The following is a 94,280-nucleotide window of genomic DNA, read 5'->3' on the forward strand; positions in this document are numbered from 1 at the left end:
GGAACTCAACTACGGAGTCGATCTATCAACCATCTGAGGGTGGTATCAGATTGATGGGGTGAAGGTGCCCCATCAACCATTAAATCCGTATACCCTTTAATGTTTGGAGCGAGGATCTGCTGTGCACTACACAGCGTCCATGGTAACCGTCCGCCGAACCCATCTTGAGCTACCGGTCATCCACTGGTGATAGTGTCCACCTATTTTTAAGTGGACACCTGTTATGACCCTGTTAAGCACATCAGACATTCCGAAGACGCGTCGCCGCTTTACCGCCGAGTTTAAAGCCCGGATCGTAGCTGACTGCCAGCAATCGGGTGCTTCGGTCGCCCGGATAGCTCTGGAGCATGGCCTCAACGCCAACCTGGTCCATAAATGGATTCGCGCCGCTCGGCAGCATGAAACGGAACCAGTGCCAGCTGCCTTTTTACCTATCCCGTTGCCAGCCCCTTCATCACCACCGCCATCAGCATGTACCGGCGAGAGTATCCGTATCGAGATCCCGAGAGCCGACGGCAGCATCGTCGTGAACTGGCCACTGGCTGACGGCGACCGCTGTCTGCGCTGGTTGCAGGATCTGCTGCAATGATCCGCATTGATGAGATCTGGCTAGCCACCGAACCCATGGATATGCGGGCGGGACCGGACACGGCCCTGGCCCGGGTCATTAAAGTATTCGGTGAGGCTCGCCCCCACTGCGCCTATCTGTTTACCAACAAACACGGTAACCGGATCAAGGTGTTGGTGCATGACGGCCTGGGTATCTGGTTATGTGCACGACGACTCAACCACGGCAAATTCCATTGGGTTGAGGCTTGGCGCGGTGATCACCGGGTCTTAACAGCCGAGCAACTGACAGCACTGGTACAGGGACTCCCTTGGCAGTGCGTCGGTGCCGCCGGTGTGATTACCCAGATCTGAGGCGCCAACCCTGTTGAGCACAGGCACGCTCGCCGGGCTATTAGCCATTCCGGGCATCCCCATACCGCTCTAACGAGGGCATACTGTCGTGCATGAGTACCTCTCCAGACCTGACCCAGCTCACACCTGAACAGCTCCGCCAGTTAGCCGCCGAGCTGATGACCCGTGTCGAGCAGCAGGACCAGGTAATCCAGGCCCACGATCAAGCCCTTGAGCAGCGCGATCAGGTTATCCAGAAGCGTGACCAAACCATCCAGCAGCGCGATCTGAAAATAGGGCAGCTCACCCACGAAGTCGCACTGCTCAGACGCCATAAATATGGCCAACGTAGCGAACACCTCAACGTGCTTCAGATCAGCTTGCTGGACGAAGTCACGGATGCGGATATCGCCGGGATAGAGGCCGAACTGGAGCAGTTACAGGCTCCAGCGGCCATCCCTGCTGAAAAGCGTCAGCCCAAGCGCTCACCGCTCCCGCCTGAACTGCCTCGTACCGAGATCCACCATGAGCCTGACAATACCCAGTGCACCTGCGGTTGCCAGCTCAAGCGCATTGGTGAAGACGTCAGTGAGAAGCTCGACTATACGCCCGGCGTGTTCATGGTAGAGCGACATATCCGGGGCAAGTGGGTCTGTGATCAGTGCGAGACGTTGATCCAGGCGCCGATGCCGGCACAGATCATCGACAAGGGGATCCCTACCTCAGGGTTGCTCGCCCAGGTACTGATCGCCAAGTACGCCGACCACCTGCCGCTGTACCGACAGGAACAGATCTTCACCCGTGCCGGCGTCGCACTGCCGCGCTCCACTCTGGCCGAGTGGATCGGTATCTGTGGCGTACAGCTACAGCCACTGGTCGATGCGTTGCGCGATACGCTTCTCAAGGAAGCGGTGCTGCATGCGGATGAGACCCCGGTACCGATGCTGTCTCCCGGCAAGAAGAAAACCCATAAAGCCTACATCTGGGCGTATGCCAGTACCGCGTATGCTGAACGGAAGGCCGTGATCTACCACTTCACGACCGGTCGCAGCGGTCAGCACGCCCGTGACTTCCTGGGTGACTGGCAGGGCCAACTGGTCTGCGATGACTACAGTGGTTACAAAGCCAGCTTCGGCAATGGGGTCACCGAGATCGGTTGTATGGCCCATGCCCGGCGCAAGTTCGTGGAACTTGAGGTCAGTGGAAAAAGCCATATCGCCGGTCAGGCCGTCGAATACATCCGCCAACTCTATGAGATCGAGCGGGAATCCGCTCACCTCTCACACGATGAGCGTCAGTGGATCCGGCAAGGCCGAGCAAAACCGATCGCCGATGGACTGCACCGGTGGATGCAGGCGCAGCGCACGAAAGTGCCGGACGGCACGGCCACGGCCAAAGCGCTGGACTACAGCCTTAAACGCTGGGCGGCGCTGACGCGTTACCTGGAGGATGGGGCGGTGCCGATCGACAATAACCGGGTGGAGAACCTGATCCGCCCCTGGGCGTTGGGTCGGAAGAACTGGCTCTTCGCAGGTTCCTTGCGCAGTGGCCGGCGGGCTGCCGCGATCATGAGTCTGATCCAGTCAGCCAAGCTCAATGGCCATGAGCCCTATGCCTATCTGAAGAACGTCTTGGAACGCCTGCCAACCCAGAAAGCCAGTGCGATCCACGAGCTGCTGCCGCAGCACTGGTCACCTGCTGCATGAAAAGACGAGGGAGTTCCGCTGCGTCCTTGCAGCCTCCGACACATCCTTGAAAAGGCGACAGAGGCTCTCATCCTGAGAGCACTGGCACTCCATTGCCCTCTGTCAGCCACCACCTTAAGGGTGCTGGTGTGCAGTTGCACGGACCGATCCGGTGTGAGTTGAGTTAGATCAATAAATAAACAACGTCTGACCTTGGCAAGAGGTGATGGGCGGACGGTTACCGCTAGAAACGTAATCTACGGATTAACGTCGGTCTGCCGTGGCAGTTGGAAACAGTCAGGCGGGGAATACAGACAAAGGAAAAATGACAAGGAGGGGCCTGGACACATCCGTGAAGCAGGCCCCTGTGGGCTTCCTTGCCAACCTCACGTCATTCCTTGATGTGAGGGAGGGGTTAGCTCTCCAGCTATTCATCACGCGTCCTTGCGTCCCTCAAGGCCTATACTCCAGATTTTGAGGCGGAGTTCCTATAGGAAAAACTCCTAGATTTTGCGATGTGGTTGATAAAAATTGATCTGGATCAATTTTATGTCTCAATCATGAAAGTAACCGGGCCATCATTTTCAAGCGATACTTTCATGTCTGCGCCGAAACGTCCGGTGGAGACTTTACCCAGTTTTGCGTCCGCTTTTGATACAAAGTCGTTATAAAGCGCTTCGCCCAACTCGGGTGTTGCGCCTTTGGAAAATCCGGGACGCATTCCTTTGCGAGTATCTGCGACCAGTGTGAACTGAGAGACTATCAGTAGCTCGCCTCCGATGTCCGAGAGGCTGCAGTTCATCCGGCCCTCTTGGTCGGGGAAAATCCGGTAGTTAGCGACTTTGTGAAGCAGTTTGTCAGCGCGCGCTTCATCGTCGTCCCGTTCTACTCCGAGCAGCAGCAAGATGCCGCGATTGATGCTGCCGACCACCTCTCCATCCACTTTTACCGATGCGCGATTCACGCGCTGAATCAGCCCTTTCATAAGTTTAAGCCCGGTCTCGCGCGAAATTATCGGTGGCGGTGATCAAATTATCGATGATGCCTGGCTCGAAGGCGGAGTGACCGGCATCCCGAACGATATGGAGTTCGGATTCAGGTAGCTTTTGATAAAGGGCGTGGGCCTGTTCAGCAGGGCATACCATATCGTAGCGTCCCTGCACGATGGTCGTAGGGATCGTCTCAATCCTATGGCAGTTGTCCAGTAGCTGATTGGGTTCCAAAAACGCGCCATTAATAAAGTAATGTGCTTCGATACGGGCCATCGCCAGAGCAAAGTGTGGATCGGAAAAGTGTTCAACGATATCAGGATTGGGATCCAGGGTTGAACAGCGTCCCTCCCAGACCGACCAGGCTTTTGCGGCCGCCATACGGTAAAGCTCGTTATCGGATGTAAGCCGCCGATAGTAAGCCGTTAGCAGGTCATTCCGCTCCGGTTCGGGGATGGGGGCGAGGTAATCTTGCCAATAGTCAGGAAAGATAGCGCTGGCACCGCTTTGATAAAACCAGGCGATATCATTAGGCCGGCATAGAAAAATGCCGCGCAGGATCAGACCGCAAACGGTATCTGGATGCGCCTGAGCATAGGCGAGGCTGAGCGTGGAACCCCAGCTTCCGCCAAACAGTAGCCAGCGTTCAATGGAGAGCTGTTGGCGAATTTTCTCCATGTCGGCGATGAGGTCGGCGGTCGTGTTATGAGCGAGTGAAGCATGGGGTGTGGAGCGTCCGCAGCCCCTTTGGTCGAACAGGATGATGCGGTAGCGGTCCGGATTGAAGAAGCGTCGATGGGTTGGGGCAGTACCGCCACCTGGGCCACCGTGAACAAACAGCACGGGGATTCCATTGGGGTTTCCGCTTTCTTCAAAATAGAGAGTATGTCCCTCTCCCACGTCAAGACTGTATTCGTGATTGGTCCTGATCTCGGGGTATAACGTACGCATCCTTCGCTCCTGCCGTTTTATCTTCGGAGCAGTATAAAGGCTGCAAAACCTGCGGAACAGGGGAGCCGGTTACCGGCTCCCGAGTAGCAGCTTACTTCTTGTTGCCGGCGCGTTTGCGCTCATGCTCTTTGAGCAGCTTTTTGCGCAAACGAATCGCAGAAGGGGTGACTTCGACCAGTTCGTCGTCTTCGATGAAATCGAGTGCCTGTTCCAGCGTGAACTTGATCGGTGGAGTCAGCACAATGTTCTCATCGGTGCCCGACGCACGAACGTTGGTCAGCTGCTTGCCCTTGGTCGGGTTAACAACCAAGTCGTTAGAGCGGCTGTGGATACCGAGAATCATTCCTTCGTAGACTTCGATGTTCGGGTCGATAAACAGGCGCCCGCGTTCCTGGAGACTGAACAGTGCGTAGCCCAGTGCCTTGCCGTTCACCATGGAAACCAGAACGCCGTTATTACGGCTTACGCCTTCGCCTTTGTTGACCGGACCGTAGTGGTCGAAAATCGAAGTCATGATCCCGGTGCCGGATGTCATGGTCAGAAACTGGCTGCGGAAGCCGATCAGGCCGCGAGACGGAATCATGAAGGTGACCCGAATACGCCCTTTTCCATCGACTTCCATGTTGGTCATGTCGCCGCGGCGTTTACCGAGTTCTTCAATGACGGAGCCCTGGTGCTGCTCTTCAACATCCATCATCACGAGCTCATACGGTTCCTGGATCTGACCGTCGATCTCTTTCTGGATAACTTCCGGGCGGGATACGCCCAATTCGAAACCTTCGCGGCGCATGCTTTCAATCAATACTGACAAATGCAGCTCGCCGCGGCCGGAGACCTTGAACTTCTCCGGAGAGTCGCCCGGCTCGACGCGCAGAGCAACGTTGTGGATCAGTTCGCGATCCAGGCGTTCTTTGATGTTGCGGCTGGTGATGAACTTTCCATCCTGGCCTGCAAATGGGGAGTCGTTCACCTGGAAAGTCATGGAGACGGTGGGCTCGTCCACTGTCAGTGCCGGCAACGGCTCGACCACTTCAGGATCGCAGAGGGTGTCGGAGATGTTCAGCTCATCCAGACCTGTAACGCAGATAATGTCGCCCGCCTGAGCCGAGTCAACTTCAACACGTTCCAGGCCATGGTAACCCATGATTTTAAGGACCCGGCCGTTGCGCACTGCTGCATGGCTATCCACAACCTTAACAGGGGTGTTGGTCTTGACCTGGCCACGGGTGACTCGGCCGACACCGATAACGCCGACGTAGCTGTTATAGTCCAGTGCGGAGATCTGCATCTGGAAGGGGCCGTCTACGTCCACAACCGGCGGATGCACATGATCGACGATGGCTTGGAACAGCGGTGTCATGTCCTCGGACATCGCTTCGGGCTCAAGCCCCGCGATACCGTTAAGTGCGGAGGCGTAAACAACCGGGAAGTCCAGCTGCTCGTCAGTGGCGCCAAGGTTGTCGAAGAGGTCGAATACCTGGTCCATAACCCAGTCAGGACGCGCGCCGGGGCGATCGATCTTGTTGATGACTACGATCGGGTGCAGGCCACGGGCGAATGCTTTCTGAGTCACGAAGCGGGTTTGCGGCATGGGACCGTCGACGGCATCGACCAGAAGCAGTACAGAGTCGACCATGGATAGAACGCGCTCTACTTCGCCACCGAAGTCGGCGTGTCCGGGCGTGTCAACGATGTTGATCCGATACTCGCCCCAACGGATAGCCGTGTTCTTGGCGAGAATGGTGATTCCGCGTTCACGTTCCTGGTCGTTGGAGTCCATGACTCTCTCTGCGCCTTCATCGCGACGGTCGAGTGTGCCTGACTGCTGCAGCAATTTGTCCACTAGGGTCGTTTTGCCATGGTCGACGTGGGCGATGATGGCTATGTTTCTGAGATTGTCGATCACTCGGGTGTACCTGGTCTGATATTGAAGGGGCCATATTATACGCGTCGGATGACAAACAATCGATGATTGTCTGAGCAAAGAGTGATCAGGTCGGTGTTTGAATCCGGGATGGCGCGTGCTCTAAAGACGGCAAGAGCACATTGGAGTATTATCGGAATGCTTTTGGGTGGTCGTTGGAATATTGGTGCGCGCTTTATTTTGGTGCGCAATGTTTTGATTATGCCCTTTGTTGGTGCACTCATGGTTCCAACAGCGTGCTGCCACGACCAAAAAATAGGCGGTTAGCACAGTTTGAGTGCTGGCATATAGTTTGCTTGCCATTTCGCATAGTTAGCTCGTTTGATAAACGTGCAGCTTAAAAGAATTATGCGTCTGGCAATTCATCGAGTGGAGAGAGCCAAATGTCAGAGAAAACTCTGAATCTGATCAAAGAAAGCGAAGCGCGCTGGGTCGACCTGCGTTTTACTGATTCCAAAGGTAAAGAGCAGCACCTGACTCTGCCGGTAACCGAAATCGACGAAGACTTCTTCGAAGAAGGTAAAATGTTCGATGGTTCTTCCATCGCCGGTTGGAAGGGTATCAACGATTCCGACATGATTCTGATGCCGGATGACAGCGCTTCTCTGCTGGACCCGTTCTCCGAAGATGCTACCGTTATCGTCCGTTGTGACATCGTTGAGCCGATGACTGGTCTGGGCTACGAGCGTGACCCGCGCTCTGTTGCCAAGCGTGCTGAAGAGTACCTGAAGTCCACCGGTATTGCCGACACGGCGATGTTCGGTCCGGAGCCGGAGTTCTTCGTTTTCGATTCTGTTGAATGGCACGCTGACATGGGTGGTTGCGGCTACTCCATCAGCTCCGAAGAAGCGGCCTGGTCCTCTTCTCACAAAATCGAAGGCGGCAACATCGGCCACCGTCCGCGCGTCAAGGGCGGTTACTTCCCGGTTCCGCCGGTTGACTCCCTGCACGATCTGCGTGCCGCTATGTGCGACGCTATGACTGCCATGGGTCTGGAAGTTGAAGTTCATCACCACGAAGTAGCAACTGCTGGTCAGTGTGAGATCGGCGTTGCCGGTAACACTCTGGTAAACAAGGCTGACGAAGTTCAGGTCCTGAAATACTGCGTACACAACGTTGCCCATTCATACGGCAAGACTGCGACCTTTATGCCGAAGCCGATCGTTGGTGACAACGGTTCTGGTATGCACGTTCACCAGTCTCTGTCCAAAGACGGCGTTAACATCTTTGCTGGTGATGCCTACGCTGGCCTGAGCGAAACTGCCCTGTACTACATCGGTGGTATCATCAAGCACGCTAAAGCGCTGAACGCACTGTGCAACCCGGGTACTAACTCCTACAAGCGTCTGGTTCCGGGCTTTGAAGCGCCGGTTATGCTGGCATACTCTGCCCGTAACCGTTCAGCCTCTATCCGTATTCCGTACGTGACCAGCCCGAAAGGTCGTCGTATCGAAACCCGCTTCCCGGATCCGATTGCTAACCCCTACCTGGCGTTTGCGGGTCTGATGATGGCAGGTCTTGACGGCATCCAGAACAAGATCCACCCGGGCGATGCTGCGGACAAGGATCTGTACGACCTGGAGCCGGAAGAAGCCGCTGAAATCCCGACAGTCTGTGAAACTCTGACTGAAGCTCTGGATGCTCTGGAAGCTGATCGTGAGTTCCTGACCAAGGGTGGCGTATTCACTGATGATATGCTCGACGCTTACATCGAGCTGAAGCGTGAAGAAGTTGCGCGCGTCAACATGACGACTCACCCGGTTGAGTACGATCTGTACTACTCAGTTTAATCGTTTCGATTAACGCTGCAGAAAGCCTCCTTCGGGAGGCTTTTTTATTGGTTCGCTTTCGAGGGAGAGCTCACCCAGGGTGCGTAAAAAGAGTGAGTGATCAGTTTTGGTGCGTTATTTTTTTGAGAAAGCGGAGCCTCTGTGTAATGTGCTCCGTATAGGCCCATTGATGGCCCGTTTACGTGCATAAGATTTTGGTGTTTTTTTTGCATGAATCCGGCCATTGGAATTGAGAACCGATAAATGCTTCGTCAACAGACACATAAACAGATCCTGGATAACCTGACGTCCTCCGTTCTTCTGCTCGACGAGAAGCTCTGTATTCAATACATGAATCCGGCCGCTGAGATGCTGTTGGAAGCCACGCTGAGGCGCATGAAAGACCGGCCCATTGAAGAGTGGTTAAGCTCAAGCGAAGAGGAGATTCGGGTACTGCAGGAGTCATTCAGTTCAGGGCATCCTTACAGTAAACGCGAATCCAGACTTGTCACGCAAACCGGGCAGGAGCTGATCGTTGACTACAGTGTTAATCCGGTTCCCCAGTCCGGTGTGCTGCTTGAGATACAGGCTCGCGATCGCTTGATTCGTATTGAGCGTGAAGAGGAGATCCTGACTCGCCATGCCACTGCACGAACGCTGGTGAGAGGTCTCGCGCACGAAATTAAGAACCCCTTGGGTGGAATACGTGGCGCCGCTCAGCTGCTTGAGCGAGAGCTCGGTGATGAGTCTTTGCATGAATATACGCGGATCATCATAGAGGAGGCGGATCGTCTGAGAAATTTGGTGGATCGGCTCCTCGGGCCTCACAAGTTACCTAATATCGAGCTTGTGAATGTCCACGCCATCCTTGAGCGCGTGTTCAGCTTGATTCAGGTGGAATGTGCAGGTCGTATCAGTTTGGTCCGGGATTACGATCCAAGTATCCCCGAATTCGAGGGGGATAGTGAACAGCTGATCCAGGCCATTCTCAATATTGCGCGTAATGCGATGGAAGCGTTGCAGGAAGCGGCGACGCCTGATCCGCAGATTGTTCTCAGGACCCGGGCGTTGAGGCAGATAACGCTGGGTACTGAAAGGCATCGCTTGGTGTGCTCGGTGGAGGTGATCGACAACGGTCCTGGCATACCGCGCGATATGATCGATTCCATATTTTATCCCATGGTGACGGGACGGCCGGACGGCTCGGGGCTGGGTTTGTCTATCGCTCAATCAATTATCAATCGTCACCATGGTTTGATTGAGTGCAATACGGAGCCGGGCGAGACCCGCTTCCAACTGTTTATACCGCTGGAGCAGAATCATGAGAACCTCAGGTAAGGTCTGGGTCGTTGATGACGACCGTTCTATTCGCTGGGTGCTGGAAAAGGCGCTGGGCTCTGCCGGCGTGGATACGCAGGTTTTCGAAAGTGCCGATGAGCTGATCCGTCGACTAGAGCGGGAGCAGCCGGATGCGATCATCAGTGATATCCGGATGCCCGGTACCGACGGTCTGGAGCTGTTACGGCATCTGCAGCAGGTAAACGCCGAGATGCCGATCATCATTATGACGGCGCACTCCGACCTTGATAGCGCGGTGGCTTCCTATCAGGGCGGTGCTTTTGAGTATCTGCCTAAACCGTTTGATGTGGATGAGGCCGTTGCGCTTGTTAAACGTGCAATCGAACACGCCAACGAGCGCAAGGAGAAAGTCACTGAGCAGGAAGAGGATGCCAGTGCCGAAATCATCGGTGAAGCACCCGCGATGCAGGAGGTTTTCCGTGCGATCGGTCGGCTTTCCCACTCGAATATTACGGTGTTGATCAACGGGGAGTCGGGTACCGGTAAGGAGCTGGTGGCGCATGCGTTGCACCGTCACAGCCCGCGTTCCGCACGGCCTTTTATCCCGCTGAACATGGCGGCGATCCCGAAGGATCTGATCGAGTCTGAACTGTTCGGTCATGAGAAAGGGGCCTTTACCGGCGCCCAGGCGGCGCGGCGCGGTCGGTTTGAGCAAGCGGATGGCGGCACCCTGTTTCTCGATGAGATCGGCGATATGCCCGCCGATACGCAAACGCGGCTGTTGCGTGTATTGGCCGACGGTGAATTTTATCGGGTGGGCGGTCATACACCGGTCAAGGTCGATGTGCGGATTATTGCGGCGACTCACCAGAATCTTGAGCGTCTGGTGAAAGAGGGGCGTTTCCGTGAAGACCTGTTTCACCGCCTGAACGTGATTCGCATCCATATTCCCAAGCTTGCCGAGCGGCGGGAAGATATACCGCGCCTTGCCCGTCACTTCCTGGCCCACTCTGCAGAAGAATTGAGTGTGGAGCCTAAGATCCTCAAGCAGGAAACCGAGGAGTTTCTGTGCGATCTGCCCTGGCCGGGTAACGTGCGCCAGTTGGAGAATATCTGCCGGTGGCTGACCGTAATGGCCTCCGGGCGTGAAGTCCTGGTCTCTGATCTGCCCACGGAGCTGATTGAAGCGCAAAGTGAAAATGGCCCTGTATCCGGCAGTTGGGAGCAGGCACTGCGTATTTGGGCCGACCAGCAGTTAGCTCGGGGGCAGCAGGGCATTCTTAACGAAGCGGTGCCTCAGTTCGAAAAGGTGATGATCGAGGTGGCACTCAAACACACGGCCGGACGCCGTCGTGATGCGGCTCAGCTACTGGGTTGGGGGCGGAATACGCTGACCCGGAAGATTAAGGAGCTGGATTTGGATTCCGGTAGTCTCGCGGATGAAGAGGGTGACGACTGAATGTGTCGGGGGTAGTATCCGGCTGCGACAGTCATTCGGAGTCGGATATGCTCGATGTGGTCCTCTATCAACCTGAAATTCCCCCCAATACCGGCAATATCATTCGCCTGTGTGCCAATACGGGCTATCGTCTTCATCTAATCGAGCCGCTGGGCTTTGAGTTGGACGATAAACGTTTGCGTCGGGCAGGGCTTGATTATCACGAATTCGCAGCGGTACGCAGCTGGCCCGATCTGGACAGTTGTCTGGAGTCAGTCAAGCCCGGGACCGTATGGGCGCTGACGACCAAGGCTCAGCAGAGTTACAGCGACGCCACCTTTGCGCCCGGTGATATGCTGCTGTTCGGCCCCGAAACCCGGGGGTTGCCCGCATCGGTACGTGAACGCTTCCAGGGCCTGCGTCTGCCGATGCTGGGAAAAAGCCGTAGCTTGAATCTCTCCAACGCCTGTGCTGTGGTTGTTTATGAGTCCTGGCGCCAGTTGGGCTTCGTGGGTGCGGGTGGTTGAGTGAGGGCGACATTGTGCAAAATGTATTGATTCTAAGCCGGCTTGTCGTCGAGGCGCCGGATATGGGCGGGCTTCCCACCGTTAGCGGGGTGACCCACGATGGTCGCTCCGTGCAGTTTCTAGCGGAGGCTGATCAGTCGGTCAATGTCAAAACGCTGGAGTTTCAGCAGACGCCGGTTCTGGTGCTGGTCGATCAGTTGTTGGAGCCTTTTGCCGGTATGCTGCAGGTCCCGGCAAGAGCTTTGTTATCGGTGGTCCCGATGGCGAGTGGTGAGATACAGGCGTTGCTTGATCGCGGTGAGGGAGATGCTTTGCTTCGGGTGGTTAGAGAACAACTCTCTTAACGACGCAGTGCCATCGCGTATTTCACGACTGCATCGGCCTGCTCTGGCGATAACTGCGGCAGATGGAGCGGGGGATGTTCGAAGCGGTAGCCGCTGCGGATCATCAAAACCAGCTCATGATGCTGAACTTGAACCGGATGGGTCAGGTTTTCGAGGTACTCGCCCAGGCCGTTTTCCTGATGGCAGCTGCGACAGTAATAATCGTAAAGCTCATCGCCTGTTTTGAGCCGTGCCGGATCCGGTTGAGAACAGGCGGCGGTCAGGGCGGCCAGTGATGTCAGCAACAGTGCTCGGGCATGTATTGCCATCGTTAGCCCCTCTCGTATCCCTCTTCCCAGGGTGTTGCACACCCCGCCAGCTGTAGAGTCATCTGTTCCAGGGTCAGCCAGGGATCGCCAGGCGCCTGACCTTTGATCATCAGGTCGGCCAGAGCCGCCTGCTGCAGAAGCACTTCTAGCCTATCGGTCGGCAGTCGGCTGCACGCCTGGCGAATAATCTGTTTGCGTTTACCCCAGATCCGTTCCCGTTGGCACAGTGGATCGAATGGCTGGCCTTCACTCAGGGCCTGAGTCACCCGGAAGATCAGTCTGAGGTCCCGTGCCAGTGCCCAGAGCACGATCGTCGCATCATTGCCCTCCTGGCGTAATACCTGAAGTATATGTCGGGCACGTTTGATCTGCCCCTGTAGCGCCGCATCGGTCAGTGCAAAAATATCAAAGCGCGAGCTATCACTGACGGCCTGAGCCACTTCATCGGCACTTAAACGCTGATTGGGATGAAGTAGCGCGAGTTTGTCTAGTTCCTGGCGGGCGGCCAGCAGGTTTCCCTCGATGCGGTCGGCCAGCAGAGCCAGTGCGTCGGGCTCCAGCTCAAGGCCCTGGCTGGCCGCTCGTTGTGCCAGCCACTGCGGTAGCTGGTCGGGTTCGACGGGCCAAACCTCAACCACAACACCTTTTTGCTCGACGGTTTTGAACCAGGCGCTCTGCTTGGTGTTGCGTTCAAGGCGGTCAGCGATGATCAGTAGCGTGTTGTCCGGGGCTGGATCAGCCAGGTATCGCTGGAGCAGATCACTGGCGGACCGGTTGAGTTTGTAGCCGCCCAGGCGTAGCTCAATCACTTTCCGCTCGGCAAATAGAGACAACGCGTTAGCGCTTTCCAATAACCGGTCCCAGTTGAAGCTTGCATCTATATGCATCACGTCACGTTCAGTGAAGCCTTGTTCGCGCAGATGGCCGCGAATCAGGTCGACACTCTCACCGCACAATAGAGGTTCGTCACCGGTAACCAGGTAGACCGGGAGGCTGTTCTGCTCGCGCTTTAGATGGCTGGCGAGTTGCTCGGTGCGAACTTTCATCGCAGCGCTTACTCGGCGGGCGCCAGGCTCAGGTACTGGCGCAATATCTGGTTAGCCAGTTGTCCTTGCAGATCCTGCTTGATCTGGTTTTCGAGCGCATCCCTCGCTGTCGTGTTGTCGTCGTCATTGAAGACGCGCTCAGCACGGACTTCGCGACGATCGATCAGTGGTTTTCCATCGCGGTCAAAGACGCTGAACAGTGCCGTGGCGATCAGCTCATATTCGATGGCATCGTCGCTGACCGTCCGGGTCAGAACGCGCCGCCGCGTGTTCTCGCTATGAATCTGCAACCGTTTGTTAGCGCTGGAGGTAATCTCGATGCCCGAGACCTCCAGCAGGTTATTAAGCTGGGAGCGGATCTGGCTGGGGCGCCGCTCTGAGATCACCAGATCAACCTGACGCAGGGATTCAGGGACCGGCTGATAGCCGGCCAGGTGGAATCCGCAGCCACTGATCACGGAGGTGAGCAGTAGTCCAAGCCAGAAGCGGCGCTTATACATGAACAGTCCCCTGTTAGCCGACCACGATGTTGACGAGCTTACCGGGTACCACGATCTTCTTGCGAATCGCTTTGCCGTCCATATGCTTCTGCACGTTCTCTTCGGCCAGCGCCAGATGCAGGATGACGTCTTCGTCAGCATCGGCGGCCACATTGATTTTGGCGCGCAGCTTGCCATTAACCTGCACCACCATCTCGATGCTGGCACGGACCAGTGCCGCTTCGTCGACCTGAGGCCAGTCCGAATGGAGAATTGCGCCATCGTGTCCCAGCTGATGCCAGAGCTCATGGCTGAAGTGGGGAACGATAGGTGACAGCAGCAGTACCGCAGTCTCCAGCGCCTCGCGCATAACAGCGCGGCCGGCGTCACTGACATCGACAAAACGGCCGATGCTGTTGGACAGTTCCATGATAGCGGCGATCGCCGTGTTGAAGGTCTGGCGACGTTCGATATCGTCGGTGACCTTCTGGATGGTTTCATGTACTTTCAGGCGCAGTTCACGCTGTTCGTCGCTGAGATCATCGGCATTGAGAGCCGGTGCGTAAGTGCCGTGCTGCAAATGATCGTGCACCTGTTTCCAGAGGCGGCGCAGGAAACGGTTCGCGCCTTCCACGCCGGAGTCGGACCACTCCAGAGACTGCTCAGGCGGTGCTGCGAACATCATGAACAGGCGCACGGTGTCGGCACCGTAGCGATCGATCATCACTTGCGGGTCGATACCGTTGTTTTTCGACTTCGACATCTTGGACATGCCGTCGTGAATTAGCTCGCGGCCATCCGGCTTGTGACGGGCGGCGGTGATACGCCCCTTGTCGTCGGTGTCGATCTCTACATCGGTAGGGGATACCCAGACCTTCCCGCCGTTTTCATCTTCGTAGTAGTAGCTGTCCGCCAATACCATGCCCTGGCATAGCAGGCGGGTGAAAGGCTCGTCGGAGTCGACCAGACCCTCATCACGCAGCAGCTTGTGATAGAAACGGGAGTAAAGCAGATGCAGGATTGCATGTTCGATACCGCCGATATACTGGTCTACCGGCAACCAATAGTTGGCTGCTGCGGGATCCAGCATCGCATTATCAGAGAAACGACTGGCGTAGCGCGCAAAATACCAGCTCGACTCCATAAAGGTGTCGAACGTATCGGTTTCGCGCTCGGCGGCAGCACCGCACTTCGGACACTCGGTCTGGATAAAACTGTCCATCTTTTTGATCGGTGAACCGACACCGTCAAACTCCACGTTTTCCGGCAGAAGGACAGGCAGTTGATCTTCGGGGACCGGTACTGATCCACAGCCTGGACAGTTGATCACGGGAATCGGAGCGCCCCAGTAGCGCTGACGCGAAACGCCCCAATCACGCAGGCGGAAGTGGATGGTGACACGGCCACGGCCTTTGCCGGAGAGCTCTTTGGCGATCGCTTTGAAGGCAACGTCGAACTCCAGATCGTCAAAGCTGCCAGAGTTGATCAGTACACCTTTCTCGGTGAAGGCTTCCTGGTCCAGGTCTACGTCGGTTTTTGCCGAAAGCGGGGCGATGACCTGCTTGATCGGCAGATCATATTTTTTCGCGAACTCCCAGTCGCGCTGGTCATGAGCCGGTACCGACATGACAGCGCCAGAGCCATAATCCATCAGCACGAAGTTGGCGGTCCAGACCGGAACCTTCTCTCCGGTAATTGGATGAGTCGCTTCAATGCCCAAGGGCATACCCTTTTTCTCCATGGTTGCCATATCGGCCTCGGCAACCTTGGTGTGGCGGCACTCTTCAACAAACTGTGCCAGCTCCGGATTTCCGGCAGAGGCTTTCAGGGCCAGTGGGTGCTGGGCGGCAACTGCCACATAGGTCACACCCATCAGGGTGTCGGGGCGAGTGGTAAAGACCTCGAGGTCACCCCAGCCATCCACATGGAAACTTAGCTCTACGCCTTCAGAGCGGCCGATCCAGTTGCGCTGCATGGTGCGCACTTGCTCTGGCCAGTGCTCCAGCTTTTCGATATCGGTCAGGAGCTGATCGGCGTAGTCGGTGATTTTCAGGAACCACTGAGGGATCTTCTTGCGCTCAACGATTGCGCCGGAGCGCCAGCCGCGGCCGTCGATGACCTGCTCATTGGCGAGTACGGTCTGGTCCACCGGGTCCCAGTTAACCTCGGCTTCTTTTTTATAGACCAGGCCCTTTTCCAGGAGGCGGGTGAAGAACCACTGCTCCCAACGGTAGTATTCCGGGTGGCAGGTGGCCAGCTCGCGGTCCCAGTCGTAGCCAAATCCCATCTGGCGCAGCTGGTCACGCATGTAGTCGATATTTTCGTAGGTCCACTTGGCCGGCGGTACGTTGTTCTTGATCGCCGCATTCTCGGCGGGCAGGCCAAAAGCGTCCCAGCCCATGGGCTGGAGCACGTTCTTGCCACGCATGCGCTGGTAGCGGGAGATAACGTCGCCGATCGTATAGTTACGAACGTGCCCCATGTGCAGGCGACCGCTGGGGTAGGGAAACATGGACAGGCAGTAGAACTTTTCGCGCTGTGTGTCTTCGCGTGCCTTGAAGCTGTCGTGCTCCTGCCAATACTGTTGAGCCTTGGTCTCGATTTCCCGGGGCTGATACTGTTCGTTCATTACGGTCCGTTGGTTCAGTTCACAATAAAACCGGCGCCAGGCGGATTGTTAGGCCCTTTCGGGCGGATCCGGGCGCCGGTTCTGCGTTAAAAGAATGTTGAAAACGTTGCCGCATAGGATACAGCGGTTTCAAGGGTCAAGGCCAGTTTTCCTCGGGTTTCACTGACCGGGAACAGTGACTTTCTAAGTGTCAGGGGCTGTACTATAGAACTAAGAAGGGTGCTGTTGAGTGGCACCGGGAATCGATTGTTGTACCCAAGGAGTTGTTATGACCAAGAACGATAAAAACGTGCCCAAGCATTCCTCCAAGGCTCCGGAAGCCTATGATCGGATTCTGGACCGGTTGACCGAGCGGCTGGATAAGGCGGGCGAGTACTCCTGGGATTATATTCAGGAGCAGATTGAAGATGCCGCGGAGCTAGAGCTTGCTGCCGAGGAGATGACTCGCGATGAGGTCGATCTGCTTAAGGCCTATATTCGTCGGGACCTGAAGCAGCTGGGGTATTACATTCATGAGACTGGGGCGGGCGTTGCTGCCTGGTTGCACTTCGATTTGAACATACTCGAACGCCAGGTGATCGACCGCTTACTGGCGGTGGCCGACCGTACCCGAATCGACTATGAATTGCTGCGGGAGCAGCTCGAGCATGGCGAGAATGAGTATCTGGCAGGCGAAATTACAGCCCCTGGAACGCTGGAGTGTCGTCTCTGTGGAGCGACTCAGCAACTGACGGAAACCTCAAAGATCGAACCCTGTGGCTGCGGCGCTGTGGTGTTTTCGCGCCGTTCGGACGCGCTGTAACAGAGGGCAGAGAGTGAGCAACAGCGCAACACCGAGGACTGGCCAGGTGCCTGCGCGTTGGTAGGGCGTTGTCCCCGTCATGGGCTGGACCTCGCCCGTCAGTACTGCGGTTTGATCCACCGGTAACTGGCCACGGATTCGGCCCGACTCATCGATCAGGGCGGTGATTCCGTTGTTGGTGCTGCGGATTACCCAGCGACCATTCTCCAGTGCGCGCATCTGCGCCATCTGCAGATGTTGGTCAGGCCCGATGGAGCGGCCGAACCAGGTGTCGTTGGAGAGGGTCAGGATGGCGTCAGCTTCACGTGCACCGTCTCTGACCAACTCTGGATAAGCGATCTCATAACAGATGGCCGGCGCCAGTCTGTGGTCGCCAACCTGCAATAGGGTTGTGTCCTTTTCGGGCAGGCTGAAGCTGGACATGGGTAGATTGAAAAATTCGATCAGCCCCCGTAGCTGGGCTTCCAGCGGTACGTATTCACCAAAGGGCACCAGTCGGCGTTTATGATAGCGCTGCTCGGGCTGGTTCAGGACCGCCAGACTGTTGTGATACAGCGTACGTCCGGGCGCGTCAGAGCTTTTCGTTGCACTGGGAAGTCCCGTAATGATGCGCGCGTCTGCGCTGTTTTCCAGCAGAGGAGAGAGTTGCCCTGCCACCTGATAATAAAATGCGGGGATCGCATTCTCGGGCCAGATAATCATGTCAGCGTCCCGGTGGGGCAGGCTCAGCGTGACCAGCTGGCTAACGATCCGATTGCGGGCTTGGGGTGCCCATTTCATCATCTGCGGGACGTTGGGTTGGACCAAAGCAACCTGTAATGGAGGTGCGCTGGCCTGGGTCCAGGCGGGGAAGGGTAGCCATGCGCACAGGGCTAATATGACGCCAGGAAGCAGCGGTCGCAGGTTGCGCTGAGCGAGTGCTTCCACGATGCCTGCGGCAAGCAGTACGGAAATCAGACTCAGGCCCCAAACACCGGTTAACGGTGCCAGCGAGGCCAAGGGCGTTTCAGTCCAGCCGTAGCCCAGATAGAGCCAGGGAAAACCGGTTAGCAGCCAGCTTCTGAGCCACTCGAAGCCCACCCAGAGTCCGGTGAATGCCAACCATCCGGTCGCAGGTGACCGAAACCAGCGTGCGCCGATCCAGCTCTGTGCGCCAAACAGAAGTGCCAGGGCCGCGCAGAATGCGCCCGTGAGACCAGCCGCCAAAGGGACGGAGGCCTGGCCGTAGGTATGGATGCTGACGTAGACCCAGGATACGCCGGCACCAAAAAAGCCCAGGCCGAACAGCCAGCCGGTCATCAGTGCGCGAGCAGGGCTATGCTCTTCGCGCAACAGCCACCAGAGCAGGGCCGGGCTCAGGATTGCAAAGAATGCATAATTGAACGGCGCGAAGGCCAGCGTGGTGGTTGCGCCGGCGAACAGGGCAACCGGGTAGCGAATCCGGCGGCCCATTTTAGCGCTCGATACGTTGAACCTGTAACAGGCGAATCCGGCGGTTGTCGGAACTCAGCACTTTAAAGCTGAAGCCCTCGAACTCGACCGATTCGTCCTTGTCCGGCAGATGGCCGAACTGCTGGGTTACAAGGCCGCCGATGGTGTCGAACTCGTTGTCCGGCAGGCCCAGGTCGAAGTATTCGTTGAAATCTTCAATGGGGGTGAGTGCTTTGACGATATAGCCTTCGTCATCGAAAGCCTTGATGTTGCCTTCACCATCATCGGCGTCATGCTCATCTTCGATTTCGCCAACAATCTGCTCCAGCACATCTTCGATAGTGATCAAGCCGGCGATCCCGCCATATTCGTCGACCACCACCGCCATGTGGTTGCGGGTGCCGCGAAACTCCTTAAGTAAGACGTTCAAACGCTTGCTCTCGGGAATCATCGTCGCCTTGCGCATGCACGTGCGCAGGTCAAATTCGTCGAGGCGGCCTTCAAGCAGATACGGCAGCAGGTCTTTGGCCAGCAGTACGCCGACAATCTCATCGGGGTTTTCGCCGCAGACGGGAAAGCGGGAGTGGGCGCTGGCGATAATTAGCGGCATGAAGTCGCGCGGCGACTGGCCGATGTGAACGACCGACATCTGCGAGCGTGGAATCATCACGTCACGGACCTGCATATCGGACACCTGCATGGCGCCTTCGACAATGCTCACGGCATCCTGGTCCAGGATGCCCTCTTCGCCCGCTTCATAGAGAACCTCAAGAACATCTTCCCGGGTTCTGGGTTCATCGGAAAAGGCGTGGGTCAGTTTTTCCAGCCAGCTCTTTGATGAGCTTCCCGATCGATCTTCGCTCATGTTGCTCCTTTAAGCGGATTCATAAGGGTCGGCAATACCCAGCTGGGCCAGCAGCTCGATTTCGAGTGCTTCCATGACCTCAGCTTCGTCGTCCTTTATATGATCGAAACCGAGCAGATGCAAGGTGCCGTGAATGACCATATGGGCCCAGTGATCGGTCACCGTCTTGTTTTGCTCCTGGGCTTCCTGCTCGACCACGTCGGCACAGATCGCCAGATCGCCGATCAGGTCCACCGGTACCCCGGGTGGGGCTTCAAACGGAAAGGAGAGCACGTTAGTGGGCCGGTCTTTGCCCCGGTACTCACGGTTCAGCGTTTGGCTCTCCTCCGGGGTGACAATTCGAATACAGATTTCACCCCGGTCAATGCGCCCGTCAAGGGCCGTTTGTACCCAGCGCTCGAACTGCTCAGGCTGGGGCAGCGCGGCGCTGTTATCAACGTCGATTTGAAGGTCTATGTGCCGGTTCATCGCACTCCCTGCTCCTGTTCACGCTTTTCAAACGCCTCATAGGCTTGCACGATATGCTGCACCAACGGATGGCGAACCACGTCGCGGGCCGTGAAATGGGTAAACCCGATCCCTTTAACACCATCGAGCACATCGATAGCGTGTAGCAGCCCCGAACGGGTGCCCTTGGGTAGATCGACCTGGGTCACATCGCCGGTAATTACAGCGGTAGAGCCAAAACCGATACGGGTCAGGAACATTTTCATTTGTTCCCGGGTGGTGTTCTGGCTCTCATCCAGTATGACGAATGAGCCATTCAGGGTGCGGCCGCGCATGTACGCCAGGGGCGCGACTTCGATCACGTTTCGTTCAATCAGCTTGGCCACTTTCTCAAAGCCGATCATCTCGTAGAGAGCGTCGTAGAGCGGGCGCAGGTAGGGGTCCACTTTCTGCGCCAGGTCACCGGGCAGAAAGCCCAGCTTTTCGCCGGCTTCCACGGCGGGGCGGACCAGCAGGATCCGGCTGACCTCCTCGCGCTCCAGCGCTTCGACGGCGCAGGCGACAGCCAGGTAGGTTTTGCCGGTACCGGCGGGACCAATACCAAAGTTCACGTCATGCTGGCGAATAGAGCGCACGTAACCCTGCTGGTTGGGGCCCCGTGGGCGGATCAGCATTTTCCGTGTCTGGACGCTGATCTCCTTATCCTCTTTCAGCAACTCATTCTGCAGCTGCTCCACCCCAGCCTGCTGAAGATGCAGATGGATCATCTCCGGCGAAAGTGTCTTTCCGTCGACGGCTTCGCTGTAGAGCTGTTGCAGGATGTCGGCCACCGCCCGGATCAGGTCCAGGTCGCCGAGAAGCTGGAACGCGCCGCCGCGATTGCGGATTTCGACACCCAGACGTTTTTCAATCAGCTTCAGGTGCTCATCGAACTGGCCGCAGAGGTTGGCCAGCGCCTCGGGGCTTTCCGGCTCCAGCTGGAGTTTGACGGAGGGGCGGGCTGCCGGGTCGTTACTATCAGTCATGAGGCGAGTTCCAGTTCGGAGCTGACCAGCTCGCCGAGCAGCGAGTTGGCATAGGCTTCTACAATCTTCACATCGGCAAAGTGGCCAATCAGGTCCGGGTTGTCACAGCGGAAGTTAACGACACGGTTGTTCTCGGTGCGTCCGGACAACTGTCCCGGGTCCTTTTTCGAGTAGCCGTTGACCAGGATGCGCTGTGTGCTGCCGACCATGCGGCGGCTGATCTGCATCGCCTGGGCGGTGATCCGGTCCTGCAGGATTTTCAGGCGGGCTTTCTTGGTCTCTTCACTGACGTCATCGGGCAGATCCGCAGCCGGTGTGCCGGGGCGACGGCTGTAGATAAAGCTGAAAGAGGCATCAAAGCCGATGTCGGCAATCAGGTTCATGGTGGCTTCGAAGTCGCTATCGGTTTCGCCGGGGAAGCCAATGATGAAATCAGACGAGAAGCTGATATCCGGGCGTAACTTTTTAATTCGGCGCAGCTTGGATTTGTACTCCAGGGCGGTATGGCCGCGTTTCATCGCCATCAGGACACGGTCGGAGCCACTTTGTACCGGCAGGTGCAGATGGCTCACCAGTTCCGGCACTTCGCCGTAGACCTCGATCAGCGAGTCGCTGAACTCCACCGGATGGCTGGTGGTGAAACGGATACGGTCGATGCCGTCCACTGCCGCAACCATCCGAATCAGTTCGGCCAGGTCGGCCACATCACCGTCGGCGGTGTCGCCCCGGTAAGCGTTAACATTCTGGCCCAGCAGATTGATTTCGCGGACGCCCTGCTCAGCCAGTTCAACGCATTCGGCGATCACATCATCCAGTGGCCGGCTGACCTCCTCGCCGCGGGTGTAGGGCACCACGCAGAACGTGCAGTATTTGCTGCATCCTTCCATGACCGAGACAAACGCTTCTGCGCCCTCCACTTTGGGGGCGGGAAGATGGTCAAATTTCTCGATCTCGGGGAAGCTGACATCGACAACGCCCACGCCTCCAGCTTGACTCTCTTTAATCATCTCCGGTAGTCGGTGAAGGGTCTGAGGGCCAAAAATCATATCGACATACGGGGCGCGCTCGAGAATGGCTGCACCCTCCTGAGAGGCGACGCAGCCGCCGACACCGATCACCAGATCAGGACGCGCCTCTTTCAGTTTGCGCCAACGCCCGAGCTGGTGGAAAACCTTGGCCTCGGCTTTTTCTCGAATCGAGCAGGTATTCAGCAGGAGCACATCGGCCTCCTCCTGGTTGTCGGTCAGCTCCAGTGCGTGACTTTCGCCCAGCAAGTCCGCCATGCGGGCTGAATCGTATTCGTTCATCTGACAGCCATGTGTCTTGATAAACAGCTTTTTAGCCATGAATCACCTGTCGATTGGGAGGGGTATTTCAAAAGGACCGCATATTATACTGAAGCACTGGGTTATAGACCAGAAAATGAGCAGCGAGTTGGCATGATTTAGCCACTGGACCGGCGCTTGTTTTTTTGCCCAATGGCCCTATATAGGTAGGCACAGCAGAAGCGCACCGCAGCGTGTTGCTGTCCTTGACTTATACTTGTCTGGGTTTAGGAGATGTGAATACCCATGCCTGCTGATAATCCGATCTATCGTGTCGTCTTCGTTAATCAGGATAAGGTGTACGAGCTTTACGTCCGACATGTCTACCCCAGCGATATGTGGGGCTTTATTCAGCTCGAGGGGTTTGTCTTCGGCTCCAAATCAGAGCTGGTGGTGGATCCGGCGGAAGAAAAGCTCAAGCAGCAGTTTGCCGAAGTTAAACGCTCCTACGTGCCGATGCATGCGATCATCCGCATCGATGAGGTGCAGCAGGAGGGGACGCCCCGGATCAGTGATGCCAAAGGCACGGTGACCGCTTTTCCCAGCATGCCACCGCGTCGCGATTGAGCCCTTTAGCGGCGGTGAAGTCAGCTCTGACCGTCGCAGTCAATGGCAGAAGGAACGCCCGGCATCAACGCGATACGTTCAGGGCCGTAGTACTCCACTACGCCGTCGATATCGATGGTTTCCACACCATCAATACGGAAGCATGACAGTTTGCTGTTCTGCCAGACTTTGTCCCAACGCTTGTCGCCGCTGGACTCACCCGGCGCAAAGGGGCCGGCTACGCGCAACCAGGCGTTGGGTCGCCCGCTTTTCTTCGCCTTAACCACCTGGCCATCACCGGTAAATGCCGTGGTTTTGAACATCACATACTCGATGGTCTGTTGGGAGCTGTTGATAAAGTCGATATGGGCGGCAACGATCCCATGTTTCTCCGGTGCCGCCGGGTGCAGGTCCTTAATGACCAGTGCCGGTGGGGGCTCAGGTTTGACCGGTTCAGGTTTGGCGACCGGCTGAGGTTTCTGGGCGCAGGCGGTAATCAGCAGAGCGCAGCCGGTCAGTGCCAGCAAGCGGCCGGGTGCAGCGTAACCTTTCATTGTGTTGGGCTCCGGTTTTGGCATTAGATCCAGTATGTGATCGTTATAGTGCGGTTCGGTTCCCGGTTCAATCCCGGTTTCCCCTGAGCGGCGTTAACAGGGTCTTGCTGGGCTCACCCGCAATCTCACGGGCCAGTCGGGGGACCAGGTAGCCGGGCAGGCAGGTCTGTAGCTCACCGACAAGTGCCTGCGCCTCTTCGTCCGGCACGTCAAAATGGGCGGCACCGGCCACCCGGTCCAGGACGAACAGATAATAGGGCAGAACACCATATTCAAACAGAGACTCGCTCAGGCGCGTCAAAGTCGCCACATTATCATTGATTCCGCGCAGCAATACCGCCTGATTGAGTACCGTTACGCCCTGTTGGCGAAGCTGTTTGATGGCATCGCCCACGCTTTCGTCAATCTCCTGCGGATGGTTGCTGTGCAGGACCATGACCGGTTTGAGGCGGGTGGCAGTCATGGCTTCGGTCAGCTCGGGGGTAATGCGAGCGGGAATCACGATCGGTAGTCGAGTGTGAATGCGGACTCTCTGCAGATGGGGGATCTCCGCCAGGTCACGTATCATCTCGCTAAGACGGCGGTCCGTTGTGACCAACGGATCGCCTCCGGAAAATATGACCTCGCGGAGCTCTTTGTCGGCCGCGATGTATCTCAACGCATCCTGCCAGTGGCGGCCGCTGATCTGGTTATCCTGATAGGGAAAGTGGCGCCTGAAGCAGTAGCGGCAGTTGATCGCGCATCCACTGCTGGCAATCAGCAGAACCCGGTCTTGATATTTATGAACGACCCCCTTGCCGGCACGAGCTGCCGCTTCGCCCAGTGGGTCGGTGGAGTATCCGGCAACCGAATCAGATTCGGCTGCCAGCGGCAATACCTGGGTCAGCAGTGGATCGTTCGGGTCGCCTTTGCGCATGCGGGCAATAAATGGCTCGGGGACCCGCAGCGGGAAAGCATTCCGCGCCTGACCTGAAACCAGGTCGGATGGGAGCTCGAGGCGGGCCAGGAGGTCTGACGGGTCGCTGACCGCATGGGCCAGAGTATCCTGCCAGGCGGCACGGGGACTGCGGTTTGGAATCATGTGGGTCTGGGCGTTTGGTTGCGAAGGCAGGCATTCTGCCGTTGATCGCCCCTAACCGGCAAGCCCGGTGAGCAATGGACTTGTTGCGGCTATCCCCTGTAAACTCTACGCCACTTTTCTCGGGCCGGAACGCCGGCCGTTTATCCAGTGATTCAAGTGGACAGGCTCAATGGCAACATACTCCAGCAACCAGTTTAAGAACGGTCTCAAGGTGATGATTGATGGCGATCCCTGCGCCATGGTCGATGTGGATTTCGTCAAGCCCGGTAAAGGGCAGGCCTTTACTCGTGTGCGTCTGCGCAATCTGCTGACCGGTCGCATCTGGGAGCGTACCTTCAAGTCCAACGAAAGCGTCGAGAGCGCAGACGTCATGGATCGGGACATGGAGTACCTCTACAACGATGGAGAGATGTGGCACTTCATGGATCCGAGCTCTTTTGAGCAGGTGGCTGCTGATGCCAACGCCGTGGGTGATACCCACAAGTGGCTGAAAGAGCAGGATAAATGCATGGTTACACTCTGGAACGATAACCCCATCGCGGTAATGCCGCCGAACTTTGTCGAACTCGAGGTGGTGGAAACCGATCCGGGCCTCAAGGGTGATACCGCGCAGGGCGGTTCCAAGCCCGCCACCCTGAGTACGGGCGCTGTTGTCCGTGTGCCGCTGTTTATCGAGCGTGGCGAAGTGCTCAAGATCGATACGCGCAACGGGGAATATGTCAGCCGCGCCTGATACCAAACCAGCGTCGCAGGGGGCGAGCCAAGAGATAGCGCCCGCGATTGTTTGTTGATACGATGTTCTCAGGGTTAGCCTCAGCCATGCGTTGAGGTGGACCCGCATTCCAGCGAGAAACCGAGTCTCTCCCGAAAAGGCAAGCCCCACAGGGGTGCGCAAAGCTGCGGGTTCAAACGGATTGAACAGCCGGGCTACCGAAGGAGAGATTCACCCCGCTTACCCGGCACTTCTGTGCGGTTACCTCCCTATGACGATTGAAAATGATTGGCATCCATCAGCGCCGATAGCAAATCTTCAGGCCCGTGCTCGGTTATTAGCCCAGGTGCGTCAGTTTTTCGCCGAGCGTAAGGTCATGGAGGTGGATACTCAGCTGCTGTCTCAGGCGGCGGTCAGCGACCCCTTTATTGAGAGTTTCGAGGCGATTTACCGGCCTTCACCCGAGCAGCAGGGTGTCGCGCTCTATCTCCAAACGTCCCCTGAATATGCGATGAAGCGTCTGCTGGCAGCGGGCAGTGGTCCGATCTATCAGCTGGGCAAGGTCTTCCGCAACGGTGAGCGTGGACGGCGTCACAACCCGGAATTCACCATGCTGGAGTGGTACCGTCCCGGGTACAGTGCTAACCAGCTGATGGATGAGGTCGAACAGTTGGTGCTCCAGACACTGCAAGCGGATCAAATTGAGCGGATCAGCTACCGCGATCTGTTTGTAAAGTATCTGGCGCTGGATCCGCACGTTGTTCCAACCGATATTCTGCGAGCGCTTTGCCGCTCACGGTTGGGCGTGGAGTTCGAGGATGACAGTCGCGATACCTGGCTCGAACTCTTGATGTCACACCTGATCGAGCCTCAGCTGCAGCAGCCGGTTTTTGTGCACAGCTTCCCGTCGACCCAGGCCGCCCTGGCCCAGGTGGTGACCGATGAACGGGGCGTCGAGGTGGCAACCCGGTTTGAGCTGTATATGGGCGGCGTTGAGCTGGCAAACGGTTACCAGGAACTGACGGATGCTGATGAGCAGGCTCGGCGTCTGCAGGTCGATCAGGCACGCCGCCAGGCGTTGGGCTTGCCACAGCGGCCGCTTGAGCAGCGGCTTGTGGCGGCGCTTAAAGCAACCATGCCTGAGTGCTCAGGCGTGGCGCTGGGCTTTGATCGTCTGTTGATGCTGGCGCTTGGTGTCGATTCCATCGATCAGGTGATCGCATTTCCGTTTGAGCGGGCCTGAGCCTCCCCGGGTATGGTGATCAGGCCGGCAGGTGGTTCAGCAAGGCTCGACGAATGCGGGATACGGCCTCCTCCAGCAATGCCCTCGGGCAACCGAAATTCAAGCGCATAAACCGGTCGTCCCCAAAATCCCGACCCGGTGACAGGCCGACGCCCGCGTCCTCAAAGAAGTGGGCCGGATTTTCCAGCTTGGCGCCACTGACATCGATCCAGGCCAGATAGGTCGCTTCGATGGGATCCAGTCTCAGGCCGGGGATGCTGTTGATCTCCTCGACCAGGTAGTCCCGATTTCCGCGCAGGTAGTCCAACTGGGCGCGGTTCCACTCGTCGCCATCGGCGTAAGCCGCCTGTGCGGCGGTGTAACCGAGCAGATTCACGTCCGGCACAATCCCCTTGCGTACGCGCTGAAAACGGCGGCGCAGCTGCGGGTCTTGGATAATCGCGAACGAACAGCCCAGTCCTGCGATGTTGTAGGTCTTGCTGGGGGCCATCAGGGTAATGCAGCGCTTACTGATTTCAGGGGATAGAGAAGCCAGAGGTGTGTGTGTGAGCCCCGGCTCCAGAATCAAGTCGCAGTGAATCTCATCGGAGCACACCAGCAGGTCATGTTTCTCGATCTGGGCGGCCAGCTGTTCCAGCTCCTCACGCCGGTAGAGGGTGCCGCCTGGATTGTGCGGGTTGCAGAATAGCAGTAGCCGCGTGGTGGGCGTGATGGCTGCTTCCAGAGCCTCGAAATCGATCAGTGTGCGCTGCCCATGGCGCGTCATGGGCAGTGTGACCAGCTCCCGCTCCGACAGCCGTGGTGCGGAGAGAAAGGGCGGGTAGATTGGCTGAGCGCTCATGACCGCTTGCCCCGGTTCTGTGGCGGCCCGACACGCAAGATGCAGTCCGCAGACCAGCCCCGGCAGCCAGGTCAGGTCGTCGGCCTCGATCTGCCAGCCGTACAGGCGCTGCATGCGCTCGATGACCTGGGCGTTCAGTGCCGCCGGGGTGTTGGTGTAGCCAAAAACACCGTGGTCCACCCGTTCATGCAGTGCTCGCAAGACGGCCTGGGGGGCCATAAAGTCGGTGTCGGCCACCCACATGGGCAGAATTTCCCGGTCGCGGTACTTTTCCCACTTTTGGCTGGCGGTGTCTCGGCGGTCGATCAGGCGATCAAAGTCAGTTGGCGGCATGGGTCTATCCTGCATTCATTGACTCGGGAGAGGGCTTAACTGTTGCGTCCTTCAGGCTTCACGTCAACCCCGGCAGCCTCGCTAAGCGCCGGGATTAGGATATATACTAGAGGGCTGTTTCCCACGGTTTAATACCGCCCGCCCTGTAATCGGAGTGAGATCGATGAGCACCCAGGATCGAGTCGTCGTTTTTGATACCACCTTGCGTGATGGAGAACAGAGCCCCGGCGCGTCCATGACGCGCGATGAGAAGCTGCGCATCGCTCGTCAGCTTGAGCGGATGCGGGTTGATGTCATTGAAGCGGGCTTTGCCATTGCCAGTGTGGGCGATTTCGAGGCGGTTCAGGCGATCGCCCGAACCATTAAAGACAGCACGGTCTGCTCGCTGTCACGGGCGCTGGATGCCGATATAGACCGGGCCGGTGAAGCGTTGCGGGAGGCGAACTCCGGCCGAATTCATACCTTTATCGCCACCTCGCCGATCCATATGAAATATAAACTGCAGATGGAGCCGGATCAGGTGGTCGAAAACGCGGTGCGAGCTGTGAAACGGGCCCGCAGTCTGATCGATGATGTCGAGTTCTCTCTGGAGGATGCCAGCCGTTCCGAAATGGACTTCATGTGTCGGATTATTGAGCAGGTGATCGATGCGGGCGCTCGCACCATCAATATTCCGGATACCGTGGGTTACTCGGTGCCTGAAGAGTTCGGTGCGCGTATCGGTGAGCTGATTCAGCGTATCCCCAATGCCGATAAGGCGATCTTCTCCGTGCATTGCCACAACGACCTGGGCCTGGCGGTGGCTAACTCCCTGGCCGCGGTCAGTGCGGGCGCTCGTCAGGTGGAGTGTACCATTAACGGGCTGGGTGAACGTGCGGGTAATGCGGCACTGGAAGAGATCGTCATGGCGCTGCGTACGCGCAAGGATATGCTTGGTCTTGAAACGGCGATCGATACCACCCAGATCGTACCCGCCTCTCGTCTGGTTTCCAGCGTGACCGGCTTCCCGGTGCAGCCCAACAAAGCGATTGTGGGAGCCAACGCCTTTGCCCACGAGTCCGGCATTCACCAGGATGGCGTCCTCAAGCATCGGGAGACCTACGAGATTATGACGGCTCAGGATGTGGGCTGGGGTACCAATCGTATGGTGCTGGGCAAGCACTCTGGCCGTGCGGCATTCCGCGCCCGTCTGGAGGAACTGGGCACCAGTTTTGCGACGGATGCTGAGCTGAATACCGCGTTTACCCGGTTTAAAGAACTGGCCGACAAAAAGCACGAGATCTTCGATGAGGATCTGATGGCGCTGGTGAGCGATGCCCGGGCTGAGGCGGCCAGCGAACGCTATAAGCTCAGCAGTCTGACGGTAACGTCTCAGACCGGAGAGACACCGGTGGCTTCTCTCAAAGTGATGATTGATGGTGCGGAACTTGCCAGTGAGTCCGCCGGCAGCGGCCCGGTAGATGCCACCTTTAAGGCAATCGAGCAGGTGGCCAACTCCGGTGCCAGTTTGCAGATCTACTCGGTGAATGCGGTGACTCAGGGTACCGATTCCCAGGGCGAAGTGACCGTGCGCCTGGAGAAGGCGGGCCGGATCGTAAACGGACTGGGCGCCGATACCGATATCATCATAGCGTCGGCCAAGGCCTACCTTCACGCGCTGAATATGCTCGACGCCAATATTCAGAAAGCCCACCCGCAGGTGTGAGTGAAATTCGATGAGCTTTAACCCGGGGGAGTCACTAAGGCATCAATACCTGGAAGCGATTGGCATCTCCAGCTGGCTCCCGCGTGCGGATTTGCCCGGCGCGGCGCCTTCCGCCGACTGGGTCGCCGGATTTCGCTACCCTGATGCCGGTATGGATGACTGGACCGATGAGTATGCCGGCACTGAGACTGATCCGGTTTCGACCACCTCGAGTGGTGCTGATCGGGCGCGGGCTTCAGTGCAACGTCTGCTCGATGAGCCCAAACCGGATCCGACCCCTGAACCCCGCTCTCAGAGGGCATCGCAAGCGCCTGCGGAGCCGCATCCCGTTTCTGCATCGTTGCCGGCACCGTTGGCGGTTAAGTCTGGAGAGCGACAGCCCGCGCCCCGTATCAAGCTGGCCTTTGTGTTGGCCGGGGATCTGTTGGTTATCGATAGCCTGCCCCCGGCCGGTAATACGGGATTCGGCGCTCAGCAGCAGCGGCTGCTGCGGGGTGTTCTGACGGCGCTGGGTATCAAGGATCAACCCAGTGAAGCGGCGCTGCTGTCCTGGCCGGCTCTGGCTGGCGCCAGTCTCGATCAGGGTCCGGATGAGTTGAAAAAAGCGTTGGCTCGCAAGCTGGAAGTCACCGAACAGGTGCGGCCTTTCAACGCGGTGCTGTTGCTGGGTGAGGCAGCGGCACAATGGGTTCTCGAGCGTGAGGAGCCCATCGGCGCCCTGCGTGGGCTGCGCTTTACGCTCAGTGGCGGCAAACCCTGCGTGGTGGGCTGCAGCTTAAGTGAGGCGCTGAAAGTGCCGGACATGAAAGCCGGCTTGTGGCTGGACATACAGCCGCTGCTAAAAACGTTGGCAGACCCGGGGCTGGCTGGAGAGTAATTGACGGTGGAGAGGCAACTTCGGCAGGCCAGTGTAGCGGATATCGAGCGCTTGATGCAGTTGGATGAGGTCTGCTTTGATGATCCCTGGTCGCAACGGCTGTGGCTTTCAATGCTGGAAAAGCCGGGACGTTATCTGGCGTGGGTGGTCGAATCGCAGGGGGAGGTGATCGCTTTTATCCTGTTCAGTCGTATCCTCGATGAAGCGGAGTTACTGCGTATCGGGACCCGGCCGGATTTTCAGGGTCAGGGCGTTGCGCGGACAATGTTGCTGCACGCCCAGGAGCTGCTCGCTCAACGGGGGGTTGGCTCCTTTCACCTCGAGGTCAGGGAGTCCAACCATGTTGCGAGGCAGCTCTACAAAGGTGCGGGCTGGAGTCGATGCGGTCGTCGAAAGAACTATTATGCGGATGAAGAGGGTAGCGAGGATGCGCTGCTTTTCTCCCTGCTCCTGGGTTGATCCAGATCAGTCGCTGACTCTCGGTGTAGGCAATCCGTTCCCTTAAACTGATAGCAATTATCATATTCAGGATTCGAACTCTATGAACCCGGGCGACGGTCTTGTGTCAGGTGGATGGCTGCTTCTGACAGGCGTGGTCTATCTGGTGATCATGGCGCTAGCTCTGTGGCGGCTGCCCTGGGGCGTGTTGCAGCGTGAACGCGGTATTCAGCATCTGCTCTTTGGGGCAGCCGTGGTGCTGATGCTGATGTGGTCGTTACGCGCGGGCATATCGCCGGGTCTGTCGATCCACTTCGTCGGAATGACCACCTTGACGCTGATGTTTGGCTGGGATCTGGCGATCTGTGCCGGTACTGCCGCGCTTGTGGGACTGAGTTTGATTGGTCGTGAGTCCTGGCAGTCCTTTCCGCTGAATGCGCTTTGTTTCGTGGTGATCCCCAGTCTGGTGACCCTGTTGGTGCTGCGCCTGGTGGAGTGGAAACTGCCCAAGAATTTTTTTGTTTATCTGTTTCTCTGTGCCTTCCTTGGCGGGGGAGTTGCAGCAGCGGCAGGTGGTATGACGATGGGAGCCCTGTTGTGGTCTGCAGACGTTTACCCCTGGTCCAAGATTTATCATGAGTATGTGCGCTATCTGCCGTTGATCATGTTCCCCGAAGGGCTGCTCAACGGCATTATCATGACCGGCATGATGGTGTTTCATCCCGACTGGATACGCACTTTCGATGCTCGGCACTACATTGATGAGCAGTGATTTTGTATCCAAAATCAGCGAAAAGCCGCTAATAGGTTTTTAGGTGGCTGCGCCTTTGATTGTGTAGGGCCTGAAATAAGTCGGTTTCATTCTTGAGCAAATTCTGGAATGAAGTTTAGCTCCGCACTGTTTATTTTCCTTATCCGGTTATGGATACTCGATCTGAACTTACAGAGACGGCAGCTTGACTGCCGTTTTTTCAGGCTCTAATAATTAATTATAATTATTTATATTAATTGCCTGTATTTGGGAGCTCAGATGGCCGGACCTAGCAAAATAAGACGGAAGCAAAAACTGTCCGACCTGATTGTCGACGAAGTGAAGGCGATGATCGTGGCGGAGAAGCTGCTGCCGGGTGATCGTTTACCTAACGAAAAAGAGTTGATCGAGCAGTTTGGCTGCTCCAAGGCAACGGTGAGGGAGGCTCAGAAAGCGCTGGAGGTTGAGGGGCTGATCCGGACTCGACCGGGGCCCGGAGGCGGTGCCTGGCTCTCTGAGGTTGGAACGGATCCCGCCAGTAAGGCGCTACGCAATTATCTCTACTTCAAGCACCTCTCGGCCGAGCAGGTGTATCAGATGCGTAAGCTGATTGAAGTTGAGCTGGCAGTGTCGGTTGTCGGCCACCTAAAAGAGCGTGATTTTGAGCTGCTGAACAAATATATAAACGCCTGCAGCGAGCCCCCGGTCACCGAGGAAGAGCAGCGAGAACAGCGGATTGCCGAGCTGGAGTTCCATAATGTATTGGCTGACGCCTGCCCGAACCCTCTGCTCGGCTTTGTTGCTCGCTTTCTCAACGAGACCTTGCGCGACTTGGTAGTGCTGAAGAAGTCGTACCAGATTGATGCCTACGAATTCACCCGATCCAACGTGGACTATCACGTCGAGCTGGTAACGGCCTACCGCAATGAAGATAAACCCGCCGTGCATCGCCTGATGGGCGATCACATGTGTCAAGCCGAAGAGCACTTTGTGGCTTTAGATGGCCAGATTTCCCGCAAGATGTAACACCCATAAAAATCAGATCCTGATGACAGGATTATTAGTGCCCAACCTCGATGCGAAAAATAACACATCAATAGCGAAAAAAGAGGTAAACAGAATGCAACGGACAACATTGAAGAAGCTTCTATCGGTAGCCGTACTTTCAGCGACGACAGCGGTTTGCTCGGCTGAGGAAGTCACCATCTATGGTGTGAAGTCTCTCTCGGGTTCCTTCGCCAGCTACGGCAAATTCGCTGATATGGGATCGAAATTGGCGGTCGAAAGCTATGGCGATCTGCTGGGTAGCCCGGTGAAATATGAAGCAATCGACACCGAAGGTAATGCCGGCAAGGCTGTACGCAAGGTACAGGAAGCGATCAGCCAGGATGGGGCTCTGTTCTTTAACGGTGCGACTCTTTCATCCACTGCGCTGGCGATCGGTAAAGAGGTCGATAAGGCCGGTGGCGTCTTTATGACTCCGGCCGGTGCGGACGAGCTGACCGGTATCGACTGCAACATGGCAACCTTCCGTTGGTCAGTACCCACGTACGGTGCAATCCATGAAACCGTTGAGCCTCTCATCAAGGCGCACCCGGAATGGAAGCGCTGGTACACCATCACACCTCAGTACGTTTTCGGCGAAGCGCTGTTAAATAATGCGAAGGCGGTGTTTGAGGCGGAAGGTGTCGAGCACGTCGGCAACAGCTATCACTCGCTGCAGGAGCAGGAGTTCTCCGGCTACCTGACCAATGCCATGGCGGCTAAGCCCGATGTTCTGTTGTTGCTCAACTTTGGCGGTCAGTCCAGCAACGCGCTGCGTCAGGCCGTTAACTTCGGACTGAAAAACGAGATGAAGATCCTGGTGGCTTGGTCTTCCGGCCTGGATCAGCTGCAGGAGCTGGGGCCGGACGTGGCAGAAGGTGTCTATTTCGGTGCCCAGTACTGGCACACCGTGGATACGCCGATGAACAAAGAGCTGGTGTCGCGTGTGCGTGAGGCCTACGACATGGCGCCTAACTATCCGATGGCCGCAGACTACATCGGCACCAAGGTGATTCTCGATGCGATCTCCAAGGCAGGCAGCACCGATGGTGCCGCCGTGGCCAAGGCGCTGGAAGGCACCGTTTACCAAGGCCCGACCGGAGAAGAAACCGTGCGTGCGGCGGATCACCAAGTGCTGAAAGACTATTACCTGCTTGAAGGCAAGTCTGCATCTGAGATGCAGGACGAAGACGACTTTGCCGAGATCATCAGCTCCGGCAAGTCTTTCCCGGACGAGTCCTCACTGGATTGTACGCGTAGCTAAGCCGCTCAACGCGCCCTGCCCTGGTTGGGCGCGACTACCTTCTCTGTTGCAGGAGCAAACCCGATGAGTCTGTATCTATTTCAGGCGCTGAACGGCATCGGGCTGGGGATGATCTACTTCCTGATTTCGGTCGGTCTGACGATTATCTTCGGCTTGTTGAACTTCGTGAACTTCGCCCATGGTGCCTATTACCTGTTGGGGTCCTACCTCTGTTTTACGCTGGTCTCCCTGACCGGAAATTTCTGGCTGGCGCTGGTGGTGGCGCCAGTCGCTGTGGCGATGCTGGCCTGGGTAACGGAAAAGACACTGATCCGTCGCGCCTATCATCTGCCGCACACCTTCCACATCCTGATCACCCTGGGAATCGCGCTGATCATCCAGGAGCTCAGCATTGCGGTATGGGGGCCGATCGGTAAAACCGTGGCGGTGCCCGAAGCGCTGAGCGGTGTGTTTCGCATGGGGGACTTTTTCTATCCCAAGTACCGCCTGTTCGTAATTCTGTTTACCGCTGTCATCGCGGTGGGTCTATGGCTGCTGCTCGAGCGCACTCGTTTCGGCGCCCTGGTGCGTGCCGGTAGTGAGGATGCACAAACCGTTTCGTTGCTAGGTACCCATATCCACAAGCTGTTCGCACTGACCTTCGCGCTGGGTGTGGGCCTGGCCGGTCTCGCTGGTGTGCTGGCCGCGCCAATACGTGGCGTGCATCCGTTTATCGGACCTGAAGTGCTCGGTCTTGCTTTCGTCGTCGTTGTAATCGGTGGTATGGGTTCCTTCAGTGGCGCGCTGGTAGGCGGGCTGTTGGTTGGTCTGGTACAGAGCATGATGACCACTCTCTGGCCCCAGGGCGCGAGCCTGATGATCTATGGTGCCATGGCGGTGGTGATTCTGCTGAGACCTTACGGTCTGTTCGGGAGGGCGTAATGAATACATCCAAGAAACAAGCCTCCATTTTCAGTGGTGTCACCTTGGCGGCTCTGGCGGCGGTGGTGCTGATGCCGCTGTTGCTGCCGTCGGCGACGTTGGCTACGGAGATACTGATCTTCGCTTTGGCCGCGCTGGGCTGCAACCTACTGCTGGGTTATACAGGGCTGCTGTCGTTTGGTCAGGCGATCTTCTTTGGCGGCGGTGCCTATGTGGCCTCGCTGACCATGATCCATCTTAATTTTGGTTTGCTCGGAGCGCTGTTCGCAGCAATGGTTTCGGGTGCGGCGCTGGCGGCGCTGGTGGGGCTGCTTGCGATCCGTCGTACCGGTATTTACTTCGTCATGCTGACTCTGGCGTTCACCCAGATGGCGTACTTTCTGGCCTACACGCTCAGCGATTGGACCGGTGGTGATAACGGCCTGCTGGATGTGCCGCGTCCGCCGCTGACGCTGTTGGGCTTTGAAATATCCGACCTGACCTCGAGCTACGCCTTCTACACCTTCGTGGCCGTGATGTTCATGCTGATCTTCGTGTTTGCCCGCCGGGTGATCCATTCACCCTTTGGTACCACGCTGGTAGCGATCCGCGAAAACGAAGGCCGTGCTTCGGCGGTGGGTTTTTCCACCAACCACTTCAAGCTGCTCGCGTTCGTTATTTCCGGCGGAATCACCGGTATCGCCGGTGCACTTTACGCCATGCTGCTGAACTTCGCGCCGCTCTCCAATATCGAGCTGCTGATGTCCGAAAACATCCTGATCATGACGATCATCGGTGGTACCGGGTCTCTGCTGGGCTCGCTGCTGGGTGCAGGCTCTATCGTAATGCTGGGCGATCTGCTGTCTTCGGTCTGGCCGCGTTGGATGATCATCCTGGGTATTGCGCTGATCGCTGTGGTGCTGTTTATGCCGTCAGGTCTCTGGGGTGGTGTTGAGTCGCTGATCAAGCGTTGGAAAGAGCGCCGTAGCGGTGTCTCTGAAGAAGCGACTAAAGAAGTGGAGGCCAAGTGATGAACGATTACATTCTCGAAACCGAACAGCTTGGTCTGCGCTATGGCGCATTTGCCGCACTGGGTAGTGTGGATCTGAAGATTCGTCGCGGCACCATCCATACCGTAATCGGCCCCAATGGTGCGGGTAAGACGACCCTGTTTCACTGCCTTACTGGGGAACGTCGCCCTTCCAGCGGCAAGATCCGTTTCGACGGCCAGGATCTGACGCGTCAGCCGGCGCATAAGCGTGTTGCATCCGGTATGTCACGCTCGTTCCAGATCACCAGCCTGTTTCAGAATCTGAGCGTACGGGAGAACCTACGCCTGGCCGCCCAGGGGCGTGATGGTTTAGGTGCTCTGGCGTTCTGGTATTCCGACACACACAGGGCAAAGCACCTGGAAAAAGCGGATGAAGTGCTGGAGCGGATCAAGCTGACTCATCTGGCGAATACCGATGCGGGTGACCTGTCCCATGGTCAGCAGCGGGTGCTCGAAGTAGGGATGTCGCTGTGCAGCGATCCCGAGCTTTTGTTACTCGACGAGCCGACCTCTGGCATGGGAGTGGATGATATACCGGTGATGACCCAGCTGATCTCCGAGCTTGGCAAGGACCATACGGTGATGTTGATCGAGCACAACATGAAACTGGTGATGTCGATCTCCGACCTCATCACCGTGATGCACCAGGGCAACATCCTGATCGAGGGCGAGCCGGAAGAGGTGCGCGGCGATGAGCGGGTCAAGAAAGCCTATCTGGGGGAGGGTGGATGATGAAGCTTGAGATTAACAGGATTCACTCCTACTACGGCAAGAGCCATGTCCTGGAGGGCGTCTCTCTGGAGGTTAATCCAGGGGAGCTGGTTACGCTGCTGGGCCGCAATGGTGCCGGTAAGACCACCACGCTGCGCAGTATCGTTGGCATCGTGCGACCGGCTGAAGGCTCCATCGTTTTCGATGGAGAGGAACTGATCGGCAAAGAGGTCTTCGAGATCGCACGCCTGGGCGTGTCACTGGTGCCCGAGCATCGCGGTATCTTCGGCCTGCTGAGCGTCGAAGAAAACCTGGCTATCGCCCTGCGCGCCAGTAGCCGTTGGAGTCTGAGCGATGTGTACGAAATGTTCCCGCGCCTCTATGAGCGTCGCAAAAATGGCGGCAATGCGCTGTCCGGCGGCGAGCAGCAGATGCTGGCCATCGCCCGGGCGCTGGTGAACGACCCGAAGTTGCTGCTGTTGGATGAGCCCACCGAGGGGCTGGCGCCGGTGATCGTCGATGAGATTGTGCGCATTCTCGGCAAGATCCGCGAGGCCGGGGTGTCGGTACTGCTGGTGGAGCAGAACCTGGCGGTGTGCGAGAAGCTGGCCGATCGTCATTACGTTATTGAGCAGGGCCAGGTGGTTTATAGCGGCACCGGCGAGCAGTTCCGGCAGGAGCAGGCGGTCAAAGATCGCTACCTGGCCGTTTAAAGCGATTTATAGGACAAGACCATGGATATGAAAACTCAAAGGATACCGCAGAATGGGCTCCTCACCGTAGACCGCGACCGCCTGTGGAATAGCCTGATGGAGCAGGGAAAAATCGGCGAAACCGACAAGGGCGGACTCAATCGTCAGGCGCTGACCGACCTGGATCGACAGGTGCGGGAGCTGTTTATGAAGTGGGGCAAGGAGGCGGGTTGCGAGGTTTCCATCGACCAGATCGGTAACATCTTTGTCCGTCGCCCGGGTGTGGATAACTCGCTGCCGCCGGTGATGACCGGTAGCCATATCGATACCCAGCCCACCGGTGGCAAGTTTGATGGTTGCTTCGGCGTGATGGCGGGCCTGGAGTCGATCCGGCGGATGAACGATCTCGGTATCAAAACCCGGGCACCGGTCGAGGTCGTAGCCTGGACTAACGAAGAGGGCTGTCGTTTCCCACCCTGCATGATGGGCTCAGGGGTGTTCACCGGTGAATTCGAGCTGGAATCTACCCTGGCTATTTGTGATGCCGGCGGCATCTCCGTGGGTGAAGCGCTGACCAAGATCGGTTTCGCTGGTGAGAAGCCCGTCCCGGGCCATCAGGTCGGTGCGTATTTTGAAGCCCATATCGAACAGGGGCCTGTGCTGGAGGATGCCGAGAAAACCATCGGAGTGGTGATCGGTGCCCTTGGCCAGAAGTGGTTCGATCTCAGCATCCAGGGGGTTGAATCCCATGCAGGGCCCACACCGATGTCACTACGCCACGATGCGGGCCTCGTTGCGGCTGAGCTGATCACCTTTGTGAATCGCACAGCGCTGGAATATGCACCTCACGGACGCGGTACCGTAGGCTGTCTGGACCTGTTCCCCGGTTCGCGCAATGTAATTCCCGGCCAGGTCAATATGACCGTCGATTTCCGACACCTTGAAGCGGATGCACTGGATGCCATGGTGACCGGGCTGAAAGTGAAAATCGCCGAGCTTGAGGAGTTGCATGGCGTACAGATCAGTCTTGCACCCACAGCCGATTTTGCGCCGCTCTACTTCGCGGACAAGTGCGTTTCCTACGTACGTGACGCGGCTGAAGCGCTGGGCTTCGGGCATATGGATATCGTCAGTGGCGCCGGCCATGACGCCATCTTTCTGGCAGAAAAAGCCCCTGCCGGGATGATTTTCGTGCCCTGTGAGGGCGGTATCAGCCATAACGAAATGGAGCGAGCAGACGCTGATGATCTGGCGGCCGGTGCCTCGGTGCTGCTGAACGCGCTGATCAACGCAGCCGGAATTGAGGAGGCCAAATGACCAGCAACGGATACGAAGAGATCGCCGATCTGACTGCCATGGAGCTGGGACGTCTCTATCGTCAGGGCGAACTCTCACCAGTGGACGCCACCCGCGCCGCGCTGGCGCGGATCGAAGCGTGCAACGGTGCGGTTAATGCGTACTGTTACGTGGCAGAGGACGCCGCGCTGGAAAGTGCCAAAGCCTCGGAGCAGCGCTGGCTCAAGGGTGAAGCGCTCGGTCCCATCGATGGTGTCCCCGCGTCGATCAAGGATCTAACCAAAGTGGCCGGTATGCCGATCCGTAGTGGCTCGCTGACCAGCTCTGATGAGCTGGCCACAGAGGATGCGCCGTTTAGTGCGAGGATGCGTGAGGCCGGCGCGGTGATCCTGGGTAAAACCACTACGCCTGAGTTTGGCTGGAAGGGCGTCACCGACAGCCGCGCCACCGGTGTGACGACCAATCCCTGGGATATCAGTAAAACCGCGGGCGGTTCCTCAGGCGGTGCGGCGGCTGCAGCGGCGCTGAACATGGGTGTGCTGCACCAGGGCAGTGATGCCGGCGGTTCTATCCGTATTCCCGGCGCTTTCTGTGGTGTGTTTGGTATTAAGCCTACCTTCGGCTATATCCCACAGTGGCCGGCCAGTGCCATGACGACGCTGTCTCACCTAGGGCCGATGACGCGCACTGTCGACGATAGCCTGCTGATGATGGATGTAGTGGCGCAGCCGGATCACCGGGATTGGTATTCCGATCGTAAACTGGACGGTTACTGGATCGGTATCCTTGATCGCCCGCTGGAAGGGCTGAAGGTCGCTTACAGCCCGACCCTGGGCTACGTGAATGTGGATCCGGGCGTGCGCGGCTGTGTCGACCAGGCAGTGGCTAAGCTGATTGAGCTGGGAGCCGAGGTCGAAGAGGTGGATCCCGGTTTCAGCGATCCTGTGGAGGTATTTTCTACACTCTGGTTTGCAGGGGCCGGCAAGGTGGTCAGCGGCATGACCGAGTCGCAGAGGGATCTTCTTGATCCGGGGTTTCGTGCCATTGGCGAGCAGGGCATGAAAATCGATATCGTCGATTACATGAAAGCAGCCGATGCGCGTGCGGCGCTGGGGGTAAAAATGGGCGAGTTCCATCAGCGTTACGATCTTCTGGTGACGCCGACGCTGCCGATTACCGCGTTCGAAGCGGGCCGTGATACCGCCGTCGATACCCAGGCCTACTGGATGGACTGGACGCCCTTCTCTTATCCATTCAATCTGACGCAGCAGCCGGCAGCGACCTTGCCCTGTGGTCTGGTAGATGGCCTCCCAGTGGGGTTGCATCTGGTCGGTGACAAGGGGCGGGATGATCTGGTGTTGAACGCGTGCCGTCGTCTCGAGCGTGCCATGCCCATGCAGTGGCTGAGTCGACCTAAAGCCGGTGCCAGAGGCTGATCCGATGAGTAAAAACCTGCTTGGGCAGATCAGCGATATCGATCTGCGTCTGCTGAAAGTGTTCCGCACCGTGGTAGAGGCAGGTGGGTTTGCCCAGGCGGAGGTGGAACTCAACGTTAGCAGTTCGGCGATCAGTGCCAGTATGGCGGACCTGGAAAAGCGCCTGGGGCTGAGGCTGTGTCAACGTGGTCGCGCCGGCTTCGCCCTCACCGATGAGGGCAAGCAGGCCTACCAGGCGCTGTTGCAGCTGCATACCGCGCTGGACGGCTTCCGCACTGAGATCAATTCGATCCATCAACAGCTCAAGGGCGAACTGGTCATCGGGATCACCGATAACCTGGTGACCCTGCCGCATATGTCGGTGACACGGGCGCTGGCAGCGCTGAAGGCGCAGGGACCGGCGGTCAGTATCGATATCCGTATGCTTTCACCGGGCATTGTTGAACGTGGAGTGGTTGATGGTCAGCTGCATTTGGGGGTTGTGCCTCAGGTGCAGAAAGTTTCAGGTCTGGTGTATAACCCGCTCTACAGCGAAACCTCGAACCTTTATTGCAGCTCCGCTCACCCTCTGTTTGCACACAATGATGAGGCGATCAGCATCGAGCTGTTGTCCGAGCAGGAAGCGGTGGGGCAGAGCTTCTCGCTCTGCCCCGCTATGAAAAAGATGCTCGCGCAACTGAACGTTACGGCCAGGGCTTCTGATCGGGAGGGGATCGCCTTTATGATACTGACCGGGCTATATATCGGGTTTCTTCCCGATCATTACGCTGAACGCTGGGTGCAGTCGGGGCAGATGCGTGCTCTTTGCGCCGCAAAAATGAGTTATGAGATGAAGTATGCGGCGGTTACTCGCAAGGGAGTGAGGCCAAACATGGTGCTGGACACTTTCCTTCAGTCACTGGCATTGAGTCATTGTCAGAAGTGAGTTGTCTGCTCTAGCGTCTGACCGGGCGTTTTTGCAGCTTGCGTTGCAGTGTTCGGCGATGCATCCCCAGCGCCCGGGCTGTGGCAGAAATATTGCCATCATGTTCCGCCAGCACTTTCTGTATATGCTCCCACTCCAATCGATTGACCGACATGGGGTCCTGACTGATCGGCTGACTTGAGTCTACGGCTTCTTTGTCGAGTGCCGCCAGTATCTGGTCTGCATCCGCCGGTTTTGGCAGGTAGTTGGTCGCCCCCAGTTTAATCGCATCAACTGCCGTGGCAATGCTGGCATAGCCGGTTAGCACCAGCATGCGGCAGTCCGGAGCGAGTTCTTTGAGTTGTTCAATCAAAGTCAGCCCGGACGGCCCCTCCATTTTGAGATCGATGGTGGCCAGATCCGGGGGTGTGTGGCGTGCCTGGGAAAGGGCATCCTCCACATTACGTGCAACCATCACCTCATATCCACGGCGGGTCAGCGAACGCGCCAGAACGCGGGTGAAGGTAGGGTCATCGTCAACGACCAGAAATCGAGTGTTCATAGCTGAGAACCGGTTGGCTGCGGTTGGGGGATCGGTAAACGAACCTCGGTAAGCGTACCACCTTCGGGGTGGTTGTAGAGTCTAACGTCGCCATGATGCTGGGCCAGCGTGGTGGCAGTCAGAAACAGTCCAATGCCCAAGCCGTTCCCCTTTGTTGTGACGAAGGGGCGGCCCAGGTCAGTGACTTCAGTGAGGGGCAATCCGGGGCCATGATCGCGAATTTTGAGCCAGACCTGCTCTGTGTCCCAGCTCAGATCAATCTCTATCGGTGCGTCTGACGCGTCCATGGCATTGTTGAGCAGGTTGGTCAGAGACTGCTGCAGCTGTGGGCTATCACTGATAGCCGGGGCTTTCCCGGCGGACACCGGAGATACACGGTACTGCGCTTGTGGCCTGATCAGCAGCCAGCGTTCGAGGAGCTCATGTAGCGCCTCATCGGCAGGGCGGTTTACTTCTGCGCCGGCTTCCTCGGCGTTGCGTGCCATCGATTTCAGGCGGGCTGAACACGCATCGACCTGTTGGCGCAATAAGGCGATATCCTCGGCGAACTCCGGGGTTCTGGCTTCCAGAGTCATATCATTCAGAATGACGCTCATGGTTGAAAGCGGTGTGCCCAGCTCATGTGCAGTACCGGCTGCAAATGTCGCAAGTGAGACCATCTGCTGATCGCGCAGGCGTCTTTCGCGCTCTCGGTGCAGCCGGCTTTCCTGCTGACGCATGGTTTGCTGAAGCCGAACAATAAACCAGGTGATCAATACCACGGTGAACAGAAAATTGAGCCACATCCCGGTAATGTGGATGTCAAACAGGGACGACAGGCTGTACTGGTGTCCGGTCTGAGCAGGCAGGACGGGGATGTAGTAATGCAGCAGCGAGCTGTAAAAGAGGACCACGATCAGGGCCATCAACCAGGTGAAACGCCAGGACAGGGTCGCAGCGCTGATCAGTAGAGGGATCAATAGCAGGGAAATAAATGGATTGGTGGCGCCACCCGTTTGGTAGATCAAAGCGCCGTACAGTGCTGCATCCGCCGTCAGCTGGGCAAAGAGTTCGGTTTCAGTGACCGGCCATACCGAATGTAATCGAGCGTAGGTAAACAGGTTGACCAGTGCCATAACGCCGAGCGTCGCGGCGAGCAGCCAGACATTGATATCGGCGCGTAAGACGTAAACTGCCATCAACAGCGCGCTGCTGAGCCCGAACAGCGTGAGCGTCCGCAGGTAGGTTAACTGGAGTAGCGCGTTGTGATATCCGGGCATGAAGCAACTCACCAGAGAATAGAGCTCAGATTTTACCCTGTTGCGACCTGAACCTCATGAGGCGAAATGTCGCAATCCGTAAAGGCCGGTGCTAAGTTTTTGTAAAACACTACAGATGGTGCGGCTACAGCCGATAAAAACTGTATCCCGGAGACGTTAAAACAGTGCGTACCGTCAATAAACGTCTTTATAAAACGTTGAGTGCGCGCGCTGAGCCCTATACTGAAAATTGAAAACAATAATCTATCGCTGAGGCGTCTGGAATGAATCTACGTAGTATTCGAGTAAAAAGCTCCCTACCCAGCTTGCTGCTTGCTTTAACGATTGGGCTGATTTGGGTTCTTTTTTCACGTTTATCGTCTATGCAAAATGCCGGCATTGAACACCAGGTTGATGATTTTATCCCTGCTATTTCGGCAGTTCTCAACGCCGACAGAGATCTGTACCAGGCCCGTGAGGCAGAACTGCGACTGCTCGCCAATAATGGTGATACGGAGAGTCTGGAGAGCGACCGCCAGGAAAACGCACAGCAGGTGAAAGATCGTTTTGCGACGTACAGGGATAAGATGAGCGCATACCCGGAGGTGCTTGGCCGCTTCACGGGGTTTGATAAAGCCTTTTCGGATTGGCTCAGTGCGTCCGATGCGGTTGTCGCGAGTATTGGGCAGCCGGAGTCGGCCATGCTTGCCGCGCAGCAAAGAGCCACCGACGCGTTCGGTAACCTGAGGGATATTCTGGATAAAGCGGGTGAGGCAGCCAGTAAACTCTCTGAGGAGGATCATGATCGAATCGCCAGTGAAGTCAGTACATCACAGACGATAGGAACAGTGATTGTTGCGATTGTGTTGGTGATTGCACTGGCAACCAGTTACTGGGTACCGAAACGGTTGACGCGTCAGGTGCTGGATCTCAACGCGAGTGTTCGGGAGATCGCCGAGGGAGATGGGGATCTGACGGCGCGTATCGAGGTACGTAGTCGCGACGAACTTGGCGACTTGGCCACGGAATTTAATCTTTTCGTTGATAAACTCCAGTCCCTGATTAGTTCCATAAAAGATCAGTCCGCTGCCTTTGGGCGTTTGATACAGAGCCTGTCGGAGTCATCAGATCGCACCCGCGAAATCACAGGTGGTTTGGGCAATGCTGCACACTCCATCGTCAGCGCCGTTCATGAAATGAGCCTCGCCAATAAAGAGATGGCGACGGTCGCCAACGGCACAGCCCAGGAAGCTGAAACATCCACGGGTCTGGTCGAGCAGGGCGAAACCGTATTGATCAGCGCAACAGGGAGTATCGAGTCACTGGCTTCTGATATGGAGCAGGCCCGGGAGCGTTCCAGCGAGCTGGAACAGGAGTCGACCGAGATTGCGTCGGTGGTGGATGTGATTGGTGATATCGCAGAGCAAACCAACCTGCTGGCGCTGAACGCTGCTATCGAGGCGGCTCGCGCGGGTGAGCAGGGACGCGGCTTTGCGGTGGTGGCGGATGAAGTGCGCGTACTGGCCACGCGTACCCAGGAGAGCACGGGTAAAATACAGGCGATGATCGAACGTCTGCAGAAAAGCGTCTCTCATTCAGTCACCGTGATCGATTCCAGCAAAGCCTCGGCCGATAAGTCTGTCGCCAGCCTGACAGAAATGAACCAGCTCTTTGATTCTCTGCGAGAGTCGTTTACCCGCGTGAGTGACCTGTCGGTGCAGACCGCCCAGGCAACCGAGGAACAAAGTGCAGTCTCGGATGAGATTGCTCAGAATCTCACCTCTCTCAATGATCAGACAGCATCGGCGGCTGAGGTGGCTGAGGCAAATGATGCCCTGGCGGCTGATATCAACCGCCTGTCACGGGAGTTGGAGCATCTTGTTGGACGGTTCAAGGTCTGATCGATTGTCGAACGGCTTCTGATCGGCGAGAATAGCGCTTTTTCGAATCCTGGCCGCCGTTAGCGCGGCGGCCATGTAAAAAGCTGGAAACTCCCTACCCATGTCTCAGAACGTTCAGCACGAAGTTGCCAAACGCCGCACTTTTGCGATCATTTCGCACCCGGATGCCGGTAAGACCACGATCACCGAAAAACTGCTGCTGATCGGTCAGCTGATCCAGGTGGCCGGGACCGTGAAGGGGCGGGGTAGTGACCGCCATGCCACCTCCGACTGGATGAGCATGGAGCAGGAGCGTGGTATCTCGATCACATCATCGGTGATGCAGTTTCCCTACAAGGAGCGCATCGTCAACCTGCTGGATACCCCGGGGCACGAGGACTTTTCCGAGGATACCTACCGTACCCTGACGGCAGTGGATTCGGCGCTTATGGTGGTGGACGGTGCCAAGGGCGTCGAGGAACGGACCATCAAGCTGATGGATGTCTGCCGTCTGCGAGATACCCCGATCTTCTCCTTCGTCAACAAACTGGACCGCGATATTCGTGACCCCATCGAGTTGCTCGACGAAATTGAAGAGGTTCTGAAGATAGAGGCGGCGCCGATTAACTGGCCGATCGGGTCCGGCAAGCGCTTCAAGGGCGTTTACAACCTCTACACCGATACGCTGCATCTTTTTACGCCGGGAATGGGGCATACGCTGGCAGAGGAAAAGCTGATCACCGGCTTGGCGTCGGACGAAGCCAAGGCGTTGCTGGAGGATGATTACGACGAGTTCGTCGACGAAATCGAGCTGGTCCGCGGTGCCACTCATGAGTGGGATCAGGAAGCCTATCTGGCCGGTAAGCAGACACCAGTCTATTTCGGTACGGCACTGGGTAATTTCGGGGTCCGGGAGATGCTCGACGACTTCGTCGACTGGGCTCCGGCGCCCCCGGCTCGCGGTACCGAGTCCCGCGATGTTGAGTCCACCGAAGAGAAGTTTTCCGGTTTCGTGTTTAAGATCCAGGCCAATATGGATCCCAAGCACCGTGACCGCATCGCTTTTATGCGAATCTGTTCGGGCTCCTACACCCGTGGTATGAAAATGAAGCATGTGCGCATTGGCAAGGATGTGAAGATCGCCGATGCGGTCACCTTCCTGGCCGGGGATCGTGAAAATGTGGAAACGGCTTGGTCCGGCGATATTATCGGCCTGCACAACCACGGCACGATCCAGATCGGTGATACCTTTACCGAAGGTGAGATTCTCAAGTTCACCGGTATCCCGCACTTTGCGCCGGAGATTTTCCGCCGTGTCCGTCCCACCGATCCGCTGAAGATGAAGCAGTTGCAGAAAGGCTTGCAGCAGTTGTCAGAGGAGGGCGCAGTGCAGCTGTTCCAGCCGATGAAAAATAATGATCTGGTGCTGGGTGCTGTGGGTCAGCTGCAGTTCGATGTGGTCATGTTCCGTCTCAAGGATGAGTACAAAGTAGAGTGCGTCTACGAAGGAATCAGCGTTGCTACCGCGCGATGGGTAGAATGCAAGGACAACAAAATGCTCGCTGAGTTTGAACGCAAGGGGTACGACAACCTGGCCTACGATGGCTCCGGCTTGCTGACTTACCTTGCGCCAACCCGGGTTAATCTGTCACTGACTGAAGAGCGCTGGCCCGATATCGCATTCCGGGCTACACGGGAGCATTAACGGGCAGCCGGTTGTGACTCTGTGCCATACTGCCGGCATGTTGATCGATACGCATTGTCATCTTGATTTTCCCACTTTCGACGGCTGGCGCGACCAGGTCATTGAGCGCGCCCGCCGTGCCGGTGTCGGTGCCATTGTGGTGCCCGGGGTCAGCGCCCGCTACTGGGCGAGGGTGCTTGAGCTCTGTGGCAGCGCGACTGATGCCGTTCATCTTTACCCGGCTCTGGGGATGCATCCCTACTTCATGCAGGAGCACAGGAGTGAACACCTCTCCCTGTTAAAGCGACAGGTGGAGAAGTACCGTGAGCGGTTGGTGGCGATTGGGGAAATTGGCCTCGACTTTCAGCTTGAACACTACGATGAAACGGCGCAAACCGAGCTGCTTGTGGAGCAGTTGAAAATTGCTAAGGCAGCGGAGTTGCCGGTGCTGTTGCATGTGCGCAAAGCCCACGATCAGGTGCTCAAGCAGCTTAGGCGGCTAAACCTCCCCCGGGGCGGCATTGTTCATGCGTTTTCAGGGAGTGAGCAACAGGCTCAGGAGTATGTGAAGCTGGGGTTCAAGCTGGGGTTCGGCGGGGCTGTGACCTACGAGCGCGCCACCAAATTAAGACGTTTTGCTCAACAGTTTCCGCTGGGTTGGATCGTACTGGAGACCGATGCGCCGGATATGCCGCTGAGTGGCTGGCGAGATCAGCCCAATGAGCCCTTCAGAGTGGCGGAAGTGGCACAGACCCTGACCGATCTGCGCCAGATTGAGCTGAACGATTTGATCGCGCAGACGGCCGACAATGCCTGCGCACTCCTGTCGCTTACTTGCTGTAAATCGAGTCGGTAGCACCGTCCAGTGCGTTCCATACCGCGTCGGTCTGGTCGTTCGCCGGCAGTTGAATGTAGCGTCCGTTACCCAGGGCCTGGGCTTGATACTGCTGGGCGGGTGGGTTAACGATCATCCGCGCTAGGCTGACCGGATAGTTCGGTGGTTCGATGCTGGCACCATAGGCGTCTTCAATCGCCGGCATACGCTCTTCCGATGATGCGATCAGCACCAGATCCCGGCAGTCATTGGACTGGCCCCGACAGAGCATCAGCCGTTCGCTATCCAGCAGGTAGTATTTGCCGACACCCGCCTCGCGCTTGAGCAGGTTACCGGAATCGATACAGCCGGTCAGCGTTATCAGAGCAAGCGATGACAGGAGGGTGCGTTTCATATCTGTTCCTTATGGTTGTATCAATTGCCGTCTTGGCTGAGGACCTGTCAGCACATATCCGAATAGGGGTTGTCCGGTTCAAGGCTGATCGGATTGGTATAGCCGGGCAGGCGGATTGCGGTATCACTGATCGTCAGGTCCTCGCCGGCCAGGACGCCGTGATCGTACAGGTACTTGGGACGAACCAGGCCCCGTATGGCGTCGGCATCGTAACTGTTTGCACGTTCGCGCACCGCTTCGCGCCGGGCCTGCCACTGTTCCAGCGCGACGCTGCCGTGGCGTTTGCGGAGCAGCTGCTCGGCAATGTGTGGGGCCATAATGCAGGCGGTTGCGTTATTGCCGCCGAAGCCTTTGGCGTTGACGAAGGCTGTATCCATGCCCTGCTGGCCCACCTCGGTATGGGAGAGCGGCAGGTTGAGATGACTGCGGTGCACATCATCGGCGATGGCCGGCGTTGTGACCAGGCCGGGAATGTAGCCGTAACGCCAAAGGCCCAGCGCCGCCATGATCTGGTCGCCGCCGGCCGTGCCCTGCGAATGTCCCAGAAAGGCTTTCACCGCCGACAACGTCCAGTCCTCGATACCGAACGCGCGGGCGATTTCGTTGACGACATGGGATTCTGTGACCCGGTTTTGTGGCGTACTGGTCCCGTGCGCATGGACATAGCTGCGCTGGCGTAGGGATTCATCACCCAGCATGGTACGAACCAGACCTGCGGCTTTACCCAGCGTCATGTAGTTGCCGACGCCGGGTGCTGAAATCGATTTTTTGTGACCGTCCGCATGAACGTAGACATCGGGCACGCAGCCGTGGATGTCTGCGCCCAGCTCCAGTGCCAGGTCATCACTCATTAACACCAGGAACTGGCTGGATTCACCGATGGTGAAGCCGCAGTTATCACCGAACGGACGGCAGGCCTGACGGTAATGTTCATCACTGAGCTGATCCAGGCCATCCAGCGCGGCAAGCTGTTTGTCTTCGGCCAACGCGCCCATTGCCCGAAACCCTTCGATAACCTCTGGCGTGACCGGGGCGTCGGAGCCGCCGATCATGGCCAGTTTGCAGCGGCCACTGCGAATCGCCTCGACACCGTTTTTCAGGTTATACAGGAAGGTTGCGCAGGCGCCGAGCGCACCGCCGGTGACGCCTACGTTCCCCAGCAGGTAGGCGTTGATAAAGTCGGCGGGCATCTGAGCATAGCCCAGGGGCATCTGTTTGGAGCTGGTGCGTTTACCCAGTGCCGGGAACTTGGTCAGCCCTCCAAAGCCGAAGTCATCCAGCTGGCCAATGGAGTTGCTGGCGAACACCGCAATTTGATCAGGCGCCAGCCTGTCCAGGACTTCGGCGTACTCGATACCCATGGAATAGAGTGCATCGGAGGCCGCATAAACGGCCATCTGCAGGCCGCGCGGATGATTGCGTGACTGGTACAGGCGGCCCGGTTCGAATCCGGTGGGGAGCATCCCGGCGCTCTGTACCTGTGCTGTACGGCTATCCGGGAAAATCAGGTCGCAACAGCCGCGAACACTGACTTCGACCTGCCCGCCTTCGAGCGGAGTTACACTCCAGTTTTCAGGAATGACCGCCGGCAGCTGGCGGTTACGCAAACGAAATCTGAGCAGGTCATCGGCGCCTTGAATGCTGGCCGCCCGGTTGAAAGGGACTGCATTCACATCAAACCAGTCGGGATGGATGCGCCGGATCAGGGTGCGTTCGCGAATCTGGGGTTCAAGGGCGGCAGCGAGTGCGTTGCCGTCTACGCGTTCCCCCATGGCGTTTACGTAGCTGCCATCACTGTAGCTGGCAATCCCCATCAGTGTCGCCAGGTCCAGCACGGTCTCCTGTCGACTCTGGCCATCGAGTTGATCCAGAATCAGACGGCGGTAGCCGTGATGGAAAGAGGCTCGACCGGCCGGGCTGATACCTCCGAAGCCGACGATGACGGGAAGCTGAGACAAGGGGGAAACTCCTCGGTTTGTTGAAGCGACGCAGACAAAGTGATCCAAGTGAAATATTTTATCGGGTGTCGTGCGCAGTGGCCAGCGCCATGGGGATAACTGAGTGCCCCACGGGGTTTTAATCGACGGTTAAGCTATGCTGGGCTATAACTCGACACAGTATTGGATCAGCAGGAGAGCAAGATGATAAAGCAAACGGCAATTGCATCGCTAATGGCAGCTGTGTTTTTGAGCGGCTGTACGACGATGGACCCCTACACGCAGGAGCAGAAAACCTCCCGAGCAACGTCAGGGGCCGGGATCGGAGCGGTCGCCGGTGCCATTCTGGGGGCTGCGGTTTCGGACGGCAACCGGGGTGAGGGCGCTTTGGCGGGCGCGGCTATCGGCGGTGCTGTCGGTGGTGGCATCGGCTATTACCAGGACCAGCAGGAGATGCGTCTGCGCCAGGAGCTGGAAGGAACCGGCGTGCGTGTGGAGCGTGTCGGTGACGACATTCGCCTGATTATGCCTGGCAATATCACCTTCGCCACCGACAGTGCGAGTGTGGATCCGGCGTTTTATCCCGTATTGGATTCAGTCGCGCTGGTGCTTAAGAAGTTCGACCGCACGGTGATTGACGTGGAGGGCTATACCGACTCCACAGGCTCCTTTGAATACAACCAGCAGTTGTCCGAGCGCAGGGCGCTGGCCGTATCCAATTACCTGGCATCGGCCGGTGTCAGTGGTGTGCGTCTGAATGCTCGGGGCTACGGTGAACGTAACCCCATCGCCGATAATGGCAGTGCGTCTGGGCGGGCATTGAACCGTCGGGTTGAGGTGAGGATTCGTGGGACTCAGCAGTAAGGGCCGACAGTATCGCGGGCAGGCCGCTTCAGTCTCAGGCTGAGGCGGTTTCCTCCAGGCGATTAAATTTCTGCAGCAACTGTTGCAGGCGCTCATCGGTTTGCCCGCGTTGCGACGCGAGCGCGTCGCGCTCCTCTTTCAGCTCGCTGATTTCCAGGCGCATTAACTCGACCTCTTCGATAAGGTTTTCAATCTTCTGCTCCAGTTCACTGAACAGTTCGCTTTGCATAGTGACTCCGTTGTTGATGATATAGAGAGAGGCGAATACTACAGCCCCCGGGCGCAGATATGCCAGGGGCTCATTGGCCAGCGGTTTTTTTCGTGACCCTGTGCGGTCAGTGGGCTATGACAACATCATCCTGCTGGATGTTCAGACTTCGGGCATCAGTCGTCAGAGTGGCGGTGGACTGGGTGGCATGGACCCGCTCAACAGTGGCTGACTCACCGGTGTTGTTGAGTTCGTAAATCGGTCGCATCTCCAGATCGTAGTCAGTATAACGGCGGTAGACGGTCAAGCGGTCGCCCGGGTTCAGTCCGCTATCAGCACCGGCACCGATCCAGATCTGGTTCCCCTGAGTCCGCGTGATTCTGACGGCGAAGGGTTCGCAGGTCAGCTCCATCTGAATGTCGTTGGCAATGCTGCGCAGCATTTTTCTAAGCTCCTGGCCATAGGGCTGCTGCCAAAAAGCCGCTGTGGCAAAGCCGGTTTTCTGATGTTTATCCAGATTCCAGTCGGCGGTGAGCTGGTAGCGCTGTTGGTGCTTCAGCGTGCCTGTGAGCGCTTCGTAGATGTAGAGGTCGAGAATAAAGTCGCGTCTGAAGTTGTCGTCGTTCCGGTCATACTGATTGTAGAGGTCAACCAGAATATTGGGTTCGCCGGGGCCGACGGGTTGATGAGAGGCCATGCTGCGGATAACGCCAGTGATCAGAAACTGGACGTTGAGCTGTTCCGAGCTGCGCAGCAGCGTGCTTAAGGCGCCTTCAGGCAGCATTGTTACCGGCGCTTGCGCCGGGTTTTGAATCAGGTTGATGTCGCCGGCATCCAGTGCATTGAAAGCGCTGGCGCTACGTAAATCATTGGCGAGCAGCGCGCTCAGGTCGCGTTGGACCGATCCCAGATCACCGAGCCTTGCATCCGTGGGGCGTTCCAGAGGGAAAGTTCCGATGGCGACCGTTTTGCTGTAGGCAAGGGCGTGCTGGTTATCTTTGCAGCCGGAGCGGATCTCCACCTCGGCCTCAATGCGAACATGGTGCTGGCCGTTATCCTCCCATTCACGAAGAATACGGACGTCCGAGATCTGGCTCAGACTGTCCGTGCGCAGGTCATCCACTTCAAGTACCCCGTTGCGCACTTGCTGTGTGGAGGCGATGTAAGTATTCGCTTTCATGGAGGCCCTTTCCATGGCGCGCTTCAGTGCCTGCTCACGGCTTTGTCCGGGGTCGGTGCTGTTGATCGGTGCCTGCCCCTCTGCCTCAACGCTAATGGCGGATGCGATGGGGGAGGCGAACAGGGTGGTCAGGCCTACGATAGCAATAACCAGTCTGATAAATTGGTGCATAGAAACTAAGCCAAGGTCCGTGCCGGGTTGATGCCATTGTAGCCCGTCATTCGCGACGTTGTAACAGCCGCAACAAAGTGGCCTGAGAGAGTTATATGGAGCACCGTTGGCATCTGCTCTTAACACTGCTTGTTGTGCTGGGCATCAGCGGTGCTCGGGCAGCGGATCTGGCGTCGATACGGGGCCAGATTCAGTCGATCAGCACTCAAGAACCTGTGACCGATGATCGGTTGGTCGACCTGTGGAAATCGGTGACGATGTTATCCCCCGGGGAGCTCGATCAACTTTTGCGCACCGGTCGGAACACCTATTTTGAGCAGGGCTGGTTTGAGTTGGCGGAGGCCTATTCGGTTGTCCGGGGAGACGTGACCGCACGGAGCGCTCGTATCGAACAATGGCACCGCAACTGGTATCACCATCCGGCGTCCGCGCTGGTGTCTCGGCTGATTGCAACGGAGCCGTTGGAAGGCTGGCCCTCCGCGCCGAAGAGGGTGGCGGCAGTACTGCCTTTCTTCGGTGAATATGCCGAGCCCAGCGATGCCTTGGTTGAAGGGTTGGAAAGCGCCTATCGTGACGTTGAGGCAACGGGGCAGCCGGTGCCGGAAATAGCACTGTACGACAGTCGCGAGATGGAAAATCCCGAGGCTTTTTTGCGCTGGTTGGCACAGAGCGAAAATGTGGATCTGGTGGTGGGTCCGCTCGCGCCTGCGTCTGTGGAGGCTATGGTGACATTGGACCATCTGCCTGTTCCGGTTATCGCGTTGAACCGATTCACGGCGCCGGGTTTTCCGGGCGCTGCGTTGGATCTGGCATCGGATCAGGAGCTGGGTCAGCTTGCCGCACGGGTTTTAGATGTTGCACAGGGGCCGGTTCTGCTCTTGATCCAAAATGACGACTGGGCCCGGTCACTCGGTCAACGATTCGAACAGGTTCTCAGTTGGCAGGGCGGTGAGGTTGAAAACAGCTATATGGTTGAGACCACTCAGAACCTGGAGTCTGTCCTCGCGTCGGCACTGGGAGTGACCGAGAGCCGGGTTCGTGCGGACAGAGTCACGGCTATTGTGGAGCGGGAGGTGGCGTTTGAACCTCGTCCTCGGCCTGAAATATCAGCCGTTGTGATGCTGACCGGGCCAGATCTCGCCCGGCGGATCAAGCCGATGCTGGATTATCTGTACGCAGGCGACATGCCGGTGTTTGCCAGCTCACATGTCTTGGGCGGCCATCTTGACCCGCAGCGGGACAGGGATCTGGAAGGCGTTAGTCTATGTGATCTGCCGGCTGTCCTGAACGGTCAGATGGAAAATCCGTTTAATGCGCTGGGTTATGACGCGGGGCTTTTAAGCTTATCGGGTGCGGAGCTGAATGGGGGTAGGTTATCGCTCGATGGTCGGACGGGGAAGCTGCGGCTAGGAGTTGGGGGGCGGGTTATTCGAACGCTGGCGTGTGTGCGCTTTAAAGAGGGTAAGCCGGTTCCGCTGCCTGTGACTCATTGAACGCGGTCATCGGCAGCCGGTACCGCGCGCGAGGTGATGATTTTGGCCAGGCTGGCGCCAGATTCGGTCGACAGTATCATCAGGCTGCCGCCGGGTTGGGTGGGGAACTCCTCGATCGCCTGATCGCCCCCCTGGCGTACAAAGTCCTTCTTGAAATAGTGGTATATCTGGCCCGGCTGCACCCCGGACTCGAGCCCCGCATCAATCAAGGCGAAGTAGCCATCCGGCGTCTCGTGGTAAACCCGTTTCAGGCGGGCAGAGATCTGTTTCGTCACTTCCGTCGGGTTGAGAGAGGTGCTCGCTGGATGCTGCGCGGGCAGGATCAGATCTCCTTTCTCTGCGGCTGACGCTTGGTTAAGCAGCAGAAATTTCGCCTTGTTATCGGCGACGTAGTCAAGCCGGGCCAACGCTACACGCTTGAGTATTCGATAGTCGCTGATGGGCTGATTGCTATCCTCCCGGAAAACGCCGAATGTCTGGCCAACACCGTAGTGGGAGCCGACGTTCTCGGCGTAGATCGCTTCGCCATTGGCTTCGGAACGCTGGGCGACAAAACGCGCCGCGCTGCTTATGGACGAGGCGGGCATCAACCGGTAGTGCGCCATGAAACGGGCCAGGCGGCCACTGCTGATCTCCTCCCGGGCGAGCATTTCACTGGCACTGGGTTTCGATGGCTGCTGCGTGGCGGGGGGCTGTATGGATGAGGCATCAGGCTGTGTTTCCATCCGGGGTGCGGGTTGCATCCGCCCGTCCGGGAGCTGAATCCGGGTGCCGGCACTGAGTGATTCCGGTGTGCGTACCTGGGGGTTGAGAGACCAGATCTCCCGCCAGCGAGACGCATCGCCCAACTCGCGATCCGCGATCGCTGAAAAGCTGTCACCAGGCCTGACGGTGTAGCTCGCAGCATTCACCGCTTGCAGGGAAGCGGTGCTTATCACCGCAATCAGCGCATATGTGGACAGTGAATGCTTATGATTCGGCACCCTGAATACTCCTCTGATCCCGGGCGATCAGTAACGCGGCGCGTAGGACTCGTAGTAAGGGTAGGCTGTGCCGGTTGCCAGTCCGTCATGGCTGCGATTCTCGGCGCGCTCGCGGGCGAGCATCCGCTCGAGCTGCAGACGGTTGACCTTAAGCGACATATTGGTAATCGCAAGGCCGTCGTCCTGGAACTCCTGATTGGTTATCGCTGCACCCTGGATGAAGCTGTTGATGCGCGTGCGCAGACGATCACGGCCGGCAATGAAGTCCTCGACACTGGTGTCCCCAAAAACCTGAACGCCGGAAACCTGTTCGGCCAGTTTTCGATAAGCATCAACTTCAGAGGCTCGCAGTGCCATCAGTCGACGCTGGGCCAGATTTTCAAAGGTGGATTTGGGCGCGCCATAGCCGGTCACGTTGATGACGAGTTCCTGTGTTGCGCCGCCGGCCGACGTTGTGTAGGCCCCCGGCCCCTGATAAGCACAGCCAGCGATAAATGAAAACAGGATCAGTGAGATAGCTGTTTGGACAAGGCGATTCATAGCAGCGCTTCCTTCCACTTTGTGCAGCAGTGCACTTTTTATTCGGTTCCGGAGACAGTTTATAGGGGTATCGGTAATGCGCAAAGTAACTTTAGAAAAAAACGCTTTCTTTCTAAGGCTTTACTTCGCGCATTTTGATCCTCGCTTTAACTTTGCTGCTGACGGGCGTTGTAGGCGGCCATTTGCGCTTCGGTGGCGGGCTGTTGGTATTTGCTTTTCCACTGATCGTAGGGTTCGCCGTAGATGATCTCCCGAGCCTGTTCGTAATCGAGGCTCTCGCCCCGCTCCTCGGCAGCGGAGACATACCATTTGGCCAGGCAGTTGCGACAGAAGTCAGCCAGGATCATCAGGTCGATATTTTGCACCTCCTTGTGCGCGTCAAGGTGCTCAAGCAGGCGCCGGAAAACGGCGGCTTCGATCTCGGTTTGGGTCTGCGGATTCATCTTCGGCTCCTTACTGACTGTGTTGAACGTGCTGATCGAGCTGTTCGCAGATCGCTTTTTGCAAAGTCTGGCATAAATCCGGGTCGCTGATGGGTTGGTCGTCGTGATCGGTGATGAAGAAGAAGTCCTCCACGCGCTCGCCCACGTTGGCGATCTTGGCTTTGCGCAGGGTGATGCCAAACTGGACGAAAATATGCCCGATGCGTGCCAGCAGGCCGGGACGGTCTGCGGTGATCACTTCCAGCACGGTCTGCTGCAGGTTAGGGTCATTGCTGATCAGTACGCGGGTTTTGGTGGCGAACGCCTTGAGCTGTCGCGGGACCCGACGCTGGACAATATCGGGGTAGTCCTCCGGATCGTCGAGCTCTTCAATCAGGCGCTGGCGTATATTCTCCAGATAGTCCGGGTTTTCGGACAGCGGCTGGTTGTCTTCAGTCAGCACCGTATAGTTATTCAGTGCGTAGCCGTTGTCGCTGACAATGATTCGTGCATCCTGAACGCTTAGGTGAAGCTGGTCGAGCGTGGATACTGTCGCGGCAAACAGGTTCGGGGCGTCTTGGGTATAGATAAATATCTCGGTGGCGCCCTCGTGACTGCGGAAGGTATTTTTCTCCAATGTCACCAGTGGAATGTCTGGCTGGTGATGCTCCAATATTGCCTGCGTATGGTGGGCGATCGCCTTGGAATCTTCCCTCAGGAAGTACTCGTCGCCCAATCGCTGCCACAGATTGCGCGCGTCATCTTCGGGGACGCCCATTCGCCCTAGCGCCATGAGGGCTTCGTGCTGAACCTGTTCAATGCGTTCGGTTTTATTGACCGGGTTTTCCAGGCCACGGCGCAGTGCGCGTTTGGTCTCCATATAGAGCTGGCGCAGCAGGCTGGCGCGCCAGCTGTTCCACAGTGTGTGGTTGGTCGCGTTGATATCGGCGACGGTCAATACATAGAGGTAATCCAGGTGGATGACATCCCGTACCTGCTCGGCAAAGGCATGGATTACCGCTGGGTCGGACAGGTCACGTCGCTGGGCGGTCATCGACATCTTGAGGTGATTGCGCACCAGCCAGGCCACCAGTTGTGTATCCCATTTGCCGATATGATGCCGTTCGCAAAAAGCGATCACGTCATCGGCACCCAGCTCCGAATGGTCGCCACCGCGGCCCTTGGCGATATCATGGTAGAGGCCGGCAATATAAAGCAGCTCAATCTTGGGCAGGTGATTAACCACCCGATGTGCGACCGGAAAACCGTCGCGGTGATCGCGATGGCGGAACTGGCGCATCTTCTGAATCACTTTCAGGGTATGGGCGTCCACCGTGTAGATATGGAACAGGTCGTGCTGCATCTGTCCGACAATGCGACCGAATTCGGGCAGGTAGCGGCCGAGGATGCCGTATCGGTTCATCCGTTTAAGTTCGGTGGAAACGCCTTCCGGTGAGCGCAGCAGTTCCATGAATAGCGAGGTGTTGCGAATATCATTGCGAAAACTGTCATCGACCAGGTGTCGGTGGTCGCGGATCAGTCGAATGGTTGAGGCTCGGACACCCTTGATTTCAGGGTGGTTAGCCATCAGAACGAACATCTCCATCAGCGCGAAGGGGTGGTATTCGAACACCTTGTCGTAGGTCACTTCCAGGTAGTTGTTGTGGATCTGGAAGCGGTTGTTCAAGGGTGCAATATGCTGCTCATCCTCGGCGCGCAGGATCACTTCGTCGAAGTACTGCAGCAGCATGTCGTTAAACTCGGACATCGCCTTGGCAACCCGGTAGTACTTGCTCATGAACTGCTCCACCGCCAGGGCGCCTTCATCGTCCTTATACTTGAAGAACTCAGCGAGGGCGCGTTGATGGTCGAACAGCAGGCGGTCTTCGCGCCGTTTGCTGATCATGTGCAGGGCATAACGGACGGTCCAGAGGTAGAGCTCGCCGGTGTTCAGTGTTTCCAGTTCCGACTCGGTCAGAAAACCGTGGTCTACCAGGTCTCTGATGTAGGTGGCACCAAAGTGGCGTTTGGCCACCCAGCCGATCGTTTGCAGGTCGCGCAGGCCCCCTGGCGAGTTCTTCAGGTTGGGTTCCAGGTTGTACTCGGTATTGTTGGTTTTCTCGTGACGCTCTACCTGCTCAGCATATTTCGCGCGAAAGAACTCTTTGTCAGTCCAGGCACCTTCTGAGGTGACCCGGTCATACATCCGTTCCTGTAGCTCCGGGTTGCCGGTGATAGTGCGTGACTCGATCAGATTGGTGGCGATGGTAATGTCGTTGCGTGCTTCTTCGTAGCAGTCGTCGATGGTGCGCACGCTGGAGCCGATTTCAAGGCCGATGTCCCAGAGCAGGGTCAGGAAGCCGCTGATGCTCTCTTCAAAACTGGTTGCCTCAACGCCGTCGGTTAGGATCAGAATATCCACATCGGAGAAAGGGTGCAGCTCGCCCCGGCCATAGCCGCCCACCGCGACCAGACTGACCCGCGCCGGATCGGGCCAGTCAAATCGAGTCCAGGCCAGGGTCAGAATCTGATCAAGGACCCAGGCCCGCCCGTAAACCAGATGACGGATATCCTCACCGTTTCGAAACGCTTCATTCATGGTTTCCAGTGATGACTTCAAGGCCACCTTAAGGGTCTTGATCGGCGAGCCCTCGGACAGTTGTTGCTTGAGCGTTGCTACATTCAGATAGCGAGCGAACTGTTCATCCGGGTTGAAGGTGTCCGTCATGATCGGTCTCCGTGAAGGCGGTTGGCGGCCTATACTGATTCGCCCTTGCGAAGGGTCAGGATTTCGCAGCCATCGGCGGTTACCAGGAGCGTGTGTTCGTACTGGGCCGACAGTCGGCGATCCGCTGTTTCCACGGTCCAGCCGTCACGCTTGTTCAGCTTTACCTGGCGTTTACCGGCGTTGATCATCGGTTCGATGGTGAAACACATACCTTCTTCAAGCAGATCTCCGGTGCCTGCGCGGCCGTAGTGCAAGACCTGGGGGTCCTCATGGAACTCGGCGCCGATACCGTGGCCGCAATACTCCCGGACCACTGAGTAGTGATTGGACTCCGCATGCTTTTGGATAACTTCACCGATATCACCCAGGCGGGCGCCGGGTCGTACCAAGGCTATCCCTTTATACAGACATTCCTGGGTAACTTGGCAGAGGCGTTCAGCATGGGGTGCCACGTCACCAACAAAAAACATCATGCTGGTATCGCCATGGTAGCCGTCCTTGATGACGGTGATGTCGATGTTAATGACATCGCCGCTTTTGAGCTTCTTGGGTCCGGGGATACCATGGCAGACCACCTGATTGACCGAGGTGCAGATCGATTTGGGAAAACCGTGGTAGTTCAGTGGTGCCGGTATCGCCTGTTGTTCGTTGACGATGTAGTTATGGCAGATACGATCCAGCTCTTCGGTGGTGACGCCCGGTACGACGTGTGGCTCGATCATTTCGAGGACCTCGGCAGCCAGGCGGCCGGCGACACGCATCTTTTCGATCTCGTCAGGGGTTTTGATGGTAATACTCATTAAGGCTCCGCGAAGTCGGATCGCCCCGAGCCGGATCCTACAGTGGGAGAGGTCTCGGGGTATGTTTGGAATGGGGATCGCCACTCGGCACGGGTGTACTGCCGATAGCGCGAACCGATAGCAAATGACATTGGTTGTCGATTGTAGCGAAAAAAGCCGGTTCAGATAAAGGCGACTTCAAACTGAAGGCGTGTTGTGGTATAAAAGCGCTCCCAAAAAATCGTGCTGGCCGTTGTGGCTGGCACTAAACACGACACACACATATCGACACGCCGCTCCTGGGTGCTGCTGACGCGGTTGGACGGTGGGATATGTGGAGGTTATAACCCGTTCAGAGGAATATCAGAATGGCTAAAGTAAGCATGCGTGACCTGCTCAAGGCAGGGGTTCATTTCGGTCACCAGACCCGTTACTGGAACCCGAAAATGTCTCAGTTCATTTTCGGTGCCCGCAACAAGATCCATATCATTAACCTTGAGCACACGCTGCCGGCCCTGAATGACGCGCTTGGCGTTGTCAAAAACATGGCTGCCAACAAAAACAAGGTGCTTTTCGTAGGTACCAAGCGTGCCGCTTCTAAAGTTGTTAAAGAAGAAGCGATCCGCGCTGGCATGCCTTACGTCAACCACCGCTGGCTCGGCGGTATGCTGACCAACTACAAGACCATCCGCCAGTCGATCCGTCGTCTGCGTGAGCTGGAAGCGCAGTCTCAGGACGGTACTTTCGAAAAGCTCACCAAGAAAGAAGCGCTGATGCGTACGCGTGAGATGGAAAAGCTGGAACTGTCCATCGGCGGTATTAAAGAGATGGGTGGTCTGCCGGACGCACTGTTCGTAATCGACGTTGATCACGAGCGTATTGCAGTGAACGAAGCCAACAAGCTGGGTATTCCGGTTATCGGTGTTGTTGATACCAACAGCAACCCGGATGGCATCGATCACGTGATCCCGGGTAACGATGACGCGCTGCGTGCGATTCAGATCTACGCGCAGTCTGTAGCCGATGCCTGTGTTGAAGGCACTGCTGCCAATGCCGGTGAGAAAGGCGAGTTTGTCGAAGTTGAGGAGCAGAGCGCAGCCGAGTAATCGGGCTGTCAAACGCTGCGACTAAGCTTGAGCGATTCGTAAAAGGGGAGCCTGGCTCCCCTTTTTTGGATTCAGGTTAAACACGAATATCTTTAAGGGGTACCAAGATGGCGAATATCTCCGCTGCGATGGTCAAGGAACTGCGTGAGCGCACCGGCCTTGGCATGATGGAGTGCAAAAAAGCACTGGTTGAAGCTGAAGGTGACATCGATAAAGCGATTGATGATCTGCGCAAGTCCTCCGGCATGAAGGCGGCGAAGAAAGCCAGCCGTGTGGCCGCCGATGGCGTGGTTTCCGTCAAGGTCGCTGACGACAACAGCTACGCCGTTGTTGTTGAAGTTAACTCCGAGACTGACTTCGTTGCGCGTGATGATAACTTCCTCGGCTTTGTCGCCAAGGTTGTGGATAAAGCGTTCGCAGACAAGCAGTCTGACGTGGCTGCGCTGATGGCGGGTGAGCTTGAATCTGCCCGTGAAGCGCTGGTTCAGAAGATTGGCGAGAACATCTCTGTTCGTCGGATCATGGTTGTCGAAGGTTCGGTGGTTGATGGTTATGTTCACAGCAACAACCGTATCGCGGCTCTGGTTGTCCTCACTGGTGGCGATGCCGAAGTTGCGCGTGATATCTCCATGCACGTCGCTGCGGTAAATCCGCGTGTGGCCAAGCCGGAAGATATGCCGCAGGAAGAGCTGGATCGCGAAAAAGAGATCATCAAGGCTCAGCCCGATATGGAAGGTAAGCCGGAAGAGATCAAGGAAAAGATGGCTGGTGGCCGTCTGAAGAAGTTCCTGTCCGAGAACAGCCTGGTCGAGCAGCCGTTCGTCAAAAACCCGGAGCAGACTGTGGGTCAGCTGGTTAAGGCGGCGGGTGCGGAACTCGTATCCTTCGTGCGTATCGAAGTGGGCGAAGGTATCGAAGTCGAGCACAAGGACTTCGCAGCTGAAGTGGCCGAGCAGCTCAAGGGCTAATCGGGTGCTGGTGGATCGGGCCTCGCCCGGTCCACACTGTTGTTTTACACTCTGTTCCCACCCTCTTTGGAGATTCCACCCATGCCTCCTACCGACAAACACGCCAAATACAAACGCATTCTTCTCAAACTCAGCGGCGAAGCGCTGATGGGGGAGGAGAATTTTGGTATCGACCCTAAAGTGCTCAACCGTGTCGCGCTGGAGATCGGTCAGCTCGTGGGTATTGGGGTTCAGGTCGGGATGGTGATCGGGGGCGGTAATCTGTTCCGGGGTGCGGCGTTGAGTGCTGCCGGTCTGGATCGGGTCACCGGCGATCACATGGGGATGCTGGCCACGGTGATGAACGCGTTGGCTATGCGTGAGGCGCTGGAACGCTGTAATATTGCGACCCGCGTGATGTCCGCAATTCCCATGAGCGGTGTGGTCGATCACTATGATCGTCGCAATGCGATGCGATACCTGAATCAGGGGGATGTGGTAATCTTTGCCGCCGGTACCGGTAATCCGTTTTTCACCACTGACTCTGCTGCCTGTCTGCGCGGTATTGAAGTCGAAGCCGACCTGGTGCTGAAGGCAACCAAGGTTGACGGTGTGTTTACCGATGATCCGGTGAAAAACCCCAAGGCCGAGCGCTATACGCATCTGAGCTTTGATGAGGTTTTGGAGAAGCAGCTGGGTGTGATGGATATGACGGCCATCTGCCTGACGCGTGACCACAATATGCCGGTCCGCGTATTCAACATGAACAAGCACGGTGCGCTCGTCAATCTCGTTGTGGGTGGTGACGAGGGTACCTTGATTGACTGCGGTCCTGCCGCTGGAGAATAAGATGATCAGCGAGATTGTTTCCGACGCCGAAGGGCGTATGAAGAAGAGCATTGAATCTCTGACCGAGCACTTCAAGAAGATCCGGACCGGACGCGCGTCCCCGGCCATCCTGGATTCGGTTCAGGTTTCCTACTATGGCTCCATGGTGCCGATTCAGCAGGTCGCTAACGTTTCTGTTGAAGATGCCCGTACGCTGATGATCAACCCCTGGGAAAAGAAGATGGTCCCGGAAGTGGAAAAGGCGATCATGAAATCGGATCTGGGCCTCAATCCGGCAACGAACGGCGATATCATCCGCGTTCCCATGCCTGCGCTGACCGAAGAGACCCGCAAAGGCTATATCCGTCAGGCGCGCCTGGAAGCGGAAAACGCCCGTGTTGCGATCCGTAATATCCGTCGCGATGCCAATGGTGATTTCAAAGATCTGCTGAAAGAAAAAGAGATCACGGAAGACGAAAACCGTCGCGGCGAAGATCAGATCCAGAAAATTACCGATAAGTATGTCGGTGAAGTGGATGCGCTGCTGGCGCAAAAAGAAACCGATCTGATGGAAATCTGATGGTCTGGGGCGGGCTGCGGCCTGCCCCGGCTTTCACTTATTGCATGTCTGATAGCAGCAACCGACAGTCAGGGGCGGCCGTTCCGCGCCATATCGCTATTATCATGGATGGTAATAACCGGTGGGCAAAACAACGCCACCTGCCAGCGCTGGCAGGGCATAAAGCCGGGGTCGACAGCCTGCGTGGCGTGATCGAGGGCTGTATCGAATCCGGTGTGGAAGTGCTAACCGTATTCGCCTTCAGCAGTGAGAACTGGCGGCGCCCGGCTTTGGAAGTCCGGGGCCTGATGGAGCTCTTCAGGCTGGCGCTTGACCGGGAAGTGAGCAAGCTGCGGAAAAACGGCATCCGGCTTCGGGTGATCGGGGATCGCAGTCGTTTCAGTGAGGATCTTCAGGCCCGCATCGCCAAGGCCGAACAGGCGACCGAGGATGGCCAGCGCCTTTGTCTTAATGTGGCTGCCAATTATGGTGGCCATTGGGATATCACGGAAGCTGCCCGTGAACTGGCGCGCCGCTGTGCCAGCGGTGAATTGACGCCCGGCCAGATTACCCCCGAGTTGCTGGACAGTCAGACCTGTCTGGCCGACCTTCCCAAGCCCGATCTGTGTATTCGAACCGGGGGGGAACAGCGAATCAGCAACTTTCTGATTTGGCAGTTTGCCTACACCGAATTCTATTTCTCGCCTTTGTTCTGGCCCGATTTCGGTAAGGAAGCGGTGGCTCAGGCGATCCAGGATTTTTCCACCCGGGAGCGCCGGTTCGGTAAAACCAGTGAACAGATTGAGGCCGGCCAGTGATTAAGCAGCGGTTAGTTACGGCCCTGGTATTAGGTATTCTGGTTCTTGCCGGTGTTTTCTGGTTGCCGGTTGAGAGTTTTTCCGCGTTAACCGCCCTTGTGGTTCTGCTGGGCGCCTCAGAATGGGCACGTTTTGCGAGCCTCGACGGTAAGAGTCGTTGGGTTTTTGTGGCGGTAGTTGCTGTGTTAATGCTTGCGCTGCATCTGATAGGGCTTAACCGGGTGATGCCAGTGCTATTGTCATTAACAGGTGTATTCTGGCTGTGGGCTTGCCTGTTGATTCTGGGGTACCCCGCGAGCCGGGGGTACCGGATGAGAGTCAATCGCGTATTGATTGGCCTGGCTGTCCTTGTTCCCACATGGGTTGCGCTCAGTGGTTTGAAAGGTCTCTACCAGGGGGAGCAGGCATTGCTGATGCTGTTATTGCTGGTATGGGGCGCTGATACCGGGGCCTATTGTGCCGGCAAGCTCTTTGGTCGTCATAAAATGATCCCCAGGGTCAGTCCGGGTAAAACGCTCGAAGGCCTTGCCGGTGGCGTTGTTACCTGCCTGTTTATCGGGATCGGCTTTGGTCTCTGGCTCGAACTTCCGGCACCGTCGCTGGTCTACTTGACCGGGCTGGCGCTGTTGACCTGTCTGGCGGCTGTTTTTGGGGACCTGTTCGAAAGCTTGTTCAAGCGCGAAAGAGGTCTCAAGGACAGTGGTACACTGCTTCCGGGGCACGGTGGAATTCTGGATCGTATCGATAGCCTGACAGCGGCGGCCCCTGTTTTCATGTTGGGACTTTACTGGCTGCCGGTCACCTGAGCCGGTCGGCCTAAAGGGGCGTAATGGGTATCCTGCAAACTCTTCTTGCGACTATCGTTACACTGGGGATTCTGGTGACCATTCACGAGTGGGGACACTTCTGGGTGGCACGTCGGTGTGGCGTCAAGGTGCTTCGCTTCTCCGTTGGTTTTGGAAAACCGATCTGGATGCGTAAAGGTCGCGACGGCACTGAGTATGCCGTGGCGGCGATACCACTCGGCGGCTATGTCCGGATGCTGGATGAGCGCGAAGGCGATGTGCCCGAGTCCCAGCGTCATCTCGCTTTCAATAACAAACCTGTCCTGCAGCGCATGGCGATCGTTGCTGCCGGCCCGGTGGTCAATCTCCTCTTCGCCGTATTGGCGTACTGGTTCCTGTTTGTTTACGGCGTTACCGCCGTGGTTCCCGTGGTCGGTGAGGTGCGTTCCGGCTCACCGGCCCAAAAGGCCGGCCTGGAAGCCGGTGTCGAACTGCTGGAGATCGATGGCCATTCGGTGCAGTCCTGGGATGAGGTGAATCTGCGTCTCGCTGCACGGGTGGGTGAAAGTGGCAGCCTTGAATTACTGGCCGGTGAGCCGAGTCGAGGCGTGGCTCAGCGTTACACCGCAAAGCTTGACGATTGGTCCGTTGATCTGGAAAAGGAATCGCCTATTTCGGCGCTGGGTATTATCCCCTTCCGTCCCGATCTGCCTGCTGAAATAGGGATGCTGGACCCGGACGGAGCTGCTGCCCGCAGTGGTCTGCAAGTGGGAGATCGTGTCCTGGCTGTGAATGGGGAGCCGATACGCAACTGGATCGATTTCGTGGAACATGTCCGTGCCGCGCCTGGTGAAACACTTGAACTGAGCGTCGATCGGGCAGCGGAAACCCTATCGTTGGCGTTGATGCCGGGAGAGCGTGTCGATGAGCAGGGTCAGGTATACGGCTATATCGGGGCGGGCGTGAAAGCGGTGGACTGGCCGCCGGAAATGCTCAGAGATCTGCGACATGGGCCGCTGGAAGCGCTCTGGATCGGCGTCCAGAAAACGGGGCAGATGATCGGGCTGACACTGGACTCCATCGGCAAGATGATCGCCGGTGCAATCTCGGTAAAAAACTTGAGCGGGCCTATAACCATTGCTAAAGTGGCCGGGGCTTCGGCCGCATCGGGGCTGGAGTCTTTCATCAGTTTTCTCGCCTATCTCAGTATCAGTCTCGGCGTGTTGAACCTGTTGCCGATACCGATGCTCGACGGAGGGCACCTGATGTACCAGCTTGTGGAGCTGGTGCGGGGGCGTCCAGTCAGCGAGAGGGTTCAGATGCTTGGTTTGCGGCTGGGCATGGCAATGTTGATGAGCCTGATGGCGCTGGCGATTCTGAACGATATCGCCCGCCTGTAGCGGGGCGCTAACTCACCATACGGATATTAAGACCTGAGAATGAAAAAAAAGCTGGGATTGTTACTGGTATCGGTCTTCTGTGTCGCTCGTGCCTGGGCGGCTGAATTCCCGTTTGTCGTCAGCGATATCCGGCTTGAGGGCCTGCAGCGGGTCGAGCCTCAGGTAGTATTTCGCTATTTCCCCGTGAACGTCGGTGACCGCCTGACACAGGCCCGTTTATCCGATGCGTCCCGTGAGCTGTTTGCCTCGGGTTACTTCGATGACATGGATATACTGCGTGAAGACGACCAACTGATACTGCGACTTCACGAGCGTCCTTCTCTGGCCTTGATCCGCATCGACGGTAACGACGTGATTAAGGAGGAGGATCTGCGGCGCGGCCTCGAGCAGTCTGGTGTTCAGGAAGGTGACGTTTTTCGCCGCTCGGCGGTGGATCAGATCCGCCTTGATCTGCTGCGGGTGTATGTTGGTCAGGGACGCTATGGTGCTGAAATCGATACGGAGGTTGAGCCGCTCTCCGGAAACCGCGTTGCCCTTAACGTCAATATCAAAGAGGGGCAGGAAGCCACGATCCAGCATATCAATATTGTCGGCAACACCGTTTTTGACGATGAGGAACTCAAAGACCTGTTTTCTCTGAAACTCCCGAACTTTTGGAGTTTTTACACCAAGTCCGACCGTTACTCCCGTGAGAAGATGTCCGGCGATCTGGAGCGTCTGCGTTCCTACTACATGGACCGGGGTTTTATTAACTTTGATATCGATTCGGCCCAGGTTTCGATCACCCCGGATAAGAAACATGTCTATATCACCGTCAGCATCAATGAGGGTGAGCGCTTTACGGTAAGGGATGTCAGTGTCGCCGGCGATCTTGTTGTGCCGCGAGAAGAGCTGGAAGGCCTGTTCACCGTTGCTGAAGGGGACGTCTATTCCCGAAAAGCGATGACATCGACTCAGGAACGCCTGGTTCGCCGCTTGGGCGACGAAGGTTTCATGTTTGCCAACGTAAGCCCGGTACCGGAGCGTCATGACGACAGCACCGTGTCTATCCGCTATTACGTAGAACCAGGCAAACGTACCTATGTCCGTCGGGTCAATATTCGTGGCAACACCAATACCGCGGATGAGGTGCTGCGCCGCGAGATCGAACAGATGGAAGCGGGGATCGCCACCACCCAGGCGATCGAGCGGTCAAAAACGCGGCTTGAAAAAACAGGTTACTTCAAGTCGGTTAACGTGGAGACCCGGCCAGTACCCGGTACCGATGATCAGGTCGATCTGGAATATGCCGTTGAGGAGCAGCAGTCCGGCGAGTTTACCGCCAGTGTCGGTTTCTCGGAGAGCGATGGTGTTATCTTCCAGCTGGGTTTGCAGCAGGACAACTTTCTGGGCACCGGCCGTAAGGTGGGCGTGAGTCTGTCCAACAGTGATACGCTCACCGAGTACAGCTTCAACTACACCAACCCGTACTACACGGTGGACGGTGTGAGCCGCGGATTTAATGTCTATTACCGTGAGCGCGACTTTGACGAGGACGATGTCAGTTCCTACACCACCAATGAATACGGTGGCGGCGTCAACTTTGGTTATCCCATCGATGACTATCAGCGTCTCTCCTTCGGTCTTGAACTTGATTGGACTGAGATCAATACCTATCCCGACACGGCTCAGTTGATAGAGGACTTCGTCGCAGAGGAGGGGGATAACTACCTGACCTACCGTCTGACGGCAGGCTGGAGCGATAACCGCCTCAATCGTGGATTCTTTGCCACTGATGGTTATGCACAGGGCGCGAACATCGAGATCGCGTTGCCTGGAAGCGATTTAACCTATTACCGCGCCAGCTATAACTTGAAGATGTACCACCCGCTCGATGAAGATCAGCTATGGGTGCTGGGTATGCGCGGACGTGCAGGCTTTGGCGATTCGTTAGGTGATAACCGCTATCCGTTCTACAGACATTTTTATGCCGGCGGGTTGCGCAGTGTCCGTGGCTACAGCAATAACTCGCTCGGTCCTACCGATGGTGGCAGCAGTGATGATCCCTTCGGCGGTAACGTACTTCTGACGGGCGGGGCTGAGCTGATCACGCCAACACCGTTTGTCGGTGATCAGAGCGCCTGGCGGACGCTGGTGTTTGTGGATTTCGGGAATGTGTACTCCACGGACTGTCAGGCAAGCCAAAAAAATTGTGACGAAAAACTGGACCCGGGAGAGTTGCGTTTTTCAACCGGTGTTGGTGTCAGTTGGCTGACGCCGATAGGCCCGCTTTCCATCGCATTGGCTATGCCTTTGAACGATGGGCCGGCTGATGACACGGAATTTTTCCAGTTCGCACTTGGGCAAGCTTTTTAAGGAGAGGGTATGAAACGACTGACGGCGGTAGTAGCAACGTGCTTGATGCTGGCATCCATGGGAGCTAAAGCTGAAACTGGAGCTGTCGCGGTTCTGGATGTTCAGCAGGCGCTATTGGCCTCTGATGCAGCCACCAGCTTTCGCGAAGAGCTGAAAAAGGAGTTTGAAGGAGAGGAACGCCAGTTGGTGGACCTCGAAAAACAGGCCCGTGCGCTGCGAGAGAAGATGCAGAAAAACGCCGGCCTGAGCTCTGACGAAGAGATGAACCAGTTGCGGATGCAGTTTCAGAAGGCGTTTGGTGAGTACCAGCGCCGTGGGCAGGAACTGCAGCAGCAACGTGCTCAGCGCGAGCAGGCGTTTGTCAGCGAAATGAAGCCTCAGCTGGACAAGATTATCCGCGAAATGATCGAACAAGAGGATATCGCCCTTATTGTGCAGAAGCAGGCGGTGATCTACGCGCAGCCCGGTCTTGATATCACCAGCAAGGTGGTTGAACTGTTGAACAAGCAATAATTGGCAATGAGTGAGCGTTCGCTATTTACGCTGGCTCAGCTAGCCGAGGCGGTCGGTGGTCGGGTTGTGGGTGATCCGGCCGCGCAGATCAGCGCGCTGGCAACTTTAGCGACAGCTGGCTCCGGCCAGCTGTCGTTTTTTGCGAACCCCCGTTATATCGAACAACTGCGCAATTCCAAGGCTCAGGCGGTTCTGGTTACGCAAACACATCTCGACGAGGTGCCGGGTGACGCGGTCGTTGTTGATGATCCCTACCTGGCATTCGCGCGCCTTAGCCACCTGTTTGACTGGCGCAGCCATTCCGGTGGGCATATCCACCCCCGTGCGTTGATCGATGAAAGCGCTGAGATCGCCGAAGGCGTGTCGATAGGCCCGGGTGTGGTGATTGGCGCCCGTGTTGTCATTCTGGAGGGCGTCTCCATCGGTGCCAACAGCGTCATCGGGGATGATTGCCGGATCGGCACTGACAGCCGTATCGAGCCTCTTGTATCGCTCTATCCCAATGTGCATCTGGGGGAGCGTGTCATTGTCCATAGTCAGGCGGTTTTAGGCGGTGATGGCTTCGGTTTTGCCAGGGATCGTGAGACCTGGGTCAAGATCTGTCAGCTTGGCGGCGTGCGCATCGGCAATGATGTGGAGATTGGCTCCGGGGTGACAATCGACCGCGGAGCGCTGGAGGACACGGTCGTCGCTGATGGGGTCAAGCTTGATAACCAGATTCAGATAGCCCACAACGTCCATGTCGGTGAACACACCGCGATTGCGGGCTGTACCGCTATTGCCGGTAGCACTAAAATTGGGCGTCACTGTACAATCGCCGGGATGAGCGGCGTTACGGGCCATCTTGATATCGCAGATGGGACCCACATTACCGCCATGTCTCTGGTCAGTCGTTCCATAACAGAGCCCGGTGCTTATTCATCCGGGACCGGACTCGAGCCCCATCGGCAGTGGAAGCGGAATGTGGCGCGTTTCCGTCAGCTGGATGATATGGCCAAGCGATTACGTAAGCTCGAACAGGCTTTCGAGCATCTCTCTACTAAAGGTCAAAACGATGATGGATGTTAAGGAAATCCGGGAGTATCTGCCCCACCGCTACCCCTTTTTGCTGGTTGATCGGGTGGTGGAACTGAATCCTGGAGAGTCCATAGTGGCATACAAAAATGTCACCGTGAATGAGCCCTTTTTTACCGGTCATTTCCCGGACCACCCTGTGATGCCCGGTGTTCTGATCGTGGAAGCGATGGCTCAGGCGGCTGGTGTGCTAGGCTTCAAAACGATGAACAAGCGTCCCCAGGACGGATCCATCTACTATTTTGTCGGGGCTGACAATCTGCGTTTCAAACGTCCGGTGGTTCCAGGTGATCGGCTTCAACTGGAAGCCAAGGTTATCTCAGAGCGTCGAGGAATCTGGAAGTTTGATGTTCGTGCCAGCGTTGATGACGAGACCGTCAGTACCGCCACCATTCTGTGTGCAGACAGGAAAGTGTAAGTGATACATCCACAGGCAATTGTTGAGCCGGGAGCCCGGCTGGCCGATGACGTTGAAGTTGGCCCCTGGAGCTATATTGGCGCCGATGTCGAGATCGGTGCCGGCACTCGGGTCGGCCCCCATGTCGTGATCAAGGGGCCGACCCGAATCGGTTCCGGAAACCGTATCTTTCAGTTCGCCAGTGTGGGCGAAGAGTGCCAGGACAAGAAATACGACGGTGAGCCCACGGAACTGGTCATCGGGGATCGTAACGTGATCCGCGAGGGCTGTACCATCCATCGCGGAACGGTGCAGGATGCCGGTATTACGCGGATAGGTAGCGATAACCTGCTAATGGCCTATGTCCATGTGGCCCATGACTGCATCGTCGGTAGTCACTGTATTCTGGCAAACAGCACGGCGCTGGCCGGGCATGTTCAGCTTGGGGATCACGCCATTCTGGGCGGGTTTACAGCGGTTCATCAGTTCTGCCAGATCGGGCCCCATGTGATGTGCGGTGCCGGAACGGTGGTACTGAAAGATATCCCGGCCTATGTCATGGCCAACGGCAACACGGCAGAACCCCACGGTATTAACATGGAGGGTCTCAAACGTCGTGGTTTCTCCCGCGACAGCCTGAAAGTGCTGCGCCAGGCCTATAAAGTGATCTATCGTCAAAACCTGACAGTGGCCGAGGCTCTGGTCGAGCTGGAAAAACTGGCAGAGCAGGATGCGGCTGTCGGGCCGTTAATCGATTCCCTGCGGACATCGCGCCGCGGCATCATTCGCTAAGTATGGCGGTGGAGCGGCTGCGGATCGGCATCGTTGCCGGGGAGGCTTCGGGGGATATCCTGGGCGGTGGCTTATTGAGAGCACTGCGTGAACGGGTGCCCAATCTGGAGATCCGCGGTGTTGGCGGTGACCGGATGCTGGCCCAGGGGCTGCGCAGTGAATTCCCCATGGAGCGCCTGTCGATCATGGGGCTGGTGGAAGTACTTGGGCGGCTTCCGGAGCTCTTGCGCCGCCGCCGTAACCTTGCTCAGGCATTAATCGATTTTAAACCCGATCTGTTTATCGGCATCGATGCGCCGGATTTCAACCTGGATCTGGAAGGCAAACTACGTGATGCGGGTATCCCTACCGTTCACTACGTGAGTCCCTCCGTTTGGGCCTGGCGGCGCAAACGTATTTTCAAGATTATAAAAACCACTGACCTGATGCTGACCCTGCTGCCGTTTGAGGCGCGCTTCTATGAGGAGCACGGAATGCCGGTCTGCTTTGTGGGGCACCCGCTGGCGAACGAGTTTCCGCTCGAACCCGATACGGTCGCAGCGCGTCACGAACTGGGTATTTCCCAACAGGGGCAGTATGTGGCCCTGCTTCCCGGCAGTCGGGGCGGAGAGGTTAAGCAGCTGGCGATACCCTTCCTCGAAACGGCGCGTTGGCTGAAAGCGCAACGCCCTGATCTGCGTTTTATCATCCCCTCGGCCAATGAGCGGCGGCACGAGCAGCTGCAGGTGATATTAGATACCCAGTTTGCCGATCTGGAGGTTGAGCTGGTGCCCGGAAACTCGCGTCAGGTAATGACCGCCAGCGACGTTATCCTGATCGCCTCGGGCACGGCTACGCTGGAAGCGATGTTATGCAAAAAGCCCATGGTGGTGGCCTATCGAATGGCGCCACTGACCTACCGTATCCTCTCTCGGCTGATCAAGAGCCGATATATCTCTCTGCCCAACCTGCTCGCCAGTGAATCGCTGGTGCCGGAAGTACTGCAGGACAAGGTGAAACCAGAGGTGTTGGGTCCCATGCTGCTTCAGTCGCTGGAGAATACGGCTGAAACGGAGCGGTTGGTTTCGCGTTTTACGGCGCTGCATGAGCTGTTGCGCAGAGATGCGGATCAGCGGGCCGCGGAAGCGGTTCTGGCGCTGGTGAAAGCAAGGCAGGGGGCGTGATGGAGTCGTTGACGTTCGACTTTACTGACACTCAGTTGGTAGCCGGTGTTGATGAAGTTGGTCGTGGTCCGCTGATTGGCGATGTGGTGGCAGCCGCAGTGATCCTGGATCCGTCCCGACCTATTGAGGGACTGACCGATTCCAAGAAGTTGAGCGAAAAAAAACGCGAGCGTCTGGCCCTTGAGATTCGTGAGCGTGCTCTGGCCTGGGCGGTTGCCAGCGCAAGTCCCGCCGAGATCGATGAGCTGAATATTCTGCACGCCAGCATGCTGGCGATGCGCCGGGCAGTGCTGGCACTTTCCCCGCCGCCCGAATTTGCCCTGATAGACGGTAATCGCTGCCCGGTGCTGCCGTGTCCGGCGGAGCCTGTGGTTAAGGGCGATCTGACCGTACCCTCGATCAGCGCAGCGTCCATCTTGGCCAAGGTCGAGCGAGATCGATCGATGCTGGTGCTGCACGAGCGCTACCCGCAGTATGGGTTTGCCAGTCACAAGGGATACCCGACCAAAGCCCATCTGGAAGCGCTTGAGCGCCACGGTGCGCTGGAGTTGCATCGACGCAGCTTCGCGCCGGTCAAGCGCGTGTTAAACCTGGAGTAACAATGTCAGCAGCACACTTTGTACACCTGCGTGTTCACACCGAATATTCACTGTTCGATGGCCTGGTTCGTATCAAGGAGCTGGTCAAGGCCGCCGCCGAGAGTGGCATGCCGGCCGTGGGCATGACAGATCAAACCAACCTGTTTGCATTGATCAAGTTCTACAAGGCGGCGCTGGGTGCCGGTATCAAGCCCGTGTGCGGCGTCGATCTCTGGGTACAGAATGAGCTTGACCCGGAGGGTGAGCCGTTTCGGCTGACGCTGCTGGTCCGCAACGGTGAGGGTTACCGCAACCTGATGGAGCTGGTGTCCCGTGCCTATGAGCAGGGACAGGGGATCGATCCGGATCGAGCGCTGGTTAAACGCGAGTGGGTTAAAGAGAAAGCGGGCGGGCTGATCGCGCTCTCCGGTGCGCGTTTGGGGGAAGTCGGTCGGGCGATTCTCTCGGAAAGTGCTCAGGCGGCGCAGATCGTGCGGGAGTGGATGTCGGTATTCCCGGGAAGCTTTTATCTCGAAGTGCAGCGCACCGGGCGCGCCGGTGATGAAGCGCTGGTTCACGGCAGTGTTGCGCTGGCGCGTGAGACCGGCTGTCCACTGGTGGCCACCAACGAGGTCATGTTCATCAAGGCTGATGATTTCGAGGCCCACGAAGCCCGGGTCTGTATCAACCTGGGCCGAACGCTGGAAGATCCGACCCGGCCGCGTAATTACTCTGATCAGCAGTATTTCCGGACGCCGCAGGAGATGGAGGCGCTGTTCTCGGATCTGCCCAGTGCGCTGGCCAATACGGTTGAGATTGCCAAGCGCTGTAACATCGATATTGAGCTCGGGACCTACTACCTGCCCCGCTATCCGATCCCGGAAGGGATTTTGATGGATGATTACTTCCGCTTCGTGTCCCGTCAGGGGCTGAACGAGCGCCTTGAATTCCTGTATGACAGCAGCTCGCCGGAGTTTGCCGAGATTCGTAAGCCTTATGATGCGCGGCTCGACTTTGAGCTGGATATCATCATCCAGATGGGTTTCCCCGGTTACTTCCTGATCGTGATGGACTTCATAAAATGGGCCAAGGAAAACGGCATCCCGGTAGGGCCCGGCCGTGGTTCCGGTGCCGGCTCGCTGGTGGCCTATGCGCTGAAGATTACGGATCTCGATCCGCTGGAATACGATCTGCTTTTTGAGCGATTCCTGAACCCGGAACGTGTTTCCATGCCTGACTTCGATATCGATTTCTGCATGGATAACCGTGATCAGGTGATTGACTATGTGGCACAGAAGTACGGCCGTGATGCGGTTTCGCAGATCATCACCTACGGCACCATGGCCGCCAAGGCGGTGGTGCGTGACGTGGCCCGTGTCCAGGGTAAGCCCTTTGGTCTGGCCGACCGCCTCTCAAAGCTGATCCCGTTCGAGGTCGGGATGACGCTGTCCAAAGCCTGGGAACAGGAGGAGGCGCTGCGCGAATTCGTTGAGGCGAGCGAAGAGGCGCAGGAAATCATGGAGATGGCGTACAAGCTCGAGGGCGTGACACGTAACGTGGGTAAGCACGCCGGGGGCGTCGTCATCGCACCGACCAAACTGACCGATTTTGCCGCGACCTACTGTGATGAAGAGGGACATGGTCTCGTCACCCAGTTTGACAAGAACGACGTAGAAGAAGCCGGGCTCGTCAAATTCGACTTTCTGGGTTTGCGAACACTTACTATCATCGACTGGGCGCTGGAAACGATCAATCGCCTGCGCCGACGCAATGGGGAAGAGGATCTGCAGATCGAGGGTATCGACCTGGAAGATCCCGCCACCTTCAAGCTGTTGCAGAGCGCGGCTACCACTGCTGTGTTCCAGCTCGAATCCAGCGGCATGAAAGACCTGATCCGTCGCCTGCAGCCCTCCCGTTTTGAGGATATTGTCGCTCTGGTGGCCCTGTTCCGTCCCGGTCCTCTGCAGTCCGGCATGGTGGATGACTTTATTAACCGTAAGCACGGTCGGGCTGAGCTGGCCTGGCCCCACCCGGATTACCAGCTTGATTCGCTGCAGCCGGTGCTGGAGCCCACCTACGGCATTATCCTGTACCAGGAACAGGTAATGCAGATTGCCCAGGTCATGGCGGGCTATACCCTGGGCGGTGCGGATATGCTGCGCCGTGCCATGGGTAAGAAGAAGCCGGAGGAGATGGCCAAGCAGCGTGCGATCTTCCTGGAGGGGTGCGCGGAACAGGGGATCGACAAAAACCTGGCCGGTAACATCTTCGATCTGGTGGAGAAGTTCGCCGGCTACGGCTTCAACAAGTCTCACTCTGCCGCCTATGCGCTGGTTTCCTATCAGACCGCCTGGCTTAAGACACATTACCCGGCGCCGTTCATGGCAGCGGTTATGTCCTCCGATATGCAGAACACCGACAAGGTGGTGATCTTTATCGAGGAGTGCCGCCAGATGGGGCTGACGGTTTGTCTGCCCAACGTAAACAGCGGCGAATATATGTTCACCGTTAATGATGCGGACGAGGTGGTCTATGGCCTGGGCGCGATCAAAGGGGTCGGCGAAGGACCGGTCGAGGCGATTGTTCAGGCGCGCCGCGACGGCCCGTTTGAGGATCTGTTCGACTTTACCAAGCGGGTCGGGACCAAGCGCCTTAACAAACGGGTGCTCGAAGCGCTGGTTCGCTGTGGTGCGCTGGATGGGTTAGGCGCCCATCGTGCGGTACTGTGGGAGGCGATTCCGGCCGCACTAAAGGCCGCGGATCAGGAAGCCCATAACCAGGATGCCGGGATCTTTGATCTGTTTGGGGAGATGGAAGCCCAGGCTGAATCCGACCCTTACGAAAATTACCGCGGTGCCCGGGAGTGGAGCGACAAGGAGCGTTTGCAGGGTGAGAAGGAAACGCTGGGCCTGTATGTAACCGGCCACCCTATCGATGAGTACGAGCCGGAGTTGAAGCACTTTGTACGCAAAAAGCTGGTTGAGATCCAACCGGCCCGGGGGCAGGCGCAGAAACTGGCCGGTCTGGTCGTGGATATGCGGATGAAGAAAACCAAAAAGGGGGACAATCTCTGTTTCCTGACCCTGGATGACCGTAGTGCCCGGATGGAGGTCACCTTGTTCGGCGATGCTTATGATGCGGCCAAAGGGTTGATTAACAAGGATGCGGTTCTGGTTGTTGAGGGCGAGGTGGCCCAGGACGACTACAATGGAGGGCTGAAAGTACGCGGTAATAAGGTGTTCAGCATGGCCGATGCACGAGCCCTGTATGCCAGTCATCTGGAGGTGGACTGCGAGTCCAGCCAGTTCAAACGCAACACGTTAAAGGCCCTTGCGGATACCCTGGCGGCTGAGCGCACGGCTGAAAGTGGTTTGCCGGTGGTATTAAGTTATAAGCGAGATGACGCCCAGGGGCCTCTGCGTTTGGGAGATGACTGGCGTATCCGCGCCAGTGATGAACTGATCATCGCCCTGAAAGAGCAATTCGGGAATGACCGGGTCCGTTTGCGGTTCGACCGCTGAGCGCTGGCCTCTACCCATCGCAGTCGGTAGAATTGAGCCTATTTTTCGGTCGCCCTGTATAGGGCGCCTTTCATCTTTAAGAAGAGCAGAAGCAGACGCGCATGAATCCGAACTATCTGGATTTTGAACAGCCGATCGCCGAGCTGGAAGCCAAAATCAACGAGTTACGCCTTGTGGCCGACGATAACGCCGATCTGAATCTGGGCGATGAGATCGACCGGTTACAGGAAAAAAGCCGGAACCTGACTCAAAACATCTTCTCGGATCTTACGGCCTGGCAGATCTCTCAGGTGGCTCGCCACCCGAAGCGCCCGTACACGCTGGACTACATCGACGTCATTTTCGATGAGTTCGAGGAGATCCACGGCGACCGCCATTTCTCGGATGACAAAGCTCTGGTCGGTGGGCTTGCCCGCCTCGAAGGCAAACCGGTGATGGTGATTGGCCAGCAGAAAGGTCGTGATGTGAAGGAGCGAGGCTATCGCAACTTCGGTATGCCCCGGCCAGAAGGGTATCGCAAAGCACTGAGACTGATGGAGATGGCAGAGCGCTTCAAGATGCCGATCTTCACCTTTATCGACACGCCCGGTGCCTATCCCGGTATTGATGCAGAGGAGCGCGGTCAGTCAGAAGCGATCGCCTATAACCTGGCTAAGATGTCTCACCTCAATACCCCGATTATCTCCACCGTGATTGGTGAAGGGGGGTCAGGTGGTGCGCTGGCTATCGGTGTGTGTGATGAGTTGCTGATGCTGCAATACAGCACCTACTCGGTCATTTCTCCGGAGGGCTGTGCCTCTATCCTGTGGAAGAGTGCGGAGCGTGCCGCTGATGCAGCCAAGGCGATGGGTATTACCTCCAGTCGTCTGCATGAGCTGGGCCTGGTTGATCAGGTGATCAATGAACCACTGGGTGGCGCCCACCGTGATCCGGTGCTGATGGCGGCCAACCTTAAGCAGGCGCTGCTGGAAACCCTGGATCGCCTGGGCGGCATGGAAATGGAGGAGCTGCTTGATCGTCGCTACCAGCGTTTGATGTCCTATGGTCGCTTTGATGACTAAACGCCATGCCTGATCAGAAGCTGCAGACGCTCTTCAACGAGCGGCTGCGGGCTTCAGCGTTCACTAGCCGCCGCTGGGTAATCGCATTCAGCGGCGGTCTTGATTCCACGGTACTGCTGCATCTATGTGCACAAGCGGTGCCGCCTCAGAGCCTGCGGGTTATTCATGTTGATCACGGTCTGCAACCCTCTTCTCACCAATGGGCGACACATTGCCGTACTGTCTGTGATGCGTTGGGTGTGGCTTGTCAGGTTGTTTCAGTTAAGCCGGATAACGCCTCGGAAGCATCCGCCCGCGATGCCCGCTATGCGGCGTTCGAGTCGTTGATTGAAGTCAACGATTGTTTGCTGATGGCTCACCATGCAGATGATCAGGCTGAGACGCTGCTGTTCCGGCTTCTGCGCGGCTCTGGTGTCGTGGGGCTTTCCGCCATGCCGGTACGGCGCTCACTGGGCGCGGGGGAGCTCTATCGGCCGCTGTTGGATCAGCCCCGCAGCCTGCTGGAGCAGTGGGCACAGCAGCAGGGGTTGGTGTGGGTGGAGGATCCGAGTAACCAGCGCGAAGACTATGAGAGAAACTGGCTGCGCCACCGCATTCTGACACCGCTCTGCGAACGTTGGCCCAACGCAGCCAGCCGACTGGCCAAGACCGCGGCTCAACTCTCGGACACGGCTGTGCTGCTTGAGGAGTATGCGGCTGATGACCTGAAGCGCCTGGGGCATGGGGCGGACTGGTTGGATCTCGAGCAGGTAGGGCGCCTCAGCCAGGCGCGGCTGAACAATCTGCTGCGTTACTGGGTCTATACCTGCTGTGACCACCGACTGTCGGCACGTGAGCTGGAAAGTCTTAATCAGGACTTATTGCGGGCCGGTGCCGATCGGATGCCCACTTTAAAAGTCGGACCCTTTATCCTGCGTCGCTATCGCCAGCGTTTATATATTACGCCGCTAAATGAGCGCGTCAGCGATCCTTTCACTTTGAACGTCGAAGAGGCGAGCTGGAAACTGAAGCAGGGCGTGTTGGCGATGATACCGACACAGAAAGCGGGTATCGGTTCCGATGAGGCTGTCGAGCTGCGGTATCGTCGGGATGGCGATCGACTCCGTCCTCTCGGGCGAGGCGGCTCCGTCAGCCTCAAGCAGCTGTTTCAGGAGGCCGGGGTTCCACCCTGGCAGCGCAACAGTTGGCCGTTGCTGTGCCGAAACGACGAGATAATCGCAGTGCCCGGTATCTGCGTTTGTGAAGGTGCCGCCACAAGCCCCGGTCTGCAACCGATTTGGCGTCCTTTTGGTTTGTCTGAAGGAGGCGGCTTTGATAGACTGTAGCCCCATCTTGAGTACGTTTTCCCTCCTAACTTTCGATCTGACAGGTTCCGCATGACGCGTTATATTTTCGTCACCGGCGGTGTTGTGTCCTCTTTGGGCAAAGGCATCGCATCTGCTTCTCTGGCGGCTATTCTCGAGGCGCGTGGCCTCAAAGTCACAATGCTCAAGCTGGACCCGTATATCAACGTGGATCCGGGTACGATGAGCCCGTTCCAGCACGGGGAAGTGTTCGTAACCGAAGATGGTGCGGAGACTGACCTGGACCTGGGGCACTACGAGCGCTTCATCCGCACCACGATGACCAAGCGCAACAACTTCACGACAGGCCGAATCTACCAGCATGTGCTGCGCAAAGAGCGCCGAGGTGACTATCTGGGTGGCACGGTGCAGGTGATCCCGCACATCACCGATGAGATCAAGCGTCGCGTGATCGAAGGGGCCGGCGATGCCGATATTGCTCTGGTCGAGATCGGCGGAACCGTCGGTGATATCGAATCCCTGCCGTTTCTGGAAGCGGTGCGGCAGCTCAAAGTGGAGCTGGGTTCAAGCCGTGCGCTGTTTATGCACCTGACACTGGTGCCCTACATCGCCACCGCGGGCGAGACCAAGACCAAGCCGTCTCAGCACTCGGTGAAAGAGCTGCGCTCAATCGGTATTCAGCCCGACATCCTGATCTGTCGCTCCGAGCAGCCGATTCCGGAATCCTCCCGGCGCAAGCTTTCTATGTTTACCAACGTGGAGGAGCGTGCGGTGGTTTCTCTGCCGGATGCGGACACCATCTACAACATCCCGCGCATGCTCAGCGAGCAGGGGCTGGATGATATCGTGATCGATCGTTTCAATCTGGCAGGCTGCCGGCAGGCTGATCTGCGCGAGTGGGATCGGGTGGCGGATGCCTTCCTGCATCCGGACGGTGAAGTACGCATCGCCATGGTCGGTAAGTACATGGAGCTGTTGGATGCCTACAAGTCTCTGATTGAAGCGGTCTCCCACGCCGGTATCACCCTGCGTAAGAAAGTTAAAATCGAGTATATCGACTCCGAGCGGATCGAGCGTGAAGGCGCTGAAATACTGAAGGATGTCAGTGCCGTTCTGGTGCCGGGCGGCTTCGGTGAACGTGGTGTCGAGGGTAAAATCAGTGCCGTGCGCTATGCCCGCGAAAACAAGGTTCCCTATCTGGGGATCTGCCTGGGGATGCAGGTGGCAGTGATCGAGTTTGCCCGGAACGTGGCGGGACTGGCCAATGCCAACTCCACTGAATTTGAGAAAAGCATTGAACATCCGGTTATCGGCCTGATCACCGAGTGGATCGATGCCAGTGGCGAGAAAGAGCAGCGCACCGAGGAGTCCGACCTGGGCGGTACCATGCGTCTGGGCGCCCAGACCTGTCACCTCAAGCCTGGTTCCCGCGTGGCGGACGCCTATGGTCGAATCGACATTCGCGAGCGTCACCGTCATCGTTACGAATTCAATAACAATTACACCCGCCAGCTCGAAGAGGCGGGGCTGATCATCTCCGGCCGGTCCGAAGATGGTGAGCTGGTCGAGGTTGTGGAAGTACCGGACCATCCCTGGTTCGTGGCCTGTCAGTTCCACCCGGAATTCACCTCGACCCCGCGTGACGGCCACGGGCTGTTCACCGGGTTTATCAAGGCAGCGCTTGAACGCCAGGCGCAGCAGGCAGCTGAATAAGTTAGATTACTGGAGAAGCAGATAATGGCTCAGATCGCTGATATCAAAGCGCGTGAAGTTCTCGATTCACGTGGTAACCCCACCGTAGAAGCCGACGTGATTCTGGCATCCGGTGTTGTTGGCAGCGCGTGTGCGCCATCCGGCGCATCCACCGGTTCCCGCGAAGCACTGGAACTGCGCGATGGCGACAAGTCCCGTTACCTGGGCAAGGGCGTACAGAAGGCAGTGGCCGCTGTAAACGACACTATCCGTGCCGCACTGGTGGGCATGGACGCTACAGATCAGCGTGCGCTGGATAACAAGATGCTGGAGCTGGATGGCACTGACAACAAGGCCAACCTGGGCGCCAATGCGATTCTGGCTGTATCCCTGGCTGCGGCCAAAGCGGCAGCAACGGAAAAGGGAATCCCGCTGTACGCCCACATCGCGGAGCTGAACGGCACCGCCGGTACCTTCTCTATGCCGGTACCGATGATGAATATCCTTAATGGTGGCGAGCACGCTGACAACAACGTGGATATCCAGGAGTTCATGGTGCAGCCGGTGGGCTTCACAAACTTCTCCGATGCATTGCGTTGCGGTGCAGAGATCTTCCATGCGCTGAAAAAAGTACTGCAGAGCAAAGGCCTGAATACAGCGGTAGGTGACGAGGGCGGCTTCGCGCCGAACCTGGGTTCTAACGAAGAAGCGCTGGTTGTTATCAAAGAAGCGATTGCGGCGGCGGGATATGAGCTGGGTAAAGATGTGACCCTGGCACTGGACTGCGCATCATCCGAGTTCTATAAGGATGGCAAGTACGATCTGGCCGGTGAAGGTAAGGTCTTCGACGCCAACGGCTTTGCCGACTACCTGGCCGAACTGACCCGTAATTACCCGATTGTCTCCATCGAAGATGGCATGGATGAGTCGGACTGGGATGGCTGGGCTGCGCTGACGCAGAAGATCGGTGACAAGGTTCAGCTGGTGGGTGATGACCTGTTCGTGACCAACACCAAGATCCTGAAAGAAGGCATCGACAAGAGCATCGCCAACTCTATCCTGATCAAGTTCAACCAGATTGGCTCTTTGAGCGAGACGCTGGATGCGATCAAGATGGCCAAGGATGCCGGTTACACCGCCGTTATCTCCCACCGCTCCGGCGAGACTGAAGACACTACCATCGCAGACTTGGCTGTCGGTACTGCCGCAGGGCAGATCAAGACCGGCTCCCTGTGCCGTTCCGATCGCGTTGCCAAGTACAACCGCCTGCTGCGCATTGCAGAAGAGCTGGGTAACAAGGCAGTCTATAACGGTCTGAAAGAGATTAAAGGTCAGGCCTGAGCTTGCTGACTTAAAAAAGGGGCTTCAGGCCCCTTTTTTATGCGCCGCAGACAGATCGCCTAACCGAGAGGGTTATTTGTGTATCGCTGGTTGTTGGCAACGCTGCTGATCATGCTAATCGGCTTGCAGTATCGGCTCTGGTTCGGAGAAGCGAACCTGCGTGAAGTCTGGCGCCTTGAGCAGATGATCGAGGAGCAGCAGGTGGAGAATGCGCAACTGGTCGAGCGCAATAAGCGCCTTGAGGCGGAAGTCCGCAACCTGAAAAAAGGACTGGCCGCGCTTGAGGAGCGGGCACGCAGTGAGATGGGCATGGTGAAGGAGGGAGAAACCTTCTTCCAGCTGGTAGAGCCGCAACAGGAGCGACGTCGAGATTGAGCAGTTATAACACCCCGGTCTGGTTGTACGGAGAACCGTCTGTAACGGCCTCCATGAGATCCACTCCCGAAGATTTTCGGGTTGTGGAACAGTTGGGATTCGAGCCCGATGGAGAGGGCGAACACCAGTTTCTCTACATCCGTAAACGGGGTGAGAACACCGACTGGGTTGCCCGCCAGCTGGCTCACTTCTGCCAGCTCAGTCCGCGCGCCGTGACCTATGCCGGCAAGAAGGATCGCCATGCAGTGACTGAACAGTGGTTCAGCGTCCATATGCCCGGAAGTCGGGCCACACTGAACTGGAATCTGTTTGGTGGGGATACCATTGAGGTTCTCCGTGCCGAACGCCATGGCCGCAAGCTTCGTTTGGGCTCGCTGCAGGGTAATCGTTTCGAACTACGGTTGCGCAATGTCAGCGATGATCAGGCGTTTGCCGCGCGCGCTGAAACGATCCGTGCCGGCGTACCCAACTATTTTGGTGAGCAGCGCTTCGGTCATGGTTTCGGCAATATCGATAAAGGCCTGGCGCTGATCGAAGGCCGGCTTAAAGAGCGGCAGCGGCACAAAAAGGGACTGTACATATCCGCTGTACGCTCCTGGCTGTTTAACGAGCTGCTTTCGGCGCGTATCCGGGAAGGGCTTTGGGATACCCTTTTAGACGGCGATGTGTTGATGATCAATGGTCGCCAGAGCTGTTTCCGCTATGATGGTGACCCGGATGTGGCTCCCCGGCTCGCAAATGGAGAGCTGAACCTGACAGGGCCGCTGTGGGGCGAAGGTGAGCTGATGACCGAAGGCTCCGCCCGCGCTTTTGAAGAGCAGACTCTGCAAGCCTATTCCGACCCCTGTACGCGCCTGGCTGAGCTGGGATTAAAGCAGGAACGGCGGGCGTTGCGCTTGATACCGGGCAACCTTAGGATAGAGCAGGAGGGTGAGGGGCAGTGGCTGGTGGCCTTTGATCTGCCCGCCGGTGCGTTTGCGACCAGCGTTTTGCGCGAGCTTTGCCTGACCGACGGCCGCAGCGCTGAATCGGATTAAAAACAGAGAAAGAGATAACACGTGGCCGGGAAAGGGGCCGAGTTATGGAAGCATCCTTTCCTTGGAGAGCACTCACCCAATGAATATATTGATTTCGAACGACGATGGCGTCTATGCGCCGGGGTTGTCGGCGCTGGCAAAATCGCTGCAGCAAGATGCGCAGTCGGTTTGTGTGGTAGCGCCGGACAGAAACCGCAGCGGCGCCAGTAACTCACTCACCCTGGATCGCCCGCTGGAAGCCTTTACCCACGATTCCGGCTTTATCGCCATTAATGGCACCCCGACTGACTGCGTCCACCTGGGTGTGTCCGGGCTGTTTACCGGCGAGCGGCAGCCTGATCTGGTTGTTTCCGGTATTAACGCGGGCGCCAATCTGGGCGATGACGTACTCTATTCCGGTACAGTCGCAGCGGCCATGGAGGGGCGTAACTGCCGCTTACCGCCCATCGCGGTTTCCCTGTGCAGCTTTCATCCTCGCCATTTTGAGACAGCGGCTGAGGTCGTGCGTGAGCTGGTGGCTAATCTGGAATCCCTGGTGGTTGCGCCGCGCACGGTGCTGAATGTTAATGTGCCGGATCTTCCATTGGAGGAGATTCGCGGTATCCACGTGACCCGGTTGGGTCATCGTCTGGCGGGTGAAAAACCGATTCCAATCCAGGATCCGCGCGGTCGTACCCGCTACTGGATCGCCGGTACGGGTGATGCGGCGGATTCCGAGCCCGGTACCGACTTCTTTGCGGTGGCCGAGGGCTATGTCTCGATTACGCCGCTGCAAATCGATATGACGCACTACTCCGGTATGGATAACCTGGGACTCTGGCTGGAGGAGTTGAATTGAACGACGTGCTTTTTCAGGGAATCGGCATGACCTCCCGGCGTACCCGGGATCGTTTGATCAGCCGGCTGCGGGAGCAGGGTATCAGTAACGAACAGGTATTGGTGACTGTGCGCGATACGCCGCGCCATATTTTTATCGATGAAGCGCTGTCCCACCGCGCCTATGAAGACTCATCACTGCCGATCGGTTTTAATCAGACTATTTCCCAGCCCTATATCGTGGCCCGAATGACCGAGCTACTGCTCGAGGACGGTCCTCTGGAGACGGTTCTGGAAGTGGGTACGGGGTCGGGTTATCAGACGGCGATACTGGCTCAGCTGGTGGGGCAGGTGTATTCCGTGGAGCGGATTAGAGGGCTCCAGGAGAAAGCGCGTAAACGGATTCAGCAGCTGCGTTTTCGCAATGTGATGTTTCGTCACACCGATGGTGGCATGGGCTGGCCGGATAAAGGGCCTTTTGATGGCATTATGATCACGGCGGCGCCTGAACAGGTTCCGGAAGAGTTGCTGACACAGCTGAAGGTTGGCGGTGTTATGGTACTGCCGGTGGGCGACGGTAACAGTCAGGTATTGATGCGGGTGCGTCGCACCGGCGACGAGGAGTTCGAGCGGGAAACGCTTGAGAATGTACGTTTTGTGCCGATGTTGGCGGGGACGGTGCGTTGAATCAGGAGCTGAAAGGCGTAAAAACGCCCCGCGACGGTTTACTGTTGGCGGGTAAAGGGATGTTGATGGGCGCGGCCGATGTGGTACCCGGTGTATCGGGCGGCACCCTGGCGTTTATAACCGGCATCTATGAAGAGCTGATCGAAAGTCTTCGACGCTTTGATCTGACGGCTCTGCAACTACTGCTGCAGTTGCAGTTCAAACAGTGCTGGCAGCACGTTAACGCGACCTTCCTGTTGGTGTTGGTCAGCGGCATTTTAGTCAGTCTGTTCTCGCTGGCGCGGGGTGTGCTTTATATGCTCGAACATTACCCGGTGCTGCTCTGGGCGTTCTTTTTCGGGCTGATTGTCGCCTCGGTCTGGAGCTTGATCCGTCATGTGAAGGGATGGAACTTCAGTAGCAACCTGGTTTTCTTTTTGGGGGCCGTGGCAGCCTGGTTTATCACCTCTACGGTTCCGGGGGCGCTGGAGGTCAATCCCTATACCGTGTTCGGGTCGGGCATGTTGGCGATATGCGCGATGATTCTGCCCGGAATCTCCGGCAGCTTTATTCTGCTGCTGCTGGGTATGTACACACCGATACTGACGGCGCTGAAGGAGTTTGACCTGACGTTGATCGGCCTTTTCCTGGCAGGATGTGTGCTGGGGCTGATGGCGTTCTCCCGGGTATTGAGCTGGGCTTTCCATCACCATCACCGCTTGATACTCGCACTACTTGGCGGATTCCTGCTGGGCTCCTTGAACAAAGTCTGGCCCTGGAAATATACCCTGGCTTATACCATTGACCACCATGGCGATGCCGTACCGCTGGTGCAACGTAACCTGTTGCCGGATACGTTTACCGAGCTGACGGGCCAGCCGGCCATGCTGGGCATTTCGTTGGCGCTGATGGCCGTGGGTATTCTTCTGGTTCTGATGCTCGATCGCAGTAATCGGTAGGGAGGCAGGGTGCAGAGCTACGCGCGTAAGCTGCAGACGACTCTGATCCTTCTCGCTGCCTGTGTTCTGGCCGCCTGTTCCGGTGGCTACGCGCCGGTTACCGACCAGTCCATGGGGGCCCGTTATGATGGCCCGACACCGGGTAACTACACCGTTCAGCAGGGCGACACGCTTTACTCCATTGCCTGGCGTTATGGTCTCGATTTTCGCCATCTGGCCCGGATCAACGGTATAGGTGGACGCTATATCATTTATCCGGGCCAGGAGCTGCGATTGTCGGGTTCAGCACCCTCTAGCAGCCGATCTTCCGGAACCCAAACGGCTTCCCGCACTCAAAGTTCCAATACGCAACAGCGCACTGAAGCGCCTGCTGCCAAACCTGTAGCCACGCCAGAACCCGCGCCAAAAGGGCCAGTCACCTGGCACTGGCCCACCAATGGACGCTTGATCGGTCGGTTCAGTAATGGGTCTGACCCCAATAAGGGCATTAATCTGGCAGGTGATGTAGGTGATCCGGTTTACGCAGCGGCGGATGGGCGCGTTGTGTATGCAGGTAGTGGACTTTTGGGCTACGGTAATCTAGTTATTGTTAACCATAACAGACAGTATTTAAGTGCTTATGCGCATAACAGTCGCATCTTTGTGAAAGAAAATGATAGTGTGAAAGCAGGCGATAAGATTGCCGAGATCGGGAATACCGGTGCGAACCGTCCGATGCTGCATTTTGAGATCCGACGAGATGGTAAGCCCGTAGATCCGCTGAGATATCTACCCAAAAAACAATAATAAGCAGATCGCGTAAAACGCATGGGGGTCATCAGATGGAAACCGTAGGAGCGAAGGAATATAACGCCATGGGTACAGGACGTGACAGAGACCTGGACGACGAAGAGCTGGAACTGGATCAATCCGGTGAGGCCGAAGACAAGGTCGATGACGACGACACGGAGACGGAAGAGGACCTTCCCGAGTTTATCAACAGCGGCCGCGGACGCGGCAGCATGGCACACAAGGATCTGGTGAACGCCAAAACGCTGGATGCGACACAGCTGTATCTGAATGAAATTGGCTTCTCGCCACTGCTCACCGCGGAGGAGGAGGTTTATTACTCCCGCCGGGCGCTGAAAGGCGATGAGGCGTCACGTAAACGAATGATCGAGAGCAACCTGCGCCTGGTGGTGAAGATTGCCCGACGTTATATCAACCGTGGCCTGTCCCTGCTCGATCTGATCGAAGAGGGGAACCTGGGCCTGATCAGGGCGGTTGAGAAGTTTGATCCGGAACGGGGTTTCCGCTTCTCCACCTACGCCACCTGGTGGATACGGCAGACCATCGAAAGGGCGATCATGAACCAGACCCGGACTATTCGTCTGCCGATTCATGTGGTCAAAGAGCTGAACGTTTACCTGCGTGCATCGCGGGAACTGGCGCAGAAGCTGGACCACGAACCGTCCGCCGAGGAGATCGCTAATCTGGTCGATAAACCGGTGGAAGACGTGGAGCGGATGCTGGGGCTCAACGAGCGGATCAGCTCCGTGGATACACCCGTGGGAGGCGGTACCGATAAGTCGTTGCTGGATACCATCGCCGATCAGGATTCATCCGATCCTGAATCGCTGCTGCAGAGTACCAACATCAGCGGTAACCTGAACAAATGGCTGGATATGCTGCCGGAGAAACATTCGGATGTACTGTCTCGCCGGTTCGGTCTGCGCGGCCACGAGATGTCCACGTTAGAGCAGGTGGGCAAGGAGATCGGTCTGACCCGGGAACGGGTGCGCCAGATTCAGGTGGAAGCGCTGCGTAAACTGCGCGAAATCGTGGAGAAAAACGGTCTGAGCGGCGAAGATCTGTTGCAGTAAGTTGACCACGAGACCGCACGGAAAACGGGGCTATGGGCCCCGTTTTTGTGTCCGAAGTACCCTGTTAGCGCTCAAGATACTTGAGTTTGTCTTCTACACCGTTCCACTCTTCGGCATCCTCCAGCGGGGCCTTACGCTCGCTGATATTGGGCCAGACCTCGGCGAGCTCGGCGTTCAACTCAACATAGGACTGTTGATCGTCACTTAAGTCATCCTCCGACAGAATAGCCTCCGCCGGACACTCCGGTTCGCACAGGCCACAGTCGATACACTCATCCGGGTGGATCACAAGGAAGTTCGCTCCCTCATAAAAACAATCCACCGGGCAGACATCAACGCAGTCGGTATATTTACAGCGAATGCAGTTCTCGGTGACAACGTAGGTCATCTATGAAACTCCCTGTTGCGGCGGTTTCTGGCAGTATAGTCACCGTCACGGCAAGTGCCGCTTTTTTAACGCATCATCTTCTTCAGTTCGTAGATCAGATCCAGGGCTGCACGTGGGGTCAGCTCATCCGGGTCTACAGTTTCCAGACGTTTTTCCGCTTCTGAAGGGACCGGCGCGATAAACAGGTCATTTTGTACCGGACCCGGCTCCGTGGCGGCTGACCGTGTCGGCGCGGGTCGAAACTCCTCGGCCCGTGCATCCTGCTCCAGCTGAACCAGTTTCTCCCGGGCTTCACGAATCACATGATCAGGTACACCGGCCAGTTTGGCGACCTGCAGGCCATAGCTTTGACTGGCTGGACCCTGCTGTACCTCATGCAGAAATACGATGTGGTCGTTATGCTCGACGGCGGTCAGATGGACGTTCTCCACGCCCTGACACTGCTCCGGCAGGGCGGTCAGTTCAAAGTAGTGGGTGGCGAACAGCGTGAACGCCTTGATCTCGCGGGCCAGAAATTCGGCACAGGACCAGGCCAGTGACAGACCATCAAAGGTGCTGGTGCCGCGCCCGACCTCATCCATCAATACCAGGCTGCGTTCACTGGCATTGTGGAGAATATTGGCGGTTTCGGTCATTTCGACCATAAAGGTTGAACGACCGCCGGCCAGGTCATCGGAGGAGCCCATTCGGGTAAAGATACGATCCACAATCCCGATAGTGGAGGATGTAGCGGGCACATGGCTGCCGATATGGGCCATCAGGGTAATCAGCGCCGCCTGGCGCATATAGGTGGATTTACCCCCCATGTTGGGGCCGGTAATCACAAGCATACGCCGCTGCGGGTCCATCTGCAGATTGTTGGCCACAAACGGCGAGTCCATCACCGCTTCCACCACCGGATGGCGTCCCCCTTCTATCTCGATACAGGGATGGTCGACCAAGACCGGAGCCCGGTAGTCCAGAGTTTCGGCGCGTTCGGCCAGGTTCTGCAGAACATCCAGCTCTGCCAAGGCGGTCGCCGATTCCTGTAGCGAAAAAAGCTCCGCCGCCAGCGTTTCCAGCAACTCGTCATAGAGTTGCTTCTCCCGCGCCAGTGCTCGGCCTTTGGCGCTTAACGCCTTGTCTTCAAAGGTTTTCAGCTCCGGGGTGATATAACGTTCGGCATTCTTCAGGGTCTGGCGGCGTTGATACTCGGCGGGCATATCCACCGCCTGGGCCTTGCTGACCTCAATGTAATAACCGTGCACACGGTTATAGCCGACCTTCAGAGTCGAGATCCCGGTGCGGTTGCGCTCCCGGCTTTCCAGTTCCAGCAAGTAGGCACCGGCGTTCTCACTGATGCCGCGCAACTCGTCCAGCTCGGCGTCATAACCTTCGGCGATGACACCGCCGTCGCGGATTAACATCGGCGGTGACTCAATCACCGCGCGCTCCAGCAGCTCGGAGAGTGCGGGAAAGCTGCTGATCGATACGGCCAGCGTCTGGAGTAGCGGTGCGTCAGTATCGGCAAGCAACTGCTGCAGCTCAGGCAGACATGACAGGGCGTGTTTCAACCGCTCCAGATCACGTGGACGGGCCGAGCGCAACGCTACGCGGGAGAGAATACGCTCCATATCGCCCACCTGCTTGAGCGGCTGGGCTATCTCTTCAAACTTGAATCCGTCCCTCAGCCAGTTAATAGCGTGCTGGCGCGCAATCAGGGTATCCCGGTCGCGCAGAGGGCGGTGCAGCCAGCGGCGCAGCATACGCCCGCCCATGGGGGTACGGGTTTTATCAAGCACCGAAGCCAGGGTGTTTTCCTGCCCGCCGGACAGGTTCTGGTCCAGCTCCAGATTGCGCCGGGTGGATGCGTCCAGCAGCACCGCATCGGAGCGCTGCTCAATCTGAATCCGGCGGATATGCGGTAGCGCACTGCGCTGAGTATCGCGGGCATATTGCAGGAGGCAGCCCGCTGCACCAATCGCCAGTTTTAAATGTGCGCAGCCAAATCCGGTCAGATCCTGGGTATTAAACTGCTGACACAGCAGGCGTTCGGCGGTGTCCTGTTCAAAGTGCCAGGGTGCCTGGGGGCGTATACCTCGGCGACCTGCCAGGAGGCTGGAAAGCGCAGAGTGCTCAGGATAGAGCAGTTCCGCCGGGCGCAAACGTTCCAGTTCGGCCAGCAAGCCATCCTCGGACTCCACTTCCAACAAACTGAAGCGCCCGGCACTGATATCCACCAGTGCCATCCCGAAACGCCCCTCATCGGTATCTATCGCCGCCAGCAGGTTATCCCGGGTTTCATCGAGGAGTGCTTCATCACTCAGTGTCCCCGGCGTTACGATACGGACCACCTGGCGTTCTACCGGCCCTTTGCTGGTGGCAGGATCACCGATCTGCTCGCAGATCACCACCGACTCCCCGGCGCGTACGATCTTGGCTATATAGCCCTCGGCGGAGTGATAGGGAATGCCCGCCATGGGGATCGGCTCACCGGCTGATTTACCCCGTGCAGTCAGAGAGATATCCAGCAGCTTGGCGGCGCGTTTGGCATCGTCATAGAACAGCTCGTAAAAGTCACCCATCCGGTAGAAAAGCAACTGGTCCGGATGCTCCGCCTTGATGCGCAGGTATTGCTGCATCATAGGTGTGTGCTGCTGAGATTTTTCTTTTGAATTCACAGATTTATAACCTATAAGTGATTGATACCACTGATTTTAATCTTATCTCTATGTCCCAGCGGTTCCCAGAGAATCCTACCGAAAACCATCGAATACCGCATGCTAGTGTAGGTTTTAGTGTAGGTTTTTTTGATGCTAAAATCAGGCTTGTTCAAAAACCTACACTAATGACCTTAAACCCCCGGGAGATCTAGCTCTCATGGCGAGCCAGACTAACAAACCGCTAAGCGCAAAGACAGTCGAAAAAATGAAGCCTGGCATGCCTGATAAGGGTGATGTAGGTGACTATAGAGGGCTGCGTGTTTCCTGTGGGGCTGGCGGTACAACAACTTTCTTCTACCGGTACAAAAGTCCGGTCACGGGTAAGCTTAGGCAGGTTAAGTTGGGCAATTTCCCTGCGTTGTCTTTAGCTGACGCGAGGGCGAAGGTCCTGGAGCTCAAACAGATGCGTGCTCAGGGACTTTGCCCTGCTCATGAGGCAGAAATGGAGAGAGCTGCGTCGGCTGCAGAGGCTCAGCGTAAGAAGCGGGAGTTGAAACCAAAATATAAGGTTGCGGACCTGATCGAAGACTACCTCACCGGATACATCGAAGACAGAGTATCAACGCGAGGAGAGCGAGTTGCTGGTGCCCGTAAAAGAAAAGGCCAGCGAGAGGTGCGTCGCACATTAGAAGGTGATGCGGTGCCGGTACTGGGGCAAAAGGTGGCTGCTGAGGTAACGCGGAAAGATATCGTTGACTTGGTGATGAATATTGTCGGAAGAGGAGCCAACGTTCAGGCAGGAAACGTTCTTCGAGAACTCTCCTCGGCCTATGAGTTTGCCATGGGATTGGAGCGTCTACCGGAAGATTTCGCGAACCCGGCTTTACTTGCAAAAAATAGCCTCAGGCAGGCGAAGGTGAGGTTGAGCCCCAAAAAAGGTAGCAGAGTCCTCTCTGATACTGAGGTCGCTAAACTTCTAAAATGGCTACCAGGCTCAGCCTACACGTATACGCAGAAGAACGTTATCAGAATGGCGTTGTGGACGGGCTGTCGAACCGGCGAAATTTGCGAAGCTAGATGGGAGAACGTAGATCTCGAGGCTGGTACCTTCCATATCCGTGAGTCGAAGACGGGCGTTGAAAGGTACGTGCAACTACCTCATCAAGCAGTACGCTTTCTTCGCGAACTGCGAACGATGACTGGCGATGTGCTTTTCCCGTCAAGGAAGACCGGCAAGCCCCTTCAGCAAAAGCAGTTAACTGAACAAGCATGGCGAATGCGGCGGGATAATAAGATGCTCGATATAGAACCCTGGACTCCTCATGATCTAAGGAGAACCGTGCGAACGGGATTGTCTCGCTTGCGTTGCCCAAATGAAATTGCAGAGGCGGTACTTGGACATGCTCGGGGAGGGATTGAGGGAACCTATGATTTGCATCGCTATGAAGACGAGTGTCGGGAATGGTTGCAGGTTTGGGCGGACCATCTGGATGGATTGATGCAATAGTCTGCGTAGCGCACATTGCAGACCTTAGCGGGAATTGGCCAGTCATTCCGAGTACCACGATACCTGTGGACGAACTGCTTTAAGTTTCTGTAGTTACATACAGTGTATTGAGAGCCACGTGCCTAGGGTGCTTGTTTTGTCACGTGACTATGCTCATTTGTGACTGGTAACAGGCGGGAAAATCGTTCAGTATCGGGACACTATGGACTGGCCGTTGCAGGATAACCCGCACGGCAAAGCTTCAAAACGCGCGTGCTCGTTTTCACCGGAAGAAAATGACTGTGGTATCTCGATTTATCCCTTCTCTTCAGGTGCTTACAGCAGCTTTTCCAGTCTTCGACTGAGAGCAAATATGCGCATGCGCAGCATTAAAAATGTTAGCAGGCAAGATGATTATGAGAGAAGCTCCTACTATTGCAGAAAATTATCCATACGGGTTATCGAATAAGGACATTGAAAGTGACATTCAATCTTATTCACGAGAGATAAACCTCAATAAAGGGAAACCTACAGTTTCTGCGTGCTACGCTCCTCTTATCCAACTTGGTCAGGCTGAAATTCAACTCAGGCTTGCAAGAAAAACGCTCTGGATAAGTATATCTATCGGTTTTATTTCTCTAATAATATCGTGTGTAGCATTGGGATTGGCTTATAGCGCTAATCATTCTAGTAGTGAGTGGGAAGAGCGCCAGATAGACCTGCTTAAAGACTTAAACTTGAATATCGAACAACTAGCTTCAGAGGCTGACGTTAATTCAGGCTTTCAGGAAAAACTACTTTTTGATTTGAACTCAAGTGTTGAAAGGCTGATAGAAGAAATAGTGATTAATTCAAATTTTGAATCAGAGTCTGCTAACAATTCAATCCAGCCGATCGCTGACGCGACAGCTGATTGAAGCGTTAAGTGAGCCCGCATAGGTTTTAGTTTTTATCATAAGGTTGATTACATTTATGACAGAGCGAGAAAATAACCAATATCTTAATATTGGAGTTGAGTCTGCGCCTATTCAGACTCATTTGGGCATAATACAAAATGTCATCCAAAGGATGGCTGCTAATAGCTCAGCTTGCAAAGCTTGGTGTGTTACCCTAGTTTCTGCGATATTAGTGATAGTTGCAGATAAAGGGAAACCCGATTTCACTTATATTGCGTTTCTTCCAACCGTAGTCTTTCTTGCGCTAGATGCTTATTACTTAGCTTTAGAGAAAGCTTTTAGGCAATCATACAATGATTTTGTGAAAAAATTGCATGAAGAGAAGTTGACGCAAGAAGATTTGTATTCAGTGTTGCCTAAAGGCAATCTTTCCAGTTTGCAAATCCAGTCATTGAAATCCTTTTCTGTGTGGGGATTTTACATATCTATTGTTGTACTAATTTATATAACAAAAATAATAGCTATAGGTTAAGGTATTTTTCATGGTTCAGTTTACAACGTTTAATGACCTTAAAAGGTTTAACACAAACCTCCAGTCGAACTCTCAGGCTATATTGAAAGCCTCTAGGACTAAAAGTCATAAAGATACATTCTTATCTCATTCATCAAAAGATGCAGAGTATTTACCAGGGGTTATTAAGCTGCTAGAAAATCATGGTGCTTCAGTTTATTGTGATTTAGGTGATGACAGAATGCCTGAAACACCCAACCCCGAAACAGCTCTAATAATAAAAAATCAGATCAAAGAAAGTCGAAAACTCGTAGTATTTGTTACAACTAATAGTAAAGACTCCAAGTGGGTTCCTTGGGAGTTAGGTATCGGTGACGCAAGTTTATCAATGTCTAATGTTGCTTTATTACCTGCTGCAACCACAAGTTATGAGCAATCTTGGGCAAAACAAGAGTATTTGGGTATTTATCGTCATATTGTTTGGGGAAAAATGCAAGGTGATACCAGAGAATCATGGTTAGTTTATAACTACCACGACAACACGGCTACAAAGTTAAGTGATTGGCTTCGATAAAGAGCTCACCTAACAAGATAATTGGACTCCACCCACCCCAATGACAGAGTGAGGTAGAATGATTGATACCACACATACCATTCAAAGGAGTCCTGTTATGCACACGACCACTATTGGTGTTGATCTGGCAAAAGAGGTCATTCAGGTCTGTGTTGTCCAGCACGGTAAGATGCTCTCCAATACGGAGATGATGCCGGGTGCATTCGCTGCTTGGCTTTCCACTCAGCGTCCTGCGATGGTGGTGTTTGAGGCCTGTAGTACATCCAACTACTGGAAGCAAAAAGCCACTGCCTGTGGCCATGACGCCCAACTGATTTCGGCAAAACTGGTGGCCAGTATCCGGCAAAATCAGAAGACGGACAAGAACGATGCGTTGGCCATTGTGCAGGCCAGTCAACTTACTGATATCCAGTTCATCAAAGGGAAAAACTTTTCGCAGCAAGAGTTGCAGTCGATCAGCAAGATGCGCGAACTGGCGGTGAGGCAGAAAGTGGCCCTTACCAACCAAATAACCGCGTTGTTGCTTGAATTCAACATCCGTGTTTCACCTAAAAGCGGTGGGTTGGCGGGCGTCGTTCAGACAACTCTGGAGGATGCAGAGAACGGTTTTTCCATGGCGTTCAGGGACGCCTTGTCAGAAACCTGGCAAGCCCTACTGGCGGTTCACAACCGCATTGCTCGCTATGATACCAGTCTGGCAGAAGCCATCGAGGCGAATCCTGACTGCAAAAAGCTGCTGGCGCTGGAAAGTGTTTCGAGCATCAATGCGGTTCATCTCTATACGACCTTGGCCTGTGGCGATGAAAATCTTTTCACGTCTGCTCGGGATGCGTCCGCCTGTATCGGTTTGACACCTGTACAGTATTCTTCCGGCGGACAAGTGAAACTGGGGGCGATTAGCAGGAAGGTGAAAAACTCTCTCGTCAGAAGCCACCTGATCAGCGGCGCTATGGCCGTGATTCACCAGGTCGTAAAGCGCGAGCCCAAAACGGCCAAAGAGCAATGGTTAAAAGCCTTGGTGGAACGGCGTGGAAAAAAATGTGCTGCTGTGGCTCTGGCGAATAAAACTGTCAGAACCGCCTATGCGATGTTGCGGGATAGCACTGAGTACCGAGCTCAGCCGATACGGGCTTGAGTGTACTATCAATCAAAGAATGCGACCGATTAGATGAACAGTCAACAACCAGAGTCAGTACAGTCACGAGAGTCCATAACTCGTTAACAAGAGATGACCGGGTTGTCCGCGGAACTATCTTTGAGCCTACCCTTGGAGAGCTCGTACATAAGACCGCATGATTTTCTAATTATCAGTATTCTTTGTTGACCGGGTGGAGTCCACATAAGTGACTGTGGTGTCCAGTGATAATATTTAGG

Annotated in this window: 89 protein-coding genes and 1 riboswitch; of the genes, 61 read left to right on the forward strand and 28 right to left on the reverse strand. The window is 56.6% G+C overall.

Features of this window, described 5'->3' with window-relative positions:
* Nucleotides 1–223 precede the first annotated feature (223 nt).
* The 3 genes from tnpA (at nt 224) to tnpC (ending at nt 2,606) form a co-directional block, all read left to right on the forward strand.
* Entirely contained in the window at nt 224–589 is a 366-nt protein-coding gene (gene tnpA, locus G403_RS0114385; RefSeq protein ID WP_036233978.1) for an IS66-like element accessory protein TnpA, read from the forward strand.
* On the forward strand, nt 586–921 hold the full coding sequence (tnpB, locus tag G403_RS0114390; protein ID WP_027854596.1) for an IS66 family insertion sequence element accessory protein TnpB: 336 nt from the start codon (nt 586–588) through the stop codon (nt 919–921). The genes tnpA and tnpB overlap by 4 nt, the downstream gene beginning before the upstream one ends.
* A 92-nt stretch (nt 922–1,013) precedes the next feature.
* Nucleotides 1,014–2,606: an IS66 family transposase gene (tnpC, locus tag G403_RS0114395; RefSeq protein WP_027854597.1), complete on the forward strand. Its 1,593-nt coding sequence runs from the start codon at nt 1,014–1,016 to the stop codon at nt 2,604–2,606.
* A gap of 526 nt (nt 2,607–3,132) precedes the next feature.
* Here the strand turns inward: tnpC and dtd are convergent.
* The 3 genes from dtd to typA all read right to left on the reverse strand — a co-directional run bounded on the left by dtd (nt 3,133) and on the right by typA (nt 6,431).
* Nucleotides 3,133–3,570, reverse strand: coding sequence for a D-aminoacyl-tRNA deacylase (dtd, locus tag G403_RS0114400; protein WP_027854598.1), 438 nt, complete (start codon nt 3,568–3,570; stop codon nt 3,133–3,135).
* Nucleotides 3,571–3,574: 4 nt separating this feature from the next.
* Entirely contained in the window at nt 3,575–4,525 is a 951-nt protein-coding gene (gene pip, locus G403_RS0114405) for a prolyl aminopeptidase (protein ID WP_027854599.1), read from the reverse strand.
* Between the two features lie 91 nt (nt 4,526–4,616).
* Nucleotides 4,617–6,431 (reverse strand): translational GTPase TypA, encoded by a 1,815-nt coding sequence (gene typA, locus G403_RS0114410; protein ID WP_027854600.1) that lies wholly within the window; start codon nt 6,429–6,431, stop codon nt 4,617–4,619.
* A gap of 401 nt (nt 6,432–6,832) precedes the next feature.
* Between typA and glnA the strand changes: the two genes are divergently transcribed.
* The 5 genes from glnA (at nt 6,833) to G403_RS0114435 (ending at nt 11,826) form a co-directional block, all read left to right on the forward strand.
* On the forward strand, nt 6,833–8,239 hold the full coding sequence (gene glnA / locus G403_RS0114415; RefSeq protein WP_027854601.1) for a glutamate--ammonia ligase: 1,407 nt from the start codon (nt 6,833–6,835) through the stop codon (nt 8,237–8,239).
* A gap of 243 nt (nt 8,240–8,482) precedes the next feature.
* Entirely contained in the window at nt 8,483–9,556 is a 1,074-nt protein-coding gene (glnL, locus tag G403_RS0114420) for a nitrogen regulation protein NR(II) (protein WP_027854602.1), read from the forward strand.
* Nucleotides 9,540–10,976: a nitrogen regulation protein NR(I) gene (gene ntrC / locus G403_RS0114425; RefSeq protein WP_027854603.1), complete on the forward strand. Its 1,437-nt coding sequence runs from the start codon at nt 9,540–9,542 to the stop codon at nt 10,974–10,976. The genes glnL and ntrC overlap by 17 nt, the downstream gene beginning before the upstream one ends.
* Before the next feature lie 47 nt (nt 10,977–11,023).
* Entirely contained in the window at nt 11,024–11,482 is a 459-nt protein-coding gene (gene trmL / locus G403_RS0114430; protein ID WP_027854604.1) for a tRNA (uridine(34)/cytosine(34)/5-carboxymethylaminomethyluridine(34)-2'-O)-methyltransferase TrmL, read from the forward strand.
* 14 nt (nt 11,483–11,496) lie between these two features.
* Nucleotides 11,497–11,826, forward strand: coding sequence for a hypothetical protein (locus tag G403_RS0114435; protein WP_156899711.1), 330 nt, complete (start codon nt 11,497–11,499; stop codon nt 11,824–11,826).
* Here the strand turns inward: G403_RS0114435 and G403_RS0114440 are convergent.
* The 4 genes from G403_RS0114440 to leuS are packed head-to-tail and all read right to left on the reverse strand — an operon-like array spanning nt 11,823 to nt 16,288.
* Nucleotides 11,823–12,134: a c-type cytochrome gene (locus G403_RS0114440; RefSeq protein ID WP_027854606.1), complete on the reverse strand. Its 312-nt coding sequence runs from the start codon at nt 12,132–12,134 to the stop codon at nt 11,823–11,825. The two genes, G403_RS0114435 and G403_RS0114440, sit on opposite strands and share 4 nt — an antisense overlap.
* Nucleotides 12,135–12,136: 2 nt before the next feature.
* Complete coding sequence (gene holA / locus G403_RS23485; RefSeq protein WP_051299079.1) at nt 12,137–13,180, reverse strand: DNA polymerase III subunit delta; 1,044 nt, start codon at nt 13,178–13,180, stop codon at nt 12,137–12,139.
* 8 nt (nt 13,181–13,188) lie between these two features.
* Nucleotides 13,189–13,680, reverse strand: a complete 492-nt coding sequence (locus G403_RS0114450) for an LPS-assembly lipoprotein LptE (protein ID WP_027854607.1) — start codon at nt 13,678–13,680, stop codon at nt 13,189–13,191.
* Nucleotides 13,681–13,693: 13 nt separating this feature from the next.
* Nucleotides 13,694–16,288 carry a leucine--tRNA ligase gene (leuS, locus tag G403_RS0114455; protein ID WP_027854608.1) on the reverse strand — a complete coding sequence of 865 codons (2,595 nt, stop codon included), beginning with the start codon at nt 16,286–16,288 and terminating at the stop codon, nt 13,694–13,696.
* Between the two features lie 268 nt (nt 16,289–16,556).
* Between leuS and G403_RS0114460 the strand changes: the two genes are divergently transcribed.
* Nucleotides 16,557–17,090, forward strand: a complete 534-nt coding sequence (locus G403_RS0114460; protein WP_027854609.1) for a zinc ribbon-containing protein — start codon at nt 16,557–16,559, stop codon at nt 17,088–17,090.
* On the opposite strand, the gene lnt is transcribed toward G403_RS0114460, so the two are convergent.
* Genes lnt through miaB form a run of 5 tightly spaced genes read right to left on the reverse strand, consistent with a single transcriptional unit; the run spans nt 17,028 to nt 22,204 of the window.
* Nucleotides 17,028–18,542, reverse strand: coding sequence for an apolipoprotein N-acyltransferase (gene lnt, locus G403_RS23490; protein WP_084404053.1), 1,515 nt, complete (start codon nt 18,540–18,542; stop codon nt 17,028–17,030). The genes G403_RS0114460 and lnt overlap by 63 nt on opposite strands.
* Before the next feature lies 1 nt (nt 18,543).
* A complete protein-coding gene (locus G403_RS0114470; RefSeq protein ID WP_027854610.1) occupies nt 18,544–19,386 on the reverse strand; it encodes a CorC family transporter in 843 nt (280 codons plus the stop codon).
* A gap of 9 nt (nt 19,387–19,395) precedes the next feature.
* Nucleotides 19,396–19,854: an rRNA maturation RNase YbeY gene (gene ybeY / locus G403_RS0114475; RefSeq protein WP_027854611.1), complete on the reverse strand. Its 459-nt coding sequence runs from the start codon at nt 19,852–19,854 to the stop codon at nt 19,396–19,398.
* Complete coding sequence (locus G403_RS0114480; protein ID WP_051299081.1) at nt 19,851–20,858, reverse strand: PhoH family protein; 1,008 nt, start codon at nt 20,856–20,858, stop codon at nt 19,851–19,853. The genes ybeY and G403_RS0114480 overlap by 4 nt, the downstream gene beginning before the upstream one ends.
* Nucleotides 20,855–22,204, reverse strand: coding sequence for a tRNA (N6-isopentenyl adenosine(37)-C2)-methylthiotransferase MiaB (gene miaB / locus G403_RS0114485; RefSeq protein ID WP_027854613.1), 1,350 nt, complete (start codon nt 22,202–22,204; stop codon nt 20,855–20,857). The genes G403_RS0114480 and miaB overlap by 4 nt, the downstream gene beginning before the upstream one ends.
* A gap of 225 nt (nt 22,205–22,429) precedes the next feature.
* On the opposite strand from miaB, the gene G403_RS0114490 reads away from it, so the two are divergent.
* Nucleotides 22,430–22,750, forward strand: a complete 321-nt coding sequence (locus tag G403_RS0114490; RefSeq protein ID WP_027854614.1) for a DUF1820 family protein — start codon at nt 22,430–22,432, stop codon at nt 22,748–22,750.
* 20 nt (nt 22,751–22,770) lie between these two features.
* Here G403_RS0114490 and G403_RS24590 read toward each other — a convergent pair whose 3' ends face one another.
* Nucleotides 22,771–23,283, reverse strand: a complete 513-nt coding sequence (locus G403_RS24590) for a hypothetical protein (protein ID WP_051299083.1) — start codon at nt 23,281–23,283, stop codon at nt 22,771–22,773.
* 67 nt (nt 23,284–23,350) lie between these two features.
* Nucleotides 23,351–24,364, reverse strand: a complete 1,014-nt coding sequence (epmB, locus tag G403_RS0114500) for an EF-P beta-lysylation protein EpmB (RefSeq protein ID WP_027854615.1) — start codon at nt 24,362–24,364, stop codon at nt 23,351–23,353.
* A 169-nt stretch (nt 24,365–24,533) separates the two neighbouring features.
* On the opposite strand from epmB, the gene efp reads away from it, so the two are divergent.
* Together efp and epmA are read left to right on the forward strand one after the other, a co-directional pair.
* Complete coding sequence (efp, locus tag G403_RS0114505; protein ID WP_027854616.1) at nt 24,534–25,097, forward strand: elongation factor P; 564 nt, start codon at nt 24,534–24,536, stop codon at nt 25,095–25,097.
* Nucleotides 25,098–25,225: 128 nt separating this feature from the next.
* Nucleotides 25,226–25,299, forward strand: a riboswitch (cyclic di-GMP riboswitch).
* A gap of 48 nt (nt 25,300–25,347) precedes the next feature.
* Nucleotides 25,348–26,319, forward strand: a complete 972-nt coding sequence (gene epmA, locus G403_RS0114510) for an EF-P lysine aminoacylase EpmA (RefSeq protein ID WP_027854617.1) — start codon at nt 25,348–25,350, stop codon at nt 26,317–26,319.
* A gap of 19 nt (nt 26,320–26,338) precedes the next feature.
* Here epmA and G403_RS0114515 read toward each other — a convergent pair whose 3' ends face one another.
* A complete protein-coding gene (locus G403_RS0114515) occupies nt 26,339–27,493 on the reverse strand; it encodes a MalY/PatB family protein (RefSeq protein ID WP_027854618.1) in 1,155 nt (384 codons plus the stop codon).
* Between the two features lie 163 nt (nt 27,494–27,656).
* Here G403_RS0114515 and G403_RS0114520 point away from each other — a divergent pair, with 163 nt between their 5' ends.
* The 13 genes from G403_RS0114520 to G403_RS0114580 all read left to right on the forward strand — a co-directional run bounded on the left by G403_RS0114520 (nt 27,657) and on the right by G403_RS0114580 (nt 40,583).
* On the forward strand, nt 27,657–29,198 hold the full coding sequence (locus G403_RS0114520; protein ID WP_027854619.1) for a 2-isopropylmalate synthase: 1,542 nt from the start codon (nt 27,657–27,659) through the stop codon (nt 29,196–29,198).
* A gap of 10 nt (nt 29,199–29,208) precedes the next feature.
* The gene (locus G403_RS0114525) at nt 29,209–30,075 is read left to right on the forward strand and encodes a uracil-DNA glycosylase family protein (RefSeq protein WP_027854620.1); all 867 of its coding nucleotides are present in this window, start codon (nt 29,209–29,211) and stop codon (nt 30,073–30,075) included.
* Nucleotides 30,076–30,081: 6 nt separating this feature from the next.
* Complete coding sequence (gene rimI, locus G403_RS0114530) at nt 30,082–30,534, forward strand: ribosomal protein S18-alanine N-acetyltransferase (protein ID WP_036234004.1); 453 nt, start codon at nt 30,082–30,084, stop codon at nt 30,532–30,534.
* An 82-nt stretch (nt 30,535–30,616) separates the two neighbouring features.
* Nucleotides 30,617–31,285, forward strand: coding sequence for an energy-coupling factor ABC transporter permease (locus G403_RS0114535; RefSeq protein WP_027854622.1), 669 nt, complete (start codon nt 30,617–30,619; stop codon nt 31,283–31,285).
* 258 nt (nt 31,286–31,543) lie between these two features.
* Nucleotides 31,544–32,290 (forward strand): FadR/GntR family transcriptional regulator, encoded by a 747-nt coding sequence (locus G403_RS0114540; RefSeq protein ID WP_027854623.1) that lies wholly within the window; start codon nt 31,544–31,546, stop codon nt 32,288–32,290.
* A 94-nt stretch (nt 32,291–32,384) separates the two neighbouring features.
* Complete coding sequence (locus tag G403_RS0114545; protein WP_027854624.1) at nt 32,385–33,572, forward strand: ABC transporter substrate-binding protein; 1,188 nt, start codon at nt 32,385–32,387, stop codon at nt 33,570–33,572.
* Between the two features lie 63 nt (nt 33,573–33,635).
* The gene (locus G403_RS0114550; protein WP_027854625.1) at nt 33,636–34,493 is read left to right on the forward strand and encodes a branched-chain amino acid ABC transporter permease; all 858 of its coding nucleotides are present in this window, start codon (nt 33,636–33,638) and stop codon (nt 34,491–34,493) included.
* Nucleotides 34,493–35,503: a branched-chain amino acid ABC transporter permease gene (locus G403_RS23500; RefSeq protein WP_051299086.1), complete on the forward strand. Its 1,011-nt coding sequence runs from the start codon at nt 34,493–34,495 to the stop codon at nt 35,501–35,503. Before G403_RS0114550 ends, G403_RS23500 begins: the two co-directional genes overlap by 1 nt.
* Nucleotides 35,503–36,255, forward strand: a complete 753-nt coding sequence (locus G403_RS0114560) for an ABC transporter ATP-binding protein (RefSeq protein WP_027854626.1) — start codon at nt 35,503–35,505, stop codon at nt 36,253–36,255. Before G403_RS23500 ends, G403_RS0114560 begins: the two co-directional genes overlap by 1 nt.
* A complete protein-coding gene (locus G403_RS0114565) occupies nt 36,252–36,947 on the forward strand; it encodes an ABC transporter ATP-binding protein (protein WP_211232688.1) in 696 nt (231 codons plus the stop codon). The genes G403_RS0114560 and G403_RS0114565 overlap by 4 nt, the downstream gene beginning before the upstream one ends.
* A gap of 27 nt (nt 36,948–36,974) precedes the next feature.
* Entirely contained in the window at nt 36,975–38,243 is a 1,269-nt protein-coding gene (locus tag G403_RS0114570) for a Zn-dependent hydrolase (RefSeq protein ID WP_027854628.1), read from the forward strand.
* Nucleotides 38,240–39,658 carry an amidase gene (locus G403_RS0114575; RefSeq protein ID WP_027854629.1) on the forward strand — a complete coding sequence of 473 codons (1,419 nt, stop codon included), beginning with the start codon at nt 38,240–38,242 and terminating at the stop codon, nt 39,656–39,658. Before G403_RS0114570 ends, G403_RS0114575 begins: the two co-directional genes overlap by 4 nt.
* Before the next feature lie 4 nt (nt 39,659–39,662).
* The gene (locus G403_RS0114580) at nt 39,663–40,583 is read left to right on the forward strand and encodes a LysR family transcriptional regulator (protein ID WP_027854630.1); all 921 of its coding nucleotides are present in this window, start codon (nt 39,663–39,665) and stop codon (nt 40,581–40,583) included.
* A gap of 10 nt (nt 40,584–40,593) precedes the next feature.
* On the opposite strand, the gene G403_RS0114585 is transcribed toward G403_RS0114580, so the two are convergent.
* The gene (locus tag G403_RS0114585; RefSeq protein ID WP_027854631.1) at nt 40,594–41,124 is read right to left on the reverse strand and encodes a response regulator transcription factor; all 531 of its coding nucleotides are present in this window, start codon (nt 41,122–41,124) and stop codon (nt 40,594–40,596) included.
* A complete protein-coding gene (locus G403_RS0114590) occupies nt 41,121–42,383 on the reverse strand; it encodes an ATP-binding protein (RefSeq protein ID WP_036233985.1) in 1,263 nt (420 codons plus the stop codon). The genes G403_RS0114585 and G403_RS0114590 overlap by 4 nt, the downstream gene beginning before the upstream one ends.
* A gap of 362 nt (nt 42,384–42,745) precedes the next feature.
* On the opposite strand from G403_RS0114590, the gene G403_RS0114595 reads away from it, so the two are divergent.
* The 3 genes from G403_RS0114595 (at nt 42,746) to G403_RS0114605 (ending at nt 46,782) form a co-directional block, all read left to right on the forward strand.
* Nucleotides 42,746–44,263 (forward strand): methyl-accepting chemotaxis protein, encoded by a 1,518-nt coding sequence (locus tag G403_RS0114595; protein ID WP_211232689.1) that lies wholly within the window; start codon nt 42,746–42,748, stop codon nt 44,261–44,263.
* Nucleotides 44,264–44,363: 100 nt separating this feature from the next.
* Entirely contained in the window at nt 44,364–45,947 is a 1,584-nt protein-coding gene (locus G403_RS0114600; protein WP_027854634.1) for a peptide chain release factor 3, read from the forward strand.
* Between the two features lie 13 nt (nt 45,948–45,960).
* The gene (locus G403_RS0114605) at nt 45,961–46,782 is read left to right on the forward strand and encodes a TatD family hydrolase (RefSeq protein ID WP_245578339.1); all 822 of its coding nucleotides are present in this window, start codon (nt 45,961–45,963) and stop codon (nt 46,780–46,782) included.
* On the opposite strand, the gene G403_RS0114610 is transcribed toward G403_RS0114605, so the two are convergent.
* Together G403_RS0114610 and G403_RS0114615 are read right to left on the reverse strand one after the other, a co-directional pair.
* Nucleotides 46,757–47,155, reverse strand: a complete 399-nt coding sequence (locus tag G403_RS0114610; RefSeq protein WP_027854636.1) for a hypothetical protein — start codon at nt 47,153–47,155, stop codon at nt 46,757–46,759. The genes G403_RS0114605 and G403_RS0114610 overlap by 26 nt on opposite strands.
* A gap of 47 nt (nt 47,156–47,202) precedes the next feature.
* Nucleotides 47,203–49,113, reverse strand: coding sequence for a beta-ketoacyl synthase (locus tag G403_RS0114615; protein WP_027854637.1), 1,911 nt, complete (start codon nt 49,111–49,113; stop codon nt 47,203–47,205).
* 183 nt (nt 49,114–49,296) lie between these two features.
* On the opposite strand from G403_RS0114615, the gene G403_RS0114620 reads away from it, so the two are divergent.
* Nucleotides 49,297–49,956 carry a YiaD family glycine zipper/OmpA-like lipoprotein gene (locus G403_RS0114620; RefSeq protein WP_036233988.1) on the forward strand — a complete coding sequence of 220 codons (660 nt, stop codon included), beginning with the start codon at nt 49,297–49,299 and terminating at the stop codon, nt 49,954–49,956.
* A 34-nt stretch (nt 49,957–49,990) separates the two neighbouring features.
* Here the strand turns inward: G403_RS0114620 and zapB are convergent, their stop codons facing one another.
* Both zapB and G403_RS0114630 read right to left on the reverse strand, forming a co-directional pair.
* Nucleotides 49,991–50,185 carry a cell division protein ZapB gene (zapB, locus tag G403_RS0114625; RefSeq protein ID WP_027854639.1) on the reverse strand — a complete coding sequence of 65 codons (195 nt, stop codon included), beginning with the start codon at nt 50,183–50,185 and terminating at the stop codon, nt 49,991–49,993.
* Nucleotides 50,186–50,291: 106 nt separating this feature from the next.
* Complete coding sequence (locus G403_RS0114630) at nt 50,292–51,515, reverse strand: flagellar assembly protein T N-terminal domain-containing protein (protein WP_027854640.1); 1,224 nt, start codon at nt 51,513–51,515, stop codon at nt 50,292–50,294.
* Nucleotides 51,516–51,610: 95 nt separating this feature from the next.
* Here G403_RS0114630 and G403_RS0114635 point away from each other — a divergent pair, with 95 nt between their 5' ends.
* Complete coding sequence (locus G403_RS0114635; RefSeq protein WP_027854641.1) at nt 51,611–53,008, forward strand: penicillin-binding protein activator; 1,398 nt, start codon at nt 51,611–51,613, stop codon at nt 53,006–53,008.
* Here the strand turns inward: G403_RS0114635 and G403_RS0114640 are convergent.
* The 5 genes from G403_RS0114640 to map form a co-directional block, all read right to left on the reverse strand.
* A complete protein-coding gene (locus G403_RS0114640) occupies nt 53,002–53,991 on the reverse strand; it encodes a LysM peptidoglycan-binding domain-containing protein (protein ID WP_027854642.1) in 990 nt (329 codons plus the stop codon). The genes G403_RS0114635 and G403_RS0114640 overlap by 7 nt on opposite strands.
* Before the next feature lie 27 nt (nt 53,992–54,018).
* Nucleotides 54,019–54,531, reverse strand: coding sequence for an LPP20 family lipoprotein (locus G403_RS0114645; RefSeq protein WP_027854643.1), 513 nt, complete (start codon nt 54,529–54,531; stop codon nt 54,019–54,021).
* Between the two features lie 146 nt (nt 54,532–54,677).
* Nucleotides 54,678–54,974, reverse strand: coding sequence for a DUF1244 domain-containing protein (locus tag G403_RS0114650; RefSeq protein ID WP_027854644.1), 297 nt, complete (start codon nt 54,972–54,974; stop codon nt 54,678–54,680).
* A gap of 10 nt (nt 54,975–54,984) precedes the next feature.
* Entirely contained in the window at nt 54,985–57,681 is a 2,697-nt protein-coding gene (locus G403_RS0114655; protein WP_084404055.1) for a [protein-PII] uridylyltransferase, read from the reverse strand.
* Nucleotides 57,682–57,710: 29 nt separating this feature from the next.
* Nucleotides 57,711–58,481, reverse strand: coding sequence for a type I methionyl aminopeptidase (gene map / locus G403_RS0114660; RefSeq protein WP_027854646.1), 771 nt, complete (start codon nt 58,479–58,481; stop codon nt 57,711–57,713).
* A 347-nt stretch (nt 58,482–58,828) separates the two neighbouring features.
* Between map and rpsB the strand changes: the two genes are divergently transcribed.
* The 26 genes from rpsB to rpoS all read left to right on the forward strand — a co-directional run bounded on the left by rpsB (nt 58,829) and on the right by rpoS (nt 86,409).
* A complete protein-coding gene (rpsB, locus tag G403_RS0114665; RefSeq protein ID WP_027854647.1) occupies nt 58,829–59,566 on the forward strand; it encodes a 30S ribosomal protein S2 in 738 nt (245 codons plus the stop codon).
* Between the two features lie 107 nt (nt 59,567–59,673).
* On the forward strand, nt 59,674–60,534 hold the full coding sequence (tsf, locus tag G403_RS0114670) for a translation elongation factor Ts (protein WP_027854648.1): 861 nt from the start codon (nt 59,674–59,676) through the stop codon (nt 60,532–60,534).
* Between the two features lie 81 nt (nt 60,535–60,615).
* Nucleotides 60,616–61,362 (forward strand): UMP kinase, encoded by a 747-nt coding sequence (pyrH, locus tag G403_RS0114675; RefSeq protein ID WP_027854649.1) that lies wholly within the window; start codon nt 60,616–60,618, stop codon nt 61,360–61,362.
* Nucleotide 61,363: 1 nt separating this feature from the next.
* Nucleotides 61,364–61,921: a ribosome recycling factor gene (gene frr, locus G403_RS0114680; RefSeq protein WP_027854650.1), complete on the forward strand. Its 558-nt coding sequence runs from the start codon at nt 61,364–61,366 to the stop codon at nt 61,919–61,921.
* A gap of 44 nt (nt 61,922–61,965) precedes the next feature.
* The gene (uppS, locus tag G403_RS0114685) at nt 61,966–62,718 is read left to right on the forward strand and encodes a polyprenyl diphosphate synthase (RefSeq protein ID WP_027854651.1); all 753 of its coding nucleotides are present in this window, start codon (nt 61,966–61,968) and stop codon (nt 62,716–62,718) included.
* On the forward strand, nt 62,715–63,524 hold the full coding sequence (locus tag G403_RS0114690; protein ID WP_027854652.1) for a phosphatidate cytidylyltransferase: 810 nt from the start codon (nt 62,715–62,717) through the stop codon (nt 63,522–63,524). Before uppS ends, G403_RS0114690 begins: the two co-directional genes overlap by 4 nt.
* Nucleotides 63,525–63,547: 23 nt before the next feature.
* Nucleotides 63,548–64,903 (forward strand): sigma E protease regulator RseP, encoded by a 1,356-nt coding sequence (rseP, locus tag G403_RS0114695; protein WP_027854653.1) that lies wholly within the window; start codon nt 63,548–63,550, stop codon nt 64,901–64,903.
* Between the two features lie 39 nt (nt 64,904–64,942).
* Nucleotides 64,943–67,258, forward strand: coding sequence for an outer membrane protein assembly factor BamA (gene bamA, locus G403_RS0114700; protein WP_027854654.1), 2,316 nt, complete (start codon nt 64,943–64,945; stop codon nt 67,256–67,258).
* A gap of 9 nt (nt 67,259–67,267) precedes the next feature.
* Nucleotides 67,268–67,771, forward strand: coding sequence for an OmpH/Skp family outer membrane protein (locus G403_RS0114705; RefSeq protein WP_027854655.1), 504 nt, complete (start codon nt 67,268–67,270; stop codon nt 67,769–67,771).
* A gap of 6 nt (nt 67,772–67,777) precedes the next feature.
* On the forward strand, nt 67,778–68,839 hold the full coding sequence (lpxD, locus tag G403_RS0114710) for a UDP-3-O-(3-hydroxymyristoyl)glucosamine N-acyltransferase (protein ID WP_027854656.1): 1,062 nt from the start codon (nt 67,778–67,780) through the stop codon (nt 68,837–68,839).
* Entirely contained in the window at nt 68,826–69,263 is a 438-nt protein-coding gene (gene fabZ / locus G403_RS0114715) for a 3-hydroxyacyl-ACP dehydratase FabZ (RefSeq protein ID WP_027854657.1), read from the forward strand. The genes lpxD and fabZ overlap by 14 nt, the downstream gene beginning before the upstream one ends.
* Nucleotides 69,264–70,034 carry an acyl-ACP--UDP-N-acetylglucosamine O-acyltransferase gene (gene lpxA, locus G403_RS0114720; RefSeq protein ID WP_027854658.1) on the forward strand — a complete coding sequence of 257 codons (771 nt, stop codon included), beginning with the start codon at nt 69,264–69,266 and terminating at the stop codon, nt 70,032–70,034.
* Nucleotides 70,035–70,036: 2 nt separating this feature from the next.
* Nucleotides 70,037–71,197: a lipid-A-disaccharide synthase gene (gene lpxB / locus G403_RS0114725; protein ID WP_027854659.1), complete on the forward strand. Its 1,161-nt coding sequence runs from the start codon at nt 70,037–70,039 to the stop codon at nt 71,195–71,197.
* Complete coding sequence (gene rnhB / locus G403_RS0114730; RefSeq protein ID WP_027854660.1) at nt 71,197–71,796, forward strand: ribonuclease HII; 600 nt, start codon at nt 71,197–71,199, stop codon at nt 71,794–71,796. The genes lpxB and rnhB overlap by 1 nt, the downstream gene beginning before the upstream one ends.
* Before the next feature lie 2 nt (nt 71,797–71,798).
* The gene (gene dnaE, locus G403_RS0114735) at nt 71,799–75,296 is read left to right on the forward strand and encodes a DNA polymerase III subunit alpha (protein WP_027854661.1); all 3,498 of its coding nucleotides are present in this window, start codon (nt 71,799–71,801) and stop codon (nt 75,294–75,296) included.
* Between the two features lie 101 nt (nt 75,297–75,397).
* Nucleotides 75,398–76,357: an acetyl-CoA carboxylase carboxyl transferase subunit alpha gene (gene accA, locus G403_RS0114740; protein WP_027854662.1), complete on the forward strand. Its 960-nt coding sequence runs from the start codon at nt 75,398–75,400 to the stop codon at nt 76,355–76,357.
* 5 nt (nt 76,358–76,362) lie between these two features.
* Nucleotides 76,363–77,682 carry a tRNA lysidine(34) synthetase TilS gene (gene tilS, locus G403_RS23505; protein WP_051299087.1) on the forward strand — a complete coding sequence of 440 codons (1,320 nt, stop codon included), beginning with the start codon at nt 76,363–76,365 and terminating at the stop codon, nt 77,680–77,682.
* A gap of 51 nt (nt 77,683–77,733) precedes the next feature.
* Nucleotides 77,734–79,374 carry a CTP synthase gene (locus G403_RS0114750; RefSeq protein WP_027854663.1) on the forward strand — a complete coding sequence of 547 codons (1,641 nt, stop codon included), beginning with the start codon at nt 77,734–77,736 and terminating at the stop codon, nt 79,372–79,374.
* A gap of 24 nt (nt 79,375–79,398) precedes the next feature.
* Complete coding sequence (gene eno / locus G403_RS0114755; protein WP_027854664.1) at nt 79,399–80,694, forward strand: phosphopyruvate hydratase; 1,296 nt, start codon at nt 79,399–79,401, stop codon at nt 80,692–80,694.
* Nucleotides 80,695–80,772: 78 nt separating this feature from the next.
* Entirely contained in the window at nt 80,773–81,069 is a 297-nt protein-coding gene (gene ftsB / locus G403_RS0114760; RefSeq protein WP_027854665.1) for a cell division protein FtsB, read from the forward strand.
* The gene (gene truD / locus G403_RS0114765; protein WP_027854666.1) at nt 81,066–82,106 is read left to right on the forward strand and encodes a tRNA pseudouridine(13) synthase TruD; all 1,041 of its coding nucleotides are present in this window, start codon (nt 81,066–81,068) and stop codon (nt 82,104–82,106) included. Before ftsB ends, truD begins: the two co-directional genes overlap by 4 nt.
* Before the next feature lie 79 nt (nt 82,107–82,185).
* The gene (gene surE / locus G403_RS0114770) at nt 82,186–82,944 is read left to right on the forward strand and encodes a 5'/3'-nucleotidase SurE (RefSeq protein ID WP_027854667.1); all 759 of its coding nucleotides are present in this window, start codon (nt 82,186–82,188) and stop codon (nt 82,942–82,944) included.
* A complete protein-coding gene (locus G403_RS0114775) occupies nt 82,941–83,609 on the forward strand; it encodes a protein-L-isoaspartate(D-aspartate) O-methyltransferase (RefSeq protein WP_027854668.1) in 669 nt (222 codons plus the stop codon). Before surE ends, G403_RS0114775 begins: the two co-directional genes overlap by 4 nt.
* Nucleotides 83,606–84,547, forward strand: coding sequence for a DUF368 domain-containing protein (locus G403_RS0114780; protein WP_245578340.1), 942 nt, complete (start codon nt 83,606–83,608; stop codon nt 84,545–84,547). Before G403_RS0114775 ends, G403_RS0114780 begins: the two co-directional genes overlap by 4 nt.
* Nucleotides 84,548–84,556: 9 nt before the next feature.
* Nucleotides 84,557–85,333 carry a peptidoglycan DD-metalloendopeptidase family protein gene (locus tag G403_RS0114785; RefSeq protein WP_051299089.1) on the forward strand — a complete coding sequence of 259 codons (777 nt, stop codon included), beginning with the start codon at nt 84,557–84,559 and terminating at the stop codon, nt 85,331–85,333.
* A 35-nt stretch (nt 85,334–85,368) separates the two neighbouring features.
* Complete coding sequence (rpoS, locus tag G403_RS0114790) at nt 85,369–86,409, forward strand: RNA polymerase sigma factor RpoS (protein WP_245578344.1); 1,041 nt, start codon at nt 85,369–85,371, stop codon at nt 86,407–86,409.
* Nucleotides 86,410–86,473: 64 nt separating this feature from the next.
* Here rpoS and fdxA read toward each other — a convergent pair whose 3' ends face one another.
* Together fdxA and mutS are read right to left on the reverse strand one after the other, a co-directional pair.
* Nucleotides 86,474–86,797, reverse strand: a complete 324-nt coding sequence (gene fdxA, locus G403_RS0114795; protein WP_027854672.1) for a ferredoxin FdxA — start codon at nt 86,795–86,797, stop codon at nt 86,474–86,476.
* Nucleotides 86,798–86,862: 65 nt separating this feature from the next.
* Nucleotides 86,863–89,421 (reverse strand): DNA mismatch repair protein MutS, encoded by a 2,559-nt coding sequence (gene mutS, locus G403_RS0114800; protein ID WP_051299092.1) that lies wholly within the window; start codon nt 89,419–89,421, stop codon nt 86,863–86,865.
* 235 nt (nt 89,422–89,656) lie between these two features.
* Between mutS and G403_RS0114805 the strand changes: the two genes are divergently transcribed.
* The 5 genes from G403_RS0114805 to G403_RS0114820 all read left to right on the forward strand — a co-directional run bounded on the left by G403_RS0114805 (nt 89,657) and on the right by G403_RS0114820 (nt 94,041).
* Nucleotides 89,657–90,946 (forward strand): tyrosine-type recombinase/integrase, encoded by a 1,290-nt coding sequence (locus G403_RS0114805; protein WP_027854674.1) that lies wholly within the window; start codon nt 89,657–89,659, stop codon nt 90,944–90,946.
* A gap of 374 nt (nt 90,947–91,320) precedes the next feature.
* Nucleotides 91,321–91,842 carry a hypothetical protein gene (locus G403_RS0114810; protein ID WP_027854675.1) on the forward strand — a complete coding sequence of 174 codons (522 nt, stop codon included), beginning with the start codon at nt 91,321–91,323 and terminating at the stop codon, nt 91,840–91,842.
* 55 nt (nt 91,843–91,897) lie between these two features.
* Nucleotides 91,898–92,353: a hypothetical protein gene (locus G403_RS0114815; protein ID WP_027854676.1), complete on the forward strand. Its 456-nt coding sequence runs from the start codon at nt 91,898–91,900 to the stop codon at nt 92,351–92,353.
* Between the two features lie 10 nt (nt 92,354–92,363).
* The gene (locus tag G403_RS25005; RefSeq protein WP_084404056.1) at nt 92,364–92,906 is read left to right on the forward strand and encodes a toll/interleukin-1 receptor domain-containing protein; all 543 of its coding nucleotides are present in this window, start codon (nt 92,364–92,366) and stop codon (nt 92,904–92,906) included.
* A gap of 97 nt (nt 92,907–93,003) precedes the next feature.
* Nucleotides 93,004–94,041 carry an IS110 family RNA-guided transposase gene (locus G403_RS0114820; RefSeq protein ID WP_027854677.1) on the forward strand — a complete coding sequence of 346 codons (1,038 nt, stop codon included), beginning with the start codon at nt 93,004–93,006 and terminating at the stop codon, nt 94,039–94,041.
* Nucleotides 94,042–94,280: the final 239 nt, after the last annotated feature.

It is taken from the genome of Marinobacterium litorale DSM 23545, assembly GCF_000428985.1.
Classification (GTDB): domain Bacteria; phylum Pseudomonadota; class Gammaproteobacteria; order Pseudomonadales; family Balneatricaceae; genus Marinobacterium_D; species Marinobacterium_D litorale.

Bases quoted from the DNA above. Each gene is read 5' to 3' on its own strand.
- G403_RS0114525 (WP_027854620.1), top strand. From the start codon at position 29,209: ATGAGCTTTAACCCGGGGGAGTCACTAAGGCATCAATACCTGGAAGCG.
- frr (WP_027854650.1), top strand. From the start codon at position 61,364: ATGATCAGCGAGATTGTTTCCGACGCCGAAGGGCGTATGAAGAAGAGC.
- zapB (WP_027854639.1), bottom strand. From the start codon at position 50,185: ATGCAAAGCGAACTGTTCAGTGAACTGGAGCAGAAGATTGAAAACCTT.
- G403_RS0114450 (WP_027854607.1), bottom strand. From the start codon at position 13,680: ATGTATAAGCGCCGCTTCTGGCTTGGACTACTGCTCACCTCCGTGATC.
- G403_RS0114655 (WP_084404055.1), bottom strand. From the start codon at position 57,681: ATGACGGACACCTTCAACCCGGATGAACAGTTCGCTCGCTATCTGAAT.
- G403_RS0114470 (WP_027854610.1), bottom strand. From the start codon at position 19,386: ATGAGCGAAGATCGATCGGGAAGCTCATCAAAGAGCTGGCTGGAAAAA.
- G403_RS0114480 (WP_051299081.1), bottom strand. From the start codon at position 20,858: ATGACTGATAGTAACGACCCGGCAGCCCGCCCCTCCGTCAAACTCCAG.
- G403_RS0114515 (WP_027854618.1), bottom strand. From the start codon at position 27,493: ATGCCGCCAACTGACTTTGATCGCCTGATCGACCGCCGAGACACCGCC.
- G403_RS0114580 (WP_027854630.1), top strand. From the start codon at position 39,663: ATGAGTAAAAACCTGCTTGGGCAGATCAGCGATATCGATCTGCGTCTG.
- bamA (WP_027854654.1), top strand. From the start codon at position 64,943: ATGAAAAAAAAGCTGGGATTGTTACTGGTATCGGTCTTCTGTGTCGCT.
- G403_RS0114535 (WP_027854622.1), top strand. From the start codon at position 30,617: ATGAACCCGGGCGACGGTCTTGTGTCAGGTGGATGGCTGCTTCTGACA.
- accA (WP_027854662.1), top strand. From the start codon at position 75,398: ATGAATCCGAACTATCTGGATTTTGAACAGCCGATCGCCGAGCTGGAA.
- epmB (WP_027854615.1), bottom strand. From the start codon at position 24,364: ATGATTCCAAACCGCAGTCCCCGTGCCGCCTGGCAGGATACTCTGGCC.
- G403_RS0114440 (WP_027854606.1), bottom strand. From the start codon at position 12,134: ATGGCAATACATGCCCGAGCACTGTTGCTGACATCACTGGCCGCCCTG.
- G403_RS0114540 (WP_027854623.1), top strand. From the start codon at position 31,544: ATGGCCGGACCTAGCAAAATAAGACGGAAGCAAAAACTGTCCGACCTG.
- G403_RS0114610 (WP_027854636.1), bottom strand. From the start codon at position 47,155: ATGAAACGCACCCTCCTGTCATCGCTTGCTCTGATAACGCTGACCGGC.
- G403_RS0114545 (WP_027854624.1), top strand. From the start codon at position 32,385: ATGCAACGGACAACATTGAAGAAGCTTCTATCGGTAGCCGTACTTTCA.
- G403_RS0114600 (WP_027854634.1), top strand. From the start codon at position 44,364: ATGTCTCAGAACGTTCAGCACGAAGTTGCCAAACGCCGCACTTTTGCG.
- G403_RS0114635 (WP_027854641.1), top strand. From the start codon at position 51,611: ATGGAGCACCGTTGGCATCTGCTCTTAACACTGCTTGTTGTGCTGGGC.
- G403_RS0114820 (WP_027854677.1), top strand. From the start codon at position 93,004: ATGCACACGACCACTATTGGTGTTGATCTGGCAAAAGAGGTCATTCAG.
- G403_RS0114650 (WP_027854644.1), bottom strand. From the start codon at position 54,974: ATGAATCCGCAGACCCAAACCGAGATCGAAGCCGCCGTTTTCCGGCGC.
- G403_RS0114810 (WP_027854675.1), top strand. From the start codon at position 91,321: ATGTTAGCAGGCAAGATGATTATGAGAGAAGCTCCTACTATTGCAGAA.
- G403_RS0114620 (WP_036233988.1), top strand. From the start codon at position 49,297: ATGATAAAGCAAACGGCAATTGCATCGCTAATGGCAGCTGTGTTTTTG.
- pyrH (WP_027854649.1), top strand. From the start codon at position 60,616: ATGCCTCCTACCGACAAACACGCCAAATACAAACGCATTCTTCTCAAA.
- G403_RS0114705 (WP_027854655.1), top strand. From the start codon at position 67,268: ATGAAACGACTGACGGCGGTAGTAGCAACGTGCTTGATGCTGGCATCC.
- trmL (WP_027854604.1), top strand. From the start codon at position 11,024: ATGCTCGATGTGGTCCTCTATCAACCTGAAATTCCCCCCAATACCGGC.
- lpxB (WP_027854659.1), top strand. From the start codon at position 70,037: ATGGCGGTGGAGCGGCTGCGGATCGGCATCGTTGCCGGGGAGGCTTCG.
- G403_RS0114560 (WP_027854626.1), top strand. From the start codon at position 35,503: ATGAACGATTACATTCTCGAAACCGAACAGCTTGGTCTGCGCTATGGC.
- glnA (WP_027854601.1), top strand. From the start codon at position 6,833: ATGTCAGAGAAAACTCTGAATCTGATCAAAGAAAGCGAAGCGCGCTGG.
- G403_RS0114550 (WP_027854625.1), top strand. From the start codon at position 33,636: ATGAGTCTGTATCTATTTCAGGCGCTGAACGGCATCGGGCTGGGGATG.
- G403_RS0114575 (WP_027854629.1), top strand. From the start codon at position 38,240: ATGACCAGCAACGGATACGAAGAGATCGCCGATCTGACTGCCATGGAG.
- glnL (WP_027854602.1), top strand. From the start codon at position 8,483: ATGCTTCGTCAACAGACACATAAACAGATCCTGGATAACCTGACGTCC.
- tsf (WP_027854648.1), top strand. From the start codon at position 59,674: ATGGCGAATATCTCCGCTGCGATGGTCAAGGAACTGCGTGAGCGCACC.
- dnaE (WP_027854661.1), top strand. From the start codon at position 71,799: ATGTCAGCAGCACACTTTGTACACCTGCGTGTTCACACCGAATATTCA.
- uppS (WP_027854651.1), top strand. From the start codon at position 61,966: ATGTCTGATAGCAGCAACCGACAGTCAGGGGCGGCCGTTCCGCGCCAT.
- holA (WP_051299079.1), bottom strand. From the start codon at position 13,180: ATGAAAGTTCGCACCGAGCAACTCGCCAGCCATCTAAAGCGCGAGCAG.
- G403_RS0114490 (WP_027854614.1), top strand. From the start codon at position 22,430: ATGCCTGCTGATAATCCGATCTATCGTGTCGTCTTCGTTAATCAGGAT.
- tnpC (WP_027854597.1), top strand. From the start codon at position 1,014: ATGAGTACCTCTCCAGACCTGACCCAGCTCACACCTGAACAGCTCCGC.
- lpxD (WP_027854656.1), top strand. From the start codon at position 67,778: ATGAGTGAGCGTTCGCTATTTACGCTGGCTCAGCTAGCCGAGGCGGTC.
- G403_RS24590 (WP_051299083.1), bottom strand. From the start codon at position 23,283: ATGAAAGGTTACGCTGCACCCGGCCGCTTGCTGGCACTGACCGGCTGC.
- rseP (WP_027854653.1), top strand. From the start codon at position 63,548: ATGGGTATCCTGCAAACTCTTCTTGCGACTATCGTTACACTGGGGATT.
- lnt (WP_084404053.1), bottom strand. From the start codon at position 18,542: ATGGGCCGCCGGATTCGCTACCCGGTTGCCCTGTTCGCCGGCGCAACC.
- G403_RS0114750 (WP_027854663.1), top strand. From the start codon at position 77,734: ATGACGCGTTATATTTTCGTCACCGGCGGTGTTGTGTCCTCTTTGGGC.
- rpoS (WP_245578344.1), top strand. From the start codon at position 85,369: ATGGAAACCGTAGGAGCGAAGGAATATAACGCCATGGGTACAGGACGT.
- leuS (WP_027854608.1), bottom strand. From the start codon at position 16,288: ATGAACGAACAGTATCAGCCCCGGGAAATCGAGACCAAGGCTCAACAG.
- pip (WP_027854599.1), bottom strand. From the start codon at position 4,525: ATGCGTACGTTATACCCCGAGATCAGGACCAATCACGAATACAGTCTT.
- G403_RS0114815 (WP_027854676.1), top strand. From the start codon at position 91,898: ATGACAGAGCGAGAAAATAACCAATATCTTAATATTGGAGTTGAGTCT.
- G403_RS0114565 (WP_211232688.1), top strand. From the start codon at position 36,252: ATGATGAAGCTTGAGATTAACAGGATTCACTCCTACTACGGCAAGAGC.
- G403_RS0114570 (WP_027854628.1), top strand. From the start codon at position 36,975: ATGAAAACTCAAAGGATACCGCAGAATGGGCTCCTCACCGTAGACCGC.
- dtd (WP_027854598.1), bottom strand. From the start codon at position 3,570: ATGAAAGGGCTGATTCAGCGCGTGAATCGCGCATCGGTAAAAGTGGAT.
- G403_RS0114460 (WP_027854609.1), top strand. From the start codon at position 16,557: ATGACCAAGAACGATAAAAACGTGCCCAAGCATTCCTCCAAGGCTCCG.
- fdxA (WP_027854672.1), bottom strand. From the start codon at position 86,797: ATGACCTACGTTGTCACCGAGAACTGCATTCGCTGTAAATATACCGAC.
- G403_RS0114630 (WP_027854640.1), bottom strand. From the start codon at position 51,515: ATGCACCAATTTATCAGACTGGTTATTGCTATCGTAGGCCTGACCACC.
- G403_RS23500 (WP_051299086.1), top strand. From the start codon at position 34,493: ATGAATACATCCAAGAAACAAGCCTCCATTTTCAGTGGTGTCACCTTG.
- surE (WP_027854667.1), top strand. From the start codon at position 82,186: ATGAATATATTGATTTCGAACGACGATGGCGTCTATGCGCCGGGGTTG.
- rnhB (WP_027854660.1), top strand. From the start codon at position 71,197: ATGGAGTCGTTGACGTTCGACTTTACTGACACTCAGTTGGTAGCCGGT.
- G403_RS0114585 (WP_027854631.1), bottom strand. From the start codon at position 41,124: ATGAACACTCGATTTCTGGTCGTTGACGATGACCCTACCTTCACCCGC.
- G403_RS0114805 (WP_027854674.1), top strand. From the start codon at position 89,657: ATGGCGAGCCAGACTAACAAACCGCTAAGCGCAAAGACAGTCGAAAAA.
- rpsB (WP_027854647.1), top strand. From the start codon at position 58,829: ATGGCTAAAGTAAGCATGCGTGACCTGCTCAAGGCAGGGGTTCATTTC.
- ybeY (WP_027854611.1), bottom strand. From the start codon at position 19,854: ATGAACCGGCACATAGACCTTCAAATCGACGTTGATAACAGCGCCGCG.
- G403_RS0114590 (WP_036233985.1), bottom strand. From the start codon at position 42,383: ATGCCCGGATATCACAACGCGCTACTCCAGTTAACCTACCTGCGGACG.
- tilS (WP_051299087.1), top strand. From the start codon at position 76,363: ATGCCTGATCAGAAGCTGCAGACGCTCTTCAACGAGCGGCTGCGGGCT.
- eno (WP_027854664.1), top strand. From the start codon at position 79,399: ATGGCTCAGATCGCTGATATCAAAGCGCGTGAAGTTCTCGATTCACGT.
- tnpB (WP_027854596.1), top strand. From the start codon at position 586: ATGATCCGCATTGATGAGATCTGGCTAGCCACCGAACCCATGGATATG.
- G403_RS0114595 (WP_211232689.1), top strand. From the start codon at position 42,746: ATGCAAAATGCCGGCATTGAACACCAGGTTGATGATTTTATCCCTGCT.
- G403_RS0114645 (WP_027854643.1), bottom strand. From the start codon at position 54,531: ATGAATCGCCTTGTCCAAACAGCTATCTCACTGATCCTGTTTTCATTT.
- efp (WP_027854616.1), top strand. From the start codon at position 24,534: ATGGCAACATACTCCAGCAACCAGTTTAAGAACGGTCTCAAGGTGATG.
- epmA (WP_027854617.1), top strand. From the start codon at position 25,348: ATGACGATTGAAAATGATTGGCATCCATCAGCGCCGATAGCAAATCTT.
- G403_RS25005 (WP_084404056.1), top strand. From the start codon at position 92,364: ATGGTTCAGTTTACAACGTTTAATGACCTTAAAAGGTTTAACACAAAC.
- ntrC (WP_027854603.1), top strand. From the start codon at position 9,540: ATGAGAACCTCAGGTAAGGTCTGGGTCGTTGATGACGACCGTTCTATT.
- fabZ (WP_027854657.1), top strand. From the start codon at position 68,826: ATGATGGATGTTAAGGAAATCCGGGAGTATCTGCCCCACCGCTACCCC.
- map (WP_027854646.1), bottom strand. From the start codon at position 58,481: ATGAGTATTACCATCAAAACCCCTGACGAGATCGAAAAGATGCGTGTC.
- miaB (WP_027854613.1), bottom strand. From the start codon at position 22,204: ATGGCTAAAAAGCTGTTTATCAAGACACATGGCTGTCAGATGAACGAA.
- G403_RS0114520 (WP_027854619.1), top strand. From the start codon at position 27,657: ATGAGCACCCAGGATCGAGTCGTCGTTTTTGATACCACCTTGCGTGAT.
- tnpA (WP_036233978.1), top strand. From the start codon at position 224: ATGACCCTGTTAAGCACATCAGACATTCCGAAGACGCGTCGCCGCTTT.
- mutS (WP_051299092.1), bottom strand. From the start codon at position 89,421: ATGATGCAGCAATACCTGCGCATCAAGGCGGAGCATCCGGACCAGTTG.